This is a genomic window from Lentzea indica (assembly GCF_012184385.1).
In the GTDB taxonomy this organism is placed as follows: domain Bacteria; phylum Actinomycetota; class Actinomycetes; order Mycobacteriales; family Pseudonocardiaceae; genus Lentzea; species Lentzea indica.
In genome coordinates this window covers 1-109,344 of the sequence record NZ_VSRL01000002.1, presented here as the reverse complement: position 1 = coordinate 109,344, position 109,344 = coordinate 1, and the positions used below count along the sequence as shown (strand labels likewise).

The window sequence follows — 109,344 nt, the reverse complement described above, 5'->3', positions numbered from 1 at the left end:
CCGCTTCAACTGCGAGGCCATGACAACAGTCCTTGTCCGGCAGGGGAAAGAGCCTGCCGGACAACAGCATCCCAGTCAGAAGCACCACAGCTAAGCAGCAACACGCTACTAGTGGCGTGGCTCGAAACGTTGCCGAGCGAATTCGCGGTCAGACGGGCGCATCGTGGTGCCGCCCCCACGTCCTCATACCGGAGTCGTATGGGGGCGTGGGGGCGGTGCCGCGAGGCGTCCTGCTGAGCGTGAATTCACCGCCAACGTTTCGGGCCACGCCACTAACCCGCGAAGTAGCCGAGCTGTGCCGAGAGGTCGGCCGCCGCCGCCGACATCGTTGGCACGATCTGCTCGACCCGCTCACGGGACAACCGGTACGACGGCCCGGAAGCGCTCATCGCCGCCACCACCTCGCCGCGATGCCCGCGGACCGGGACGGCCACCGCGTGCAGCCCGAGCTCCAGCTCCTCGAAGCAGGCCGCGTACCCCTGCGACGCGACGGTCTCCAGTTCGGCCAAAAGGCGATCAGGATCGACAACGGTGTTCTCGGTGTACGAGTCCAGCGGTATCGAGACGAGCCGCTTGCGTTCCTCGACCGGCAGGTACGCCAGAAGGATTTTGCCGGAGGAGGTGGCGTGCAGGGGCGTGCGCTGGCCGATCCAGTTCACGGCCGAGACGGCCGCCGAGCCGCGGGCCTGGGTGATGTTGATGGCGACGCCGGCGTCATGCACGGCGATGTTGACGGTTTCGCCGAAGGAGTCGGCCAGCGTCTGGCACACGGGCTGGCCGAGCTTGGTCAGGTCCATGCGACCGGTGGCGGCGCCGGCGAGGCGAACCACGCCGAAGCCGATCGCGTACTTGCCTCTCTCACCCAGCTGCTCGACCAGGCCGCGGGACTCCAGGACGGACACGAGTCTGGACACCGTGGATTTGTGCACGCCCAGCTCACCTGCGATTTCGGTGATACCGGCCTCCCCTTGGGCCAGTAGTTCAAGCACGCTGATGGCTCTGTCGACGGACTGCACCTGAGCTGCCGAGTCGGAGTTGCTCATCGCGCAACAGTAACCGGCAGGCAAAACAACCCGCTCGAACTCTTGACGGCGCGTCTTCGGAGCCGCACATTGTGTTGCGTCATTCGGAACATGTGCCGCGTCACGCAACGGAGGCCGACGATGATCCGCGCCTGCGCTCTCATGGACCTGCCCCCGGGAGAGGCGGTGCGCATCGTCGGCCCTCATGCGCCGATCGCGGTGTTCAACGCCGACGGTGTCCTGTATGCCATCGACGACACCTGCACCCATCAGGACGCCTCTCTCAGCGAGGGATGGCTGGAAGGGTGCTTCGTCGAATGCCCGCTGCACGCCGCGAGCTTCGACCTTCGCACCGGCGAGCCGACTTGTCTGCCCGCCAAAAGACCGGTGAAGACCTACCCCGTCTTTGTGAAGGATGGAGAGGTCTATGTCGATGTCGAGGTGAACGAGGACGTGGCGTGAGGACGATCGCGATCATCGGTGCTTCACTCGCCGGTTTGAGGTCGGCGCAGGCACTGCGCCAGCAGGGGTTCGGCGGACGGCTCGTCGTGATCGGCGACGAGATCCATCTGCCCTACGACCGGCCTCCCCTCTCGAAGGACTTCCTCCTCGGCAAGGTCGAGGCGGTGCCGCTCGCGGACCAGGACGACCTCGACGCCCTCGAAGCGGAGTGGCGCCTCGGTATACAGGCGACAGGATTGCTTTCCACTCAGGAGATCGCGCTCAGCGACGGCTCGACGGTCGAGGCCGACGGCGTCGTCATCGCGACAGGCGGTATACCGCGAACAATTCCGAACACGCACGTCCTGCGCACCCTCGACGACGCGATCAAGCTCCGTGACGCGTTCGGCGGCGCGCAGCACATCGGCGTCATCGGCGCCGGATTCATCGGCGCCGAGATCGCCTCCAGTGCCCGCGCGCTCGGCAAGGACGTCACCGTCGTCGAGGCGCTCCCGGCACCGCTCACGCGCGTGCTGGGCGCGGAGATGGGTGCCGCATGTGGACAGCTGCACGGCGACCACGGATCAACGTTGATCACGGGCGTCAATGTTGATTCAGTCAACGTTGATGGCGGAATCAACCACGGTATCCATCTCGGGGACGGCCGTGTCGTCAACGCCGACGTCGTCGTCGCCGGCATCGGCACGCGCCCGGCGACGGACTGGCTCCGAGACGGACCGGTCCGTCTCGGCAACGGCGTCGTGTGCGACGCGGGCGGCGTGACGAACGTGAAGAACATCGTCGCCGTTGGCGACGTCGCGAACTGCGCGGGCCATCGCGCCGAGCACTGGACGAGCGCGACCGAACAGGCGCAAGTCGCCACCCGCAACCTGCTCGCGGGCGCGACGGTCGCGACGCACACCAACGGCGGCTACGTCTGGTCTGATCAGTACGGCGTGCGGATCCAGTTCATCGGACGGGCGACGAACGACGTTCGCGTCGAAGATGGATCCATCGAGGACAGGAAGTTCGTCGCGACCTATCGAGACGGTGACAACCCCGAAGACGTTGTCGGCATCGTGGCGATCAGCAACGCTCGGCTTTTCACCAGGCTCCGCAGGAGCTTGAAGTAGGAGACGGTCGTCACGGTTTACCGCCACCGGCGACCGGCTACACCCGAATGTCCTACGTGGACATACGAACAGGGAGGCGCGTCGCCGGTGCGGCAGATCATCAACCCCTTCGACCAGAGTGTTGTCACCGAGGTCGAGGACCAAACCCGCGAACAAGCGATCCAGGCGATCGCCAAGGCCAGAAACGCCTTCGACCACGGCGACTGGCAGCACGCGAGCCCCGAGCACCGTGCCGCCGTGCTGAACCGCGTCGCGGACCTGCTCGAACGCGACAAGGAGGACATCGCCCGCACCGAGACGCTCGACACCGGCAAGACACTGGTGGAGAGCCGCATCGACGTGGACGACGTCGTCGCCGTGTTCCGCTACTACGGCGGCCTCGCCGGCCTGCTGCACCCGAAGATCGTGCAGGGCGCCCCTGCGGACGTCATCAGCCGCATCGACTACGAACCCGTCGGTGTCTGCGGCCTGATCGCGCCCTGGAACTACCCGCTGCTGCAGATCTCCTGGAAGATCGCCCCGGCCCTGCTCGCCGGCAACACGCTCGTCGCGAAGCCCAGCGAGGTCACGCCGCTCACCACCATCAAGCTCTTCGAGCTTCTCCAGGAAGCCGGGCTGCCCGACGGCGTCGCGAACCTCGTCCTCGGGACCGGTCCCGAGGTCGGCGCACCGCTCAGCGAGCACCCTGACGTCGACCTGATCTCGTTCACCGGCAGCTTCGCGACCGGCCAGCGGATCATGGCGTCGGCCGCGAAGACCGTGAAGAAGGTCGCGCTCGAACTCGGCGGCAAGAACCCGAACATCGTCTTCGCGGACGCCGACATCGACATCGCCGTCGACTACGCGCTCACGGCGGCGTTCTTCCACGCCGGTCAGGTCTGCTCGTCCGGCACCAGGCTCATCGTGCACACCAGCGTCTACGACGACTTCGTCGACGAGGTCGCGCGCAGGGCCGATCTCATCAAGCTGGGCAACGGTTTCGACGAGGACACCGAGTCCGGTCCCCTCGTCTCAGCCGAGCACCGCGCCAAGGTCGAGAGCTACGTCGAGCTCGCCAAGCAGGAGGGCGCCACCCTCAACGCCGGCGGCAGGCGCCCGGAGGAAGCCGAGCTGCAGAACGGTTTCTTCTTCCGCCCCACGGTCTACGCGGACTGCCACAAGGACATGAGGCTGGTCCAGGACGAGACGTTCGGCCCGATCATCACCGCCGAGCGCTTCGAGACCGAGGACGAGGCCATCGCGCTCGGCAACAACACCGACTACGGCCTCGCGGGCGGCGTCTGGAGCCAGGACGTCGACAAGGCCCAGCGCGTGGCCAAGAAGCTCCGCCACGGCACGGTGTGGATCAACGAGTTCGGCCCCTACCTGCCTCAGGCCGAGTGGGGCGGCTTCAAGCGTTCTGGTGTCGGACGTGAGCTCGGCACCGCCGGCCTGCACGAGTACACGGAGCCCAAGCACGTCTACCAGAACCTCAAGCCCGCAGCCCAGAACTGGTTCGCTCGAAAGGACGCCAAGTGACCGCATATGACTACGTGATCGTCGGCGGCGGAACGGCGGGCTGCGTGCTCGCCGCGAGACTCACCGAAGACCCCTCGATCACGGTCGCGGTCATCGAAGGCGGTCCTTCCGACGTCGGCGACGAGAAGATCCTCAACCTGCGCAACTGGATCAACCTGCTCGAGACGGAGTACGACTACGACTACCCCACGGTCGAGCAGCCCCGCGGCAACTCGCACATCCGGCACAGCCGCGCGAAGGTCCTCGGCGGATGTTCCAGCCACAACACGCTGATCTGCTTCAACCCGCTGCCGCAGGACTTCGACGAGTGGGGCCACGGCTGGACCTGGGACGCGCTAGGCCCGTACTACGACAAGGTTCAGCTCAACATCATCCCGGTCGAGGAGAAGGACAGGAACCCGATCGCCAAGGACTTCGTCTCGGCCGCGCAGAAGGCCGTGGACGTCCCGGAGATCGACAACTTCAACGCCGGGCCGTTCGAGGACGGCGTCGGCTTCTTCTCCATCGCCTACCACCCGGAGAAGAACAACCAGCGGTCGTCGGCGTCCACCGCGTACCTGCACCCGATCCTGGACAGCCGCAAGAACCTGACCCTGCTGCTCAACACCTGGGCCGGCAAGATCGAGTTCGACGGCGACCGAGCGATCGGCGTGCACACCGACAAGGGCTACGTCGAGGCGAACAAGGAAGTCCTGCTGTGCGCGGGCGCCATCGACACCCCGCGGCTGATGATGCTCTCCGGTATCGGCGACGCCGAGCATCTCAGCGGCATCGGCATCGAGCCGCGGCACGACCTGCCCGGCGTCGGCGAGAACCTGCTCGACCACCCCGAGTCGGTCATCGTCTGGGAGACCACGAAACCGCTGCCGGAGAACTCGGTGATGGACTCCGACGCGGGCCTGTTCATCCGGCGCGACGAGTCCGACCCGCGCCCGGACCTGATGTTCCACTTCTACCAAATCCCGTTCACCACCAACACGGAACGCCTCGGCTACCCGAAGGTGGAGCACGGGGTGTGCATGACGCCGAACATCCCGAGGCCGCACAGCAAGGGCCGTCTGTGGCTGAAGTCCAGCGACCCCACCGAGAAGCCCGCGCTGGACTTCGGCTACTTCACGAACCCCGACGGCTACGACGAGCAGACGCTGATCGACGGTTTCAAGATCGCACGGAAGATCGCGGAGCAGGAACCGCTGAAGTCGTGGCTCAAGCGGGAGATCGCGCCCGGTCCGGACGTCACCAGCGACGAAGCCCTTTCGGAGTACGGAAGAAGAGCGGCCCACACCGTCTACCACCCGGCGGGCACGTGCGCGATCGGGTCCGTTGTGGACGGTGATCTGAAGGTCATCGGGCTGGAAGGCCTTCGCGTGGTCGACGCGTCCGTGTTCCCCACCATGCCCACCGTGAACCCGATGGTCACGGTGCTCATGATTGGAGAACGCGCCGCCGACCTGATCAAGGGGACGTAGTGGTGACGGCATCAACGGCAGAAGATCGGCTCAAGGACCTCGGCTACACGTCGGAGTTCAAGCGGGACATGAGCCCCTGGGCGAACTTCTCGCTCGGCTTCACGTACCTCTCCCCCGTGGTCAGCACGTACACGTTGTTCGGCACCGCCCTCGCCCTGGGTGGTCCGCCGATGATCTGGAGCTTCGTCGTCGCGGGCGTCGGCCAGTTCCTGGTCGCGCTCGTGTTCGGCGAGCTCGTCGCGCAGTACCCGGTCGCGGGCGGCGTGTACCCCTGGGCACGCCGCCTGTGGGGCAAGCGCTGGGCGTGGATGACCGGCTGGGTGTACATGATCGCCCTGCTGGTCACCATCGCGTCGGTGAGCTACGGCGCGGGCCCTTATCTGGCAACACTTCTCGGCTACACCGCCACCGTCGGCAACACGGTGCTGTGCGCGATCGCGATCATCGTGGTCTCCACGCTGATCAACTACGCCGGCACGAAGGTGCTGTCCTGGGCCGCCATCTTCGGGTTCGCCGCGGAGATCGTCGGCGCGCTCGTGGTCGGCATCTGGCTGCTCGTCGACAACCGGATCCACGGCCTGGGCGTGCTCTTCGACAGCTTCGGCGCGGGAGGGTCCGGCAGCTACCTGCCGGCGTTCTTCGCGGCGGGCATCATCGGCCTCTACCAGTACTACGGCTTCGAGGCCTGCGGTGACACCGCGGAGGAGGTCAAGGACCCCGGCCGGGTCATCCCGAAGGCCATGCGCCGCACCATCTACATCGGCGGCGCAGCTGCCACGTTCGCGTGCCTGTCACTGCTGCTCGCGGTGCCGGACTTCGGCAAGGTCATCAGCGGCGAGGACACCGACCCGGTCACGAACATCCTGACCGGCGCGTTCGGCGCGGTCGGCTACAAGATCGTGATCGCGGTCGTGCTGATCTCGTTCCTGTCCTGCACGATGTCCCTGCAGGCAGCCGCGTCCCGGCTGACCTACTCCTACGCCCGCGACAAGATGATCTTCGGGCACAAGGCGCTCGCCAAGTTCAACCACAAGCGCCACATCCCGCCGTACTCGCTGGCGCTCGCGGGCATCATCCCGATGATCATCGTGTTCGCGTCCATGCTCTCCACGGACGCACTGGGCAAGATCGTGTCGTTCGCGACGCTCGGCATCTACCTGGGCTTCCAGATGGTCGTGTTCGCGGCGCTGCGGGCGAGGCTCAAGGGATGGGTGCCGTCCGGCGAGTTCACGCTCGGCCGGTGGGGCATGATCGTCAACGTACTGGCGCTCGCGTACGGCGTCGCGGCGATGGTCAACATGATCTGGCCGCGCACCCCCGGCGCGCCCTGGTACGACAACTACGTCGTGATCCTGAGCGGTGTGCTCGTGGTCGGCATCGGCCTGGTCTACATGGTGATCGCGAAGCCGTTCGGCAACTCCGACGCGCCAGCAGGGGATGCCGTGCCGGAGGAAGTGCTAGCCCTGCAACCGAAGTAGCCGCAGAGCGAGCTGCACCTCCAGCACGCGGTCCGGCGACTGCCAGTCGCCGAGCAACGACGAGACCCGGTCGAGTCGTTGCGTGACCGTGTTGACGTGGAGGTGCAGCTCTGCTTTGGCACGACTCAGGTTCGCGCCACAGCGGAAGTAGACCTCCAGCGTGTGCACCAGCTCCGTGCCTCGCTCCGAGTCGTAGTCGAGCACCGGCCCCAGCACCGATCGCACGTACCCGGAAACGTCGGCGCGATCACCCAGCAGCACGCCGACGAACCCCAGATCGTCCATCGTCGCGGCGTCCTTCTCCCGCCCGAGCTGCCGCAACGCCTTCAGGCACCGCCGCGCTTCCTCGTAGGCGGCCGCGATCGCCACCGGCCCCGTGACCGGACCGCACGCACCGACCGTGGCGTCCAGCGCTTTGGCCACCTCGCGCGCGACGTCCGTGGACGACGACGGCAACGCCAGCACGACATCACGGCCACGCGACCCGGCCAGTCCTCTGTGGACCGACGCGTAATGCGTTGCCCCTGGCAGGTTCCCGTCCGCCACGAGCACCACGTGCGGATCGGTCAGCTCGACACCGACCCGCCGGGCCCGCGCGAGCAGTCCTGAGGCGTCCCGCCCGTCCAGGACGTCGGTGATCAGCTCGCCGCGGACCTTGTTCTCCGCCTCGGCGACGGTTCTTCGCAGCAGCAACAACAACGCCGTCACCACCGCCGACCGCTCGAACAGGCGCCGGTCCACGTCCGACAGGTCCGGACGCTCGGTCAACGCGATTCCGCCCAGCAGCTCGGAACCCGCCAGCACCGCGCACACCCACACGCCGTCGAGCAGCACTGCACGCCCGTTGGCCCGCACGGCCAGGGTGGGCACCGTCTCCAGCACCTCGACCGGCCCGCCGAGCAGCTCACCCACTGCGGCGGCCACCTCGGCCGAGGATCCGCCGCGCAGCACCAGGTCCGTGAGCCGGTCGTGCGCCTCCTCAGCCCGTTTCATGGCCGCGTTGTGCGACTGGATCGTCGCGAACAACGACGCCGTGTCGATCGCGATGGCCGCGTGGTCGGCCAGCGACGACAGCAGGGCGACCTCCTCCGGCGGAAACTCCCGCGAGGTCCGGTCGGCCGCGTACAGGACGCCGATGACCTTCGAGTCGAGCGTCAGCGGCACGCCCAGGATCGCCACCAGGCCCTCGTCCCGCACCGCGGAGTCGATCGGCCTGGTGTGGTTGAACCGGGCGTCGGCGAAGTAGTCGGACGTCGCGTACGGCCGCGCGGTCTGCGCGACCAGCCCGCCGAGGCCCTCGCCGAGCCCGAGCCGCACCTTCTGGAACAGAGGCGAGACCGACCCGTCCGTCACCCGCATGTAGGTGCCGGCCGGGTCGTTCATCGACAGGTACGACACGTCGGTGCCGAGCAGCTTGCGCGCCCTGCGCACGATCGAGCGGAGGACCGCGTCCGGGTCGCGCATGCCCGCGAGCTCGGACGCGGTCTCGAACAACGCCGCCAGTTCGGCCTCACGCCGTCGTGTCACACCCCAACCCTGTCACGATCCTCCAGATCCGCACCACGGGTCTCACGCGCCAGCAGGACAGCGACCACGGTGATCACGCACGTGATTATCACGTACACGGAGATCGCGAACGACGACCCGTACGCCTTCAGCAACGCCGTCGCGATCAACGGGGCCAGCGCGCCCGCCGCGATCGACGCCAGCTGGTAACCGATCGACGCGCCGGAGTACCGCACCCGCGTCCCGAACAGCTCCGAGAAGAACGCCGCCTGCGGCCCGTACATCGCGCCGTGCAGCACCAGACCGACCGTCGTGGCCACCGTGATCAGCACCGGGTCCTTGGTGTCCAGCAGCGCGAAGAACGCGAAGATCCACAGTCCCATGCCGACCGCGCCGACCAGGTAGATCGACCGCCGCCCAAACCGGTCCGACAGGTGGCCCCACACGGGGATCGCCACCAGGTGCACGGCCGAGGCGATCAGCACCGCGTTGAGCCCCACCGACTTCGACAGCCCGAGCCCGGTGACCACGTAGACCAGGATGAACGCTGTGATCACATAGTACGACACGTTCTCGGCGAACCGGGCGCCCATCGCGATCAGCACCTCGCGCCAGTTGTGCCGCAACAGCTCGAAGATCGGCGCCTTCTCCTGCACAGCAGCCTTCTCCAGCAGGGCGGCCTTGTCGCGCTTCTCCTGCGCCGCCAGGAAGATCGGCGACTCGGACACCGACAGCCGGATCCACAGCCCGATCACCACGAGCACACCGGAGAGCAGGAACGGGATCCGCCAGCCCCACGCCAGGAAGTCCGCGTCGGACTGCACCGCGGCCAGCACCGCGAGAACGCCCGTCGCGAGCAGGTTTCCGCACGGCACACCGGCCTGCGGCCACGAAGCCCAGAACCCGCGCCGCGCCGCGTCACCGTGCTCCGACACGATCAGCACGGCCCCGCCCCACTCACCACCGAGCGCGAAGCCCTGCACCAGCCGCAGGAACGTCAGCAGCAACGGCGCCAGGACACCCACCGACGCATAGGTCGGCAGCACACCCATCAGCATCGTCGCGCCACCCATCAGCAGCAACGACAGCACCAGCAACTTCTTGCGCCCCAACCGGTCGCCGAAGTGGCCGAAGACCAGGCCGCCCAACGGGCGCGCGAGGAACCCGATCGCGTACGTGGTGAACGCGAGCAACGTGCCGTTCAACGGATCCGCGGTCGGGAAGAACAACTTGTTGAACACCAGCGCGGCTGCCGAACCGTAGAGGAAGAAGTCGTACCACTCGACAGTTGTTCCGATGAGCGAAGCGCCCACTACCTTTTTGATCATCGACAACTCCTCATTGAGCTGACCAGCCGCCATCGACGGCCAACGACGTACCGGTGACAAAACTGTTGTCGCACAACCAGAGCACTGCGGACGCAACCTCGGAAGGCTCCATCAGCCGTTTGACTGCGCTGCGTTGGAGGAAGATTTTCCCGGGAACGTCCGACTCGGGAATCCCGTGCAACTTCGCCTGGTCCGCGATCTGCTTCTCCACCAACGGAGTCCGCACGTATCCGGGAGCCACGCAGTTGGACGTGACTCCGTGCGGCGCGCCTTCGAGAGCGGCGACCTTGGAGAACCCCTCCAGGCCGTGCTTCGCGGCGGTGTAAGCCGATTTGAACGCGGACGCGCGCACCCCGTGCACGCTGGTGATGTGGACCAACCGGCCCCAGCCGCGCGCGTACATGTGCGGCAGCACGTGCTTGGTGAGCCGGAACGCCGCCCCCAGCATCAGCTCGACCATCGCCGAGAAGCGCTCGGCGGGGAACTCGTGGATGGGCGCGACGTGCTGCACGCCGGCGTTGTTGACCAGGATGTCGATCTCGGCGGGCAGCGAGTCGACCGGGCCGGTCAGGTCGAGCACGTGCCCGGTCCCGCCGAGCTCCTCTGCGAACGAGAGGACCTGGGGATCGAGGTCGACCAGATGGACCTTGGCGCCTTCCGCGGCCAGCGCGCGGGCGCAGGCCAGGCCTATGCCGCTCGCGGCTCCGGTGACCAGCGCGGTGTGACCCGTGACACTCGACATGCCTCAAAACGGTAGGCGTCACGCGGCGTGATCAACATGTGGCTGTCCCACATAACGCCTGGTCACAAGGTGGCTTTAGCCAACATTTAGCGTCGTGATGGCATAAGGCGCAAGAACAACGGGTACAGAGGCGTAAGCTCCCGTCACCTGAACGGGGGAAGATCCGCAAGAGGGGGCAACACCATGTCAACGACGCCGATTTACGACGACCTCCTGCGCGAGCTCGAAGAGATCGCACAGGAGGCCGGTTTGACCAGCTCGGAGCCCACGTCCGAGCCCGCCAAGTAGTTACTTCGGAGGGGCGATCAGCTCGGCGGGCACCGGCTCGTCCTTGCTGATCAGGTCGAAGAGCTGCGAGGCCTTCTCCTTGTTCCACTGCACGACCGAGCCCGCACCGGGCACCGTCGGCGTGGATCCGACCGGCACCGTGCCGCTCGTCGCGTCGCTCATGTTGAGCGCGACGCTTGCCAGGTGCCAGACGTGGTCGTTCTCGTTGACCGACACCGAGCCGGACGCCGCGTTCATCAGCGGGATGACGCGGAACGGGTTGGCGAGCGTGGCCGGGCTCTTGACCTTCTCGAACAACGCCGACAGGAACTTCCGCTGGTTCTGCACGCGCTGCAGGTCGGCGGTCGCGAACGCGCGGGTCCGCACGAACCCGAGCGCCTGCGGCCCGTCGAGCTCCTGACAGCCGGCGGGCAGGTCGATGCCGGCCAGCGGGTCCTTGATCGGCTGGTCGAGGCAGATGTCGACGCCGCCGACCGCGTCGACCATGTCGGAGAACCCGCCGAAGCCGATCTCCATGTAGTGGTCGATCCGCACGCCGGTCGCACCCTCGACGGTCCGCGCGAGCAGCTGCGGCCCGCCGAACGCGTACGACGCGTTGACCTTGTTGCGGCCGTTGTCCGGGATCGCGACGTACGAGTCACGCGGAATCGACAGCAGCACCGGCTTGGCGGCGCTGTTGTCCGGCAGGTGCAGCATCATGATGGTGTCGGTGCGCCTGCCGGCCGCGTCACCGGTGGCGAGCGCGTCCTTCTGCTCCTGCGTCAAGCCTTCTCTCGCGTCGGAACCGACGAGCAGCCACGTGGTGCCCGGCGTCTCGGCGGGACGACCCTCGTAGTCAGGCAGCGCGTCGATCCGCTTCAACGTCGAGTCGACGTAGAAACCGAACCCGACTGCGGCCAGCAGCAGGACCAGCAGCAGCACCAGAATGACGCGCCCAGGACGCCTCTTCTTCTTCATCGGCCGCTGCGGCGGCATGGGACGCCGCGGCTGCTGGTAGCCGTGGTGATACCCAGCGCTCATGTGTCGCCAACCCCGATCGCTTTAGTTTCGCTTTGCACCTAGGGACGCAGCGCGTCCCTTCAGGTTGCGAGGAAACCTACCTGGGCGGCAGCACAAGTGCTTCGAAAAGCCGGTTGACCTCGGCCGACGGGTCTTCTGTGAATCCTGTGTGCGCAGGTGAGGTCTGCACGATCGTGCTGCGCGGCGCCGTGAGCCAGCGGAAGCGTTGCCCAACCGTTGTCTTGCTGACCGGACCGGCGTCGGGCGTGCCGTCGCACGAGTTCGTGAGGTGCTTCAGGCTGGTTTCCAGCATCTCGACGTCGAGCTGGGGATCCAGCGCGCGCAGCCGTTCACTGTCCACATAGGTCTTCGCGCACAGGAAGTCCAGTGCGGCGCAGTAGACGATGACGCCGACGTTCATGAACTCTCCACGCTCCTGCCGCGGCACCGCCCGCAGCAGCGCGTACTCAAACACGTGCGGCACGCGCGGCCTCCAGCGAGTCGACCCAGCCGCGGTGGGCGAGGCGGTAGGTGAAGAAGTCCTTGTAGCGCTGCCGCAGTTCGGCCGGGTCACCCTCCAGCCACCCGTCGGGAACGAGCGCGAGCACCTCGTCGAGCAGGTCCGGCGTGATCTTCGCGGCCAGCTCGGCGTCCACTTCGGACATGGAGCCCGCGTTCGGCAGCATTGCATGGTCGGAAGGGTCGAACCGGAAGTCTCCCAAATGATTCTTTGGGGTAGCAGGCTTCTCCGGACTCCACGAGTAGTGGAAGTACAGCGCGGCGCCGTGGTCGATCAGCCACACGTCGCGGTGCCACAGCAGCATGTTGGGGTTGCGCCAGCTGCGGTCCACGTTGAGCGTCAACGCGTCCAGCCACAGCAGCTTCGTCGCGAGCTCGGCGCCGGGATCACGCACGACCGGGTTGAAGTCGAACGAGCCTGGCAGGTAGTCCAGGCCGAGGTTGAGGCCGCCGCTGGCCCGCAGCAGCTCCTGCACCTCCTGGTCGGGTTCCGCGCGCGCCAGTTCCGGGTCGAGGTGCACGAGCACGACCTCCGGTATCCGGAAGCCCAGCCGCCGCGCCAGCTCACCGACGATGATCTCGGCGACGAGCACCTTCACGCCCTGTCCGGCGCCGCGGAACTTCACCACGTACATGCCCAGGTCGTCGGCCTCGACCAGGCCCGGCATGGAGCCGCCCTCGCGGAACGGCGTCACGTACCGGGTGGCCGTGACCTCCCTCAACGAATTCACGCCCGCATGATCACACGAAGGCTTGCTGGAAGCCGAGCAGGATTCCGCCCCAGCCGCCCTCACCGCTGACGCCCTCGCGGACCCGTTCCGGCTTCGTGAAGTGCCGCTCGAACGCGCGATGCACCAGCTCGACGCGGGTTCCACCGCCCTCGGGCGTGAAGGTGATCTCCACTTCCGACGCCCGCGCCGGGTCCGAGTCGTAGTCCCAGTCACCGTTGAGGTGCCAGGCCAGCAGCAACCGCGATGGCGGCTCCCAGGCCTTCACGGCACCCCACTCGCACTCGGCGCCGTCGGTGCCGATCTCGTACCAGCGGCCGCCTTCCCTCGGCTCGACGACGACGTCCTTCAGGTCCGCCTCGCCGATGTGGTGCGCCGCCGGCCACCACGTCACGAACTTCTCGGTGAACACCTTGAACGCATGGTCCGCACCTGCGTTCACCAGCACCGATCGGCGCACTTCCTTTTGGGGTACCTCTGTCATTGTTCCTCCACCACCGCAGCGAAGTTCGCGAGCGCCTGACCCCAGACGTCGTCGAGGTAGTCGCGCATCGCGGCCACCCCTGTGTGATCGACGGAGTACCGCCGCCGGGTGCCTTCCGCTTCGACGCGGACCAGCCGTGCCTCCTTGAGCACCTTGAGGTGCTGGGACACGGCCGGCCGCGACACGGGCAGCTCGGCGGCGATCTCCCCCACCGCGCGCGGCCCGGCCGCGAGCAGCGTGAAGATCTCGCGGCGAGTCGGGTCGCCGAGCGCCGCGAACGCCACTTGGTAAGTCTCCACGAACAGTAAGTCTGAACTTACCAACGGCCGGAAGTCAACGCCTGGAAGTACGCGGCCTGGCCGGCCTTGTTCGGGTGGTAGGAGTCGTCGGTCGGACTGACCAGCGCGTTGATCCACGGCTCTCCAGAGCACACGCCGTGTTCCGCAAACGCTTCCCTCACGTCGACGTACCGCGCACCGGCCCGTTCAGCCGCCGCCGCGATCACCCCGGACAGCTCGTCCGCGGCGTCGTTGAGCGCCTGCCGCTTCCGCTTGGACAGGGTGCGGCACCCGTCGTCCGGGGTGAACAACCGCGGATAGCCGAGGACGACCAGCTGTGCGCCGGGCGCGGCGGCCTTGATCGTGGCGTAGGTGGCGTCGAGCCGGGCGGGCAGCTGGTCGCGGGCGAAGTCCCTGGCCTTGCCGACCCGTTTCTCACAGGCCCTGTCGCCGTTCAGCGTGCACGTCGTCATCACGTCGACGAAACCGAGGTCGTTGCCGCCAACGGTGATGGTGACCAGCGTCGTGGCCGGGCTGAGCGCCCTGAACTGCGACCTGAGCGACTTCGTGGTCGCACCGCTGCACGCCACGAACTTGAACGACGGAAAATCCTTGCCCTGCAACGCCGTATAGGCGTTCGAGCTGCGACGGCACGAGCCGCCCAGATAGGAACCGGCGCCCGCCCCGGACGCGTAGGAGTCGCCGAGTGCGACGTACTCCGGCGCGATCGGAACGGGCGCCAGCAAAGCGACTGCCAGTACTCCAGCCATAAGACCCATAGGGCCGGAGTACCACTGTGGACGGTCGACCAGAAGGGCGTTAACCCAGTCGTGTGGGCAGCACGCAGACCGGGATCTCGGTCTTCAGCGGCGTCCCGGACGGCGTGAGCCTGCCGGTCGCGCGATCCACCGCGAACGACGTCACCAGGTTCGAGTTCTGGTTGGCCGCGAAGAGGAACTGCCCGGACGGGTCGAGGATGATGTGCCGCGGGTACTTGCCGCCGACCGGTGTGTGGCCGACCAGCGCCAGCTCCGAGCCGTTGACCGCGAAGTGCGCGACGCTGTCGTGCCCGCGGTTCGACAGGTAGACGTACTTGCCGTCGCCGGAGGCGAGCACCTCGGCCGGGTAGTTGCGCACGGTCGCGGGCGGCGCGGTCTTCAGCACCTGACCCGGCGTCAGCTTCCCGTCCTCATAAGCACAGGACACGATCGTCGAGTCCAGCTCGTTCGCGACGTACGCCGTCTTGCCGTTCGGGTGGAACGCGATGTGACGTGGTCCCGCGCCAGGCTTGAGCTTCGCCGTCGAGACGAGCTTGAGCTGGCCCGCGGTGAACGAGTACACGAACACCGAGTCCGCGCCCAGGTCGACCGCCAGCGCGTACTTGCCGGCCGGGTCGAACACGATATGGTGCGCGTGCGGACCCTTCTGTCGCTCCGGGTCGGGCCCAGAACCCTTGTGCTGCACCTTCTGCGTGCGCGCGCCGAGCCCGCCGTCCGCCTTGACCGGGAACACGCTCAACGAGCCGGACGAGTAGTCCGCGGTGATCAGGTGCTTCCCGGACGGGTCGAGCGTCAGGTGGCACGGGTCCGCGCCGCCCGTCGCGACCTTGTTGATCACCTTGAGCGAGCCCGCGTTGATCGCGGTGACCTCGCCCTTGGTGTTCTCGTTGACCGCGTACAGGAACCGGCCGTCGCGCGACTCGATCACGAAGGACGGATTGACCACGCCCGTGATCACGCCTGTCGTCTTCAGCTGGCCGTTCGCCGTGTCGTAGGTGCCGATGCCGATGCCTTTGGCGCCACCGCTCCACGTCGTGTAGGCACCGAAGAAGACTCTCCTGGTCACAGGTATCGCTTCCGCGGTTCCTCCGGTCATCAGCAGCCCTGCTCCCACACCCATGGCTCCGAGAAAACGTCGCCGGTCCACACCCACGTCCACACCTCCGGGATACTCAACGGCGGCGCAGCCCACAGTGGCCTAGATCTTCGCGACTAGGCAATAGGTGCAATGAAGATTGCGTCTAGCGCAACGGGTCGTTGTTGATCAACCGGGCCTTCTCGGCCTCGATGTCGTAGGCGGGCGGCGGGAACTTCGGGTCCATCTCGCGCATGGTCTCGAGCAGCAGCCGGCTCACCGCCCAGTTGCGATACCACTTGCGGTCGGAGGGAACCGCGTACCAGGGCGTGTCAGAGCAGTTCTTCAACGCCTGCGTGTAGGCGTCCTGGTACCTGGACCACTTCGACCGCACGTCGATGTCGGCCGGGTTGTACTTCCAGTGCTTCTTCGGATCGTCCAGACGGGCAAGCAGCCGTTCCTTCTGCACCTCGGGCGAGATGTGCAGGAAGCACTTGATCACCGTGATGCCGCCGTCCGCGAGCGCCTTCTCGAACGCGTTGATCTCCTTGTAACGTCCCCGAATCTCCGCGGCCGTGAACAGGCGCTCCACTTTGGGCACGAGCACGTCCTCGTAGTGGGAGCGGTCGAACGCCCCGATGCGCCCCTTCTCGGGGAGGACCTTCTTGATGCGCCACAGGAAGTGCTGGCGCCGTTCGGCGGGAGTCGGCTTCTTGAACGACGCGATGCGCACACCCTGCGGGTTCACCAGGCCGACGACGTGCCTGACCACACCGCCCTTGCCCGAGGTGTCCATGCCTTGCAGCACGAGCAGCACCGCGCGAGAGTTCTCCGCGTACAGCGCCTCCTGCAGGTCGTCCAGCTCGGCCCCGGTGGCCGCGAGGTCGCCTGCCGCCTCCTTCTTGTTCCTGGGGCCGATCGGACGGCCGGCCGGGTCGAGGGTGGAGAGATCCACCTCATCGAGTCGCAGGGCTTCACGAACCGACTTAGTCGCCATCATCGGAGCGTAGCGATGAACCGTTGTTCCCGCCGCTTGCGCAAAGATCAGCCACTGTTCAGTGAATCTACGCAACGTTTGACTATCGTTCGCAACGCTTCGCGGCTGAAATCGCTTGTTCGCACCCTTAGCCTTGGAGGATGACCGCCATCGCTGACCACCGGACCGCTGGGACGACCAATTTGGCTAGCGCTGACTACGTCGCCCTCGACGAGGAGTGGAGCACCCACAACTACCACCCACTGCCGGTGGTCATCTCGCACGGCGAGGGGGCGTGGGTCACCGACGTCGAAGGCCGCCGCTACCTGGACTTCCTGTCCGGCTACTCGTCGCTGAACTTCGGCCACCGCCACCCCGCCCTGGTGGCCGCCGCCGTCGAGCAGCTCGGCCGCGTCACGCTGACCAGCCGCGCGTTCCACCACGACCAGTTCGGCCTGTTCTGCCGCGAGCTCGCCACCCTGACCGGCACCGAGATGGTGCTCGCGATGAACTCCGGCGCCGAGGCCGTGGAGTCGGCGATCAAGGTCGCCCGCAAGTGGGCCTACCAGGTCAAGGGCGTTCCGGAGGGCACAGCCGAGATCATCGTGGCCGGGTCCAACTTCCACGGCCGCACCACGACCATCGTGTCGTTCTCCACCGACGAGGCCGCGCGCACCGACTTCGGTCCGTTCACGCCGGGGTTCAAGGTCGTCAAGTACGGCAACCTCGACGAGATCGAGTCCGCGATCACGCCGCGCACGGCGGCGATCTTGATCGAGCCGATCCAGGGCGAGGCCGGCGTCGTCGTGCCGCCCGCCGGGTACCTGCCGGGGATCCGCCGGCTCTGCGACGAGCACAACGTGCTGATGATCGACGACGAGATCCAGGCAGGGCTCGGCCGCACGGGCGCGCTGTTCGCCCTCGACCAGGAGGGCGTGCGCGCCGACCTCTACACGCTGGGCAAAGCGCTGGGCGGCGGCATCCTGCCTGTGTCCGCCGTGGTCGGTTCCCGCGCGGTGCTGGGCGTGCTGAAGCCCGGCGAGCACGGGTCGACGTTCGGCGGCAACCCGCTCGCGTGCGCCGTGGGCCGTGCGGTCGTGCGGCTGCTGGAGACCGGCGAGTTCCAGGAGCGCTCCCGCGAGCTGGGCGCGTACCTGCACACCGAGTTGGGCAAGCTGGTCGGTCACGGGCTGGCCGAGGTGCGCGGGCGCGGGCTGTGGGCCGGTGTCGAGATCGCGCCGGGCGGCCCGGTCGGTCGAGTGGCCTCCGAGGCACTGGCCGCACGTGGGGTGCTGTGCAAGGAGACGCAGGCGACCACGCTGCGCGTCGCTCCCCCGCTGGTGATCACGCGTGACGAGATCGACATGGGTGTGCAGGCGATCGCGGAGGTCGTTCGTCCCGATTTGGGGTGATTTCCCGCCTGGCCAGGTCACAAATGCGGCGGACGGGCCTCCTGGCTCGTCCGCCGCGGGCATGATGACTCGTATGGGTGAACGGGTTCGGACTGAAGCCGCCGCTGCGCTGGGCCGCTGGATTGAGCCGGACGAGGTCTACGCGCGGGGTCGAGCGCTGCGGTCCTCAGTGGACTTCAAGGCGCACAGGGCCGCTTCGCTCGCCTCCTCGCGGCCGTCCGTGCTGGAGTTCATGAACGCCAGCAACGACGGGCGGCTGGAGCACCTGATCCCGTTGCGGGTCGGGCGGATGCTCGCCAACCCGTTCGCGTTCTTCCGCGGTGCCGCCGGTCTCCAGGCGGGCGATCTCGCCTCCGGATGCGCGACCGGCCTTCACGCTCAGTTGTGCGGTGATGCACACGCAGCGAACTTCGGCCTCTACGGCACGCCCGAGGGCCAGATCGTCATGGACATCAACGACTTCGACGAGACCCTGCCCGGGCCGTGGGAGTGGGACCTCAAGCGGCTCGTCGCGTCGCTCGTGCTCGCGGGCCGGGTCGGCGGCGTGTCGGACAAGGGCTGCCGCGACGCCGCCGAGGACGCCGTGAGCGCCTACCGGGCCGTGATCAAGCACCTCGCCGAGATCCCGTTCATGGACTCGTGGACCGCACTGGGCGACGAGTCCACGCTGTCGCAGGTCAAGGCCGACGACCTGGTCAACGACTTCTCCAAGGCCGCGGAGAAGTCGCGCAAGAACACCAGCGCCCGGTTCGCCGCGAAGTGGACCGCGCACGACGGTGAGAAGTGGCGGTTCATCACGAACCCGCCGACGTTCACGGACGTTTCTCCTGCGACGGAAGAAGCCGTGATCGCCGCGCTTCCGTCCTACGTGGACACTCTGCGCGAGTCGCGGACGAACCTGATCATGCGCTACGGCGTGTCGGACGTGGCGTTCCGCGTCGTCGGCACCGGCAGTGTCGGGCTGCGCAACTACCTTGTTTTGTTGCACGGCAACGGTTCCGAGGCTCTCGTCCTGCAAGCCAAGGAGGCACGTCCTTCGGCGCTGCAGCCGTTCCTGGACGTCGAACCCGCCAAGCACGAGGGCAAGCGCATCGTGCACGGCGCGCGGCTCGTGCAGGCGGAGTCGGACATCCTGCTGGGCTGGACGACCATCGAGGGCCGGCCGTTCATCGTGCGGCAGTTCCGCAACCGCAAGGGCGAGATCGACGCGACCACGCTGAAGCGCGACGACCTCGACGACTACGGCCGGTTCGCCGGCGCTTTGCTGGCCCGCGCGCACACGCGTTCACTCGACCCGCGGCTGCTCGCCGGGTACTTCCAGAACGGCGGCGGCGAGGACCTCGACGAGGCGTTCGCGAAGTACGCGTTCGACTACGCCGACCAGACCGAGGCCGATCACGCCACGCTGGCAGGCCTCGTCAAGAACGGGAAGCTGCCCGCGCTCGTCGAATGATCGCTTCCGACACGAGCCACAGCGTGACGGCGTTGAGGATGTGCCACAGGAAGTGCGTGCCGATCGTGATTTGGCCGCACAGCGGGTCGTCGAGCGTGCGGAGCGTCAGTGAGATCGCGAACACACCTGCCGCTCCGGCGAACCACTTCCAGTCTTCGCCCGCGAGCGGGGCGAGGATCAGCAGGGCGATCAGCGCCGGCAGGTAGATGCCCGGTCCGACGCGGACGAGCAGACCAACGGCGATGGCGAACGCGATGAAGACCGGTGCGGCGATCCAGGCCAGCGACCAGCGGATCTGCCGGTAGTGGTGCGCGAACACGACCACGTAGTAGAGGACGAAGACCGCGATGAACGCGCTGTCCAGGGCACCGGTCAGCGGCGTGGCGAGCGTGTGGAAGCTCAGGCTGGCAAGGCCGACCAGCGCGAGCAGGATCGGCAGTGCTTTCAGGCTCGGCGGAGCCTGTTTGCGCAACAGGAGCAGAGCGCCGATCAGGAACGCGAGGTTCGTGATCGCGTTGAGCGGCTCGGCCCAGATACCGGGTCCAAGACGTTCGCAGTAGGCGTCAACCGACACGCCAGCGGTTGTACCGCACGGAGATGAACAGAAAAATTGCTTAGCCTGGCGGTATGAAGATCCGCCGCGCCGCCTCCCCCGACGACGTGTTCGCCGCCGGGCACCTGTTCGACGCGCCTCCTGTACCTGAGGCGACCGCGCGGTTCCTCGCCCAGGACCACAGCCATCTGCTGATCGCCTACGTCGGCGACCAGCCGGCCGGGTTCGTGTCCGGAGTGGAGACAACACACCCGGACAAAGGCACCGAGATGTTCCTCTACGAGCTGGGTGTGGACGACGCGTTCCTGCGGCGCGGCATCGGCACTGCGCTGGTGGAGGCGCTGAAAGCCCTTGCGGCGGAACGGGGTTGCTACGCGATGTGGACCGGTACCGCCGCGGGCGACGCGGCGGCGCAGGCCACCTACAAGAAGGCGGGCGGGTCGATCGACGACGGCGCCTTCGTCAGCTGGGAGCTTTGATCTGGCCGACCAACGCGTGCCAGGCATCGGCGGAGAACGCGAGAACCGCGCCACCCGCATTCTTGGAGTCACGCACCAGAGCGTCCTGGGCGAGCGAGACTTCGACGCAGTCACTGTCGCCGCTGCCACCGCTGTACGTGCTCTTACGCCAGGTCCGGTCCTGAGCCATGAGGATCCTTTCGCAGTCCGCTGACGTACTCCGCCAGCTTCCTCCGAGATTGTTCCTCATCCAAGGCGATGTCATCCAACCGTGCGAAGAGCTTCTCCGCCTTCTTGACGGCGGCGCCGTCCTGGGCGAAGACCTTGGCCAGGTCGGTCTCCGCGTAGGCCACCGGTGGCGCCTTCTTGAACTCGAACAGGGTGGTCTTCGACCGGAGAGCAACGGGCATGAACTTCGCGGGCACGATGCGCAGAAAGTGCGTCTTGAAGAGCATGCGCATGTACTGCTCCTCCATGACCTGGTCATCACCAAGTCGTATCTGGAGGGCCAGCTCATGTACGAAGAACGTGCACTTCGGAGGGTATGGCCGCCGCAGGATCGCCTGGCGTTCGGTGCGCAGGTCGACGAACTTCTCGACGTTCTCAGGTTCCTCGACCCCGGTCGCGATCAGCAGCTCGCGTGCATACCTCCTCGTCTGCAGAAGACCCGGTGCCGTCAGAGCGTCATAGGTGACGATCTTCGAGGCCATCGACTCGATCATGGCGAGGGTGCGGAGGTTCTCCGGCACCTGCGCCAAGTACAGGTCGAAGGCGTGCCGGTAACGGCGGCGGAAGTCCTCGAAGAAGTCGATGTCCTTGCCGCACACCGTCAGCAGCTGCACGAGGTCGATCTCGCTGGCGCGCGCCTTGCCGTGCTCGATGTTGGACACCTTGCTTGGATCCCATCCAAGCTGTACGGCGAGTGCACGGCCCGTCAGCCCCGTGCAGGTCTCGCGCAACCGGCGCAGCTCGTCGCCCAGGTCCCTGCTGTAGGCGGTGGAAATGGTCATGCCATCGAAGCTAGGGCTTGTTTTCAGTCCCAGAAGGGGCTCATTCGGGTGAAAACTACGTCCAGACCGGTTCGTCCACTTCGGACACTTTACCGTCCGCCCGGAAGTGCAGGAACCGGTCGAACGACTTGGCGAACCATCGGTCGTGCGTGACCGCCACGACCGTGCCCTCGAAGTCGTTCAACGCGTTCTGCAGCGCCTCCGCCGACGCGAGGTCGAGATTGTCCGTCGGCTCGTCGAGCAGCAGCAACGTCGACCCGGACAGCTCCAGCAGGAGGATCTGGAACCGCGCCTGCTGCCCGCCTGACAGGTTCTCGAACCGCTGGTCTCCCGCCTTGTCGAGGCCGTAGCGCTTCAGCACGGACATCGCGGCGCCCCGGTCCTTGCCGGAGCGTTGGTCATCGCCGTGCCAGAGGATGTCCACGAGCGTGCGGCCGATCCACTCCGGGTGCTCGTGAGTCTGCGCGAACAGGCCCGGCACGACGCGGGCGCCGAGCCTCCACGCGCCGGTCGTGTTCACCTGATCGCCGCCGAGCAGCCGCAGGAAGTGGCTCTTGCCGGAGCCGTTCGAGCCCAGCACCGCGACCCGGTCGCCGAAGAAGATCTCCTGAGAGAACGGCTTCATCAGCCCGGTGAGCTCCAGGTCCTCGCACGTGATCGCGCGAACGCCGGTGCGGCCGCCCTTCAAACGAGGGGTGACCTTCTCGTCGGCCGGGATCTCCGGTGGCGGACCGGCGGCCTCGAACCGTTCCAGCCGCCCGCACATGACCCGGTACTTCGGCGCCATCGACTCGTAGTACTTCGCCTGCTGCTGGAGCGTCCTGACGAGCTCCTTGAGGCGCTCGTGCTCCTCGTTCCAGCGGCGATGATCTTCCAGGAGCTTCTCGATGCGTTTCGCGCGGGCGGCGTGCCACGTCGCGAACGAGCCGGGGTGCGTCCACGCGGAGTGCGCCTCGACCGTGATGACGTGCGTCGCGGCGTTGGACAGCAGCTCGCGGTCGTGGCTGACGACCAGCACGGCCTTGTCGGTGGCTTTCAGCCGTTCTTCCAGCCAGCGCTTGCCGGGGACGTCGAGGTAGCTTCCAGCCGGTCGAGCTCGTGTCGGAGCTCCTCGAGCTCCGCGCCACCGGCCATGTGCAGGGTCAGCGCGTCGAGCGTGAGGTCGCGCCGGGCAGCGTTGAGCTCCACTTGGCCCTGCCGCAGCACGACGAAGTGGTCGCCGACCATGAAGGCGTGGTGCGGGTTGTGCGTGATGAGGATGACGCCGAGCCCGGCGTCACGGGCGGCGGCGACGTACTTCAGCACCACGCCCGCCTGCTTGACGCCGAGCGCTGCAGTGGGTTCGTCGAGAATCAGCACGCGCGCGCCGAAGTGGATGGCGCGGGCGATCGCGACGCACTGGCGCTGGCCACCGGAGAGCGTGCCGATCGGCTGGTCGATGTCGGGCAGGTCGATGCCCATCTTCCGCAGTTCGGCGTCGGCGGTCTCGCGCATGGCCGTGACGTCCAGCCTGCGCCACGGCCCGGTGCCCTTCGTGACCTCCGAGCCGAGGAAGAAGTTGCGCCACACCGACATCAGCGGCACGACCGCGAGATCCTGGTACACGGTGGCGATCCCGCGGTTCAGCGCGTCCCTCGGCGAGGTGAACCGCACCTGCTCGCCGTCGACGAGGTAACGGCCCTCGTCGTAGGAGTGCAGACCGGAGATCACCTTGATGAGCGTGGACTTCCCGGCGCCGTTGTCACCGAGGATGCACGTCACCTCCGATGCCTCGACCGCGAGGCTGACGCCGCTCAGTGCGCAGATGTTCCCGTAGTTCTTGCCGACGCCGTCCAGCTCGACAACCGCGACGCCATCAGTGTTGCTGGTCATGTCGTCACCTCCTGGCGGCGCGGGTTCGGACCCACATGTTGAGCAGGGTCGCGGCGAGCAAAGTGGCGCCGATGAAGAACTTCAGCCAGTCCGGGTCCCAGTTGGCGTAGACGATGCCCTGGGTGGTCATGCCGAAGATGAAGGCACCGATGGCCCCGCCGATCGCGGAGCCGTACCCGCCGGTGAGCAGGCAGCCGCCGACGACGGCCGCCGCGATGTAGATCAACTCGTTGGTCGCACCCTGTCCGGATTGGACGGTGTTGAACGCGAACAGGGTGTGCATGCCGGTGAACCACGCCAGGAAGCCGACCGTCATGAACAGGCCGATCTTCGTGCGGTTCACCGGAACGCCGACCGCCCTCGCGCTGTCGGACTGCCCACCGACGGCGAAGATCCAGTTGCCGATCCTGGTCCGCAGCAGGACCCACGTCGCGATCGCGACGAACAGCAGCCACCAGAACACGGTGATCTTCACCGAGATCCCGCCGATGGTGACCGCCGAGGCGAAGATCGCCTGGGCCTGGCCGAACCCGTCCATGTCGGAGATCGAGTCCGACGCCACGCCGCCGGTGATCAGCTTGGTGATCGCGATGTTGAGGCCCTGCAACATCAGGAACGTCGCGAGCGTGACGAGAAAGCTCGGCAACCCGGTACGCACCAGCACGTACCCGTTGACGAAGCCGACGGCCAGCGAGACGACCAGCGCGACCAGCACGCCGACCCACACGTTGGTGCTGAACTGGAAGCTGAACATGCCCGCGGCCAACGCGGACGTGGTCACGCCGACGCCGGCGGAGAGGTCGAACTCCCCGCCGATCATCAGCAGCGCCACGCCGACCGTCATGATCCCGATCGTGGAGCTCGCGTAGAGCACCGTCGACAACGACGCGGCGGCCCGGAACGGTTCGGCTACGGCGAAGAACATCACGAACACGGCGATCGCGCCGACCAGGGAGCCGACTTCCGGGCGGGTCAGGAACCTCCGGCCCGCCGACCGGCGCGTGAGCTGTGCGTGCCGGTCGGTGCCCTGGGCCGCGGGTGCGTCGAGTGCCTGTGTCACTGGGCTCACCGCGTGCCCTTGGCCGCGAACTGGGCGACCGCGTCGACGTTGTCCTTGGTGATGAACGCGGGGCCGGTCAGCACCGGTTGTTCACCACCGCCGGGGAAGTTGCCGTTGGTCTTGCGCAGCCACAGCGTGTCGACCGCGAGGTAGCCCTGCAGGTACGGCTGCTGGTCGACGGCGAACTGGATGGAGCCGTCCTTGATCGCCTGCACCAGTTCCTTGTTGGTGTCGAAGGTCGCGACCTTCGCGGAGCTGCTCGCGTCGGCCACGGACTTGACCGCGGCGAGCGCGATCGGCGCGCCCAGCGTCGCCACGTAGTCGACGCTGGTGTCCTGGCGCAGCTTCGCCTGGATCGTCGACTGCACCGACGGCATGTCCTGACCGTTGACGTACAGCACTTCGCTGGTGCCCTTGAACGTCTGCTTCACACCGGCGCAGCGGGCCTCCAGCTGGACCTGGCCCTGCTCCTGGATCACGCAGAGCGCCTTCTTGGCACCCGCCTCGTTGAGTCGGTTGCCGAACGCCTGGCCGGCGATGCTCTCGTCCTGCCCGAAGAAGGACAGCAGGCCCATGCTCTTCCAGCGGTCCACGCCGGCGTTGAAGCCGACCAGTGGGATTCCGGCGTCCTTGGCCTTCTTGACGACAGCGGCCATCGCGTCGGGCGCGGCGAGCGTCACCGCGATCCCGTCGACCTTCTGGTCGATCGCGTTCTGCACCAGGTTGGCCTGCTCGGGGGCCTGGATACTGCCGGCGTAGACCAGTTCGACGTTGTCCTTGGCTGCGGCGGCCTCCGCACCCTTGCGGATGATGTCCCAGAACGTGTCTCCCGGCGGCGCGTGGTGGATCACCATGATCTTCATCCGGGGCGTGTTCGCCTGTCCGGCACCGTTGGAGCCGCCCTGTTCCTGGGTTTGTTTGCCGCCGCTGCTGCTGCATCCCGAGATGGTCAGCAGAGCAGCGGCCGCAACGGCGAGAGCGGTCAGTGCGCGGTTCTTCTTCATGGTGCGTGCACCTCTTCGTGCATCAGGCGGTAATGGCGAAGGGTCGGCGCTACGAAGTCATCGCGAGTTCGTGCGGTCAGATGCCGATCGGCCAGCCGATCGACCAGTGGGGAGCTGGTCCTCACTCGTGCTACTAGCACGATCTAGTGGGGTCACTATGGCTCCCGTCACAGGGGTTGTCAAGCCTTGCGCTGAGCTGCGTCCGGCCGCATAGTACGGCGGGTAGATCGTGCTAGTTGCACGTGACAGTCCGAGCCACGAGGAGGTGTGCGCGTGACTGGGATGCGCTCCGCTCGCGCAGTGTTCGACCTGCTCACGATGGGCAGGGCCGGGGTGGACGTCTATCCGCTGGAGGTCGGTGTCGGCCTGGAGGACGTGACGGCGTTCGGGAAGTACCTCGGCGGCAGTTCGGCCAACGTCGCGGTCGCGGCCGCCCGGTACGGCCTGAGCTCGGCCCTGGTGACCAAGACCGGCGCCGATCCCTTCGGCCGCTTCGTCCGCACCGCGCTGGCGGGGTTCGGCGTGCACACGGGCCACGTCGGAACGTCACCGGGCCTGCCGACGCCGGTGACGTTCTGCGAGATCTTCCCGCCGGACGACTTCCCGCTGTACTTCTACCGCTTCCCCAAGGCTCCCGACCTCGACATCAGGGCCGACGAACTGGATCTCGACGCGATCAGGTCGGCGCGGATCCTCTGGGTCACGGTGACCGGCTTGTGTCAGGAGCCGAGCCGCTCGGCGACACTGGCCGCGCTGCGAGCGCGGGACCGGGCCGGGATCACGGTGCTCGACCTGGACTACCGCCCGATGTTCTGGTCCTCGCGGGAGCAGGCGCGGTCGTACGTCGGCGAGGCGCTGGACCACGTGACCGTCGCGGTCGGCAACCTCGACGAGTGCGACAACGCGGTCGGTGTGCGCGACCCTCGGGAAGCCGCGAAAGCCTTGCGCGCCAAGGGAATCAGCCTTGCCGTCGTGAAACAGGGGCCGGCGGGCGTACTCGCGCTCGACGACTCCGGCGAGGTCGAGGTACCGCCGCTGCCGGTCGACGTCGTGAACGGGCTCGGCGCGGGCGACGCGTTCGGTGGCGCGCTGTGCCTCGGGTTGCTCTCCGGCTGGGACACCGAGCGGATCATCAGGTTCGCCAATGCGGCAGGCGCGATCGTGGCGGGCCAGCTGGCGTGCTCCGACGCGATGCCCACTCGCGCACAGGTGGAGGAGAAGCTCCGTGAGAACGGCTGAGCTGGTGCGCCGGATCGTGACCACGAGGGTGACCGATCCCGGGGCGATCACCGAAGCGGCGGCTCGCCGCAGGCGTCCGGCGTCTCCGCTCGGCGACCACGGGCGAATGATGATCATCGCGGCGGACCACCCCGCGCGCGGCGCCAACGGCGTGGGGGATGACCCGCTGGCGATGGCCGACCGCGGCAGGCTGCTGGAACGGCTGTGCCTGGCGCTGGAGCGTCCTGGTGTCACCGGGGTGCTTGCGACCGCGGACGTGCTCGAGGACCTGCTGCTGCTCGGAGCGCTCGAGGGCAAGACCGTGTTCGGTTCGATGAACCGCACGGGCCTCGCCGGGTCGGTGTTCGAGATCGACGACCGGTTCGCCTGCTACGACGCCGAGCAGATCGAGCGGATGGGCTTCGACGGCGGCAAGATGCTCACCCGTATCGCACTCGAGGACTCGGCCACCCCGGCGATGCTGGAGAACACCGCCCGAGCGGTCGACGACCTGGCCGGGCGCGGGCTCGTGGCGATGGTGGAGCCGTTCCTGTCCCGCTGGGCAGACGGGCGGCTGCGCAACGACCTCAGCCCGGACGCGGTGATCAGGTCGATCACGATCGCGTCCGGACTGGGCCGCACCTCCGCCCACACCTGGTTGAAGCTTCCGGTCGTCGACGACATGGAGCGAGTGCTGGCCGCCGCCACGCTGCCCGCGTTGCTGCTCGGCGGCGACGTGACGGACCCCGATGCCGCGTTCGCCGCGTGGCGCAAGGCGTTGGCGCTGCCCACCGTGCAGGGGCTCGTGGTCGGACGGTCGCTGCTGTACCCGCACGACGGGGACGTGTCGAAGGCCGTGGACACCGCGGTGGGACTGCTATGACCATGCGACACGCGCGGCTGCGGGTCCTGGAACTGGACGGCGCCGAGACGATCACCACCGGGGACACCGAGATGCTCGTGCTGCCCCTGTCCGGTGCCTGCGTGGTCACCGTGGACGGTGAGCGGTTCGAGCTGACCGGTCGTGGTGACGTGTTCGACGGGGTCACCGATTTCGCTTACCTGCCAAGGGATGCCAAGGCGACGGTGACCGGCCGTGGCCGGATCGCGCTGCCCTCGGCCACAGCCGGGCGGAGGCTGCCTGCCAGGTACGGGCCGGCGGAGGCGGTTCCGGTCGAGTTGCGCGGAGCCGGGACCTGCTCCCGTCAGGTGCACAACTACTGCATGCCGGGAACGTTCGAGGCGGACAAGCTCATGGTCTGCGAGGTGCTGACCCCCGGCGGCAACTGGTCGTCGTACCCGCCGCACCGGCACGACGGCATCGAGGAGATCTACTACTTCGAGGTCGTCCGCGGCGGAATGGCCTACCAGCGGGTGTACGGCTCCACCGACGTGCTCGCGGAGGTGCGGACCGGCGATGTCGTGCTGATCCCGCACGGCTGGCACGGGCCGTCGATGGCCGCGCCCGGCTACGACCTCTACTACCTGAACGTCATGGCTGGTCCCGGCCCCAGGGCCTGGGAGATCTGTGACGACCCGGCGCACGCGTGGGTGCGCGACACCTGGAAGTCGCAGCCGGTCGACCCGCGGCTGCCGTTCGGAGGGACGCGATGAGACTCACCGTGGCGCAGGCGCTGGTGCGGTTCCTGGCCAACCAGTACTCCGAACGCGACGGCGTCGAGCAGCGGCTGATCCCCGGCGTGTGGGGCATCTTCGGGCACGGCAACGTCGCTGGGCTCGGGCAGGCGCTGCTCCAGCAGAGTGACGAGCTGCCGTACTACCTGGCGCGCAACGAGCAGGGCATGGTGCACGCAGCCGTCGCGTTCGCCAAGATGCGCGACCGGTTGCAGACCTTCGCCTGCACCGCGTCGACGGGGCCGGGATCGACCAACATGATCACCGGCGCGGCACTCGCGACCACCAACCGGATTCCGGTTCTGTTGCTGCCCAGCGACATGTTCGCGAGCCGTGGTCCCGATCCGGTGCTCCAACAGCTGGAGGACACGCGAACCGGCGACGTGACCGTGAACGACGCCTTCCGGCCGGTGTCGAAGTACTTCGACCGGATCACCCGCCCCGAGCAGCTGATCCCGGCCGCGCTGGCCGCGATGCGGGTGCTGACCGACCCGGTCGAGACGGGCGCGGTCACGCTGGCGTTGCCGCAGGACGTGCAGGCGGAGGCGCACGACTGGCCCGTCGACTTCTTCCGGCGCCGGGTCTGGCGAGTGGGCCGCCCGGTGCCGGAGACCTCGGCGGTGCGGCGGGCCGCGGCGTTGCTGAGTTCGGCCAAGGCACCGCTGATCATCGCGGGCGGGGGAGTGGTCTACTCAGGGGCCGCCGAACAGCTCCGGACGTTCGCCGAGGCCACCGGAATCCCGGTCGCCGACACGCATGCCGGCAAAGGTGCCGTCCCGTGGGACCACCCGTGCGCCGTGGGCGGCATAGGCTCGACCGGCACCGCGGCCGCCAATGCCCTGGCCGAGGACACAGACGTGGTGCTCGGCATCGGTACCCGGTACAGCGACTTCACCACCGCCAGCCACACGGTGTTCGGCAACCCGGACGTCACGTTCGTCAACCTCAACGTCGCCCGGCTGGACGCGGCCAAGCACTCGGCCGAGATGCTGCTCGCCGACGCCCGCCTGGGCATCGAAGCGCTCACCGAGGCCCTGCAGGGCTGGCAGGTCGACGACGCCTACCGCGAGCGCACGCGGACGCTCGCCCAGCAGTGGCAGGACACGACCCGGCAGTGCTTCACACTCGGCCACCGGCCGTTGCCCGCGCAGACGGAGATCCTGGGCGCGCTCAACGACTTCCTCGACGACCGCGACGTGGTGATCAACGCCGCCGGCTCGATGCCGGGCGACCTGCAGATGTTGTGGCGTGCCAGGGATCCCAAGGCCTACCACGTCGAGTACGCCTACTCCTGCATGGGCTACGAGGTCGCCGCGGGTGTCGGCGCGAAGATGGCCGACCCGTCCCGGGAAGTCGTGGTCCTGGTCGGTGACGGCTCCTACCTGATGATGTCCTCCGAGATCGTCACGATGGTCTCCGAAGGACTCAAGGTCGTCATCGTCCTGGTGCAGAACCACGGCTTCGCCTCGATCGGCGCCCTCTCGGAATCACTCGGCTCCCAGCGGTTCGGGACGCAGTACCGCTTCCGCGACCAGAATTCCGGCCTCCTCGACGGCGCGGTCCTGCCCGTGGATCTGGCCGCCAATGCCGAAAGCCTCGGCGCCGCGGTGTTGCGCGCGTCCACTCTGGACGAGTTCACTGCCGCGCTCGCCAAGGCCAGGGCGAATGACCGCACCACCGTCATCCACGTCGAGACCGATCTGCTCGCACCCAACCCGCCGGGCTCGGCGTGGTGGGACGTGCCGGTGAGCGAGGTGTCGGAGCTCGACTCCACCCGCACCGCCTACGAGACCTACGCCGCCCGCAAACGGGCCCAGCGCCACTACCTGTGAGGGAAACCCATGACGACCATCAAGCACTGGATCAACGGGGTCCCGACGATGGCGGCCTCGACTCGTACCTCACCCGTGTTCGACCCGGCCACCGGACGGCAGCAGGCGTCGGTGCTGCTCGCCGAATCCTCCGATGTGGACCAAGCGGTGGCCGCGGCGTCGGGCGCGTTCGAGTCGTGGCGCAACTCCTCGCTCTCGCAACGGATGCGGGTGATGTTCAAGCTCCGCGAGCTGCTCGTCGAGCACGAGGAGACTTTGGCTCGGCTCATCTCGTCCGAACACGGCAAGGTGATCGACGACGCACGCGGCGAGATCGTGCGCGGCCGCGAGGTCGTCGAGTACGCCTGCGGCATCGCCGACGCACTGCGGGGCGGCTTCTCGGACCAGGTCTCCCGCGACGTGGACGTCCACAACTTCCGGCAGCCCCTGGGGGTTGTCGCGGGCATCACGCCGTTCAACTTCCCGATCATGGTGCCGCTCTGGATGCACCCGATCGCCATCGCGACCGGCAACACGTTCGTTCTCAAGCCCAGCGAACGCGACCCGTCAGCGTCCAACTTCGTTGCCGAGCTGTACACGGAGGCTGGTCTGCCTCCGGGCGTGTTCAACGTGGTGCACGGCGACAAGGTCGCGGTGGACGCGATCCTCGACCACCCGGACATCTCCGCGGTCTCGTTCGTCGGCTCCACGCCGATCGCGAGGTACGTGCATGAGCGCGGCACTGCGTCCGGCAAGCGGGTACAGGCGTTGGGCGGCGCGAAGAACCACGCGGTGGTGCTGCCCGACGCGGACCTGGAGTTCGCGGCCAACCACCTCACCGCCGCGGCGTTCGGCTCGGCGGGCCAGCGGTGCATGGCGATCTCGGTGGCGGTCGCCGTCGGTGACGCCGCCGACGCGCTGGTCGACGTTCTCAAACAAAAGGCGGGCCAGATCAGGGTGGGGCCCGGTCACCGGCCGGACAGCGAGATGGGGCCGCTGGTCACCAGGGCAGCCCAGGAGCGGGTGGAAGGAGCGATCGCCACGGCCGCCGACCAGGGCGCTGTTGTCGTCGTCGACGGGCGTGGCCTGAAGGTCGACGGCCACGAGCAGGGCTTCTTCGTCGGACCGTCCATTCTGGATCGGGTCGGCCCGGACATGGACGCCTACCAGCAGGAGATCTTCGGGCCTGTGCTGGTGATCGTGCGCGCCGCCGATCTCGACGAGGCCATCGCTCTCGTCAACGCCAACCCGTACGGCAATGGCACGGCGATCTTCACGGGTGACGGTGGCGCGGCGAGGCGGTTCCAGCGCGACGTCACCGTCGGCATGATCGGCGTCAACGTCCCCATCCCGGTGCCGATGTCCTACTACTCGTTCGGCGGATGGAAGGACTCGCTCATCGGCGACAGCGCGATCCACGGCGCCGAAGGGGTTCGGTTCTACACGCGGCCCAAGGTCGTCACCAGCCGCTGGCCGCACGTCGAACGGTCCGTCGAGGCGGCGTTCCACTTCCCCACGAGCACGTGAGAGGGCTCATCATGAAGATCGCGCTCGATCCGTACATGCTGCGCAAGCTGCCGATGGCCGAGATGCTGCGCACCGTCGCCGACATCGGTTATGAGTACGTCGAACTGTCGCCTCGCGACGAGTTCATGCCGTTCTTCCTGCACCCGCGCGCCGACGACGAGAAGGTGGCGGAACTGAAGCGGGCGCTCGCCGAGACCGGCGTGCGGCTGTCGAGCATCCTGCCGCTCTACAAGTGGTCCAGCCCCGACGAGGACGAACGACAGGCCGCGGTGCGCTACTGGCGGCGGATGATCGAGGTCGCCGTCGAGCTGGACGTGCGGCTGATGAACTCCGAGTTCAACGGCAGGCCCGAACGTGCCGCCGAGAGCGAGGCCGCGTTCTGGCGCTCGATGGACGAACTGCTCCCTGTCTTCGAACGCGAGGGCATCGCGCTGAACCTCGAGGCGCACCCGGACGACTTCTGCGAGCTCAACAACCCTGCTGTGGACCTGGTGCGCGCCATCAACAAGCCGTGGGTGAACTACCTGTACTGCGCGCCGCACACGTTCCACCTGTCTGACGGCGCTGCGAACATCGCCGAGATGATGCGGTACGCGGGCAGCAAACTCCAGCACCTGCACATCGCGGATTCCTTCAACCACAAGGGCTCCTCGGGCCTGCGCTACATCCTCAACCCGCCCGGCACGCCCGCGCGCATCCACCAGCACCTGGACATCGGCCAGGGCGAGGTCGACTGGGACGAGTTCTTCGGCACGCTGCGCGACCTGAAGTTCGACGGCGTCGCCACCGTGTGCGTGTTCGCGTGGGAGGAGCGCGCGATCGAGTCCAGCAAGTTCATGTTCGAACGCGTCACCAAGGAACTGGCCGCCTGAAAGGACTGTGCAAGATGGTGAAACTGGGTGTCTACACGGCGGTCCTGCACGACCGGCCACTGCGCGAGGCGCTGGAGGTGATCAAGTCACTCGGCCTGGCTGGCGCCGAGATCAACTCCGGCGGGTTCATCCCCACGCCGCACCTGCCGGTGGACGGACTGCTCAGCGGCGAGGTCGACAAGGACGAGTACCTGAGCGTGTTCGCCGAGACCGGCGTGGAGCTGACGGGGTTGAACTGCAACGGCAATCCGCTGCACCCCGATCCCGAGGTCGGTCTGGCCGACGCCGACGACCTGCGCCGCTCGATCAAGGTCGCCGGACTGCTCGGCGTGACCCGGATCGTGTGCATGTCGGGCCTGCCCGCCGCGCACGCCGGTGGCACCGTGCCCGCGTGGAACGTCATCCCATGGGACAGCGCCTACCTCGACTCCCTGGAGTACCAGTGGAACGAGGTCGCCATCCCCTTCTGGCGCGACATGGACGCACTGGCAAGCGAGCACGGCGTGAGGCTGTGCATTGAGATGCACCCGCACAACCTGGTGTTCAACCCGGCCACGTTGCAGCGCCTGGTAGAACGGACGGCCGCGACCAACATCGGCGCTGAGATGGACCCCAGCCACCTGTTCTGGCAGGGCATCGACCCGATCGCAGCGATCGAGCATCTCGGCGACCTGGTGTTCCACGCGGCCGCGAAGGACACCCGGATCAACGACGCCGCCAAGGTGAACGGAGTCCTGGACGACCGGCACACCCGCATCCCCGCCGAGGAGAACCCGATCGGCCTGGGTGGGCGCTACACGCTCAACCGCTGGCCGGCGGACTCCACCTGGGACTTCGTCGCCGTCGGTCGTGGCCACGACCAGGAGTACTGGGCCAGGTTCCTGAGCGCCCTGGCGAAGGTCGACCCCGACATGGCGGTCAACATCGAGCACGAGGACGCCGAACTCGGCCAACTGGAAGGCCTCGAGGTCGCTGCCACCACCCTCAAGGCGGCCGCCGGGTAGAACGCCGGGCCTGGTGTGGACGACGTGAGTCCACACCAGGCGCTGCTACTCGGGAAGGGGACGGTCGTTGACGACGTGCTTCATGACCAATGTGGACGTCAGCCGCTGGACGCCTGGCAGCGTCGCCAGCCGCTGGTCGTAGAGCTGCTGGTACGAGTTCAGGTCGGTCGTGACGACGCGCAGGAGGTAGTCGGGCTCGCCGAAGAGGCGTTGAGCCTGGGTCACCTGGGGGATTGCGGCCACCGCCTCTTCGAAGTCCGTGATGGTGTCGCGGTCCTCCCAGCGCAGTGTGACGAACACCAGCGCCTCGAAGTTCAGCCCGACGACGGCCGGGTCGACGACCGCGCGGTAGCCGCGGATCGCGCCGGACTTCTCCAGGTCGCGGAGGCGCCGATGGCATGGGGAGACGCTCAGCCTCACCCGCGCGGCCAGATCGGTCACGGTCAACCGCCCGTCCTGCTGAAGCTCGGTAAGAATCTTCCGGTCAAGGGCGTCCATGAAGAAGATATTGCCCCGAAAGCAGCGCCTCTGGGTAGAAGTTGGAAACATCTTCGGGTGAAACGAACATAGTCTTCCCGCGGAAGCGCAACCCGCGAGAGAGAAGACCACGTGATCACCACCGTCCAGCGAAACCGGCCGCGTCTTCATCGCGCCTGGCTGGTGGCTGCCGTGACCCTGCTGGCGCTGGTCGCGGCGGCGGCCTTCCGCTCCACGACCGGCGCTCTGTTCGAGCCCATCGAGACGGAGTTCGGGTGGAGCCGCGCCCAGCTGTCCGGAGCGGTGACGCTCAACCTCGTCGTCTACGGCCTGGTGGCCCCGTTCGCCGCGGTGTTGCTCGAGCGGTTGCGGCCGCGCGTGGTGATCGCTCTTGCGCTGGCCTTCGTGGCCGCCGGAAGCGGACTGACCGCGGTGATGACCGAGGTCTGGCAGTTGTGGGTGCTGTGGGGAGGTTTCGTCGGGGCGGGCACCGGTGTGATGGCCCTGGTCTTCGGTGCGTCGGTGGCCAACCGCTGGTTCGCCCGTCACCGCGGGCTGGTCATGGGGATCTTCTCCGCCGCCAACGCCTGTGGCCAGCTGGCCTTCCTGCCCGCCATCGTCCACCTGACCGAGCACCACGGCTGGCGCGCCGCGTCGCTGCTGGTGGCGGTCTTCGCCGTGGCAATCATCCCCCTGCTGTTCTGGCCGTTCGCCAACAGCCCCACCGAGGTCGGGCTCGCACCCTACGGCGCCGACGCTGCGGTGCCCGCGGTCGAACCGCCTCCGGTGACGCGCAACGCAGTGGCGGAGACCTTGGACGTGCTGCGTGAGGCGATGCGGTCCCGTGCGTTCTGGATTCTGGCGCTCACCTTCGCCGTGTGCGGCTGGTCCACCAACGGCCTGATCCAGACCCATTTCCTGCCCGCCGCGCACGACCACGGCATGCCCGCCGGCACCGCCGCCGAACTGCTGGCGCTGATCGGCATCTTCGACGTGATCGGCACCGTCGCCTCCGGATGGCTGACCGACCGCGTGCGCCCGTGGATCCTGTTGGTCGCGTACTACGGGTTTCGCGGAGTGTCGCTGCTGACCGTGCACAGCCTGCTCGGCCCCTCGGTGCAGCCGTCCCTGTGGATCTTCATCGTGTTCTACGGCCTGGACTGGGTGGCCACCGTTCCACCCACCGTCGCGCTCTGCCGGCAGTACTTCGGCCCGCAGCGTGCCACCACCGTCTTCGGCTGGGTGTTCGCCGCCCACATGATCGGCGCCGGGGCGGGAGCGATGGCAGCCGGTCTGGCCAGGGAAAGCTCAGGCAGCTACCTGGCCGCCTGGATCACCGCCGCCACACTGTGCTTCGTGGCCGCAGCCAGCCTGTTCCTCCTCCCCGCCGCACGACCGGAAACCGCTGATCCGCGTGAACGAAAGGTCTGAACAGTGAGGATTTCGCGCCGTGCGCAGGCGGTCGCCCCGTTCTACGCGATGGAGTTCGGCAAGCGGGCCGCGACACTGGAGTCCCAGGGGCACCACGTCGTCAAACTCAGCATCGGCGAACCGGACTTCGGAGCGCCCCCTGCCGTGCTGAACGCGATGGGCGGGCTCATGGACGGAACGCCCATGCCGTACACGGCGGCGCTCGGGCTGCCCGCGTTGAGGCAGGCGATCGCCGGGTTCTACCGAGAGGTGCATGGGGTCGAGGTCGACCCGGCCAGGGTTGTCGTGACCGCAGGCGCCTCGGCCGCCTTGGTGCTGGCCGCGGCGGCCCTCGTCGACGAGGGCGACGAGGTGGTCATCGGGGATCCGTCGTACCCGTGCAACCGCCAGATCGTCGAGAGTTTCGGTGCACGCGTCACGCTCGTGCCCACCACAGCCGACACCCGGTTCCAGTTGGACTCGGCATCGGTGCGGTCGCATTGGACGGACCGGACCCGCGGCGTCATGATCGCCACCCCGTCGAACCCGACGGGCACCTCCGTGCTGGCGGCCGAGCTCGCGGCGATCTGCGCGTTCGCCCGAGACCGTGGCGCGTGGCGCATTGTCGACGAGATCTACCTCGATCTGAGCGATCACCAGGGCGGGCCACCGCGCAGCGTGCTGTCGACCGATCCGGACGCCTTCGTGGTCAACAGCTTCTCGAAGTACTTCGGCATGACCGGCTGGAGACTCGGATGGTGCGTCGTCCCGGAGGAACTGGTGCCTGTGCTGGAACGCTTGGCGCAGAACTACTTCCTCTGCCCATCCACACCCGCTCAGCACGCCGCGCTCGCGTGTTTCACACCCGAGTCGCTGGCAGTCTGCGAACAGCGCAGGGTCGAGTTCGCCGAGCGGCGCGCCCTCGTCCTGGACGGTCTGGCGCGGATCGGACTACCGGTCCCGGTCCCGCCCGATGGCGCGTTCTACGTCTACTTCGACGTCAGCCACACCGGACTCAGCTCGTGGCAGTTCTGCGAGAGGGCGCTGGCCGAGGCGCACGTCGCCCTCACCCCGGGCAGGGATTTCGGCCGGCACACCGCCGAAACCCATGTACGACTGTCCTATGCGGCGTCACCGGGCGTTCTCGAGGAGGGAATCGCGCGGCTGGGGAAGTTCATGGCCACCCTGCACTGATCCCGTTCGAGATGGAGGGACTCCGATGAGCTGGACGATCGAGCGGCGCGGGCGCGTCGCTGTGGTGACGATGACGACCAACCCGGTCAACGCTCAGAACCGCGCGTTCTTCGCCGACCTGCACGACGCGTTCGACCGGCTCGAACGCGACCACGCAGAGTCCCCGGTAGTGCTGACCGGCACCGGCGCCAGGTTCTCCGCCGGACTCGACCTGGGCGAGCACTTCCCGCTCTTCGCCGGGGACCGCGCGGCCGTCGCGTCCTGGTTCCGCGAGTATCGGGCCACGAACATGCGCCTGTTCACCTATCCGCGTCCGACGGTGGCCGCGGTGAACGGGCACGCGTTCGCCGGCGGCCTGATCACCGCCGCCGTGTGCGACCACCGAGTGGCCGTCGCCGACCATGCGCGGTTCGGGCTCAACGAAGTGCCGATCGGGATCCCGATGCCCGCGGTGTACGTCCGGATGCTCGCCTACGCCTGGGGCGAACCGATCGCGGCCCGCACCTGTCTGCTCGGCGAGACCTTCTCCCCGGCACAGGCGCACGCGTTGGGCATGGTGCACGACCTGGCACCGGCCGACGAGTTGCTGGACCGGGCGGTTGCGATCGCGGAGCTGACCCCCGAGGACTGCCTCGGTCAGTACGCGTTCACCAAACGGGCGTGCCAGGCCGCCGCCCTGCGCGACATCGCCGAACTCGCCGACCCGCTCGACGACGAGCTGCCCGACGGCATGACCAGCGACCAGGCCCGGCACGCGCACCGCCGCTACTGGCAGCAGCTGAAAGGCTCGCCGGCATCGTGGTAGCGCTACCCGCTTGGGCGACGTGGTGGCGCAGACCGTTTCCCGACGCCAACCTGCTGTTGCTGCACGGCCGACAACCGGCCCTTGTGGACAGTGGCTTCGTGGGCCACGCCGAGGAGACCTTCGAGTGGGTTCGCGCACACACCGCGCGCCTCAGTTTGGTCGTGAACACCCACTGGCACTCCGACCACGTCGGCGGAAACGCGCGCCTGCAGTCGACGGGCGCCGCGATCGCCGCCGCTACTCCGGACGCACAGGCACTCGCCCGGCGCGACCCCGGCTGCTGCGCGGCGGAGTATCTCGACCAGCCGGTCGCCCCGTACACCGTCGACACACCACTGCACGACGGGCAGATTCTCCGGCTCGGTGACGCCGACTGGGAGGTTGTCGCCACGCCGGGGCACACGCCCGGCCACCTGTCGCTGTGGCAACCGGAGGAGCGCCTGCTCGTGGTCGGAGACGCACTGTCGGACTACGACGTAGGCTGGGTGAACCTCGCGCTCGACGGGCCTGACGCGGCCACCACCGCACTCGCGTCCCTGCATCGGCTGGCCGACCTCGCCCCGCGCGTGCTGCTGCCTTCGCACGGGCCGATCCCCGCCGACCCCGGCGCGGCGTTCGTCACCGCGCTGCGTCGAGCCGAGCGTCTCGTAGCTGACCCGGCCGGCGCGGTCTGGTACGGCGCACGCCGCATTTTCGCGTTCGCACTGATGATCCGCGACGGCATTCCCGCCGACGAGGTCGAGAGCTATCTGCACGCCCGAGCGTGGCTGACCGACGCGGCACGGTTGCTGGGCAGGACGTCCGAGGCCCTCGCCGTCGAACTGGTCGACACGATGCTCCGCAGCGGCGCAATCGTCCTGCGTGACAACCGCTTGCACGCTGCCGCCGAACACGCGCCGATTGCACCACAAACGCTGCAGATGCCGTTCCCTCGAAGATGGCAGGCGGCGGCCGCCTCCGACCGTCCATAACGGATGATGGCCACCCGCACCCGCCCGGCCCGGTGCGGCCGCGGAGGTGGCGCGCGCCGTGTCGGTGCTACCGGAAGCGGAGTTCGTCGCGATCACCTCCGGCCAGGCCGACGTGTACGGCGTCTTGCAACCAGCCGCACGTGACCAGACCGCGGAGCTGATCACCGAACGCGTGGGAGGTATTCCCGGGATCGTGTCCACTCGTGCCGACATCGCGCTGCGCTCCTATGCCTCTGCGGCCACCTGGCGGCTCGGCCGGCTCACTCCTGAGCAGGAAGCCCGGTTGCGTGCGGAGAGCCCGGCCGTCCAGGGCGTCGCAGGGGTGCGGCTCGGCGACGATGAACTGCGGGTGGCGCGCATGATGCAGCAGGACGGGCGCGCCAGCGCCGCCGACATCGCCCGGCGCCTGGAGTTGAGCCAGTCCACCGCCTACCGGATCACCCAGTACCTGCTGGAGCACGGCATCGTGACACCACGCGTGGAGATCGAACCGGCGGTGCTCGGGTTTCCGCTGGAGGCGGTGATCTCGCTGACGACCGAGCTGCGCTCGATCACCGGCATCGCCACCGAACTCGGCCGTCATCCCACCGCGCGCTTCGTGTCCACAGTGGCCGGTACGCCTTCGGCGATCTACTACGGGGCGTTCCGCGACGAGGAGCACTTGGCGAACCTGCTCACCGGCGACCTGGCCTCGTTCGACGGCATCAAGGCCGTCCACATCTCGGCCGTCCTCCGCGTACTGACCCGCTCCTGGCTGCCCCGCGACGGTGTCCGGCTCGCGTAGTGCGGCTGTTCGGGCCGCGTGACAGCAAGAGCCGACTCCTGCCGGGCCGCGCCACCGGCTCTCACCGCGCCCGGCACGCTCGTGTCGTGGCCGCGTTCAGCAGGGTCCGTGCGCGACCTCGACCGCTTGTTCACCTGAAGAGGGGCCGGAGAATGAGTGCGGAAAAGCAAAGAAGCAGGTCGAGACGAATCTCGACCTGCTTCTTCGGAGTGCACCGCCAGGGACTTGAACCCCGGACCCGCTGATTAAGAGTCCTCGGGTCGACCCTGGTGGAGGTCTCGGGTAATGCCAGCGAGTGCCGTTACCGCACGTCACATGCAGGATCCGGAAGCATCGCCTGCCGCCCGGTGTCAGTCGGTGTCGTCGCAGGTCAGGGTTCTTGGGCCCTTTTCGGGCTCGCAGGCAGGGGATTTCGAAGGACGTGTCGGCAACGTTCTGAGTCTCGTGCTGCGCTTGGGAGTGCCGCGTACTTAGTCGGGCTGACGAGCGGTGCCGGGCCGATCGGCTGGTTCGCGCCCGCGAGCGCATGGCCCAGTCACTGGGCATGGGACACCTCAAGATGGCCGGAGTCATGCCCTGCGGCCACAACGGAAAGCTCATGCCCGAGCGGATGTACTACGTCGACGACTCGCACGCGACCTTCGAGGGAGCCGACCTCGGAACCGCGGTCCGCTTGAAGGACAACCCGATGATCGGCGGCGTCGCCCTGCCTTCCCGCGGCGTCCTCGCCATGGGCCAGGCAACATGGGAGATCCTCGATCGTGAGGAGCACGAGCGCACCCTGCGGGAAGTCAGCGGTCCCACGTCACCGGAAGTGCGGTAAGCCCACCGGTCAGCACGTCTTTCCGGACCGTCAGGCCCTCCGCGGGAACGGCCAGGCGCATGGTGGGGAAGCATGAGATCAGTTGGGAGAACACGGCTTGCAGTTCCATGCGGGCCAGTGGGGCGCCGATGCAGTAGCGCAGGCCGTGCCCGAAGGTGAGGTGGGCGGCCTGGCGGGTGATGTCGACGCGGTCCGGCTCGGCGAAGACGGCCGGGTCGTGGTTGGCGGCGCCGTTGTCGAGCAGGACGAGGTCGCCGACGCTGATGCCGACGCCGTCGATCTCCATGTCGGTGCGGGCGTAGCGGGGGATCCCGCCGCCGCCCTTGCCGGGCGCGCGAAGGATCTCCTCGACGGCGTTCGGGGTGAGGCCGGGGTCGTCGTGCAGGGCGTTCCATTGATCGGGGTTGGCCAACAGGAGCAGCGTGCCCATGCCGATCTGGACCACGGTCGTCTCGTGGCCGGCGAACAGCAGTGCCATGGAAAGCATGGCGGCTTCCTCGGTGGAGACGCCGTCGGTCGCGCACAGGCGTGAGATCACGTCGTCGCCCGGCTCTTGCCGCTTGGCCTCAACGAGGCGCATGCCGTAGCCGAACAGGTTGCCGAGACCTTGTTCGGAGATGCTGCGGTCGTTGATGTTCGCAGCGGCCTCGGTCCAGGCGCGGAACTGGTCGCGGTCGTCGTAGGGCACGCCGAGCAGCTCGCAGATCACGAGGATCGGCAGCGGGACCGCGACCGCGGCGTGCAGGTCGGCTGGAGTCTCTGAGGTGGCCAGTTGATCGAGCAGTTGTGCGGTCAGTGCGTCGATGCGGGGACGCAGTGCGCGCATGTGTTTGGGGGAGAAGTGTGGTTGCAGCAGTGCGCGCATGCGGGCGTGGTCGGCGTGCTCGGTGACGAAGTCTCCCAGCGGGCCGCCGAACAGGGCGGATTCGCCGGTGCGTGCCGCGTTCTGCGGGTCAGGGTGCGATCTGCCGAGCCGGTCGTCGCCGAGTAGCTCGCGCACGTGGGCGTAGTCGGTGACCAGCCACGCGTCGTGGCCCACCGCGGTGCGGACCCGGTGGACCGCGCCCTGGGACTGAAGTACGCGCAGTCGCGGAGGAACCTGCAGCGGCTGGGGCTGCTCGAACGGCAGTTGAGCAGGAGAAACCATGACGTGTGCCCCCTTGTTCAAGTCATCTTGTATAAGTTGACTTAAACAAAGCTACTTGTTTAGTCTGATCTAAACAAGTGGAGGTAACAGTGGCGGCGGGCCCTCAGAACGTGCGGCGCATGCCGCGTGCTCAACGACGAGAGCAGATCTTGGACGCCGCGACCCGCGCGTTCGCCCGTACCGGATACGTGGCGACCGGACTTGACGGAGTGACAGCCGAAGCCGGGGTCACCTCTGTGTTGTTGTACCGGCACTTCGACTCGAAGGCCGACCTGTACAGAGCTGTGCTCGACAGGGCGTGTGCCCGGCTTGAGGCAACGGTCGGCTCCAGTGACTTCGACGAGGGCAGCATCTCTGCGCTGCTGCGCGCTGCCGCCGAAGATCCGGACGGGTTCCGGTTGCTGTTCAGGCATGCCGCGCGAGAGCCGGACTTCCGCGACGTGGTCGACGGAATCCGTGCGATGTCGGCGGAGGTCACCCGGCGCGAGCTGGCCGCGGTGATTCCGGAAGGTCCATGGCTGGACTGGGCGGTGCAGTACGTGCCGACAGTCACCCTCGAGGCTGTGATCGCCTGGCTCGACGCCGGTCAGCCCGATCCGGATCAGGCCGCTGATCGCATCGCCTTGGTGGTGCACAGTGCCATCCGGGCGGCAAACAGTGTTGACTGACCCGGTCGGTCATTTATGCTGGGCGGGTGCCACGCACTCGTTCAGCGGACATGTTTCCGAAGCTCGTCTCAGCTGCGGCCGAGACGTTCATCGCGCAGGGCTTTCAACGGACCCAGATGCAGGACGTCGCCGACGCGCTGGGGGTGGCGAAGGGCACCGTCTACGGCTACGTCGAGAACAAGGACGCGCTGCTCGGGGCCGCGCTGCGGTTTGCCGACGGTGTGGAGCCGCTGCCCGAGGTGACCGACCTGCCGGTCCGTGCGCCCGCGGATGGCGAGCTGGCCGCGATGGTGGCCGAGCGGCTGCGGGGCGAGGTCGAGCAGTTGCGGCTGGTCGAGGCGTTGTCGAAACGACGGCGTGGCCCGCTCGCTGTGGAGCTGAGCGAGATCATCACGAACCTGTACGAGATGCTGTCCCGGCATCGGGTCAGCATCAAGCTGGTCGACCGCTGCGCCCCCGAGTTGCCGGAGCTGGCCGACGTCTGGTTCGGCCAGGGCCGCTCGGGTCTCGTTGTGGTGCTGACCGAGTATCTCCAGCGGCGCAAGGCGTTGCGGCTGCCCGGACCAGCGCCGCTGGTCGCTCGCACGATCTTGGAGACCTGCGTGTTGTGGGCGGTGCACCTGCACTGGGATCCCGCCCGGCAAGAGCCTCAGGACACCGCTGCCGTTCCATCCACGCTGGCAGGCCTGCTCACGCGTGGACTGCTGCCGGAAGGGTCATCGACATGAGCAAGAAGCTCAGCAACGAAGGTCTCCGTGAGGTGTGGGATCGTTACGCGCCGCGCTACGACCGCGACATCGGGTTCTTCGAACGCATCCAGTTCAGCGGCGGCCGCGAATGGGTGTGCCCGCAGGCGACCGGTGACGTGCTGGAGGTGGCGATCGGTACCGGCCTCAACCTCCCGCATTACCCGGCGGACGTCAGGCTGACCGGTCTGGACCTCAGTCCGGCCATGCTGGGCATCGCCCGCACTCGCGCGGCCGAGCTCGGGCGTGAAGTCGAGTTGTGCGAGGGAGACGCGCAGGCGTTGCCGTTCCCGGACGAGTCGTTCGACACCGTGGTCTGCACGCTCGGCCTGTGCGGTGTTCCGGACGAGCGCGCGGCGATCGCGGAGATGCACCGCGTGCTGCGGCCTGGTGGGAAGCTGCTGTTGCTCGACCACGTGGGCAGCCAGCACCGTGTCGTCCACTTCGTACAGTCGCTGCTGGAGAAGCTGAGCGTGCGGATGTGCGGCGACTACCAGACCCGGCGGCCGTTGCCGTTGGTGGAGCAGGCCGGTTTCGTGGTGCAGCGGCAGGAACGGCTCAAGCTCGGCATGGTCGAGCGGGTGGCGGCGGTCAAGGCCTGAGCCGCTGTTCCAGCAGTGCCTGCTCGGCGGGGTTGACGGTCAGCTCCAACGCGCGCTGATCTGCCTCGCGTGCCTCGTCGTCGCGGCCGAGGTCGCGGAGTAGTTCAGCGCGCGTGGCATGGTAGAGGTGGTAGCGGTCCAGGCCGAGGGAATCCAGCTCGGCCAACGCTTTCTCCGCGCTGGCGGCGTACCGGAGCGCGATCGCGCGGTGCAGCCGGGTCACCGGGGACGGCGAGAGGCACAGCAGCATGTCGTAGAGGATCACGATCTGCGGCCAGTCGGTGTCCTCCCAGGACTTTGCCTCCGCGTGGCACGCGACGATCGCCGCCTGGAGTTGATACGGGCCTGGTCGGCGATGGCGGGCAGCGCGGGTCAACAACTCCACGGCCTCGCCGATCATCTGGTGGTCCCACCGTGACCGGTCCTGATCCTGCAGCTGCACGAGGTTGCCATCGGGGGAGAAGCGGGCGTGCGCGCGGGCGCGGTGCAGTCGGATCAGGGCGAGCAGTCCGGCGATCTCGGGCTCGCGCGGCATCAGCGCATGCAACAACAAGGCGAGCCAGTCAGCGTCGGCCACGAGGTCGTGTGACTGCACGCGGTCCGCGCTGCTGGACAGGTAGCCCTCGTTGAACATCAGGTAGACCACGTGCAGCACCTGAGCGAGCCGCTCGCCGAGTTCCTCGGGTGCGGGAATCCGGTAGGGGATGCCCGCGTCGGTGATCTTGCGTTTGGCGCGGGTCAACCGTTGCGCCACCGTGGTTTCCGGCACGAGGAACGCGCGGGCGATCTGCGCGGTGGTCAGCCCGCACACCACCCGCAACGTCAGCGCGATCTGCGCCTCGCGGGACAACGCGGGGTGGCAGCAGGTGAAGATCAGCCGCAGCCGGTCGTCCGGCTCGGGCTGCACGGGCCACTGCAGCTGGGCGAGCTTCTCCCGGTAACGGGCCTGGCGGCGCAGCACGTCCAGCCCGCGGTTCTTGGCGACGGTGAACAGCCACGCGTCCGGACGGTCGGGCACGCCTTCGACCGGCCAGCGGCGCAGCGCCGTCTCCACCGCGTCGGCGACGAGGTCCTCGGCGGCGGAGAAGTCGCCCAGCAGCGACACCAGCGACGCGGCCAGCCGGCCCGCGTGCTCACGTACCACGCGGGCCAGTACCGCGTCCGGTGAGGTCACATCAAGACCGGTCGGATTTCCACCAGCGGGCAGGCGGGCCAGGTCCTGGCCATGCGCAGCGCCTCGTCGAGGTCGGCGACCTCGACCTCGACGTAGCCGCTGACCACTTCCTTGCCCTCGATGAACGGGCCGTCGGTGACGATCGGCTCGCCGTTCTCCAGCCGCACGGTGGTCGCGGTCTCCGGGCCGGCGAGCTTGCGGTTGTGCGTGATCTTGTCCGCGTGCTCGGCCATCCACTGCTGGACCTTGGCGAAGCCCGCGTCACGCTCGGCCTGGTCCATCGCCTCCCAGTCCTTCTCCCACTGCTCGGTCTCGCAGAACATCAGCACGTACTTCATGCTCGACACCTCCTGACCAGAAGACGATCGGCGCCGAGCCTGCCACGACATCGGCCGCGAGGAATTTCCATCAGCGTTGCGGGACGGCGCGACGTCCGCGTCGAGCTGCGCAGCGCGGCGCCGACGGCCGCGGCGGCGGTGATCTCGAAGATCTCGTCCTCGCTGAGCCCGGAGGCTTTCAGATCGGCGATGTCGGTGTCGGCTACCCGGTACGACGAGTCGCGGACCTTCGCGGCGTAGGCCGCCCACGGCGCGTCGGCAGGATCACCGCCGGCGGCGGCGCGGCGTGCCGCGGGGTCGGTCTTGCCGGGTGAGTCGAACACCGCCGTGCGCAGGTTGGTGACCAGCCGTTCGTGACGATCACCGGTTGCGGCGCCACTGGTGCCGCCGGTGAGGAAGCCGGGAAAGCGGTAGCCGAAGCGGTGCAGCGACTGGGTTCCCTTGGCGAGTTGCTCCTCGGAGTGCAGCTGGAAGCCAAACGCGTTGGCCAGGCGGTTGACGATGTTCCAGACGAGGTTGACGTGCAGCGCGTCCAGCACCGCCTCGCGCCCAACACCCTGCGGGACGTCGGCCGCGCTCACATCGTCCGGCGCGGTGGTGACCGTCTCCAGCAGGGCCAGGACCGCGGTGAGCTCGGGACGCGCCGAGCCGGGATCGGCCGCGTCGATCTCACCGTCCGAGGCGATCCTGGTCATCTCGGTGTGGCTCTCGATGCAGAACGGGCACCGCAGCAGCTGGGCGGTGAACATCGCCATGTACTCGCGCTCACCGGCGGTCCAGAACGACGGGCCGCGCATCATCTCGGCGGACAGGTCGAGCAGCGGCGCGCCGAGGAACTCCGGCCGGTACAGCAACGTCTTCGGCACGTCGGACATCGGCACCCGCGAGGTCAGCTCCGCGAAGGAGAAGAACAGCCGGACGCGCAGCCGGTGCCCATGGTCCAGCACGTCGAGTCGCATCACACACCTCCGCCAGATCGCTCATCCCATCCAGTAGAAGACGATCGAACCCCACCAGAACTCGACACGCCCGGTCAGAAAGTCAGACCTTGAGCCGGGGACGGACGACGACCAGCGGCACGAGAGCGAGCGCGATGATGCCGCCCGCGAACGACAAGGCGGGGTAGCTGCTGCTCGCGACGACGAAACCGGAGGCCATGCCACCGGTCGCACCGGCTACGGCGATGGCCATGTCGATGCGGCCCTGCACGGTGGCGCGGGTTTCGAGCGGCACGGCGTCGGTGATGAGCGCGGTCCCGCTGACCAGCCCGAGGTTCCAGCCCAGCCCGAGCAGCCCGAGCGCGAGGGTCAGCAACGGAGTGGACTCGGCCGGTGCGAGCCCTGCCACCAGCCCGGCCGCGAGCAGGGTGATTCCGGAGGCGGCGACGACGGGCAACCTGCCGATCCTGTCCACGAGCCAGCCGCTGAGCGGTGAGGGCAGGTACATGCCGGCCACGTGCACGGCGATGACGAACCCGGTGGCCGCGAGGCCGTGACCGTGCAGGCGCATGTGCACCGGGGTCATGGTCATGATCGCGATCATCACCAGCTGGATGACCACCATGGTGGTCGTGCCGATCAGCAGCAGCCGCGCGTCGCCGCGGGAGTCGCGGCTGGCCACGGGGATCGCGGGCAGGGACCTGGCGGTGAGAAGTGGATCGGGTCGCAGCAGTACCCACAGCACGATGGCGGCCGCGGTGTAGGCGAAGACCGCGAGGATGAACGGTCCAGCGAGCGCCGGGACGTGCCAGCTCGTGGCCAGTTCGCCGGTCGCCGTGACGAGGTTGGGTCCGAGCACCGCGCCGAGCGTGGTGGCGACGAGCACCGTGCTCACCGCGCGTCCTCGGCGTTGCGGGGCGGCGAGGTCGGCGCCGGCGTAGCGGGCTTGGAGGTTGGTCGCGCTGCCCGCGCCGTAGACGAACAACGCGACGAACAGCAGAACGGCGTTATCGGTGGCGGCAGCGATGACGACGCCGAGCGCACCCACGGCGCCGGTGAGGTAGCCGCCGGCGAGACCGGCGCGTCTGCCGCGCAGGCTGGAGACGCGGGCGATCAGCAGAGCCGCGAGGGCGGAGCCGATGGTGAACAGTGCCGCGGGTAAACCTGCCGCGCTGGTGGCGCCGAGCATGTCCTGGGCGAGCAGCGCGCCGACGGTGATGCCCGCGGCCAGGCCGGCGCCGCTGAGGATCTGGGCTGCGACGAGCACTGTCAGGATGCGTCTTTGGGCAGAGTGACGAGTGATCAGGGTGTCCATTTTTCGGGGCGTCAGACCGCGACGGGGAGTTCGGCGAGGCGCCACTCGAGCATGCCGTCGGCAAGGCGCCGGGCAGTTCGTCCCAGCGCGGTGAGCAGGCGGACGGCGTCGTGGGAGAGCACGCAGTAGGCGCCGCGGCAGTACGCCACGACTTCCTGGTCGGCCGGAAGCTCGGCCAGCCGGTCCGCCAGTTCGTCCAGCGGAACGGACACCGCGCCGGGGATGTGCCCGGCGGCGTACTCCTCCGCGGGCCGCACGTCGATCACCGTCGCGCGTCCCGACCGGACGCGTTCGAGGAGCTCCTCGCGGCTGACCGCTTCCGTGTCGTCGCCGAGGTAGGCCTCACGCGCGGTGCGGACGTCCGGCAGCCGGTCGTCTGCGACGGTGCGCAGCAGCGCGAACAGCGCGGCGACGTCGTCTCCTGCCAGCCGGTAGAAGATCTTCGTGCCTTCGCGCCGAGTCACCACGAGGTTGGCCTGCTTGAGAGTCTGCAGATGCGCCGACGCGGTCGTCAGCCCCAGCTCCGCCGACTTCGCGAGCGCGTCGACCGTGCGCTCGCCCTGAGCGATCAGGTCGAGCAGTTCCAGTCGCTTGCCGCTCGCGAGGGCCTTGCCGACCCGAGCGAACTGGTCGAACAACGCGTTCTTGGCATCCCGGTCACCCATGGTTCTCCAATCATCATTGGAATAGTGTAGAACACTGGATGTGGGAAGGAGACGATGGCCATGCCTGAGGTAGTTCCGCTTGTCGACGAGGGGCTGGGGAACTCCGCGTATCTGGTCGATCTGGGCGACGGCCGGGCGCTGGTGGTCGACGTGAGCCTCGATCTGAGGGAGGTTGGCCGCGCGGTGCAGCGACGTGGGCTGAGCGTGGCGTTCGCCGCTGACACACACCTGCACGCCGACTTCCTGTCCGGCGCCCGTCAGCTGTCCGCGACCGAGGACACCCGCGTGCTCGCCTCCGCGGCCGGACACCGCGAGTTCACACACAGCGGGCTGCGCGACGGCGACGAAGTCGACCTCGGCGGCTTAGGCCTGCGGGCGCTAGGGACCCCCGGCCACACCGACGAGCACCTGTCGTTCCTGCTGCTCGACGGCGACCGTCCACTCGGGGTGTTCACCGGCGGCTCGCTGATCGTGGGCGCCGCCGCCCGCACCGACCTCGTCGCGCCCGACCGAACCGAGGAGCTCGCCCGCGCTCAGTACACGTCGCTGCGCAGGCTCGCCGAACTGCCCGACGACGTGGCCGTCTGGCCCACACACGGCGCCGGATCCTTCTGCTCCGCCCCGCCTGGCGCGGACCGCACCAGCACGATCGGCAGGGAGAAGGCGACGAACCCGTTGCTGCGTGCGGCTGACGAGGACGCCTTCGTGAAGGAGCTGCTCGGCTCGCTGGGCAGCTATCCGCCGTACTTCCGCCGGCTCGGCGAGATCAACCGCCAGGGCGTTGTGGTGGGGACGCCTGAGCTGCCGCCGCTGGAGGTTGGTGCGGTGCGGCGGCTTCTGGCCGACGGCGCGCGATTGATCGACGTCCGGCCGGTCGACGAGTTCGCCGCCGCGCACGTGCCTGGCGCGCTGTCGATTCCGCTGAGGCCGGTGTTCGCATCGTGGCTCGGCTGGCTGGCGCCGCACGACCGGCCGCTGGTCGTGGTGCGCGGCGCCGACCAGGACCCGGCGGAGATCGCCTGGCAGGCGGCCAAGATCGGCTACGTCGATCTCGCGGGCGAGCTCGACGGCGGGATGGATGCGTGGACTGCCGCGGAACTTCCCACGGCCACAACCAGGTTGGTGGGCCCGGATCAGGTGAGCGGGTCGGTGCTGGACATCCGGCAAGAGCCCGAGTTCGTCTCCGGGCACCTGCCGGGCGCGCAGCACGTCGAACTCGGCGACCTGGCCGGCCGCGTTGACGAGGTGCCTCAGGAACCGCTGATCGTGATGTGCGGACACGGCGAACGAGCCATGGGCGCCGCCAGCCTCCTCGAACAGGCGGGACACCGCGGCGTCGCCGTACTCACCGGCGGACCTCAGGACTGGGCCGACGCGACCGGCGGACGCCTGGAGAGCGGCCGGTGAGCCTCCAACTCGGCCTGCGCGCCAACCTCGCCCAGTTCAGCCTGCTCGTCGCGGTCAACGCGCTGGTCGGCGGTGTGCTCGGGCAGGAACGTGCGGTGCTGCCGCTGCTGGCCAAGGACGAGTTCGGCCTGACCGGCTACACCTTTGTACTCACCTACGTGGTCGCGTTCGGCCTGACCAAGGCCGCCACCAACTACTTCGCGGGCACCTGGTCCGACCGCTTCGGCCGACGCCCGGTGCTGCTGGCCGGCTGGCTGGCCGCGATCCCCGTGCCACTGATGCTGATCTGGGCTCCGTCGTGGGGCTGGGTGGTCGCGGCGAACGTGCTGCTCGGCGTCAACCAGGGCCTGACCTGGTCCACCACCGTCATCATGAAGATCGACCTGGCCGGGCCGTCCCGCCGCGGCCTCGCGATGGGCCTCAACGAAGCCGCCGGCTACATCGCCGTCGCGATCACCGCGCTCGCCACCGGATACCTCGCCGCCCGCTACGGATTACGGCCGGCACCGTTCCTGCTCGGACTGTCCTATGTGGTCCTCGGGATCGGACTGACCGTCTTCGCCGTACGGGAGACCCGAGAACACGCACGGCTTGAAGCGACACAGCACCCCGCTGCCGCTGAGGAGATACCGAGCGATCGGGAGATCTTCACCCGCACGAGCCTGCGGGAACCCGCGCTGTCCGCGGCGAGCCAGGCAGGGATGGTGAACAACCTCAACGACGGTCTGGCCTGGGGCCTGTTCCCGATCCTGTTCGCCACCGCCGGCCTCTCGGTCGCCAAGATCGGTGTCCTGGCCGCCGTCTACCCGGCCGTGTGGGGCCTCGGACAGCTCGTCACCGGCCCGCTCTCGGACCGCTGGGGCCGCAAACACCTCATCACCGGCGGCATGCTCCTCCAAGCCGCCGCCCTCGCACTCGTCGCACTCGCGGACACGTTCACCGTGTGGCTGGTGGCGGCAGTGTTGCTAGGCGCGGGCACCGCCATGGTCTACCCGACCTTGCTGGCGACGATCGGCGACGTCGCGCACCCTGCGTGGCGCGCGCGAGCCGTCGGCGTCTACCGGCTCTGGCGCGACGGCGGCTTCGCCGTGGGCGCCCTGCTCGGCGGCATCGTCGCCGACCTCTGGGGCCTGCGCGCCGCGGTGTGGGTGGTCGCCGCACTCACCGCGCTGTCCGGAATCGTGGTCGCCGTGCGCATGTACGAAACCCACTCCAACAGGAAGGTCAGCGCGTGACCGTCCCACGTGGACTTCTCGACGGACCGATCTACCTCGACTACAACGCCACCACACCGATCGACCCCGCGGTGACCGAGTCGATGCTGCCGTACCTGACCGCGGAGTTCGGCAACCCCTCCAGCACCCACCACTACGGCCGAGAGTCCCGCACCGCACTGGACCACGCCCGCGATCAGGTCGCTGCGCTACTCGGCACGTCAGCGGAGCGGATCGTGTTCACCGGGTCCGGCTCCGAGGCCGACAACCTCGCCATCCGCGGCACCGTGCTCGCCTCCGGCGTGGACCGGCCGCACGTGATCACCCAACCCACCGAGCATCCCGCCGTGCTCCAGGCCTGCGAGGCGCTGCGCCGCTGGCACAACGCCGAGGTGACGCTCCTGCCCGTCGACAGCGACGGCCTGGTCGACCCGACCGATCTCACCGCGGCGATCAGCCCACGCACCGTCCTCGTATCCGTCATGGCGGCGAACAACGAAACCGGTGCACTGCAACCGGTCGACGAACTGGCCCGCGTCTCCCGCGAGTACGGCGTGGTGTTTCACACCGACGCCGCCCAGGCGATCGGCAAGATCCCGTTCGACACGACCGAGCTCGATCTCGTGACGGTGGTGGGGCACAAGATGTACGCCCCAAAGGGAATCGGCGCCCTGTGCATCTGGCCCGGTGTACCGCTGGAACCGCTGGTGTACGGCGGCGGCCAGGAACACGGCCTGCGCGCGGGCACCGAGAACGTCGCCCTCGCCGTCGCACTCGGCACCGCCGCCGAACTCGCCGCGAAAGACCTCGCCTCAGGCGGCCACGACCGCATCCGTGCGCTGCGCGACCGCCTGCACCACCAGCTCACCACCGCACTGCCCGGCCGAGTCCACCTCAACGGCCCCGGCACGGCCCGGCTGCCCAACACCCTCAACATCAGCATCGACGGCATCGCCGGACACGAACTGCTCGACGCCACAACGGCAATCGCCGCCTCCACCGGCTCGGCCTGCCACAGCGGCAACCACCAGCCCTCACCCGTGCTCACCGCCATGGGCATGCCCGGCGACCGCGGCCTGGGCGCGCTGCGGTTGTCGCTGGGCCGCTGGAGCACCGCCGAGCAGATCGACCGCGCCGCACACCACATCGTCGCCGCAGCCAACTGACACCACAGAGAGCAGGAGCCCATGACTGAGGCGAACCCCACGCCCGAGCGTCGCGCCGGCCTGTCCACGAGGTGCGTCCACGCGGGTGACGTCCGTGATCCCCAAGGCGCCATCCACACCCCGCTCTACGGGCACTCCACGTTCGCCTTCGACTCCACAGCAGACCTCCTTGACGTCGTCGAGGGCCGCTCGGAGGGCAACCTCTACACCCGCTATGGCCTCAACCCGACGATCCGCTCCGTCGAACACAAACTTGCCGACCTCGAAGACGCCGAGGCCGCGCTGGCGTTCGGCTCCGGCATGGCCGCGGAAGCCGCGACGTTCCTGTCCCACATCAAGACCGGCGAGCACATCGTGTGCCTCGGCGACGTGTACGGCGGCACGTTCGAACTCCTCGGCGAGAACCTGCCCCAGCTCGGCATCGACACCACGTTCCTCACCGCCAGCGAAGTCGACCAGATCCCCTCCGTGCTGACCGACCGCACGCGGATCGTGTTCTTCGAAACCCCGACCAACCCCACCCTCGACGTCTTCGACATCGCCGCGATGTCCCAGCAGGCGCACGCCGTGGGCGCGTTGGTCGTCGTTGACAACACCTTCGCCACTCCGGTCAACCAGAACCCGCTGCACCACGGCGCCGACCTCGTGATCCACTCCGCCACCAAGTACCTCGGCGGCCACAGCGACCTCACCGCCGGCGCGTGCGGCCGATGACAAATGTTCGGCCAGGTCCTTGACCGGAGAACAACGCAGGATGCCATTGGCCAAGCTTCCTGTATGCGGGAGAGCTTCCACGGTGACTTGGCCAAGCTGGGCGAGCAGTTGGCTCACATGTGCGTGCTGGCGGCGGAGTCGATGCGCCGGGCCAACAGAGCGCTGCTGACGGCAGATCTGGAGCTGGCCGAACAGGTGCTCAGTGTGGACGCCGAGCTCGACAAGGCTCGTGAGGAGTGCGAGACGCGTGCCCAGTCGCTGTTGGCGTTGCAGGCACCGGTGGCCCGTGACCTGCGGACCATCCTGGCCGCGGTCTACTGCGCGGAGAAGATCGAGCGCATGGGTGACCTGGCTGCACACGTCGCCGACACGGCTCGCTTCACTCACCCCGACCGCGCCGTGCCGGTCGAGCTGGAGTCCGCGTTCACCGAGATGGGCGCGGTAGCCGCAGGCATGGCAGATCGGCTCGCCGAGCAGATCACCAGCGATGCGGTCGATGCTTTCGCTGAGCTTGATGATCGGGATCAGGCCATCGACGCGCTGCACGCCGAAGTCCTCGGGCTGATCACCGAAGCGGCGTGCAGATCGGGTTCGCCACACTGGTCGCCGCGATCTACGCCGTGGCGGGTCTCGATCCGCTGACCGACCTCACCGCCAGCATGACCGGCATAGGCACGCTGGGCGTGATCACCCTGCAGGCCATGGCAGGCATCGCCGTGGTCGCGTATTTCCGGCGCCGCCGCGACCCGCGCATCTGGCGCACCGCCGTCGCACCGGGCGTCGGCGGACTGGGTCTGATCTCCGTCACGGTGCTGGCGGTGGCGAACTTCCCGACGCTCGCCGGCTCCGAGGCTCCGGCGGTCACACTGCTGCCGTGGCTGCTGGCGGTCGCCGTGGCCGTTGGACTCGGCATTTCCCTCGTGCTGAAGATCAGACGCCCCGAGGTCTATGCGGCGCTCGACAGGTTCGGCGTGGGAGAGTCGATCGACGCGAGATGAGACCCCTTGACCTGTGCTGGCCAAGGGGTCTCCGGACCGCTGTCGGGCGTCAGTGGCCGACGTGGAACGTGGCGTCGGCACGGCCGGTGGCGGTGGTGATCTCGTCGATGCGCAGCACGAAGTTCGAGTGCCGCAGGTAGCGGGTCGGGTGGTTGACCGAGCGGAACGACGACCAGGCGGAGTCCGCGAGACCCGCGACCTTGGTGAACGTGGCGTCGCGGGCGAAGCCGGACGTCCCGTCGTCGCGCATGAGCTTCACCTCGAAGCCCTGGTGCCGCAGGTAGTGGCCGGGCTGGTTGACCGACTCGAACGACACGGCGCCCGGATCGGAGAGACCTGCCCTCAGCCGCCACTGGGAGTCCTGGTACGGCTCGAACGGTTGCTCGTCGATGCGGCCGGCGAAGCTCGCGTGCCGGACGTAGTGGCCGGGGAAGTTGAGCGACTTGACGCGGTTCCAGCTGGTGCCGCCGTATCGCTGGAGCAAGCGGTCGCGGTCGGCCGCGGTGATCGGGTGGACGGTGTTGTGCTTGCCGTTCAACGGCGCCGTGTAGGACTGGCGGTCGACCTTGGTCCACGTCGCGGCGGCGAGGTCGCCCTCCCACAGGTCGAACTTGGCGTTCGGGCAGTAGGTGTCGCCCCACAGCCACCACTTGTTCGCGGTCAGCGACTTCACCAACGTCGGTGCCTCGGTGCACCGGTTGTCGCCGACGGCGGGGCCGTAGCGGGTGAAGCTGCCCGGGGCCAGCGACGTCGACCGGGCTCCGGCGAGCGAGGTCGTCGCGTTGTTCCGGTAGTACAGGTAGTTCATCCCGTTTACGCCGGTGATCACGTGCGAGTCGATGACGCCCGCCGATCCGCCGTCGAAGAACACGACCGGCGCGGTCGTGGTGACGAAGTCGGTGGTGTAGACGACGGCGATCACCGCATGGGAGAAGCCCTGCGGAACGGTCGAGAACGTGATGCCGTAGGCGTTGCGCGACGGGTCCCAGTGGACCGCGGGCGCCCAGCTGAAGGAGTTCGGGTTGGCACCGTTGACGTTCAGCAGCCGGTCGGCCGACCAGGTCACCAGGTCGGGCGAGGTCCAGACGTGGATGTTCGGGTTCGCCTTGCCGAAGTCGCCGCCGACGGGGATGTCGGTCGCCAGCACGACCCAGGTGCCGTCGTTGAGCCGGTGCACGAACGGGTCGCGGATGCCCTTGGTGCCCGCGGTGGGCGTGAGGATCGCGTTGTTGTCGTTGAGCGGTGTCCACTCCAGACCGTCGTCGCTGACGGCCAGGTGGACGGCGTTGACGTTGCCCGAGCCGTTCAGCGACTCCTTGAAGTACCCCATCACGTAGGCGGAATCGGTCGCTGCCTGTGCGGGCGTGGGAACGGCGGCGCTGCCCACGACGAGTGCCGCCAGCGTGAGCAGCCTGATGAGTCGTTTCATCGTCGGTTCCTCTCGCGCGGTCAGCTCGTCACGCCGAACGTGGCGTCGCCTCGGCCGGTCGCGTCGGTGATCGGGTCGAGGCGCAGTTGGTACGCGTAGTGCCGGATGTAGCGGTCGGGGAAGTTGTAGGACTGGAAGGAGCTCCACGACGACGACGCCAGTCCTGCGACTCGGCGGAACGTCGCGTCGGCCTGGAACGTCGCGCTGCCGTCGTACGGAGCGAGCACGAAGTCGAAGTTCTGGTGTCGCAGGTAGTAGCCGGGGAAGTTCACCGACTGGAACGACACGGCCCCGGAGTCGGCGAGACCGGGCATGATCCGGAACTGGGCGTCCTGGGCGGGACTCACGTTGGCGTCGATGCGCACGTCGAGGTTGGCGTGACGTACGTAGCGGTCCTGGACGTTGAAGGACTGGACGCGGTTGATCGGCCTGTTGACACCCCACTTCGCCAGAACGCGGTTCTCCTCGGCCGAGGTCAGGCTCATGATCCCGCCATGGCGCTTGCGGGTGCCGCCGAGCGAGTAGTCCGACACCGTGCGGAAGTTGCTGGTGCTGCCCAGATTGGTCGACGTGATCGGCATGTACCCGCGGCCGGTGGCGAACTGGTCCAGCCACAGCGTCCACTCGGTCCTGCCGTTGACCGGCATCCACATCGGACCTTCGACGACGTTGCCGCCGGTCGCGCCGTTGGAGATGCCCATGTGGGACAGGTCGCCGATCCTGGTCCACGTGCCGAGGATCGTGTTGCTGCCCTCGACGGTGATCTGCCCGTCCGCGGAGGCGCGGTAGTAGCGGAAGCCGCCGACGCTGGTGGGTGACTCCACGATCTGGGTGTCGATGATGCCCTGGGTGCCCGGCCGGTCGATGTAGACGGCAGGCGCGCTGATCGTGCGGAAGTCGCGGGTCCGCGTGGAGTAGATGCGGTGCTTCTTGACGCCGTTGAGGGTCGCGTTCGTCGCCCAGTAGATGACGTAGTCACCGGAGGCCGGGTCGTAGATGGCCTCCGGCGCCCAGGCGTCGCCGGCGCCGGAGACGGCGCCGGCCACGTTCAGCAGCCGCGGCGCCGACCAGTTCACGAGGTCGGTCGACTCCCAGACGACGAGCGAGGTGCTGCCGCGGTTGGCCGCGTCGCTCCACGACGTGCCGCTCGCGATGCGCAGGTCGGTCGCGATGATCCAGTACCGGTCGCCGGCGGGGGAGCGGACGATCGCGGGGTCGCGCACACCGCGAGTGCCCACAGTGGACAGCAGGACCGGAGCGCCGTTGTTGAGGTCGTTCCAGTGCAGACCGTCTTTGCTGTGGGCGAGGTAGATCTGCTCACCGATCGCGCTCTCCCCGGTGAAGTGCGCCATCAGGTAGCCGGTGAACGGGTCCGCGGCCGACGCGCGGTCGACAGCGGTGAGGAACTGGGCGATCAGCAGGAGGAGCGTCGCGCCCAGCATCGCCAGTGTTCGTCGCACGGTTTCTTCTCCTCGGGTCAGAGGGTGGGCAGGATCGGGGCGATGGTGCCGTCGGCGTTGAACGTCATGCGGTCGACGGTGACCTCGCGGTTGGTGCCGCTGCCGGTGGGTACGGCGAACCGGTGGTAGGCGACGTGCCAGGTGTCGGTTCCCGGAACTTGGACAACCGAGTGGTGGCCGGTGCCCTTGATGCCGAGCTCGAGGCGCTTCTGGAGCACGACCCCGCGTTTGGTCCACGGTCCGAGTGGGGAAGGGCCGGTCGCGTAGGCGACCTGGTAGTTCTCGTCGCGGGTGTCGTTCTCGGACCACATGAAGTAGTAGGTGCTGTTGCGCTTGAGCACGAACGACGCCTCGCGGAACCCCGGCGTGGTGATCGTGCGCACCGCGGCGGGGTCGAACGAGACCATGTCGGCGTTCAGCGGGACGACGTGCGCCGCACCGTTCCCCCAGTACAAATAGGACTGTCCATTGTCGTCGGTGAACACCATGGGATCGATGGCCTGCCCGGCGTACGCGCCCGCCAGGATCAGCGGCTTGCCCAGCGCGTCCCGGAACGGCCCGGTGGGGGAGTCGGACACGGCGACACCGAGGTGCTTGCCCGTGTTGCCGGATGCCGCACCGCCACTGAAATACAGGTAATAGCGGCCGTTCTTGGCGACCACCGCCGGGGCCCACGCCGAGTTGTCCGCCCACGACACGTCCCGTCCGTGGTCGAGGATCACGCCGTGGTCGGTCCAGTTGACCAGATCGGCTGACGAGAACGCCTTGTAGTAGGGCGCGGACCAGCTCGCATAGCCGTCCGTCGTGGGGTACAGGTAGTACCGGCCGTTGAAGAACGTGATGTGCGGATCGGCGTACAGACCGGGGATGACCGGCCCCTTGCTGGTCTTCGGTGTCCACGGAGCGGTCAGCCGGAACGAGCTGTCGGCGCGGAACTGCGCGGTGTCCTGGTATGCGTCCACCCACAGCTCGAAGTTCCGGTGCCGGAGCCTGCGGTCCGGGTGGTTGAACGACACGAGCGACACCGAGCCCGCCACCGAACCGTCGGTGGGACAGAACGTCGCGTCCGCCTGGAACGTCGGGGTGCCCGTGTTGGCTTCCAGGCGTAGCCGCCAGTCCCGATGGCGCAGGAACAGGCCGTTGGTCGCCTGGAACGAGTAGCACGACGGTGACGCCAGACCGGAGACGACGGTGAACGTGGCGTCCGACTTGGCCAATGCCGTGCTGCCGGAGGTCACCGGGTCGATGCGGCCGAGCAGGTCGGCGTGCCGGATGAACCGGCCGGGGTAGTTCACCGACTCCAGCGACCGCGCCCCGGTGGGCAACGTGGCCGCGGACGCCGGCGCCGAGGGCAGGGTGAGCGTCGAGGCGACGATGAGAGATGACACCGCGAGCAGACGTGCTCGTCGGTCCATGGTGTGCTCCGATCTTCGTCGGTCGGGGCAGAAGGGGCGCCTGAAGTGAGCGCTAACAATCGCTATGCGAAGGAGGTGCCTGCGGCAATCGAGGAAGAGGTATGACGCCTTGAGATGGCTCTGCGCAGTACACAGACCTGGCTGTGGGGGCAGGGAAGCTCGATAGCGTTCATGCTCTGGACTCCTCGCGTCGTTGCAGGGCCGCAGGGAGTATGCGTGTTGTTCGCGTTAACATCAAGAGTCGACAAATGGAACCGGCACCGGCGGACGCCGGCGAAACACGGCTCGCGGAACGGCTCGCGGCGAGCGTCGCCGCGCACAGCGACGGCACCTGGCCACGACCGAAGCTGTTGGGCACATGCGTGTCGGAAACGGGCTTGCGTTGATCGAGGCGCAGGTCTACTGGTTCTTCCACAGCCCAGACTGTCGTTCTCTGTGGGCTTGAGTGCGACCTGCGGCGCGGCGTCGGCGGTGCGGCCGATGTCCACCACGGTTCGCACCCGCTCTCGGCCGCGATCAATGTTCCGGATGGCCGGACGGTGGCTCACACCGCTCGCCCAGAGGTTCGCGCAACTTCTTCCGCACCTGAGTGAATGTCCGCGATTCGCTGATCGTGATCACCAGAATCGGCCGCATGGGCACGACGAAGGACACCACGTGCGGCGGGTGAGCGTTCCCGGCTTCTGCGGGTCTGCGCGTCGTGACGTCGGACGTCCTGATCTCTGCGACTCGGGTGGTGACCGCCGCTTCGCCGGACGACCCGGCGTACGTCATCTACACGTCAGGCTCCAGTGGGCGACCCAAGGGTGTGGTGGTCCCGCACCGCAACGTGATCAGCCTGGTCGACGCCACCCGTGACGAGTACCGGTTCGGCGGCGACGACGTGTGGACGTTGTTCCACTCCAGCGCCTTCGACTTCTCGGTCTGGGAGATCTGGGGCTGCCTGCTCACCGGCGGCCGGCTGGTCGTGGTGCCGTACTTCGTCTCCCGTGAGCCGGAGGACTTCCGCGACCTGCTGGCCGCCGAGAAGGTCACCGTGCTCAGCCAGACCCCGTCGGCGTTCGCCCAGCTGCTGGCCGTGACCGGTGAGGAGGCCCGGTCGGTGCGCCTGGTGGTGTTCGGGGGTGAGCCGCTGGACACGCGGATGCTGCTGCCGTGGCTCGACCGCTACCAGGACTGCAGGCTGGTCAACATGTTCGGCATCACCGAGACCACCGTGCACGTCACTGCCCAGACCATCACCCGTGCCGACGCGCTGGCGGCATCCCGCTCGGTCGGCCCCGCGCTGCCCGGCTGGCACCTGTACGTCGTGGACGCGCACGGCCGCCTCGTGCCGCCGGGTGTCGCGGGGGAGATCGTCGTGGGCGGCGCCGGGGTCGCCTCGCACTATCTCGGCCGGGAGGACCTGACGGCCCAACGCTTCCGGCCCGATCCGTGTGGTGAGGGCATCGTGTACCACAGCGGCGACCTGGGCCGGCTGCGCCCGGACGGCGCGCTCGAGCACCTGGGCCGCATCGACAGCCAGGTCAAGATCCGCGGCTTCCGCATCGAGCTGGACGAGATCCGCGCCGTGCTGCTGGAGGACCCGAACGTGCGCGCGGCCGCCGTCGTGGTGCGACGCGACGACCCGGCGAACCCGCGTCTGGACGCGTACGTCGTGCTGGCGTCCGGTGACTCCGGTGGGGTCCGCAGGCGCGCGGCGAACGTGCTGCCGGAGCACATGGTCCCGGCCACCGTGACGTCGCTGGACGTGCTTCCCTTGACGACCAACGGAAAGCTCGACGAGAAACGCCTTCCCCCGCCTGACGCCGGAGTGACCTCGGTTCCGGCAGGCGACGGCATCACCGGGCAGCTGGTCAGGATCTGGACCGATGTGCTGGGCGTGCCGGTCGGGTTGGACGACGACTTCTTCGACCTCGGAGGGAACTCACTCGCCGCCGTGCGGATCGGTGCCGCGATGCGGGCCGAGGGGCTGGCCTCGGTGCGGCTGCGGGAGCTGTACCGGCACCCGACGATCCGTGCCGTCGCCGCGCTGGCGGCGCATGGCGCGTGAACGTGCCGGTGCCGGGACGAGACGTCTCGTCTCGTCCCGGCAACCGGTTCGTGGCTGGAGCGCTCAGTCGCACCTGATGAGCTGGCGCAGTGTGATGCTGCCGTTCGAGTTCGTCTTGGCCGGGTTGGTGAGCTTGATCGTGTCGTTGTCGCCGCACAACACGCGCCGGGCGTTGGCCAGGCTGGTCACCGCCTGGCTGAAGGTCTTGCCGTCACCCTGCGCCCAGTCCTCCCAGCTGGGCTTGTGGCACGGGCCGCCACACCCGTCGGCGGAGGCGATCCCGCTCGCGCCGACCACCGTCGCCGCCGCGATCGCACTCGCGGCCAGCACCTTGGCGAGGGTGCGCCTGATCGATTCGCCAGAAACCATTTCTACTCCTTTGGAGGATATCCCGGAACGGAATAGTGTGGTTTACCAATCTGGCTGCTCATCCCCCGCAATTTTGCGCCACTTTGCGAGAATCTTCCCCAAAGGCCGCAACAAGCATCGATCCGGCGCCCGCTGGGTGGTGGCGTCAGTGACGTCGATCCTCGAGAACCCGCGCGACACAGGTCGACAGGTGTGAAACCGCCGGCCATGGTGCCGGCGGGAGAACCGGTGGGCGGAGTTCTGGCCGGTCGCACAACAACCCCGCTATGGGGGAAATCTCCGAGCACCTCGCGCACGCTCCGCTGGTCAACGACGCGGACTTCATCGCCGTCGCGCTGATGCTCCTGAACTTCGTGACGTGGCCTGTTGTCACAACTTCGGGTGGCTGCCTTGTCCTAGCTGGTGAACGAATCCGATTCGGCGCCGCGGTGAGGAAGGCGGGACGTCATGAGGGGCACTTGTCGCCGCAGAGCAGGTCTGGCTTCAGCGGGTACGGCCCAGGGCGCGAGAGGCGTCGAGCTGTGATGGGCGAGGCGCGCCCGTCGTCGGCGGGTTTGCGCGCCCTTCCTCGTCCTGTGGCGGTGGCCGTGGGCGGCGGTGGGGTGCTGGGAGCCGCTCATGTCGGCGTTGGGCACGCGCTGGAGCAGCGTGGATTCGTCCCGGACCTGGTCGTCGGCACCTCGGTGGGTGCCCTCAACGGGGCGATCGCGGCCGGGCACCCAGGAGAGGCCGCCCAGTGGTTGGACAACGTGTGGGCCCGGTTGCGTCGCCGGGAGGTATTTCCGCTCGGCTATCTGTCCTCCAGGGCCAGCATCTTCACCGATCGCGGCCTGCGCCGGTTGATCGCCCGTGCGGGGTTGCCGGCGCGGATCGAACAGCTGGAGATCCCGTTCACCGCTGTGGCCATGGATTTGGGCACTGGTGCCGAGGTGCTGCTCGACCACGGAGACCTCGAGTCCGCGTTGCTCGCCAGTGCGGCCATTCCCGGCGTCCTGCCCCCGGTGGATCGCGACGGCCGCACGCTCGTCGACGGGGGAGTCGTCGCTTATGTCCCTGTGAGAGCGGCCCGGAAAGCCGGGGCGGCCAGCGTGGTGGTGCTCGCGGTCGGGCCGGAGAGTTCGCCCTTGTTCCCGGCTCTGCAGCGCCGACGCGCCGGCGCGATCGCTGCTCGCGCTGGGCTGCTCGCACTGCGTCATCAGATCGAACGTGACTTGCGCGAGGTGTCCGAGCAGATCCCTGTCGTCGTGCTGCCGACCGGCGTCGAGGACTGGCCGGCGCCGTGGGACTTCCGCCATTCCGGGCGACTGATCAGCACCGCGTCTCGCACGTCGGCGCGCTTTCTCGACGGGCTGCGGATCAGCGGGCCTGGCCTGTACCGGGACGATGCTTCTCCCGCGACGGCGGCCGCGTTCGTGTCGGGGGTCGGCCGATGAGCACCATCGCGTTCCTCAACATCGCCATGCACGGTCGCGTCAACCCGACGCTGCCGGTCGTGGCCGAGCTCGTTCGGCGCGGCCACACCGTCACGTATCACACGTCGCCCGCGTTCCGTGACGAGATCGAGGAGACCGGCGCGGCGGTGCACCTCTATCCAGGAGGCGACCAACCCCTGCCGGATCCGCCGATGCCGATCACGCTGGTGGACGGGCTCGTGCGCACCGCGATTCGGTTGGTGCCGGCTGTGCTCACCGACTTGCGCCGCGCCCGGCCGGATCTGATCGTCCACGACAACGCCTGCGTGTGGGGTGCGGTCGCCGCACGCGAACTCGGCGTGCCGGCGGCGTCGTCGTACACCACGTTCGCCTTCAACCGCCAGGTACCCAGCCCCACCCGTGCGTCGCTGGACCTGTTGCGTGGGGCAAGGCCTGGATACTTCGGGAGTTTCCTGCGGTCGCGCTGGCAGCTCGGCCGCCGTTTCGACACGCACGAGCTGCCCGTGTTCGACCTGGGCAACATCCGTCAGCCGCTCAACCTGGTGTTCACGTCACGCGCGTTCCAGTCCGGCGCCGAGGACTTCGACCAGTCCTACCGGTTCGTCGGCCCGAGCATCGGCGCTCGTCCGGCCGACCCGTCGTTCCCGGTCGATGAGCTGCGGGGACCGGTGCTGTACGCGTCGCTGGGCACGGTGTTCAACGCAGACCCGGGGCTGCTGCGCACCTTCGCCACCGCGCTCGCTCCGCTGGGCGGCACTGTGATCGTCTCCACTGGACAGACCGACCCCGCGGCACTGGGTCCGTTGTCTGCCAACGTGATCGCCCGCCGCTTCGTGCCGCAACCGGACGTGCTGGCCCGCGCCGCGCTGTTCGTCACCCATGGCGGGATGAACAGCGCCAACGAGGCCCTGTACGCCGGTGTCCCGTTGCTCGTGGTTCCACAGGGCGCTGACCAGCCGCTGGTGGCCCGGCGTGTCGTCGAACTGGGTGCCGGTCTGTCGATCCGGACCCAGGACGTCGCGGAGGACTCTGTGCGTGCCCTCGCACGGCGGCTGCTCGAAGACCCGCGGTTCCGCGCGGCTGCGAGCACCCTGCAGGCCGCCCAGCACGAGGCGGGCGGCTATCGGCGCGCAGCCGACGAACTCGAGCGATACCTGCGCGAGGCCCGTCCGGTCACGCAACACAGCGGGGCCGAGTGATGTCGCCCGTCGTCGTGGTCCTGCTGCTGTTCGCCGGGCTGTCGGAGGCCGCCGGCCGCATCCTGCCCTTCCTGGTGCGCAGACCCGGCACGTCATGGCAGGCCGTGGTCGGCCTGTTGATGACCGGTGGCCTCATCGAAGCTGCTGTGTTCGCGCTGTGGCCGTTGACCGCGTGGACCTTGGCCGATGTGGTGCTGTCCACGCCATCACCGGGCGACGTGCTGGTGTGGACGCCGGGCTTGGTCGCCCCGCTGGTGCTGTCGGCAGTTCTCGCGTTCCCGCTGCTCGGGCCCCTGCTTCACCTGCTGCTGGTGGTGGGAGTGGGAGCAGGCCTGGTCAGCCCGCTGGCCACGGCGACCGGACTGGGCTGGTGGGGCGCCGCTGGATGCGTGGCCGTCGCCGGAGCCGGGCTCGGTGTCGCGGTGGCGGCCGTTCGACGACTGGTCGGGCAGTTGACCGCGGTCGAGGTGCGGGAGGTGGTCGCGTGAACGGCTTCCTGCTCTGGGCCGTCGCGGTCGGGCCGATTCTGCTGGCGGAAGGCCTGCTGGCCCGCTACGAGCTGTTGATCTACGGCGCCGGTTGGCGGGCTCCTGCCAGCGAGCTCCCGGCGGGCGTGCCCCATGCCCGCGGTGCGGCCCCTGAGCGTCCCCCGGATGCCTACCTGGTCTACCTGGACGGCATCGGCAAACGCCGGGTCCGCGACAGCCGGGACGGCGGCCAGCTGGTCAAGGCGCTCCTGGCCGGCGCACCAGAACTGCGGGTGTTGGGTCAGGTGCAGCCCTACTCGCCGCTGGCGACCCGCTCGCCGATCGGCCGGTGTGGGCGTGGCTGCGCCGCCGTGCCGGGCTGCTGTTGTTCCTGCACAACGTCATGCAGATCTTCGTCGCCGCCGACCACCGGTACCGCCCCCTGTACAACCGGGCCGTCGGCACCCAGATCGCCACCCAGCTCCAGCTCGCCGGCTACCAGGTCGGCAGCGCGATCCCCGTGGTCCTGCTCAGCTACAGCGGTGGCGCCCAGGTCGCCACCGGCGCGGTCGACGTTCTGCACACGCGGTTGCGCTGTCCGCTGTTGCTGATCACGCTCGGCGGGTTTCACAACGGTGCGAACGACATCACCCACGCGGAGCACCTGTACCAGCTCACGAGTGCCGGCGACCGGATCGAGCGCGTCGGCAGGTGGCTGTTCCCCCAACGCTGGCGGCTGGTGCGCCGCAGCGGGTGGAACCAGGCGCGCCGCGCCGGGAAGGTGACCACCCAGCGGCTCGATCCGGCCACGCACGTCGGGCCGCACAGCTACATCAGCCCGACTGCCGAACTGCCCGACGGTCGCTCTCACCTCGACCGCACCGCTGACACCGTGATCGCGTTGATCCGCACCCGCCGCGGCGTGATCACGGCGACCGACGACACACTGCAGTAGAACTTTCGTACCGGGAAATTCCAGTCCAGGATGACTCCGGTGGCGGTTCGGAAGCATGCGGCGCTGATCGGACGGGGATCGGAGTGTGCCGCCCTCGATCAGATGATCAGGGCTGTCCGCGCGGGGGAGAGCCGCGTGCTCCTGCTCCACGGCGAGCCAGGAGTGGGGAAGTCGGCACTGCTCGAACACCTGGAGAGCTCGGCGACGGGCATGCGGGTGCTGCGCGCGGCCGGTGTCGAGTCGGAGATGGAGCTGGCGTTCGCCACGCTGCACCAGTTCTGCGTGCCGCTGCTGGGTCGGATGAAGGACCTTCCCGAGCCGCAGCGCGACGCCCTCGAGACGGTGTTCGGGATGCGGGCGGGCAGCCCGCCCGAACGCTTCCTCGTCGGACTGGCGGTGCTGAGTCTGCTGTCGGACGTCTCCGAGGGCGGCCCGGTGCTGTGTCTGTTGGACGACGCGCAGTGGACGGACCAGGCCTCGGCTCAGGTCCTTGGTTTCGTGGCCCGCCGCCTGCTGGCCGAGTCGATCGCCTTCGTCTTCGCCGCCCGCCACCGGGCGCAGGACCTGTTCGGCCTGCCGGAGCTCGAGGTCACCGGGTTGAGCAAGGCCGACGCCCTGGCCCTGCTCAACTCCGCGACTCGCGCCCGGCTCGACCACGGGATCCGTGACCGGGTACTCGCTGAGGCCAGGGGCAACCCGCTCGCCCTGCTGGAGCTTCCTCGCGAGTTGACCGTGACCCAGGTGGCGGGTGGGTTCGGACTGCTGCACACCGATGCGTTGCCCAACCGGATCGAAGAGAGCTTCCTGACGCGGATCGAGGAGTTGTCTGAACACAGCCGGCTGCTTCTACTGGTGGCGGCCGCCGAGCCGGTCGGCGATCCCACCGTGGTGTGGCGTGCGGCCGAACATCTCGGCGTCACACCGGCGACGGCACTCGGCGACGAGATGGACGAGCTGCTGTCGTTCGACGTGCGGGTGATCTTCCGTCATCCGCTCGTGCGCTCGGCCGTGTACCGGGCCGCCAGGGAGGAGGACCGGCGAGCCGCTCACCTGGCGTTGGCGGAGGCCACCGACCCGCAGACAGACCCGGACCGCCGTGCTTGGCATCTGGCGTCCGCCGCCGCCGAACCGGACGAGGCCGTCGCCGCGGAACTCGAGCGGTCCGCCGACCGTGTGCAGGCGCGCGGTGGGCTGGCCGCGCTGCCGCCTTCCTGCAGCGGTCGGTGGCACTGACGATCGACACCTCGCGACGCGCCGAGCGTGCCGTCGCGGCCGCCGACGCCAGCCTGCGGGCCGGAGATCTCGCTGCCGCACGAAGACTCGTCGACATCGCGGAACGCGATGCGCAAGACGAGTTCCTCCGCGTGCGAGCCCACCTGGTACGGAGCCACATCACGTTCGCGGCCGGCCTGAACGACGAGGCGCCGTCCATGCTGCTGGCGGCCGCACAGCGGCTCGAACCCTTCGACATGGATCTCGCGCGGGAGACCTACCTTCTCGCCTGGGGCGCCGCGGCACTGGTCGCCGCAGAGGGCAAGATCACCGTGGTGATCTCCCGGGCGATAAGAGCCCTCCCGCCGCCGGACGGTACTCCGCGCCCCATCGACCTGGTGCTCGACGGCTACGCGCTGCTCGTCACCGACGGCCGGGCCGCCGCTGTCCCCGTACTGCGGCGGGCAGCGACCGCGCTCGCGGAGCTTCCCGCGCAGGACCTGCTGCGGTGGGGATGGGTGGCCAACGGCGTCAGCCCTGCCGTCTGGGATGACCAGGCCATGCGCGAGACGTTCGCCAGGGCGGCCGAGGTGGCGCGTAGTGCCGGTGCTCTGACCGTGCTTCCCATCCACCTCGCCTCGTTGGGGATCGCGACAACGTGGACCGGGGACTTCGGCGCCGCGGCCGCGCTCGTCGCCGAAGCCGAAGCCATCGCCACCGTGACCGGCGTCCGCCTCGCGCCGCACACCCAGCTCATTCTGACGGTGATGCAGGGCAAGGAGGCAGAGGCCTCGGCGCTGATCGCCACCACCATCGAATGGGCCGGCGAGGACGGCCAGTTGATGGGCGTCACGTCCGCGAACTGGGCAGCCGCGGTCCTGTACAACGGCCTCGCCCGTTACGAGCAGGCGCTGGCGGCGGCTCAGGCCAGCACCCGGATCGCCGAGCTGTGGATCTCGGTATGGGTGCTGCCCGAGCTCATCGAGGCCGCGGCGCGCGTCGGAGACGACCAGATCGCCCTCAGCGCACTCGAACCTCTGGCGGACGCGACGGAGCCGTGCGACACGGACTGGGCGCAGGGAGTCCTGGCTCGCTGCCGGGCGCTGCTGAGCGATGGGGCTGCCGCGGACGAGCTGTACCGCGATGCGATCGAGCGGTTGGGACGGACGAAGTTGCGCACCGAGCTGGCACGTGCCCATCTGCTGTACGGCGAGTGGTTGCGCTCGCAGTCGCGGCGGGCCGACGCACGACTCCAGCTGCGCACGGCCTACGAGATGTTCGTCTCGATCGGCATGGCGGCGTTCGCCGAACGTGCCCGCCGCGAGTTGCTCGCCAACGGGGACAAAGTCCGCGAGCGCTCTGTCGAGGCGTCGTCGAGCGGGAAGCTGACGCCGCAAGAGAGACAAATCGCGTTGCTCGTCCGGGAAGGCCTGTCCAACCCGGAGGTCGGTGCCCGGCTCTTCCTCAGCACGCGGACGGTCGAGTGGCACCTGCGCAAGGTCTTCACCAAGCTGTCGATCACTTCCCGGCGACAGCTGCGGGATGCATTGCCGCACGGCGACTGAGGCCACTCACGCCTGGCGCAGCACCGCCTCGATGTCGAGGCTGATCTGCACCTTGTCGCCGACCACGACGCCACCGCCGTCGAGCGGCAACTTGATGTCGACGCCGAAGTCGTTGCGGTCGATGGTCGTCGTGGCCGACACACCGAGGCGCGTGCCGCCACCGTCGTCCGGCCCGATGCCGTTCACCTCCAACGCCAGCGGCACGGAACGCGTGACACCCTTGATCGTCAACTCCCCGTCGACGACGAGGCCGTGGCCGTCGATCCGGACGCCGGTGGAACTGAAGGTCCAACGCGGGTGGTTCTCGACGTCGAAGAAGTCGGCCGAGCGGACGTGTGCGTCGCGCTGTGCGTTGCCCGTGTCGATGGACGCCGGCTGGATCGACGCGGTGACGACCGAGTCGGTCACGTTGTCGCCCGTGACGATCTGCCCGGAGAAGGCCGCGAACCGGCCGCGAACTTTGCCCACCATCATGTGCCGGACGCTGAAGGAGACATCGGAGTGGGCCGTGTCGATGTCCCAGGTACCCGCGAGGTAACCGGGGATCTTGGTCGTGGCTGCGGTGGTCATTGGATCTCCTGACGAGTAGGTGGAACTGGCAGGTCAGTGCATTGCCTGAAACGTCCATTTGAGACCGAGCGCCAGCACGAGGAGAAGGCCTGCCAGAAGGAGCACCGAGGAGCCCGTGTTGGCGCCGATCAACAGCAGAACCACCGCGAGCGCCCCGGCGTACCACTTCCTTCGCGCGCTTCCGCCACCTCCGAACGAGCGGAGCTGTTCGGCCAGCTCCGGATCGTCGATCTTGATGTTCTTCTCGATGGCGCGCAGTGCGCGTTGCTCCCGGCGGTTCATGGCACAGGGCTCATTGCGACGTCGACGTGTCAGTGCTCGGATCTGGCCTCACGACCGCGACCGGGCAGGGGGAGTGGTGCAGCAGCGCGTGGCTGACGGAGCCGAGCACGAGGCCGGCCGCGCTGCCCCGGCCGTGCGACCCGACGACCATCAGCTGCGCCAAGCTGGCGGTCGCCTGCTCGATCAGGGCGTGAGCGGGGCTGTCGCTCACGACCACGCGCCGCACCTCGACATCGGGATACTTCTCGCTCCACCCCGCCAGCCGCTCGGCGAGCAGCCGATGCTCTTCGGCTTCGACGGCGTCCCACTCCACCGGCTCCGTCACGGCAAAGGCGACCGCGTAGTCGTTCCACACGTGCACCGCGATCAAGGGCACTCCGCGCGCGTCCGCCGCGTCGAATGCGAACTCCAGCGCCGCCTCGCTGATCGGTGAGCCGTCGATGCCGACGACGACCGGCCCGGTGTCGGAGGAGTCTTCGCCGCGCACGACGACGACCGGGCACTCCGCCTGGGCGGCCAGCCTGATCGCGACCGAACCGACCAGCAGCGAGGTGAATCCGCCGAGGCCGCGGTCACCGATGACGAGGAGCCCGGCGGTGCGCGACTCGGTGACCAGCAGCGGCACCGGGAAACCGTCGACGGTCAGCTCGGAGATCTCGACACCCTCGGCGACGTGCCGGGCGGCCTCGGCAGCCGCGGCGACCGTGTTCCAGGTGTCCTGCACCATCGACTCCCGGTAGTGGCCGAGGCCGGGTCGCCGAGGTGTCTGTGCCCTGACCAGCTGAAGGCGCTGACCAGGTACATCGGCGCGCTGCGGCGTGCGGCCTCGCGTGCGGCCCATCGGGCGGCCTCGAGGGCCGAGGACGACCCGTCGATGCCGACTACGACCGGCAGGCTTCTGTCTCGCCACTGTCCCATCTCGTGCTCCTGTCCGAAGTGGCCGTGTGGCAACTAGGACAGGGCAGGCCGCTGCGCTGTGACAGGAGGCGACCGGCCAGTCAGGTCAGCGCCGCGCGGAGCTCTCTGCGCGAGGCGACGTCGAGCTTGGCGAACACCTTGCGCAGGTGCCACTCGACGGTGCGAGGGCTGAGGAACAGCTCGGCGCCGATCTCGGAGTTCGTCCTGCCGTCGCCGGCGAGCCGGGCGATCTGGGCTTCCTGCGCGGTGAGGGGTTCACGCGTCTCGGCCGCGCGTTGGTGTACCGCCACGCCGATGGCCAGCAGCTCGCGGCGGGCGCGCTCCGCGAAGGCGTTGGCGCCGAACCGGTCCAGCATCTCGTGTGCGGTCCGCAGCTGGTCGCGCGCTTCGTCGCGCCGGTTCTCGCGACGGAGCCACTCGCCGTACACCAGGTGGGCGCGTGCGAGGTAGACGCCGACGCGGGTGCGCCCGAGGTGTTCGATGGCCTTGCGGTACAACCGATCGGCGGCTGGGCCGTCGCTCAGCAACGCTGTCGACCATGCCAGCACACCGAGCGCCCACTCCGTGCCGCTGGCGGTGGAGCGATCCTCGATCAGTCTCAGGGCGCCGGCGGCCGCTCGGGAGCACCGGCCCCGACCCCGGCCTCGACCAGTTCTACCAGCGCGAGACCGAAAATCCCCAGATCGTCGTACTCGCACGCTCGTGCGGCGCTGGACAGAGCGTCCTGGTACTGGCCAAGGCCGTTGTACAGCACCGCGTTCAAGAAGTAGCGCCCACCGATGGCTCGTCCCTCACCCCAGGTGCTCGCCCACCGGGCACCGGCCTTGAGCGCCGAAGCAGCTTCGGGATCGCCACGCCAGGCGAGCAGCGCCAGCCGGGGGTAACCGAGGTGCGAGTTGCCGGTCACCTTCAAGATCGCGTCGGACTCCTCGATCAACGTCGAGGCGAGGTCGAACTCGCCGGCATGCATGTGCACGACAGCTCGATAGGACAGGGCCAGGGGAAGAAAGTTGAGCGCGCCGGTTTCGCGAGCGGTCCGGACCGCGTGCGTGACCAGTTCGTGCCATGTCTCGTCGTCCCACATGTCCGCCGCGGTCAGCCACGCCAGCCACAGCCAGCGCATGATGTCGTCCGCGTTGCGTGACGCTTCCTGCCGGAAAGCCCGCAGGGCGTGGTTCAACAGCGGCGCACCCTCGACGTAGCCGTCGGCGAATCGTGCGACCAGTCCGTCGAGAAGGACGTCGACCGGTCGTGGTGGCCGCGGACCCGGTGGTGTGGTGCGGGCAGCCTCGGCCACTTCCAGAAGCGCACCGCGCCCCTTCAGCCTGCCGGCGAACACCGCTGACCCGATTGCTTCGAGGTACACCTCACGGGCCTGGCCGCCGTCGAGCTGCTCCAGCCGGTTGGCCGCGTCGAACAGCAACGGCAGAGCATCACCGCCGCGCCTGCGCGCAAAGGCGATCTGCGCGCGCAGCCGGGTCAGCCGTCCGCGCTGGAGTTCGTCCAACGGGCCTCGGCCTGCGTGCCCTCCGCGAGGCGGATCTTGGCGCGGGTGTCCAGTTCGGCGGCCTGGTTGCGCGCCTCAGCGAGCACGACCTCCTCGCGGGCCTTGTGCTGCGCAGCCTGTTCCGCGGCTTCGGCGGCCTTGATGTCCTTGACCAGCGACTGCTGTGCCTCGGCCTCGGCCATGATCACGATCTGCTGCCGCTCACGTTCGGCCTCCTCGACCGCACGCAGGCGCTTGATGTTCTCCTCCTGCTCGGCCACGGTCTTCTCGACCGCGACCCGCTCGCGCACCAGGTCGGCGATCGCGCGGCGCTCGTGCTCGAGCTCCTTGTCCTTCTCGATCATGCGCAGCGACGTCTCGCGTTCGCGGGCGATGACCTCCAGCAGGCGGTCCTTCTCGATGCGCTCGGTCTCGACAGCGATCACGCGCTCGCGGTTCTTCTCGGCGACGGCGATCTCGCGGGCCTTGTTCTCCGTCTGGATGCCGAGCTGTTCCTCGGTGCGGATGAACGCGGTGTTGGCCTTGAGGCGTTCCTCCGCCTGGACCTTCTGGGTCTCCGCCTCCTGCTGCGCGCGGGCGGTCTCGATCTCGCGCTTCTGCCTGATCTCCGCGTCCGCCTGACGGCGTTCGAGCTCGAGGATCGCCTCACGCGCGCTGACGTTCTGGCGCGTGATCTCCTTCTCCTCGTTGCGGGTGAACTCGTTGGTCTTGACGTGCTCGATCGCGGTCAGCTCGGTGATCTTGCGGATGCCCTGCGCGTCCAGGATGTTCGCCGGGTCGAGCTGCTTGAGCGGCGTCTGCTCCAGGTAGTCGATGGCCGCGTCCTCGAGGCTGTAGCCGTTGAGGTCGGTGCCGATGACCTGGACGATCCGGTCCCGGAACTCGTCGCGGTGGGTGTAGAGGTCGACGAAGTCGAGCTGCTTGCCGACGGTCTTGAGCGCCTCGGAGAACTTGGCGTTGAACAGCTCTTGCAGCGTGGCCTCGTGGCTCGCCCGCTCGGTGCCGATCGCCTGCGCGACCTTGATGACGTCCTCGACGGTCTTGTTGACCCGCACGAAGAACGTGATGCGGATGTCCGCGCGGATGTTGTCGCGGCAGATCAGGCCCTCGTTGCCGGCCCTGCGGATCTCGATGGTCTTCACCGAGATGTCCATCGTCTCGCATCTGTGCAGCACCGGGAGGACCACTGTGCCGGTGAAGGTCACGTCGACCTTGCGCATCTTCGAGACGATCAGCGCCTTGCCCTGCTCGCACTTCTTGAACAACCTGCTCAACGTGATCATCGCCAGGATCAGCACGACGACGATCACCGCGATCAGCACGATCAAGCCCGTTGAGATCGCACCCATGTCAGCCCCCTGTGGTGATGATGTCCACGACCCAGAAGAACTCGCCTTCGGCGTCGTAGTCGAAGATCAGCGCGGTCTGTCCCGCTTTCAGTTCGGTGCTCTGTGCCGCTCGCACCTGCACGACCGCCGTGCCGCCGTCGTCGGCGGTGACCTCGGCCTGCCCGTAGTTCTCAGTGACCCGCGCTGTCTTCACGATCGCCGTGCGGCCCACGAAGTCGTTGCGGGACGCGGGTTTCTCCGGCTTGGTCCAGTTCCTCAGCGGGATGCTGAGGATCTTCGTGAGAAGTGCTCCCACCAGCAGTGCGCCGGCGAGGATGGCGTACCGGAGCGAGCCTTCCGGCGTCAGCACCGTGCCGACCAGCGCGGCGAACCACGTGATCACGACGAACATCGAGATGGAGATCGGCAGCACCGGGGCGTCGAAGTCCATGCCGACCAACGCGACCGTGAGCCAATACGCCAGCACCACGAGCACCAGGAAGCTGAACAGCACCGTCGGAAAAGCCAGCGCGGCAGCCACGAACTCGGTCATCATCGCCCCCCTTCTCGCAGTATGAATGTCTGGTGGGCGGAATATGTTGAGTTCGGTCGGAATGATCGACGTCACTCGATCGTTGTCCTGATCATGGACATGGGGGTTCAAGGACTGAACATGGGCGACACGGTCGCCCCTGCCGAGACTCTTCGACTGGCCGAACTGGTGGAACAGCTCGGCTACCGGTCGTGGTGGGCCGCCGAGCACGTCGTGCTGCCCAGCCCGCGCGTCGACCCGTCGCCGTCCGAGCCGGACACGAACCTGCTCGACCCGTTGATCAACCTGAGCTTCGTCGCCGCGGCCACGTCCCGGCTGGAGCTGGGCACCGGCATCGTGATCCTCCCGCAGCGCAACCCGGTGGTGCTCGCGAAGCAGGTGGCGTCCCTGGACGTGCTGAGCAGCGGCCGGTTCACGCTCGGCGTCGGAGCGGGCTATCTGACCCAGGAGATGACCGCGGTCGGCGTGCCGCTCGCGGACCGCGGCCGCCGAACGGACGAGTACATCGACGCGATGCGGGCGCTGTGGCACTCACCCGCGCCGGCCTACGACGGCAAGTACGTGTCGTTCAGCGGCGTCGATGCTCATCCACGACCTTCGAACGCCAGGATCGCCGTTGGCGGCGCGAGCGACGGGGCGTTGCGTCGTGCTTTGGTGCGCGGCAACGCGTGGATCGGCGTCGGCACGCCCGAGGAGACGGCGGCGAACCTGAAGCGGATCCGCAGGCTGTCCGCGATCACCGAGCGGCCGGAGTCGCTCGGCGCGCTGGAGATCAACGTCGTGGCCACGGCCGCGCTGGACGCCTCGGTGGTCCGGCAGTACGAGGACCTCGGCGTCGACCAGCTGATCGTGTTCCCCTCGTCGGTCGACATGCCCCTGGACGAGGCGCTGGCGAAGCTGATCACGTTGAGGTAGGTAGCCTGGCGGACCGTGATTCCCGTCGTCGTGCTCGCCGGCTTCCTCGGCTCCGGCAAGACCACCCTGCTCAACCACCTGCTGCGCACGTCCGGTGGCACGCGGATCGGCGTCGTCGTGAACGACTTCGGGCGGATCAACATCGACGCGTTCGCGGTGTCGGCCCAGGTCGACTCGATGGTGTCGCTGTCGAACGGCTGCCTGTGCTGCGCGGTCGACGGCACCGAGCTGGACGGGATGCTCACGAAGCTGGCCGCGGCCGACCTGGACGTCATCGTCATCGAGGCGTCCGGGCTCGCCGAGCCGTCGACGCTGATCCGGATGGTGCTGCAGGCGCCGGGCGTGGCTTATGGCGGCCTGATCTACGTCGTCGACGCCGTGGAGTTCGCCGCCGTGCCGGACCTTTCCCGGGACCTTGCGTTGGCAGACCTGGTGGTGCTGAACAAGGTCGACCGGGTTTCTTCACTGCCTTCGTTCGATTCACCGGTGCTGGTGCTTCCGGTGTCGTACGGGCGAATCGATCCGGCGTTGCTGTTCGAGGTGCGACCGCCGGACATGGGACCGCGCCAGCTTTCGTTCGACGATCTGGACGACCACTCGACGCACGCGCATGCCGTGTACGACAGCGTGACGTTCGAGTCTTCGGATCCGTTGCATCCCAAGCTGTTCATGGACTTTCTTCAGGCGCGACCTGAAGGGTTGTTCCGCGCCAAGGGTTTTGTGCGTTTCGAGGGTGGCACGTTCATGCTGCACACCGTTGGCGCCTACATCTCGTTCACGAGAGTCGACGACGCCCCGACGCAGCTGGTGCTGATCGGGGCGGGCATCGATCCTGATTCGCTGACGGACTGGCTGATGGCGTGCGTCGCGGACGGACCGGTCACCGAGCAGGACATGCTCTGGGTGCTCCGATACGCCCGCGACTGATCGTCACTTCTTGCAGAGCGCGGTGTCGATCACGTCGAACACCTGCTGGAACGTCCTGGCCGGATCGGTGCCGAACGCGCCGGGCAACGCGGTGAGCGTGATCGCCGCTGACTTACCGCTGTCGGTCGCCGCACCCAGCGAAGCCCAGCCGTGGATCGTGCCGCCGTGGCCCCAAGAGACTCCGCCGCAGCTCAGCTTGGTGCTCTCCAACCCGAGCCCGTAAGCGCTCTTCTCGTCGACGGGGACGGTCCTGCGCATGTCGTCGAGCTGCGGCTTCTGCAGAAGTCCGCCGTTGAGGAGTGTCTTGTAGAACTTCGCGACGTCGGCGGGCGTGGAGACCATCGCGCCGGCAGCCCAGGCGGCAGACGTGTCGAGTTCCGTCGCGTCGACTGTCGCCGACTTCGGATCGAGCAGATCGGTCTGCGCGTACGCACGGGCATGCCGGCCGCGGATGCGTTGCTCGCCCTGCTTCGGCCAGTACGTGTCTTTGAGATCGGCGCGGTCGATGACGCGTCGCTGCACCTCTTCCGCGACCGGGCGGCCGGTGACCTTCTGGATCATCAGGCCGGCGACGACGTAGTTCGTGTTGCTGTACTCGTACTTCTCGCCCGGCTGGAACCTCGGTGGTTGCTTCAGCCCGGCGTCCAGCAGCTCGTGCGGCTCGAAGTGCCTGTTCCGGATGTCGCCGATCTTGTTGACCCCGATCGCCAGCGCGTAGTCCGGCAAACCGCTGGTGTGCTGCAGGATCTGACGCACGGTGATGCGCTCGTCCTTGACGTACGGCACGTACTTGCTCGCCGGCCCGTCCAGCTCGATCTTGTTCTCGGCAACGAGCTGCAGCGTCGCGACCGCCACGAACGACTTGGTGATGCTGCCGACGCGCACCCGCCCGTTGACCGGCGCGTTGCCTTTCGCGTAGTCCCGCCCGTTCGCGTGGGCCTCCACGCCGGGCGTGCCCTCTTTGACGATCTGGTCCAGTTGGCCGGGTATCAGCAAGGAGATCGCGGCGAGTGCCGCCACGGCGATCACTTGGCACCACACAGAGCAGCGTCCACAGTGGCCAGAATCGCGTCGTGTGCCTTCCCGGCTTCCTCCGGCGTGTCCTGGAACGTGCCGGGCAATGCCGTGACAGCAACGGAGAACGCCCTGCCGTCCTTCGTGACGCCACCCCGCGTCTCATAGCCGGGGATGTCACCGCCGTGACCCCAGTACCGGCCACCGCACGTGAGCGGCGAGCTGGCGATGCCCAGCCCGTACTCGGCGCCCGGCCACATCTCGCCCGCGGTGTCGACGGTCTTCTGCATTTCCTTCAGCTGAGCGTCGGGCACCACGTCGCCCTTGAGAAGCGCGCGGTAGAAGGCGTTGAGGTCCTTGGTGGTGGAGATGATCTGACCGGCCGCCCAGCCCCACGAGGGGTCGAGCTCGGTGACGTCCTCGACACCGTTGCTGGTCCTGGCATACCCGTGCGGGTGCTTTCCCCGGATCGTCTGGTCACCCTGGTTCGGCCAGTAGGTGTCCCGCAGATTGAGCTTCCGGATGACCCGCTGGTCAACGTTCTCCGCGACCGGCCGCCGGTGGTCTTCTGGATCAGCAGGCCCAGCAGCACGTAGTTCGTGTTGCTGTACTTGAACTTCGCGCCCGGCTCGTTGGTCGGCGCCTGCGCGTTCGCGATGTCGAGCAGCTCGCGCGGCTCGTAGTAGCGGTGCCGCACCTCCTCGAACTTGTCGAGCCCCAGGTACTGCGTGTAGTTCGCGAGCCCGCTGGTGTGGTTGAGCAGCTGCCGGACGGTGACCCGATCGTCCTTGATCGCTCCCGGCAGGTAGTGCGTGATCGGCTTGTCGAGCTCGACTTTGCCTTCCGCGACGAGCTGCATGACCACCGCGGCGACGAACGCCTTGGTGTTGGAGCCCGCCCGAACCTGGCCGTTCTTCGGCACCGGAACGTGTTTGCCCAGTTCGGCCGTGCCCGCGGTCTGAGACGTTGTCTTGCCGTTGGCGTCGGTGACGGTCGCGAGCGCGGCCGGGAACTCGTACTGCGCCGTGAGCCCGTCGAGCTGCTTCTGGATGATGCCGGCCGGCGCGGCCACGGCCGTTCCGGTGCACAGCATGGCCGCTGCCAGCACTCCTACCAGCGTCTTCCTCATCGTTTGCCTCCCCTGTCGTGGATGAGGAAACGCTCTCAGTTGGCTTCTTCTGGCACAGTCACGCACGCTTCCGTTCTCGAGGTGGAGCAGGCTCTACCTCAGTACCGGACGCTGCTCTGCAGGAGCGGCGGGTAGATGTTGGACGGTTCGCCGTCGACCGTCGTGCCGGCGAACTGCAGCATCGCCCTGAGCGCACCGTGCAGCGGCGCGGGATAGTTCAGGTCAGGCTTCGAGACCTGGCTCAGTGCATTGATTTGATCTTCCGTGAGCACGACCTCGTCGAGGTTGCTCTCCAGATGCTCCAGCTTCCGCGCCCCGATGATCGGCACGACGGTGCCCGGCTGCGCCCTGAGCCAAGCCAGCGACACCGCCGCGGCGGTCGTGTTGCAGGCTTTGGCGATCTCGGTGACCACGTCGATGACGGCGAACTCGGCCTCGGTCGGGGCTGCGACGTACTTCGCCCGTTCCGAGTCGTTGACCTGCGCGTTCCTCCGGTACTTGCCTGACAGGAAGCCGTTCTTGAGCGGACTCCACGGCACCAGCGCCATGCCCATGTCCCTGGCCATCGGCGCGATCTCACCCTCGACCGTCCGCGCCAGCAGCGAGTACTCGACCTGCAGCGCGATCAGCGGCGTCCAGTTCTTGATCAGCGCCATCGTCTGCGCCTGAGCCGTCACCCAAGCAGGCACGTTGGAGAACCCGATGTATCCAACCTTGCCCGATCCCACCAGGTCGTCGAGCGTGCTGAGCGTCTCCTCGATCGGGGTGTTCCGATCCCAGTTGTGCATCCAGTAGAGGTCGAGGTAGTCCGTGTTCAGGCGCCTGAGAGTCTCATCCAGCTGGTGCCGTATCGCCTTCCTCCCTGCTCCGCCACCGTTCGGGTCGCCGGGGTGCATGTTGAAGAAGAACTTGGACGCGAGCACGACCCGGTCGCGGTTTCCGTGGCTCTTGAAGAAGTCGCCGAGGATCTTCTCCGAGTGCCCGTTGGTGTAGAAGTTGGCGGTGTCGATGAAGTTTCCGCCGCGGTCGAGGTAGGTCCTGAGGATCTTCTCGGACTCCTCGACGCTGCAGCCGGCAGATCCCGGGTCCTCGCCGAAGGTCATCGCGCCTAGGGCGAACGGGCTGACCTTCAGGCCTGACCGGCCTAGGGTGACGTAGTGGTCGAGCGGCATCTTCTTGGCTCCTTGTCGTCGTTTCTGACACCTCCAATGGAAGCTTTTTTGGGTGGGGTGGCGGTACGACGATCCCGCTTCCTTCTTGCCTGATCCTCTCTCTGCGTTGGATCTTGGTTGGGTTTGGCTGCGGTGGGGCTGCGTCCGGCGTGAGGTTGGCAACCCGGAGGACATGCTGTCGCCGAGATCGGTAGGCTGTCCCGGCGAGGGCTGCTAGCTCAATTGGCAGAGCAGGAGACTTTTAATCTTCGGGTTCAGGGTTCGAGTCCCTGGCGGCCCACCGGTTCGCTCTCTGCGCGAACCCTGGGGGCAGGTACGGGAAGACCGGTACCTGCCCCTTCAGGGTCTTCAGAGGGCTGAGGCACCCGGAAGACCGGGACCAAACGGTCCGGGCTCAGAACCTTGACCTCTACGACCAGGGCTTCCATCAGGGCCTTCCGCTGGTTGTTGTTCCCGGCGTCGAACACCTCGGCGATCTGCTCGGTGATCTCGTCGAGAACGGCACGGTCAGGCATGGCGGGCTCGGTGGTCAGCTCCAGGAGTAGTTCCTCGCGGCGTGCGCGGAGCCTCTTCTGGGCGGTGCTGTGCGCCTCCATCCGCTTCTTGAAGTTCTCGTCGTCGAGTTCGACCTTGCCGTCCTCGAACGCGTCGAGGTAGCGGTCGATCTTCTGGGTGACGTTGCTGAGGTCGGCTTCGAGGACCTTGAGCTCGGACTTGAGGGCGTCGTGGCTGGACTCGAACTGCTTGATCGCGAGTTCGACAGCGTCTCGGATGAGTTGGTGCTGGCTGCGGTAGAAGCTGGCGACCGCCTCGGCGAGGACCTCGTCGACGGCGTCGGCATTGAGCCTGTCCATGTCGCAGGCGTCCGTGCCGAACCGGTTACGGGTCCAGCAGGTGTAGTAGCGGTAGGTGTTGTTTCGACCGTTCGCGCGGGTGCCGATCATCGCCTTGTGGCATTTCGGGCACTTCATCCGGCCGGAGACGATGTAGTCCGAGTCGGTGGATGCGCGGGCCGAGGACTCGCCGCGCAGTTCGAGCAAACGCTGGGCTTCCTCGAATTGCTTGGGACCGACCAGCGGCTTGTGGGCGTGTTCCTTGATGACGTCTTGGAACTGGATCTCGCCGAGGTAGACGCGGTTCTGGAGGATCGCGAGGATCTGCTTGTAGTTCCAGGGCTGTCCGCTGCGGGTGCGGTAACCGCGGTCGTTGAGCACGGTGGCGATCGAGCGTGAGCCGATGAGGTCTCGGGTGTAGAGGTCGAAGATCAGCGAGATGACGCCGCACTCGGCGTCGTCGGACTGGAGGACGTGGGTCTTGGGGTCCTTGCCGTAGCCGTGCGGTGTCGGCCCCTTGCCCCACTGGCCTCGCTCGGCTTTGCGTTCCATCCCGGCTGTGACCCGGTCGATGATCACCTGGCGTTCGAACTCGGCGGACGTGGCGAGCATCTGGACGAGCATTCGACCCATCGGGTCGCTGGTGTCGAAAGCCTCCGTGGCGGAGCGGAAGGCAACGCCAACCTTGTCCAGCTCGTCGAGCAGCGTCACGACATCTTTCAGGCATCGGGAGAACCGGTCGACACGGTAGACGAGCAGGACGTCCAACCTTCCCGCTTTGGCCCACTTCATCGCTTCCTGGAGGCCTTTGCGGTTGGTGGTTGCACCGGATGCGTCATCCTCAAAGATCTTGACGATTCCCCATCCGGGCTGAGAACCGACGAAGAGCTTGAGACGCCCCTTCTGTGCCTCTTTGGTGAACGGCTGATGTTCGTCGTCGGTGCTGCGTCGCACGTAGATGCCCACGCGCACGGTGTTGAGGTCGCCGAGCGACGCCCGCTTCACCCTCTTGGTCGTTGCACGCCTAGACAAGAAGCTTCCCCCAAAAGCCTAAGGTATTTGCGTATTCCTGCGCCTTTTTCGGCATGGCTCGGCCACGGCCTGCAATGGGCTTATCCATGGCCGGAATGTAGCACTTTTTGCAGGTCAATTCTCTTTTTGGTCGGGCGCAGCATTCCGGAGGTTGTTCCACTCGACAATCAGTGTCGCGAGTGTTTGTGTTGCTCTTTCGCGCTGTTCGCCGTCCATTGACACGGTCTCGATGTGGTCGATGGTGATTCCGGCGGCAGAGCGGGGCTTGCGCGCACTCACGTGGGTCCTCGGTGGTGTGGGCGCGAGGAGGCCCCGCGCCTGCGCGAGGAGGACGCTCCTCGCGCAGGGCGGATGGGGATCAGTTGTGTGCGGTGTTGCGGGAGACGTCGCGTCCGCGGGTGCGCTTGGTGGTCTGCCACTCGCGGAAGGTTCGCGAGCCGATGGCCTTGCGCAGGTGCGGGATGTTGTTCTGGGTCATGCCGACCGGGCTGGGTCCGAGTACGGCGTCGAGGTCGGAGTTGGCGTTGGTGTGCCATCCGGCGGCGGTGATGGCGGCTTCGTCGGGGAAGACGTCAGCGACGCGGTCGGTTGCGGGGTCGAGCAGGTGGTCTTCCTTGCCGCCGTAGCTGTAGACCCAGGCGAAGTTGGCCGGCGGGTCCGGTTCCACCAGGCGCCGGAACCGGCTGACTTCCTTTGTGTAGCTGTAGAACAGCACGTCAGGAACGCCGCGGGCGACGCGGAGCCATGCGGCGAGGTAGTCGTCGCTGAAGTAGTCGCCGCTGTCGTGCACGCGCAGCTTTCCGCCCCGGTACTTGGGCGCGGCCAGCTCGGCGATGAGGTCGGTCTCCCACTGCTGTGGGTCATCGAGGAAGCGCGCAAGGTTGCGCTGGTGCTTGGCCTTGACGGCGGGGAACTGGTAGGTGCCGAAGCGGGCGTAGCAGACGTTCGCGCACACGCCCGCGCTCGGACAGGTCAGCACGTTGCGTCCGTCCGGGAGCTTGGTGGCCAGGGCGGGGATGCTGAAGTTGTGGATGCCATAGCGGCGCAGGCCCGAGTTCTGCGTGATCATGCGCTCGGGCCTGCGCCGGGGTGTTGTGGCCGTGACGGCCGCTCTCCTTCCGGTTAGAGGTCGTAGGGGCGCAGCGCCCGGCCGGCGTCGTCGCGCGGGTCGAACGTGGGGGTGACCTTGCGCTCGCCGACGAGCGCGACGCCGAACGCGCCGAGCAGCGCGAGGACCGCGGTGACGAGGCCGCTGATGGCGTCGCCCTGGCCGGTGGTGATCAGGCCGGAGCCGACGAGGCCGGAGACGAGCGCGGTGATCAGGCCGACCCACGAGGCGACGGTGCGCAGCGGGCGGGGACGGGGGTCGAGCAACGGGGTTTCCTCCTTAGGTTGGGTGTCGTCGTGGCTTTCGAGCCACAGCACGAAGGCGCGGCTGGCCTTGATGAGCAGCCAGACGACGAGGGCGATTGAGATGACCCAGTGCCCGCCGGAGCCGAGTCCGGCGGGCTGGGGGTCGGGGGTCATGGGCGGGTGAGCCAGTCGCCCGCGCGGATGAAGTTCGGGTCGGCGATGCCGTTGCGGGCGGCGATGGCGGCCACAGTGGTGCCCCAGCGGATGGCGAGCGCGGAGAGCGTGTCTCCGGGGCGGATCTGGTAGCGCTCACCGCTACCCCCGCCGCCTCCGGCTGCTGCGGGGACGCGGATGACCGCGCCTGCCTGGATGCGGTCGGGGTTGGGGATGCCGTTGACGCGGGCGAGTTCGCCCACGCTGGTGCCGGTGCGGGCGGCGATGCCGGACAGGGTGTCGCCCCAGCGGATCGTGTAGTCGATCCAGCCGGACGGGGCGGGCGGCGGGCTGGGCTGTGGTGCCGGGCCGGGGGCGGGTGCGCCGTCGAGGATCAGGGACCCGATGGACCAGCCCGCCATCGTGACGTTGCGGTCGACCTTGCCGGGAAAGCCGTGGACGTTGCCTTCCTGCGAATGCTGGTGCAGCGCGAGGCGGGGGTGGGCGAAGTCGACACGGCCGGGGTCGCCGTTGTACTGCGCGCACCACAGCGCCACGCGGTCGTCGGCCCACTCGTTCGGGCGCAGGCGGCGGGTGAACCAGTACTGGTTGGCGTAGACGGCGATCTCGCGGCGGCCGGTGCGCTCGCGGAACAGGCGGATGAACTCGGCGACGAACCCGTTGGGGTCGCCGAAGGTGTGGTGTTCCATGTCGAGCATCGGCCACAGCGAGCCGGAGCCGAGCAGGCCGCGGGCGTTGAGCTGGCCGATGAAGTGGTTGACCTGGCCGGAGACGTCGCCGGGGTGGGCGTAGTGGTAGCCGCCGGTCGCGATGCCGACGCCGCGGGCGCGTCGACCTGGGCGGTCGCGGCCGGGTTCACGTAGCCGGTCGCCTCGGTGACCTTCACCGAGCAGAAACTGATGTTGTGGCCGCGAACGGCGGGCCAGTCGATGTTGGTTCCCTGCCAGGAACTGATGTCGATTCCGTAGTCGGTCAAGAGTGCCTTTCCGTTGTGAGAAAACAGAAAGGCCGCCACCCGAGGGTGGCGGCCCTCGGGTGGCGTGAGTAGGAACGGGTCAGGTGTGGCGGCGCACGGCGGCGGCGATGTCCTCGGCTGCGCGGCGGCGATCGCGTTCGCGGTCGAGTTCTTCTTCGACTTCGCCGAGGCGGGTTTCGAGCACAACCATCCGGGCGCGCAGGCCCTTGATCTCTTCGGCGTGCGCGGCCTCGCGGGCGGCGAGCGCGGCCAGGTAGTCGGCGCGGTCAGTGCGGTTGGCGGTCATCAGCCGGTGGTTGGCGGTGAGCAGGTAGCCCACGACGATCACGAGCGCACCAGCGACACCGAACTGGAGAAGTAGGGAGGGGTCCACGTACCTCCCCTCATCGCGCTGTAGGGGCGAACGGATGCGGGACGCAACCGGGACTCGTCCTGTAACCTCAAGTCGCTGGCCCTGGAGGCCGAGCCCATACACAACTGACGCAGCCACTGAAGCCACGCAGCCACTGAAGCCACGCAGCCACTGAAGCCACGCAGCCACTGAAGCCACAGAGCCACTGAAGCCACAGAAAATGCTGACGAATCGCATTCAAGTCTTGTGCTGGGCTGCTTCAAACCTGAGCTGAAGTATGCGTGCCCGGCTTACTCCATCCACCATGGCCACCAGGTCGCCGCAGCTCAGGGCGGGCTTAGTAGTGCGTGGAGTTTCCGTGATCGAGTTTGTGCTGGTATTTGGCAGCATTGTTTTGGCAGGGTTCGGGGCTTGGGCGTGGAGCGCGTCCCGCCGCGACGGAAAAACCTCGTTGAGGGCTCGCTTCAGCGTGGGTCAGGCTTTTGGCTCGTTTGAACTGACCCGTGAGTCCGAAGCAGGCGCACCTACACACGAGGTCTCCGAGCAGGCGATCCAGCAGGCGCCCGTCAGCCAGAACAGCAGGGCTGCAACGAGGAAGACCCGCTAACTACGGGACCCGAACGCCTTCGCGCACGAGCTGCGCGCGGGCGTTCGGGTCTACCTGTGCGTCGGGTGTCAGTCCTGCGTCAACGGGTGGACCTGGGCTAGTTGTGGCGCGCAGGGTCAAGACCTGGCGGATGCGGCCGGTGCCATCGCCGCTCATCTTGTTGCCGACGATCCAAGCCGGGGTGGACAGCGCCGCGCCGACGTCGTCGACCACGCGCACGAGGTCGCCGAGCTGGAGCCGCGGGTCCGGCAGGATCTCGACGTCGCCGAGGATCGGCAGCGGCGAGGCGGCGACGGCCAGCAGGTAGTCCGCGACACGTCCGGCCGCACTGGACATCTGGAGCCACGGGGTGGAGGGGACGACGTAGACCTGCGAGCCGTAGCGGTCGCGGCTGTTCTGGTCGTAGCGGCGGATCGAGAACCGTTGCGGGCTACCGGATGCGAGCTTGATCGCGGCGATCGACACCGAGGGGGTGCCGGTGTTGGTGGTGAGGAAGAGGTCGTTTCCGGTGCGGTTGCGGAAGGTGATGATCAGCTGGTCGCCGTCGCGTTCAGTGGTCGACTCCACCGCCCCGTGCACACCGTTTGCGCCGTTGGACTGGAAGGAGAACCGGACGCGACTAGTGTTGGACGGCGGGTTGTTGACGTAGACGATCGGCGGCGGGCTGTCGTACTCGGAGCTGTCGTAGTCGTAGCGCAGTACGAGCGTGCCGAACGCGGGAATCCACTTCGGCTCGGTCTCGGTGAACCGCGTACTCGTCGCGCCTGCGGTGTAGACGGAGTACGGGACGTCGATGACGTTGCGGACGCTGTCGATCGCCTCGGAGACGCGCAGCGAGGCGATCTCACGCGCACTGGTCACGGTCGCCGCCGGCGTGCCCGGTGAGGTGAAGCGGCTGTTGTTGCGCCATCGGAAGATGCCCAGCTCGTCGAATTCGGCCGTGGCCTGTTCGGCCTTGGCGATGGCGGTGATCACCTCCCACGCGGAGCCTTGGGTGGGCGGGATGGCGTTGAGCTGGGAGCCGACGTGATCGAGCACCGCGCCGCGCTGCCACGGCGGTTCCCAGTCCTCTTTGGTGTTGATGAACGTGTTCATCGTGGACACCTGCACGGCCTCGACCGGCAGGCCCGCGACCAACTCGACGTAGTTGAGCTGGGTGGCTGGCATGGTCGGGAAGTTGCCCATGTCGAGCATGTAGAACGGGTCCGGTGCGTTGGGGCCGGACATGAAGAAGTAGCCGCGCGGGATGCCGAAGCTCTGGAAGACCCAGTAGACGCCGCAGTGCCAGCGCCCCTTGGTCTGCAACCGGCTTGTCGTGATGGAGGCGGAGGTGCCGTCCGTGCCGAGGGTGATGGTCCCGTTGATGAAGTCGACGCTGAAGCGCACGTTATTGGTCTGGGCGTCGGCCTGGAAGAACAGGTTCAGGCGCACGGTCGCGCCGACGCTGCCGAGGTTGGTGTTGTCCACCCAGAACTCCGATAGCAGCGACGAGCCAGGAACGGTGGTGCGGGTGCGCGGGTCCCACCGGGCGGAGTACTGGCCCCAGCCGGGGAACGGGGCGATCTCCCACGGGGCGAGGTCGCGCCGCCAGTCCAGCAGGTTGAGCACGTGGTCGCGGTAGAAGCCGATGTTGGGGGCCAGGCCACCGTGCATGGAGGCGTAGAGGATGCAGCCGGGGCGTGGTGGCGGGCTGGTGTGGATGCCCGCGTTGCGCAGCAGGTGATCGACCACCCACACCCCGGACGCGATGGGCGTGGTGTTCGCGGACACGGCCGCGGGCAGCCGTGCCGCGTCGCGGAGCCGTTCGGCGCCGTCGAGCGCGGACAGGTCCACCACCCCGGTTGCGCTGGAGGCGCTGCGGTCGCGGACCATGCCCCGGAAGCTGGGCAGGGCCTCGCCCGCGACGCCCCAGCCGTGGGTCACCGACTGGCGGGGCCGGGCGATGTCCGCGGTGGCGTGCGGGGCGTAAGGGCTCCAGAGCTGCGCGGCGGTCTTGTCGTCCGATCCGGACAGCGTCATGCGCAGCTCGGCCGATGCGCTGCCGTTGGCCGCGCGCATCTGCTCGGGCAGGTCCGAGTCGTAAGCGCGATCGAGCGTCCACGAGGTGACGTGGTCGGTGAGGTCGCGGCCGGCGAGCCGGGTCAGGCTGGTGTTGGTGCGCTCGGCGTCGGTCAGGGCGGCGGTGAGTTTCGGGCTAGCGGGGAGTACGGCGCACCTCCACCAGGGATAGCGTGATGTCGCGGTGCGGCGGACGGGCCTTGTCGGTGTAGCTGGTGACGGTCATGGCGGGGTAGCCGCTGCCGAGCGCACCCAGGTCGCCGGGTTCGATCGGATCGCCCATGCGCAGCACGGCCGGGCCGACCAGTTTCGTACCGGTCCACGCGCGCAGGATTACCCGGAAAACTGCGAACGCAGCTCCTGCTGGCGGCATGGCCGTGAGCGTCGGAGCGGGTCCGGCGTCGCCGAGGTACAGCTCGTCAGCCGCATAGAACACCAGCTGGCACTGGCCGTCAGGTATCGCCGTGGCGACGTGGACCGGAAGGCCCGGCGTGACGGGCCAGCCGAACCAGTGTGCGTGGTCGTAGCCCAACTGGTCCCCGTCGCGAGGGTCGGTGATGGTCATGACCCGGTCGGCTCGTTCGGTGAGCGTGCCCCACATGCCAGCGTGGTACGCCGAGCGGGGACCGTAGCCCTGTGACTGCCCGCCTTCCAGCAGGTTGCGTGACGCAGGGTCGATCACCGCGAGCGGACCGGGTCCGAACACGTTGCGCACCAACGCTTCTACCCACTGCGCCTCAGCCTGGGCCATCGCGGACCAGGACAGCGACAGTCGTCGGGGTGGCGTGGCCAGTCGGGTGGTGGTGATCCCGCCCGACAGCGCCGCGAACTCCTCGATGCCGAGGCTGATGGAGCGGTCGAACTCCGTTGCCGCGTCCCGGACTTCGCGCATGCGTCCGGGCGGGCCGATCCACAGCGATCCCAACGATCACCTCCTGGACAACGCGTGCTGGCCTTCGGCGGTCGCGCGGGCGATCTCGGTTGCGCCAACCTGCACCACGACCGGCCGGGCGGCCAGGCGCTCGATCGCGTCGACCAGCGCGGCGAGGTCCGTGCCCGATGTGTCCTCCCGGCCGGTCGTGGTAGCAACCTGGCTGGCGAGTCGTTGCGCGGCAACGGGATCGGTCTCGACGGCGAGCGTGGCGGCGGGGATGCGGTCGGTCAGGTTGGTGAGGTAGCGGCGCACGGCCGGTTCCTCGGCTTCGAAGCCGTCCACGAGGGAGCGCATGATGAGCACACCGTTGGCGCGCAACAGCTTCGCGTCTCGCTGGGGCGGTCCCTTCCACGAGGGCAACAGGTTCGTCAGCTCGGCCAGATTCGAGCGGACCGCGCTGATCATGGACTCGATCCCGCGCAGCAGACCGCGAATCAGGTTCTTGCCCGCCTCGAACAGCAGCGAGCCCAGGTTTCCGAAGGCGGCAAGGATCTGACCGGGGACGCCGCCCAGGAAGCCGATCAGCGAGCGGATGCCCAACTCGGCGCCGGAGACGAGGAGCCGCCACCCGGCGGACGCGATCTCTTGCAGCCCGCGGAACGCGCCCGTCCAGTCGCCGCGGACGACTGCGAGGGCGGTGTTGACCACGCCCTTGATCAGGGCGAGGGCGCTGGAGATGATCTCGACGGCGTTGCGGAAGGCTGGCGCGACGCCGTCGTTGATGAACAGCTTCAGCGCAGGGATGACGTAGTCGAGGAAGACGCCGGCGAACTTGAGCAGCCCGGCGTTCCACACGGTCATGATGGAGAGCGCCTGGGTGATCAGCGGCACCAGTTCGGCGAGCAGCGGAAGCAGCTCGGGCAGCAGCTCCGAGACGATCCGGAGCAAGATCGGCGTCATCGGGAGCAGGCCTTCGCTCCAGAACTGCACCCACGCCGCAGCCAGTGGCGGAATCAGCGGAACGAGGTTGCGCAGCGCGTCAGCAAGGATCTTGCCCAGCAGCGTGCCGGTCTCGATCAACGATGGCGTGGCGGCCGACAGGTCCAGAGCGGTGACGAGCTGCTTGATCGACTCGACCAAGACCGGAAGGACCGGCCGCGCCTGCTCCCAAGCGGCCAACAGGACGTCCGACCAGATCGCCGCGAGCATCGTGACCAACGGCAACGCCGCTTCGATGGCCTGGACGAGCGCGCCGCCCAGCTCGGTCGCGATCGGGGTCAGCGCCGCGAGGAGCGAGGACAGGGCGGGGACCGCTGTGCGCAGCGCCTGGACCAGCAGGCGGCCGATGGCGGCCACCAGCGGCTTGGCCGCACGAGCCAGTTCGAGCAGGTCAGGCGTGAGCTCGCGGATTCCGTCGGCCAGCGCGCCGCCGACGAGCTCCTGCACGACCTCGCCGACGACGGGCGCAAGCTCGGCCGCGATAGACGAGACCGCACTCAAGGCCGGAATCAAAACCGAGGCGAGGGCCTGCGCCGCGATCCCAGCAAGCGGTGCGAGAACGGCCAGGATCTCAGCGGCCGGTTTCGCCCCGGCCGCCAACATCGTGAAGGCCTGGCCCAGGGACACACCCAACTGACCGACCGCAGGGATGGTGTCGGAAGCGAACGCGCGACTTACGGCCTCTAGCAGGGTCAGCAGACCCGAGGCGGCGGCGTGGAGACCGCCGAAAAACTGTTGCAGGGCAACGGTTCCCTCCGCACTGCGGAGGAACGCGGGCATGGACCCGGTCAGCGCGGAGAGCGTGGCGAACAGGCTGACGCCGTGGGTGTTCGCGGCGGACAGGATCGTGAACACGATCCGGCCCAGGTTCGCGACGGTGGTCAGGAAGTCGCCGACCGCCGACAGTCCGGCGCTCATCCACTCGCGCAGCTGCCCGGTCTCGCGGGCATGGGAAACAAATTCGGCCAGAGACGTTGCGCCATCGGCGAATCCGGACGCGAAGCCGGGCAGGAACTCCGAGCCGACCGCCGCCAGGTCACGGATGATCTGGAGCAGCGGTGCGGCACCGCCGGACAGCGCGCGGACGGACTGGCTGGTCTGGTCGAGGATCAGCCGGACGTCGTCGATCGTGCGGCCGTCGCGGGTGAACGCGGCGGCGTTGCGGGCGGCGAGGTTGAAGCCTCCGGCGACGTCGGCCAGGCCGCCGCGCAGCACCGGCAGGTAGGTGCTGCCGAGCTGGTCGACCTCCTTACCGAGCCCGGCGAACAGCCTGGTTCGGATGTCGAGCTGGAGTCCGTCGAGTTGCGGCCGCAACGCGCGCACGGCGTCGGTGGTTTCCCGCATCGCGGGCGGGAAGTCCTTGACGGCCTTGGCGTAGTCCTCTGCGGACTCGGCGCTGAGCGCATCGGAGAGGCCTTCCACGCCGAGTTTGAGCGTGTTGACGGCGATGGCTGCGGCGATGCCTGCGGCTGGGAGGACCAGCAGCGAGCCCGACGCCGTGGCCGCAGCTGCACCGAGTCCGCCGGTCAGGCTGATGGCCTGCGCGAGGGTTGCGAGGAACGCGCCGTACTTCAGGGTGGCGGCGCCGACTGCGGCGGTGTGGCGCGTGATGCCGGCAGTGGTGCCGGTGACCGCGTTGTCCAGCTGCACGATCCCGTGCAGCGCGCTGGTGAACGACTTGTCCAGCACTGCCCGGAACCGCACGACGCGTCCGCTCATCCGCTGCTGTGCGGCGGCGACCTCGCGTTCGGCGGGCAGGGCGTCGAGCTTGGCCAGCAGCTGGATGGCGGTCTGGTCGCCCTCGGCGGCGAGCTGCCGCAGCTGCGAGCGGACCAGGGTCGTCTGGATCTGCGCGGCGAGGCTGATGTCCGGTGCGCCGCGTTCGGCGTCGCGGACGGCGCGCTGGACTTCTCGGCCGATGCCGACGACGGTCGGCATGAGTTTGAGGTAGCCGTGTCCGACTGTGGTCAGGGGCGATCACGCCCCTCGCATCCACAGCGCGATCTCGCGCAGGGACTTGGTTTCCGGTTCGGGCTCACCTCCTCCCGTGCTCGGAGAGGAGGACGCGGGCAGGGCGTCGAGTGGTCCGGCGAGGTCGGCGTCGGTGACCTTGTGCCCGAGCGCGGTGGCGACCGTGGCCCACAACAAGGTGGTGCGCCGTTCCAGCGCGACCAGCAACAGGTCGTGGCGTGGCCAGCCGGCGTTTTCCCCGAGGCTGCGCCACACGGCGGCGTCCTCGGGGAGGTTGGCGACGAGCGCGCACACGCGGCGGTAGGACAGGCGGCCCCGATACAGGTCGAGCAGGTCGACGCCGTACCGGAGCAGGTCGGTTTCGAGAGCGTCGGCGGTGGTGTCGTCCGCGAGCAGGCGGCCGACCGCTACCGGTTTCCCCGCTTCAACTCCCGCATGATGGCCTGCGAGAAGTTCTCGGCATCCCCGGTGGTCTTCGCGATCTCGCGGAAGGTGGCGTACTGCTCGGTGCCGAGGATCATGCGCAGTGCGGCCAGGGTGCGGCCGTCCTCCTCTGCCTCGATCGCGTCGAGTGGGTAGTTCTCCGGGGTGGGCAGCGTGAAGCGCTTGCCGCGCCACATCAACGCCGTGCCGGACGCTGCTGCAGGTGCTCCGGTGGCTTCCCGGCGCTGGCGGTTGCTCAAGCGGTCTTCTCCTTCGAGTCGGTGGCAGCGGTGAGCGAGGCACCGCTGGGGGCGGCGAGCAGGACGGCCGGGTCGTTGGTCAGCCACACGGCGAGCGTGGTGCCGGAGGCGGGCGAGAGCGCCGCGAACGTGAGGCCCCAGCGGGCTTCCTGAGTGCGGGTCCACTGCGACTCGGCTGTCTCGGAGACCTCGACGCGCGGGATGTAGAGGCGGTGGTTGAAGACCTGGGTCGCAGAGACCTGGTCGACCCAGTCCACGCACAGGGCGCGCTCGTCGCCCTTCGGCGCGGAGCTGATCTCCGCCCTGTACTTCTTGCTGCCCTGCGCGGTCTCGGTGAAGGTCATGCCGCCGAAGTAGGCGCCGAGCACGATGCCGCGCGTCTCCTGGAAGACACTGGCGACGGTGAGCTCCTGGGAGGTGTAGATGTAGCGGGCCGGGGTGATCTGCTGCCAGTGCGTGGTGCCCGACCGCTCGACCGCGCGGCGGATCGTGACGCCGTCCTCAGTGGACAGCCCGAGGCCGCTCCAGGGAGCGAGCAGCGGCGCGGCGGGGTCGGTCGGTTCGGGAGTGCCGGGTGGGGCGAGGGAGAGTTCCCCGGTGCCGGGGACGCGGACGAGTGTGGGGTTCAGGCTCAAGCTGGACGGCCTCCATGCGAGTCAGGGGCGGGTGGGGGTGCGGACGCGGACGGCGACCGTGGCGGTGGCCGATCGGCGTGAAGATCCTCGACGAGATCAACGTCATCGTGCCGCTGGTGATCTACACGGTCGCGCTGATGGTCCGCTCGGTCGCCGACGCGCTGGCCGCGGTGCCCGGCCACGTCGTCGCCGCGGCGAACGCGATGGGGTTCCGGCCGCTGCGCCGGTTCCTCACCGTCGACTTCCCGCTCGCGCTGCCGGTCACCATCGCGGGCCTGCGCGTCGCGACGGTGTCGAACATCAGCATGGTGAGCGTCGGCGCGCTCGTCGGCCTCGGCGGCTACGGCCAGCTCTTCACCGAGGGGTACCAGACCGACCACACCGAGAAGGTCATCGCGGGTCTCATCGGGACGGTCGTCCTGGCGGTGCTCGCGGACGGTCTGCTGTTGCTGCTCGGACGGGTGCTCACGCCGTGGGCACGGGCGGGGAGGTGAGCTGAATGGGCGACTGGCTCTTCGATCCCGCGCACTGGTCCGGCACGACCGGGATTCCGGTCCGGCTGCTGGAACATCTCGGCTACACGTTGCTGACACTGCTGATCGCCGCGGTGATCGCGATCCCGCTCGGCGCGTTCGTCGGCCACACCGGCAAGGGCGGGTTCATGGTCGTCGGGCTCTCGAACGCGTTGCGCGCCCTGCCGACCACGGCCGTGCTGATCCTCGTGGTGCTCTGGGCGGGTCTGGGTGACTTCCCGGTGTACGTCGCGCTGGTGCTGCTCGCGATCCCGCCGATCATGGCGGGCACCTACGCGGGAATCCGCGCGGTGGACCCGATGGCGGTCGACGCGGCACGAGGCGTCGGCATGCGCGAGTCGGGAGTGCTGCTCCAGGTGGAGATCCCGAACGCGCTTCCGTTGATCTACGGCGGTTTCCGCGGCGCCGCACTGCAGGTCGTCGCGACCGCCACCATCGCCGCCTACACCGGCGCCGGTGGTCTCGGCAGGCTCGTCTTCGACGGCCTCGCCCTGCAGGATTTCGGTCAGATGCTCGCCGGCGCGGTGCTCGTGGCACTGCTCGCCGTTCTCGTCGACCTGGGGTTCGCCGGCCTGCAACGGCTGACGGTCTCCCCAGGGCTGCGTCCAGTGGGAACCGGAGGAAAAAGATGAAGCGCATCGCCACGGCTGTCGCTGCCGTGATGCTTCTGTCGGCGTGCGGCGGTGACCCGCTGTCGGGTGGTGGCAACAACAACCCGGCCCCGACGGACACCATCGTCGTGGGCTCCGCGAACTTCCCGGAGTCGCGCCTGCTCGCCGAGATCTACGCAGAAGCCTTGGCCGCCAAGGGCATCAAGGTCTCGAAGAAGATGAACATCGGCAACCGCGAGCTGTACTTCAAGGGCGTTCAGGACGGCTCGATCGACCTGATCCCCGAGTACACGGGCGTGCTTCTCAAGCACATCAACAAGGAGGCGACCGAGGTCGGTTCCGAGGAGGTGTACGCGGCGCTGAAGAAGGCCATGCCGCAGGGCCTCATCGTGTTGGACAAGTCGACGGCAGAGGACAAGGACGCGGTCGTCGTCACCAAGCAGACCGCCGCCCAGTACAGCCTCAAGACCATCGACGACCTCGTGCCGTACTGCAAGGACATGGTCTTCGGTGGCCCGCCGGAGTTCCAGAACCGCCCGGACGGCCTGCTCGGCCTGAAGGCCAAGTACGCCTGCGAGTTCAAGGAGTTCAAGGCGCTCGACGTCGGCGGCCCGCTGACCGTCGCCGGCCTGAAGGACAACACGGTGCAGGCGGCCGACCTGTTCACGACGGACTCCGCCATCAAGGCCAACGAGTTCGTGGTGCTGGAAGACCCGAAGAACGTCTTCGCCGCGGAGAACGTGGTGCCGCTCATCAACGAGAAGAAGGCGTCGCAGCAGGTTCGCGACACCCTCAACGCCATCTCGAAGAAGCTCGACACGAAGATCTTGCTGGAGCTGAACCAGAAGCTCGCGGCGCCGGACAAGCCGGAGCCGGAGAAGGTCGCCAAGGAGTGGCTCGCCTCCGCGGGCATCTGATCGCTTGATCGCTGACCTGCGGTCGTGTTACGGCTGCAGGTCAGCGATTTTTGCTTGTACCGCCATGTATGTGTAGGTGTCCGTGTAGCCCAGCGAGTGGTTCACGCGGAGCATGTGTTCGTTCTGGCTGCTGGTGCGCGTGTAGATGGTCTCGACGCCGCTGAGGTTGTGCAGCATGCGCGCCTTGATCAGCCGGCCCAGTCCCTTGCCGCGATGCGCGGGCAGCACGACCGTGTGGAACTGCTCAGCCACGGTGGGGACCGTGGAGTCTCGCTCCACCACCGTTACTCCGGCGACGTCGCCCTTGTGCAGCAGGAGAACGACCCACCGATCCGCGTCGGCTTCCGCTTCTTCCCGCCGGATGCTTTCGACCGTGTTGTGCGCGTGGTCGAAGGTTGTCTCGCCGAACGGTGCGTCCGCGATCGCGTTGAGGCCTTCGACGTAGGCCTCGACGAACTCGTCCGGGGCCGCACCTTTCCACGTGACCAGTTCGTACCCCGGCGGCGGCTCACCGACCTCTGGTAGCTCGGTGAGCGCGAGCCGTTGCCTCGTCATGGAGGTGATGACCCGGAATCCTCGGGCGGCGGCGAACTGCTCGCCGGGGTTGCCCTTGATGACACTCCAGGACTCGATGACGGTCTGGCCGTTCATCAACGATGGCATGGCACGGAGCAATGCCGTTCCGATGCCACGGCGGCGGTGTTCCGGCAGCACCACGACGGTGGCAATGGTGAGGTGCGCGTTGGCCTCGGCCTCGGAGACCTGCACCTGGGCGTAGCCGACGATCTTCCCGTCTTCCCGCGCCACAACGAAGCGCGGCGGCTCGAAGCCGAGTTCGTCGCGGGTCTCCCAGCGCGCGACACAAGCAGCGTAGGGCGGCTTCTTCTTGCCGGGCGTGTCTTCAACCGCCCAGGCCGCCACCACCTCGTAGAGCCCGCGTCGGTCTTCGTCGGACGCCTGCGCGAAGTCCAGATGCTCGATCACGCCCGCACCTCCGCAGTCGCCGCGCTGACGGCGATCATGTCGCCGATCGTCACGTAGCCGATCGAGTGGTTGATCCGTGCCATGTGAGCGTTCGCCGCTGCGGTGCCGGTGGCGATCTCCGAGAGTTCGGGCTTCTCCGACCGCACCCAGCGGATCATGTGCGCCTTCATGCTGCGGCCGAGCCCGCGCCCGCGATGGGCCGGTACCACGGAGGTTTCCTGCTGGAACGCCCGGCGCGGACGTTCGCTGTGCAGTTCCAGTTCGGTCATGCCGGCCACGGCGCCGCTCGCCTCGTGCACCGCCACCACGACCCGCTGCTCGGCGCCGCGCTCCAGGTACTCGTCCTCCGCCTCTCGGGTTCGCTCGGGCGTCCACTGAGGTGACGGCACGGTCTGCTCGCCGGTGGGTGCGTCGTGGATCGCGTTGCGGGCGGCGGAATAGGCGGAAAGCAGGTCGTCAGGTGTACGGCTGGTCCACTGCACCAGCCGGTAGCCGGGCGGGGCCGGGACGTCCCAGAGCGTGCTGTCCACCTCGGCGAACGTCAGGTTCTGCAGGATGTTGGCGTTGATGGTCCGGAACCCGCGGTTCGCCGCCCACCGGGCGCCGGCGCTGCCCCTGGTGATCTGCCAGCCTTCGACCTGGGTGCGGCCGTGGGCCTCGATCTCGGGCAGCAGAGAGTGCAGGACCGCACTGCCAACGCCCCGGCACCGGGCCTGTGGGTGCACGATGATCTCCAGCAGAGCCACGTGTTCCCAGTTGTCCGGGACGAGCAGTTCGGCGAACCCGGCGATCTCGCCGTCGAGGCCGGCCGACCACCGGTGTGACGGCCCCAGCCCCTGAAACGGCGTCCTCAGCCGGAACAGGACTTCCTCGTATGTCGGTGCGGTCCACTTGGGCCGGTCGTCCGCGTACCTGGCGGACATCACCTCGTGGAAGGCGCGGAGCTCGGCCTCGGACGCGTGCGCTGGATCGAACTTTTTGACTGATACCCCCATGCACGCTATGCAATCAGTTCATGGCGCTCCGTCCAAGAGGCGATCGTCGCCGCGATCTCCTTCGGCCGGTCCTCCTGCACGTGATGCTGGGCCTCGCCAACGGTGACGACCTCCAGCGCGACGACGGTCCTCCTGACTCGGACAGCACGCTAAGGTGCGGCCGCGTGACCGCCGATCCGGGCGGTCAGCTCCTCGGCGGCCTTGCGGACCTCCTTGGCCAGCTCGGGCCAGGTCTGACCGCAAGGCGTGTCGCACACGTGCCGGAACGTGAGCGTGATGGCAGCGATCGGCCGCTCCCCGTGGTCGAACACCGGCGCCGCCACCGAGGCGAACCCCACGGTCACGAAGCCGTCCTCGACCGCCCAGCCCTGACGGCGTTCGATGGTCAGCAACCGGCGCAACGCCGGCAGGTTGTGCGGGCCACGGCCGGTCCTGTCGACGAACGACGCCACGGACGGAAACAACGCCCTGACCTGCGCCGGAGACACGTGCGCCAGCATCGCGCGGCCGGACGCGGTCAGATGTGCGGGCAGGCGGACGCCGACGTCGGACACGATCGTCTGCGGCTGCCGGGGCTGTTCGCGCACCAGGTACAGCGCCTCGGCGCCGTGAAGAACACCCAGATGTGCGACCTTCTCCATCCGGTCGGCGAGCTTCCGCAGGAGAGGACGGGCCAGTCGCTCCAGCGGGTCGTGACGCAGGTAAGCGGACCCGAGCTCGAACGACGCGACGCCCAGGCCGTAGCGCTTCTCCTCGGGGAAGTGGGTCGCGAAGCCGGCCTCAGTCAGCTCGGACAGCAGGTGGTAGGTCGTTGACCTGGGCAGATTCAGCTCGCGCGCCACCGACGCCGCGGAGACCGGCCCCGGTCTGCCTGCCAGCAGCCGGAGGACCGCTAGCCCTCGCCGCAGCGCGGGAACGTCACTGCTGCTGCCCACAACAGTGATTTTCCCACGTGATGCAGCCCACGCCGTTCCTCCATCAGGGCACACTCAACAGAACAGCCCTGAGGTGCGTTGGAATGGCGTGACGGTTTTGAAGGGGGTCGGGATTGACACCGAGTTTCGATGACTTCGTGGCAGAACAGGTGACCCCGTTGCTGCGCTATGCCACCGTGCTCACGTGCGACCCGCACCTGGCCCAGGACGTGGTCCAGGAAGTGCTGCTGCGTGCGCAGCAGAAGTGGGATCGCATCGGTTCAGTCGACCTCCCTCACGCCTACGTCAAGCGCATGGTGACCAACGAGTACCTCTCGTGGCGCCGACGCAGGGCCGCCAAGGACGTCGCCCTCTGCATGACGACGCTGGAGTCCGTCACACCGCCCGTCGGGGACACGACGCACCACTACGACGAGCGGGAAGCCATGTTGCAGCGGATCGCCAAGCTGCCCCGCAAACAGCGGGCCGCGGTCGTGCTCCGCTACTACGAGAACTACGAGGACTCGGAGATCGCACAGATGCTCGGTTGTGCCGAGGGAACCGTGCGCAGCCACATCTCGCGTGCGCTGGCCACACTCCGCCTGGACCACACGCCGGAGCCCGCTGGTGTCGGGTTGCGGCTCGGGGAGGGCCTGTCGTGAACGACACCGAACAGCTCGTCAAGGAGGCGCTCGGCAAACTCGCCGAACGGACTCCGCATCCGGGGCCGACGCTGAACGCCTTGCGGCGCAAGCGGAAAAGGCAACGGAACAACATCTTCCTGATCGCCACCGCCGGAATGGCCGCCGTCGCCGTCCTGATCTTCGCGGGCGCCATCGCCAGCGACAGGTACACGCCGCCGAGCCACAACGACGCGGCCGCCGCACTCATGCCGGGCAACGGCCAGAGCGTCGCGCTCAAGTACACGCCCCACTGGCTGCCGGACGGGTTCGTCGAGACCCTTCGCGCCGCGAACGAGGACGGCACCACCGCGCGCGTCTGGGTGCCGTCGGACGCTCCCGCGGACGCCCCGTCGGGTGACGGGCCGCAGGTCCAGCTCGGCGGTGGCATGAGCTACGCGGGCGGCCCTGACGGGTGGCAGGACACCACGGTCCGGGGCCTGAAGGCCCGCGTGCAGGAGTACGCCGGCAAGGCGGTCGTCGAGTGGAAGGCACAGGTCACGCTGGTCGTCCAGGTGAGCGGCATGGACAGGCTGAAGGAGACCGCTCTGCGCGTCGCGGACTCGGTGCGTGCGGACTCGGACGCGACCTTCCAGGCGCCCTTCAAGGTGAAGGGCAAGCCGGCCAACGAGTTCCGCGGCACCGGGCCCGGCGACTGGAGCGCGCGGCTTTCCCCTGCTCCCGTCGACGTGACGGTGTTCTCCGACGGGCCGGACCTCACCGGCAAGCAGACCGCGCCGGTGACCGTCCGTGGCAAGCAGGGCGTCCTCGTCGACGGCCGCGTGGTGGTGCAGGAGGGCAACCTCTGGATCAGTACGATCAGCACCGTGCCTGGCAAGTCGGTCGACGACCTGGTCGCCGCGGTCAACGACGTCGAGATCGCGTCGAACGTCGACACCGGCTGGATCCGCAAGAGGTAGCTCGTCTGGGATGCCTCGTCTGGGATGCCAGACGCCATCACGCGCTCCGGGGTCGCTGAGTCGGCTCCGGGGCGCTGTGATGTCTGCATGCGACAACCGGTGGAGCTGGGTCCGAAGCCACTGACCCTCGAGGACGTTCATGCCGTCGCCCGCGACGGCGCCCCGGTGGCGATCACCGAGGCGGCCCGTGAGGCGGTCACCACCGCCCGCGCCCACATCGAACAGCTCGCCACGGCCGAACGCCCCACCTACGGCGTCTCGACCGGGTTCGGCGCGCTCGCCGTCCGGCACATCCCGCCGGACCGCAGGGCCCAGCTGCAGCGGTCGCTGATCCGCTCTCACGCCGCCGGTTCCGGTCCTGAGGTCGAGCGCGAAGTCGTGCGGGCGCTGATGCTGCTGCGGCTGCGCACCCTCTCGACCGGCCACACCGGCGTCCGGTTGTCCACCGTGGACGCCATGGCCGGGATGCTGAACGCCGGCATCACCCCGGTGGTGCACGAGTTCGGCTCGCTGGGCTGCTCCGGCGACCTGGCGCCGCTGTCGGCGAGCGCGTTGGCGCTGATGGGCGAGGGCATGGTCCGCAACGCTCAGGGCGAGCTCGTGACGGCGGCGGAGGCGCTCGCCGAAGCGGGCATCGAACCGGTGCAGCTGGCCGAGAAGGAAGGCCTCGCGCTGATCAACGGCACCGACGGCATGCTCGGCATGCTGGCGCTGGCGATCGCCGACATGACCAGGCTGCTCGACATCGCCGACCTCACCGCCGCGATGAGCGTCGAGGCGCTGCTCGGCACCGACCGCGTCTTCTCCCCGGAGCTGCACGCGCTGCGCCCGCACCCCGGCCAGAACCTCAGTGCCGCGCGGATGCTCGCGTTCCTGCGCGACTCCGAGATCGTCGCCTCGCACCGCGGTCCCGACTGCACCCGCGTGCAGGACGCGTACTCGCTGCGCTGCTCCCCGCAGGTGCACGGCGCGGCGCGCGACACCGTGGCGTACGCGGCGACGGTGGCCGACCGCGAGCTCTCGTCGGTGATCGACAACCCGGTGGTGCTGGCGGACGGCAGGGTCGAGTCGAACGGCAACTTCCACGGCGCCCCCGTCGCCTACGCGCTGGACTTCCTCGCGATCCCGCTCGCGGACGTGGCGTCCATCGCCGAGCGCCGCACCGACCGCATGCTCGACGTCTCGCGCTCGCACGGCCTGCCGCCGTTCCTCGCGGACGACCCCGGTGTCGACTCCGGCCACATGATCGCCCAGTACACCCAGGCGGCGATCGTGTCCGAGCTCAAGCGACTGGCCGTGCCGGCGTCCGTCGACTCGATCCCGTCCTCCGCGATGCAGGAGGACCACGTGTCGATGGGCTGGTCCGCCGCTCGCAAGCTGCGCAAGGCGGTGGACGGCCTGACCACCGTGCTGGCCATCGAACTGCTCACCGCCGCGCGTGCGCTCGACCTGCGCGCGCCCCTCAAGCCCGTCCCCGCGACGGCCGCCGCCGTGGCGAAGTTGCGCGAGACGGTCCAGGGCCCCGGTCCCGACCGCCACCTCGCACCCGAGATCGCTGCCGCTGAGGCCCTGATTCGAAGTGGAGCTCTGTAATGGTCGTACGCGCTGACCGTGGAACCGAACTGACCGCGAAGCAGTGGTCGACAGAGGCCGCGCTGCGGATGTTCCACAACAACCTCGACCCGGACGTGGCCGAGCGCCCGGAGGACCTCGTCGTCTACGGCGGCACCGGCAAGGCCGCGCGCGACTGGCCGTCGTTCGACGCGATCTCCCGCGAGCTCGCGAACCTGGAGGCCGACGAGACGCTGCTGGTGCAGTCCGGCCGTCCGGTCGGCGTCATGCGCACGCACGAGTGGGCGCCGCGCGTCCTGATCGCCAACTCCAACCTGGTGCCGGACTGGGCGAACTGGCCGGAGTTCCGCCGCCTGGAGGCCGAGGGCCTCACCATGTACGGGCAGATGACCGCCGGTTCGTGGATCTACATCGGCACCCAGGGCATCCTGCAGGGCACCTTCGAGACGTTCGCCGCGGTCGCCACCAAGCGCTTCGGCGGCACGCTTCGCGGAACCCTGACCGTGACGGCCGGCCTCGGCGGCATGGGTGGCGCGCAGCCGCTGGCCGTGACGATGAACGAGGGCGTCGCGCTGTGCATCGAGGTCGACCCGCACCGCGCGCAGCGTCGCCTGGAGACCCGCTACCTGGACGAGCTCGCGGCGGACCTGGACTCGGCGATCGAGCGCGTGCTGGCCGCGAAGGCAGCCGGTGAGGCCGTTTCCGTCGGTGTCGTGGGCAACGCGGCCGAGATCCTGCCCGAGCTGCTGCGCCGCGAGGTCGAGGTCGACATCGTGACGGACCAGACGTCGGCGCACGACCCGTTGGCGTACCTGCCGATCGGTGTCTCGCTGGAGGACTGGCAGGACTACGCCGCCTCGAAGCCAGAGGAGTTCACCGACAGGGCCCGCAAGTCGATGGCCACGCACGTCGAGGCGATGGTCGGCTTCATGGACCGCGGTGCCGAGGTCTTCGACTACGGCAACTCGATCCGCGGTGAGGCGCAGCTCGGCGGCTACGACCGGGCGTTCGCCTTCCCCGGCTTCGTGCCCGCGTACATCCGGCCGCTGTTCTGCGAGGGCAAGGGCCCGTTCCGCTGGGCAGCGCTGTCCGGCGACCCGGCCGACATCGCCAAGACCGACGCCGCGATCCTGGAGCTGTTCCCGGACAACGAGCAGCTCGCCAGGTGGATCAAGATGGCGGGGGAGCGCGTCGAGTTCCAGGGCCTGCCAGCCAGGATCTGCTGGCTCGGCTATGGCGAGCGGCACCTGGCCGGCCTCAAGTTCAACGAGATGGTGGCGTCCGGCGAACTGTCCGCGCCGATCGTCATCGGCCGCGACCACCTCGACTGCGGCTCGGTGGCCTCGCCGTACCGCGAGACCGAGGCGATGGCGGACGGTTCCGACGCGATCGCGGACTGCCGTTGCTCAACGCCCTGGTCAACACGGCTTCCGGTGCCACGTGGGTGTCGATCCACCACGGTGGTGGCGTCGGCATCGGCCGCTCGATCCACGCAGGCCAGGTGACCGTCGCGGACGGCACCGAGCTGGCCGCGCAGAAGATCGAGCGCGTGCTGACCAACGACCCCGGCATGGGCGTCATCCGGCACGTCGACGCCGGGTACGACGAGGCCAAGACGGTGGCCGCCGACAAGGGTGTACGCATTCCGATGGAGGGCTGATGCTCGACCAGATCGCGGACGTCGGCAGGGACTCGAAACGCGGCGGCTACTCGCGTCACGGCTACGACAAGCCAGAGCTCGAGCTCCGGCACTGGTTCGTCGAGCAGGCGGTCAAGCGCGGCCTCAACGTCGAGACCGACCAGAACGGCAACCTCTGGGCCTGGTGGGGCGAGCGCGGCACCAACGCGCTCGTCACCGGCAGCCACCTGGACTCGGTTCCCGGCGGCGGCGCGTTCGACGGCCCGCTCGGCGTCACCAGCGCGTTGGAGGCCGTGGATCTCCTGCAGGCCAAGGGGTTCACGCCGCGCAGGCCGTTCGCCATCGCGGTCTTCGCGGAAGAGGAGGGTGGCCGGTTCGGCGTCGCGTGCCTGGGTTCACGCCTCCTGACCGGCGCCATCCCGGCGGAGAACGCGTTGCGGCTCAAGGATCCGGACGGCGTCACGCTGGCCGAGGCGATGAAGGCCGCCGGTTACAACCCGGACCTGGTCGGCAAGGACGACCGTGCTCTCCAGCGCATCGGCCAGTTCGTCGAGCTCCACGTCGAACAGGGCCGCGGCCTGACGGTCCCCGTCGGAGTGGCGTCCAGCATCCTGGCGCACGGCCGGTGGCGCTTCACGTTCAGCGGTGAGGGCAACCACGCCGGCGCCACCCTCATCGAGGACCGCAGGGATCCGATGCTCCCGGCGTCACAGCTCGTTCTGGCGGCGCGGAAAGCGGCCAGGGGCGGCGGGCGCGCCACAGTGGGAAGGCTCGTCCCCAACCCCGGCGGCACGAACGTCATCGCGTCCACTGTGGACGTGTGGCTGGACGCGCGGGACAGCGACGACGCGCGCACCCGTGCGATGGTCGCGGAGATCTCCGAGGCGGCCCACGAAGCTGCCGAGGAGGAGGGCTGCGAGCTGAAGATCACCGAGGAGTCGTACGGCGACACGGTGTACTTCGACCCGGCACTGCGCGACGACATCGCGGGCGCGCTCGGCGGCGTTCCGGCGTTGCCGACCGGCGCCGGCCACGACGCGGGCATACTCGCCGCGCACGTGCCGACCGCGATGTTGTTCGTGCGCAACCCCACCGGCGTGAGCCACGCGCCGGAGGAGTTCGCCGAGCAGTCCGATGTCGACGCGGGCGTGAAAGCGCTGGCCGCGACGATCGAACATCTCGGATCATGACCCGCGCGGCGGCGTTCCTCGCTACGGTCCGCCCATGCGCATTTGGGGGATCCTGCTGGTGCTGATGCTGACTGCGTGCACGGTGAAGGCGCCTCGTTACGAAGGTGCCGAACCGACGACCCCGGCTGTGGAGCCGCCCGCGCAGGGCGCGCTCTACGGTCGGGTAATGCACGCCTCTGGCACGGCCGCGCCACGAGCGACGGTCGGGCTGCGGCAGTGGCAGACCGCCGAGGTGTTGCTGCTGGTGATGTCCAGCGGCTTCTCGTGCGCGTTCGGTGCGTGCGCGGAACCCAGGTACGTCAAGCAGACCCCGGAAGGCACCTACAGCTTCCCCGCGGACTGGATCAAGGACGACGAACTCTCGGTCGTCGCCGACTGGGGTGACCGGGGAGTGTCGGCAGAGGTGTTCTTCAAGGACGGCGAGGATCCGCAACGCGTGCCGGACATCGTCCTGTGGGAGCCGGAACTGAAGCTTCGACTTGTCGGCGACGACGTGCTCGTCACGTGGCCGCGCTACAAGCCAGGTGCCGTATACACGGTCTACACGAAGCGAGACGGCCAGATCGCCGCACCGACGCTCGCCACCTCACGCCTGATCCCGGGCTGGCGCGTCATGGTGAGCTGTTCGTCGAGGTCCGCACGTCGGAGAAGAAGAACGTGAAGTTCGTGCACCGGACGGCGCGCTTCTCCGCACCGTCCGGGCGAGGTTACGTCACAGGGAAGGCATCGCTCGCTGGGCGTGAATGTGTTGTCACGCAAGGACGCAAGCGAGTGGTGCTCAGGTTCGGCGACAGCTTCGAGACGTCGGACGACGGCGTGAACTTTCAGAAGGTCACCGTGCCGGCGCCGAAGTGGGGCGTGCGGTCGACGACGGTGGACGCGAAGTACGTGTGCGGTCGAGAGGCGGACGTGTGGTGAACTTCTGGTGCGAGCGGGCGTGGTTGCCCGACGGGCTTGCCGAACGCGTGCTGATCAGGGTCGAGGCAGGCAAGATCACGAGTGTGTCCACTGTGGACACGATTCCGCTCGGCGTGCGGAGGCTGCACGGCATCGTCGTGCCGGGCTTCGCGAACGCGCACTCCCACGCGTTCCACCGGGCGTTGCGCGGCCGCACGCACGACGGCGGCGGCACGTTCTGGACGTGGCGGGAAGGCATGTACGCGCTCGCGTCGAAGCTGACCCCGCAGTCCTACTACCGCTTGGCCCGCGCGGTCTACGCGGAGATGGCGCTCGCCGGTGTGTCGGCTGTTGGTGAGTTCCACTACGTGCACGACAGGTCGAACGAGTTCGGGTACGCGCTGCGCGAGGCCGCCGCCGACGCGGGCATCCGGTTGACCCTGCTCGACACCTGTTACCTCGCCGGCGGAATCGACCAGCCGGTGAACGAGGTGCAGCAACGCTTCTCCGACGGCAGCGCCGAGGCGTGGGCGAACCGGGTCTCCGAACTCAAGTCCGACAACGTGATGCGTGTCGGTGCGGCGATCCACTCGGTCCGCGCGGTCCCGCGAGCCGAGCTTCCCGTGGTGGCGCAGGCGTTTCCGGATGCCCCGCTGCACGTTCACCTCTCCGAGCAGCCCGCGGAGAACGAGGCATGCCTCGCCTCATACGGCCTCACGCCGACCGGGTTGCTGAACGAAGCCGGCGCGTTGTCGCCGCGCACCACCGCCGTGCACGCCACCCACCTCACGCCCGAGGACATCGGAACCCTGGGCGGCACGGGCACGGGTGCGTGCTTCTGCCCGACGACCGAGGCCGATCTGGCCGACGGCATCGGGCCGGCCCGCGAACTGGCCGACGCGGGCAGCCCGCTGTCGCTGGGCAGCGACCAGCACGCGGTGATCGACCCGCTGCTGGAAACCCGCGCCCTGGAACACAACGAGCGCCTCCGCACCGGGCAACGCGGCCGCTTCTCGCCCGCAGAACTGCTTCAGGCCGCCACCCGGCATTCCGCGCTCGGTTGGCCGGATGCGGGGCGCATCGAGCCGGGTGCTCCCTGCGACCTAGTGGCGATCAGCTGCTCGACACCGCGCACCGCCGGTTCGTTGCCGCAGCAGGTGTTCCTGTCGGCCACGGCGTCCGATGTGGACATGGTGGTGGTCGGCGGCCGGGTGGTCGCCTCCGGTGGGGTGCACGAGACTTTGGGAGACGTCGGCAGGCTGCTGGCGGACGCGATCGAGGAGCTGTGGGCATGAGCGTGCTGATCACCGGTATCGGTGAGCTGACCACGAACAGCGAGTCCACCGGCGACGCGCTGGTCATCGACGGCGAGCAGGTCGCCTGGGTGGGGTCGTCGGGAAACGCCCCGGCCGCGGACGAGCGCGTCGACGTCGAGGGTCGCGCCGTGCTGCCCGGCTGGGTCGACAGCCACACCCACCTGGTCTTCGCGGGCGACCGCACCGCCGAGTTCGGCGCGCGCATGGCAGGCAAGCCCTACACCGCGGGTGGCATCGCCGTGACCGTCGCCGCCACGAGGAACGCCACCGACGCCGAACTGTCTGAGGTCGTGCGCCGGCACGTCGCCGAGGCGCTGAAGCAGGGCACGACCTTCGTGGAGACCAAGACCGGCTACGGCCTCACGGTCTCCGACGAGGTGCGCAGCGCCCGGATCGCCGCCGAGCACGCCGACGAGGTCACGTTCCTCGGTGCCCACCTCGTCCCGCCTGGCGAGGATGCCGACACCTACGTCGAGCTGGTCCGCGGCGAGATGCTCGACGCCGTCGCACCCTTCGTGCGCTGGGCGGACGTGTTCTGCGAGAAGGGTGCCTTCGACTACGACCAGTCGAAGGCCGTGCTCACCGCCGCCGCGGCAAAGGGTCTGGGCCTGCGCGTGCACGGCAACCAGCTCGGCGAGGGCCCCGGCGTGCGGCTGGCCGTCGAGCTCGATGCCGCCTCGGTCGACCACTGCACCTATCTGTCCACAAAGGATGTTGATGCGCTGTCGTCGTCCGAGACGGTCGCCACGTTGCTCCCGGCGTGCGACCTCTCGACCCGTCAGTCGTTGCCGCCGGCCCGCGCACTGCTGGACGCCGGTGCGACGGTCGCGCTGGCCAGCAACTGCAACCCCGGCTCGTCCTACACCTCGTCGATGGCGTTCTGCGTGACCACGGCGGTCCTGCAGATGCGGATGAGCGTCGAGGAAGCCGTGTGGGCGGCGACGGCAGGTGGCGCGCGGGCGTTGCGACGTGACGACGTCGGCGTCATCAGGCCTGGTGCGCGTGCCGACCTCCACGTGCTGGACGCGCCGTCGATCACGCACTTGGCATACCGCCCAGGCGTTCCGTTGACCCACTCGGTGTGGCGCCGGGGTGAACGAGCCATTTGAGGCTGACGCCTCATAACCCTCCGTGTGGGCCTACTGGCGGAGGGTGGCAGCGCCGTACGGTGCCTCCGTGGTGGACTTCGCGGAGGCACTGACGAAAGCCGTCGACAGCAGCGGACTCAGCCTCGAACGCATCCAGCACCACCTGGCCGCGCGCGGCATGCAGGTGAGCCTCTCGACGCTCAGCTACTGGCGCCGCGGCCGCAGCCGTCCGGAACGGCCAGAGTCGCTGAAGGTCGTGACCGCGCTGGAGGAGCTTCTCGACCTCGGCGAAGGGTTTCTCACCGATCGGCTCGGCGGCAAGAGACCACGTGGGCGGTGGGTCGGGCAGGCGATGTCGCTCGAGGACATGTGGGACTCGCGGGCCACCGACCTCGGTGAGGTCATGGCGCGGATCGACAGGCAGCAACCGACGGCGTCGACGTACCTGAGCGTGCGGGACCGGCAGGTGATCGGGCCGGACCGTCGTGAGGTCGAGATGCATTGCACCGGCGTCGTTCAGGCGCTGGAGGACGGTGTCGACAGGTTCCTGGCCATCCAGCTCGCCGATGCCACGGATCTCGGCGTGGCCACGATCGAGGCCGGGGCACCCTGCCGGCTCGGGCGCGTGCGCAGCGAGGACGCCACCGGGTTCCTCGTCGCGGAGATCCTGTTCGACCGGATGCTCCGAGCGGGAGAGACCGCGCTCGTCGACTACCGGGTCCGGATGAAACCCGGTGCGGACAGCGAGGTCTGCGACCGGCGGTTCCTGCGGCCGGTGGGCGACTACGTGCTGCAGATCGACTTCCACCCGGACGCCGTGCCCGCGCGGTGCTACGCGTTCAACCGGCCGTCGTTGCAGGAACCCGAAACCGCGCTCAACGACCTGTGGATCGGGACGACCGCGTCCACACACATCCACGTGCGGAACTCGAAGCCCGGCATCTACGGAGTGAGGTGGGAGTGGGAATAGGACCCACTCCCACCTCACGCGCCCCTTTCACGCTGATGCCTCGGCCGAGCCGCAATCGGCCTGAACATCAAGGGCGCCAGGATGGCCGTCGCCGGTGCAGGGAGGACGGCGACGGCAGGCTTCCTAGATCTTCAGCAGCAGGTTCGGTGAACCCGTCTTGATGTCGGTCAGCTTGTCCGGCGTGGCGGCGCCGATCAGGGCTTCGCGCACCTGGGCGGGCGTCGCGTCCGGGTTCGCGCTCAGGAAGAGCGCCGCCGCGCCCGCGACGTGCGGAGCCGCCATCGAGGTGCCGCCTGTCGAACGGGTGCCGGTGTCGCTGCGGTGCGAGGCCGAGACGATTTCGCTGCCCGGCGCCCAGATGTCCAGGCACTGGCCGAAGTTCGACGAACCGTTCGGCCAGATCGACAGCTTGTCGTTGCGGTCGGACGCGCCGACCGTGATCGCTTCGGGCGTGCGGGCCGGGGTGAAGTCGCACGCGTCCTGGCCGCTGTTGCCACCCGCCAGCACGTAGGTGAAGCCCGCGTCGATCGAACGCCTGATCGCGTTCTCCAGCGCGCTGTTCGTGCCGCTGCCGCCCAGGCTCATGTTGACCACGGCGGGCTTCTTGCCGTTCTGCGTCACCCAGTCGATGCCGCGGATGATGCCGTCCCACGCACCGCCGCCGTTGCAATCGAGCACACGGACGCCGACGACCTTCGCCTTCTTCGCGACGCCGTACGTCTTGCCCGCGACCGTGCCGGCGACGTGCGTGCCGTGACCCTCGCAGTCCTGCGCGACGGCGTCGTTGTCGATGAAGTCGTAACCGTCGGCGGCACGATTCTCGAATTCGGAATGCGTTTTCCGGATTCCGGTGTCGAGAACGTACGCTGTCACGTTCGACGCGGTGTTCGGGTAGGTGAACCTGTTGTCGAGCGGCAGGTTCGCCTGGTCGATCCGGTCGAGGCTCCAGGCCGGGTCGGACTGGGTCTCCTGGATCGTGGCGAAGGTGTTGCGCTCGACGAACTCGACGTCGGGATCGGCCGCGAGCCGCCGCGCCTGTCGTTCGGACATCCCGGTGACGGAGAACCCGTGCAGTGCGGTGCTGTAGGTGTGCTTGACGAAGCCCTGGTAGCGGGACGCCAACGCGCTGGCAGGGGTGCGCGCGCCGTCCTTGAGCACCACGATGTAACTGCCCTCGACCGCCTGTGCGCCCGCACCGGGTAGCACCGCCTCCTCGGCGATCGCGGTGGGCGTCCACATCGCCGTGGAAGCGATGCCGAATGCCGCCGCAATGGCGACATGACGCCGGAGTCGTGCCATGTGTTCCTCCTGGCAGGGAACGAACTGGGGAACACCAAGAAACTAACGCGAGCCGTGCGCTCGATAACAGGTTCGAAACTTCAGTTCTCAATACTGTCAAAACTGTGGCGCCGCAAGACATTGCAACACCTGGACTCGGCCGTACTGGATTTTCGCGTAGACGGACGCAGTGACGCGCCAGCTGCGGTGGACGCACAGTGCGCGCACCGCCCAGTAGCCGTACCACGGAATCTCGTCGTCGACCCATTCCTCCAGCTCGTCGCGGCTGGGCAGGTAGCTGCCGGCCGACGCCAATGCGAGCAGCCGGGCTTCGTCGACACCGGTGAAGCTCTCCGGCAGGTCGTCCGCCAGGTCCAGCAGCAGCCGGTCGCAGTCGTCGCCGATCCGCCGGACGTCCGGCAGGTGCGGAGTGAGGCCGTGGAAGTAGGCCGCCGTCAGCCTGCCGATGCCCCGGAACAGACCGAGATCGTCGTCCAGATCCACCAGTGACTCCACGATGCTCACCAGCCGTGCGTCGAGTTCGCCGAAGTCGTCGCGCCAACGTTCGAGCCGGGCGGTCTCCTCGTCGTCGGAGTACTGCGCCGGCTGCCTGGCCGGTGGAGTGCGCGGCTCGCGTGGTTGACGCGGTCGCCTGGTCTCATGGTGATGCATCGCGTAGATCGCCATAACAGCCACGATCGCGATCGCCGCCAGGCAGATCACCAGCACCACCAGCACGGTCGCGACAGCACTGACCGCCGCCACGACGAAGTTCTCGAACGGCTCGAACCGCACGAGCAGCCAGATGAACGCGGCGATCGAGCCGAGCGCAAGCGTGAGCCGGACGAGGCAGCCGCCGACCCGTGTCGCGAGAACGGCCAGCACGATGGCGAGCCCGACCCCGAAGAGCGGATCGCGCAACACCTTCAGCACGGTGTCCATGCCCGTGCCTCGTGCCGGGGCGGCGGCCTGTTAGCCGATGCGGCCGATGTTGAGCCCTTCGGCCGTGCTGGAGCAGCTCCACGTGGCACTACGCCGCCGCGCGAGGCAGGGTGGAGTCATGGAATACACCCACCTCGGCCGCAGCGGCCTGTCCGTCTCCCGGCTGTGCCTCGGCACGATGAACTTCGGTCCCGAGACGACCGAGGCCGACAGCCACGCGATCATGGACCGCGCGCACGAACACGGCCTGAACTTCTTCGACACGGCCAACGTCTACGGCTGGAAGCAGGGCGAGGGCGTCACCGAGCAGATCATCGGCCGGTGGTTCGCCCAGGGCGGCAACCGTCGCGAAAGGACGGTCGTCGCCACCAAGCTCTACGGCAGCATGGGTGACTGGCCCAACGACAACAAGCTGTCGGCGCTGAACATCCGCCGCGCCGCCGACGCCTCGTTGAAGCGCCTGCAGACCGACTACATCGACCTCTACCAGATGCACCACGTCGACCGCGAAACGCCGTGGGACGAGATCTGGGAAGCCTTCTCCGTGCTGCGCCAGCAGGGCAAGGTCATCTACTTCGGCTCGTCGAACTTCGCCGGCTGGCACATCGCCCAGGCCCAGGAAGCCGCTCGTACCCGCGGCTTCCTGGGCCTGGTCTCCGAGCAGTCCATCTACAACCTGATGACGCGCTGGGTGGAGCTGGAGGTGCTCCCCGCTGCCAAGCACTACGGCCTCGGCGTCATCCCGTGGTCACCGCTGCACGGCGGTCTGCTGGGCGGTGTGTTGCGGAAGCAGCGCGAGGGCACCGCGTCGCGTGGTGCGTCCGGCCGGTCCGCGGACGCGTTGGAGAAGTACCGCGACACGATCGACGCCTACGAGAAGCTGTGTGCGGAGCTGGGGGAGGACCCGGCCAACGTGGGTCTCGCGTGGCTGCTGCACCAGGACGGTGTCACGGCGCCGATCATCGGCCCGCGCACCGTTGAGCAGCTCGACAACTCGCTGCGGGCGGCGGAGCTGAAGCTGGACGCCGAGGTGCTGGGGAAGCTGGACGAGCTGTTCCCGGCGCCCGCGCCGAACGGGTCGAAGCCGGCCCCGGAGGCCTACGCCTGGTAGTGGTTTCCGGCGTCTGCAAGTACTACCAACTGCCAGTCGGTAGTACTTGCAGACGCCCTCAGGTCAGACCTTGATGCGCGTCCAGCTCTGCGGTCCGCCGCCCCAGCAGCGCCACTGCCAGATCTTTCCGCCGTTCCAGTTCTCGTTGGGGTTGGCGTCGAGGCACCTCAGGCTGTGCTCGTTCTGGAGCGTGTTGGCCAGTCCCGGCGCCTGCGCCCACTTCTGGAACGCGGTTCCGTTGCACTTCCAGACCCAGACCTTGCCGCCGTCCCAGTTCTCGTTCGGGTTGGCGTCGAGGCACATCGTGGTGTCCAACAGCGGCCTGATGGTGCGGTCGTCGAAGAACAGCCACTTCTGCTCGTCGGAGCCGTCGCGGTCGTACTGCCGGATCAGGCCGCCGTTCGTGCTGACCTGGCTGCGCAACACCTCCAGGACCCTGCCCGGCGGGGTTCCGACCTGCAGCACGTACGGGCCGGCCACAGCCCGTGCACCTACCGGTGCCGGCGCGGCGGACGCCACCGCCGGCAGCGCCACCATCGCGAGCGTCGCGGCGGCGATCATCATCTTCTTGAACAAGACTCCCCCTCAGGAGTTGCGGTGATCGAACAACGTGATCATCGCGGTGCCGTGAGGGGAGCGCCTGAGCATCGGGATGCTCAAAAACGTTGGCAAACAGCCAAAAGGTCCGAAAGGTGAGCCCTGCTCAGTCCTCGAAGTCGTCCTCGTCGTCGCGCGCCAGGTAGGTGGCGAAGCGCTCGATGGCCGTCTCGAAGTCAGGGTTGGCGTCGACGAACGCGCGGAGCTTGTCGGCGAGCCACGCGAGGGTGACCTCCTCGTCGCCGCGCCGCTTCTCGAGCTCCTCGATGCCGCGATCGGTGAAGTACATGGCAGAACTCCTGTGAGGCTGAAGAAAACGAGCCGCCGAGCCCACTGGGCCCGGCGGCTCGTTCGATCAAACGGTGGTGATCACTCGAACGCGCGGGTGATGATCTCGCGCTGCTCGACCTCGTGCACCTTGCTCGAACCGGCCGACGGGGCGGCCATCGGGCGGCGCGACACGCCGCCCTGCACGGGTACTTCACCGCTCGGAGTCTCACCGACGCCGTTGCACTGCCGCGGTGGATCGACGACGGCATCCGGGTCAACGGCAGCACCTGGCC

Annotated in this window: 110 protein-coding genes, 1 tRNA gene and 5 pseudogenes; 55 read left to right on the top strand and 61 right to left on the bottom strand. The window is 68.3% G+C overall.

Features of this window, described 5'->3' with window-relative positions; translation table 11 throughout:
* Positions 1–272: 272 nt before the first annotated feature.
* Positions 273–1,043, bottom strand: a complete 771-nt coding sequence (locus FXN61_RS01275) for an IclR family transcriptional regulator (RefSeq protein WP_167969407.1) — start codon at positions 1,041–1,043, stop codon at positions 273–275.
* Between the two features lie 120 nt (positions 1,044–1,163).
* Here FXN61_RS01275 and FXN61_RS01270 point away from each other — a divergent pair, with 120 nt between their 5' ends.
* The 5 genes from FXN61_RS01270 (at position 1,164) to FXN61_RS01250 (ending at position 7,061) form a co-directional block, all read left to right on the top strand.
* Positions 1,164–1,484, top strand: coding sequence for a bifunctional 3-phenylpropionate/cinnamic acid dioxygenase ferredoxin subunit (locus FXN61_RS01270; protein WP_167969406.1), 321 nt, complete (start codon positions 1,164–1,166; stop codon positions 1,482–1,484).
* Positions 1,481–2,596, top strand: coding sequence for an NAD(P)/FAD-dependent oxidoreductase (locus tag FXN61_RS01265; protein ID WP_167969405.1), 1,116 nt, complete (start codon positions 1,481–1,483; stop codon positions 2,594–2,596). The genes FXN61_RS01270 and FXN61_RS01265 overlap by 4 nt, the downstream gene beginning before the upstream one ends.
* An 87-nt stretch (positions 2,597–2,683) precedes the next feature.
* A complete protein-coding gene (locus FXN61_RS01260) occupies positions 2,684–4,114 on the top strand; it encodes an aldehyde dehydrogenase family protein (protein WP_167969404.1) in 1,431 nt (476 codons plus the stop codon).
* Positions 4,111–5,583, top strand: a complete 1,473-nt coding sequence (locus FXN61_RS01255; RefSeq protein WP_312877475.1) for a GMC family oxidoreductase — start codon at positions 4,111–4,113, stop codon at positions 5,581–5,583. Before FXN61_RS01260 ends, FXN61_RS01255 begins: the two co-directional genes overlap by 4 nt.
* A 2-nt stretch (positions 5,584–5,585) precedes the next feature.
* The gene (locus FXN61_RS01250) at positions 5,586–7,061 is read left to right on the top strand and encodes an APC family permease (protein WP_312877474.1); all 1,476 of its coding nucleotides are present in this window, start codon (positions 5,586–5,588) and stop codon (positions 7,059–7,061) included.
* Here FXN61_RS01250 and FXN61_RS01245 read toward each other — a convergent pair.
* The 11 genes from FXN61_RS01245 to FXN61_RS01195 form a co-directional block, all read right to left on the bottom strand.
* On the bottom strand, positions 7,041–8,588 hold the full coding sequence (locus FXN61_RS01245; protein WP_312877473.1) for a helix-turn-helix domain-containing protein: 1,548 nt from the start codon (positions 8,586–8,588) through the stop codon (positions 7,041–7,043). The two genes, FXN61_RS01250 and FXN61_RS01245, sit on opposite strands and share 21 nt — an antisense overlap.
* Entirely contained in the window at positions 8,585–9,895 is a 1,311-nt protein-coding gene (locus FXN61_RS01240; RefSeq protein WP_246290534.1) for an MFS transporter, read from the bottom strand. The genes FXN61_RS01245 and FXN61_RS01240 overlap by 4 nt, the downstream gene beginning before the upstream one ends.
* A gap of 10 nt (positions 9,896–9,905) precedes the next feature.
* The gene (locus FXN61_RS01235) at positions 9,906–10,637 is read right to left on the bottom strand and encodes an SDR family NAD(P)-dependent oxidoreductase (RefSeq protein ID WP_167969402.1); all 732 of its coding nucleotides are present in this window, start codon (positions 10,635–10,637) and stop codon (positions 9,906–9,908) included.
* Positions 10,638–10,925: 288 nt separating this feature from the next.
* A complete protein-coding gene (locus tag FXN61_RS01230) occupies positions 10,926–11,945 on the bottom strand; it encodes an LCP family protein (RefSeq protein WP_167969401.1) in 1,020 nt (339 codons plus the stop codon).
* 76 nt (positions 11,946–12,021) lie between these two features.
* On the bottom strand, positions 12,022–12,408 hold the full coding sequence (locus tag FXN61_RS51375) for a DUF3037 domain-containing protein (protein WP_167969399.1): 387 nt from the start codon (positions 12,406–12,408) through the stop codon (positions 12,022–12,024).
* Positions 12,392–13,174 carry a HipA family kinase gene (locus FXN61_RS51370; protein WP_167969398.1) on the bottom strand — a complete coding sequence of 261 codons (783 nt, stop codon included), beginning with the start codon at positions 13,172–13,174 and terminating at the stop codon, positions 12,392–12,394. Before FXN61_RS51370 ends, FXN61_RS51375 begins: the two co-directional genes overlap by 17 nt.
* A 10-nt stretch (positions 13,175–13,184) precedes the next feature.
* Positions 13,185–13,655 (bottom strand): SRPBCC family protein, encoded by a 471-nt coding sequence (locus FXN61_RS01215; protein ID WP_167969397.1) that lies wholly within the window; start codon positions 13,653–13,655, stop codon positions 13,185–13,187.
* Complete coding sequence (locus FXN61_RS01210) at positions 13,652–13,954, bottom strand: ArsR/SmtB family transcription factor (RefSeq protein ID WP_312877472.1); 303 nt, start codon at positions 13,952–13,954, stop codon at positions 13,652–13,654. Before FXN61_RS01210 ends, FXN61_RS01215 begins: the two co-directional genes overlap by 4 nt.
* Before the next feature lie 17 nt (positions 13,955–13,971).
* Positions 13,972–14,703: an SGNH/GDSL hydrolase family protein gene (locus FXN61_RS01205; RefSeq protein ID WP_167969395.1), complete on the bottom strand. Its 732-nt coding sequence runs from the start codon at positions 14,701–14,703 to the stop codon at positions 13,972–13,974.
* A 49-nt stretch (positions 14,704–14,752) separates the two neighbouring features.
* Positions 14,753–15,778 carry a lactonase family protein gene (locus tag FXN61_RS01200; RefSeq protein WP_312877471.1) on the bottom strand — a complete coding sequence of 342 codons (1,026 nt, stop codon included), beginning with the start codon at positions 15,776–15,778 and terminating at the stop codon, positions 14,753–14,755.
* A 175-nt stretch (positions 15,779–15,953) separates the two neighbouring features.
* A complete protein-coding gene (locus FXN61_RS01195; protein ID WP_376770560.1) occupies positions 15,954–16,787 on the bottom strand; it encodes a PPK2 family polyphosphate kinase in 834 nt (277 codons plus the stop codon).
* Between the two features lie 137 nt (positions 16,788–16,924).
* Between FXN61_RS01195 and rocD the strand changes: the two genes are divergently transcribed.
* Together rocD and FXN61_RS01185 are read left to right on the top strand one after the other, a co-directional pair.
* The gene (gene rocD / locus FXN61_RS01190) at positions 16,925–18,175 is read left to right on the top strand and encodes an ornithine--oxo-acid transaminase (RefSeq protein WP_167969392.1); all 1,251 of its coding nucleotides are present in this window, start codon (positions 16,925–16,927) and stop codon (positions 18,173–18,175) included.
* Positions 18,176–18,248: 73 nt separating this feature from the next.
* Positions 18,249–19,628, top strand: a complete 1,380-nt coding sequence (locus tag FXN61_RS01185; protein ID WP_167969391.1) for a DUF2252 domain-containing protein — start codon at positions 18,249–18,251, stop codon at positions 19,626–19,628.
* On the opposite strand, the gene FXN61_RS01180 is transcribed toward FXN61_RS01185, so the two are convergent.
* A complete protein-coding gene (locus FXN61_RS01180) occupies positions 19,594–20,202 on the bottom strand; it encodes a hypothetical protein (protein WP_167969389.1) in 609 nt (202 codons plus the stop codon). The genes FXN61_RS01185 and FXN61_RS01180 overlap by 35 nt on opposite strands.
* A 53-nt stretch (positions 20,203–20,255) precedes the next feature.
* Between FXN61_RS01180 and FXN61_RS01175 the strand changes: the two genes are divergently transcribed.
* Positions 20,256–20,660, top strand: coding sequence for a GNAT family N-acetyltransferase (locus FXN61_RS01175; protein ID WP_167969387.1), 405 nt, complete (start codon positions 20,256–20,258; stop codon positions 20,658–20,660).
* Here FXN61_RS01175 and FXN61_RS01170 read toward each other — a convergent pair.
* The 6 genes and pseudogenes from FXN61_RS01170 to FXN61_RS01145 form a co-directional block, all read right to left on the bottom strand.
* The gene (locus tag FXN61_RS01170) at positions 20,644–20,829 is read right to left on the bottom strand and encodes a DUF397 domain-containing protein (RefSeq protein WP_167969386.1); all 186 of its coding nucleotides are present in this window, start codon (positions 20,827–20,829) and stop codon (positions 20,644–20,646) included. The genes FXN61_RS01175 and FXN61_RS01170 overlap by 17 nt on opposite strands.
* The gene (locus FXN61_RS01165; protein WP_167969385.1) at positions 20,804–21,649 is read right to left on the bottom strand and encodes a helix-turn-helix domain-containing protein; all 846 of its coding nucleotides are present in this window, start codon (positions 21,647–21,649) and stop codon (positions 20,804–20,806) included. The genes FXN61_RS01170 and FXN61_RS01165 overlap by 26 nt, the downstream gene beginning before the upstream one ends.
* Positions 21,650–21,704: 55 nt before the next feature.
* Positions 21,705–22,730, bottom strand: a pseudogene (locus FXN61_RS01160) (ATP-binding cassette domain-containing protein); the annotation flags it as partial.
* Positions 22,685–23,521, bottom strand: coding sequence for an ATP-binding cassette domain-containing protein (locus tag FXN61_RS01155; RefSeq protein WP_167969384.1), 837 nt, complete (start codon positions 23,519–23,521; stop codon positions 22,685–22,687). The gene FXN61_RS01155 and the pseudogene FXN61_RS01160, both read right to left, overlap by 46 nt.
* A 4-nt stretch (positions 23,522–23,525) precedes the next feature.
* The gene (locus tag FXN61_RS01150) at positions 23,526–24,581 is read right to left on the bottom strand and encodes an ABC transporter permease (RefSeq protein ID WP_376770559.1); all 1,056 of its coding nucleotides are present in this window, start codon (positions 24,579–24,581) and stop codon (positions 23,526–23,528) included.
* A 5-nt stretch (positions 24,582–24,586) separates the two neighbouring features.
* Positions 24,587–25,585, bottom strand: coding sequence for a sugar ABC transporter substrate-binding protein (locus tag FXN61_RS01145; protein ID WP_167969383.1), 999 nt, complete (start codon positions 25,583–25,585; stop codon positions 24,587–24,589).
* A gap of 282 nt (positions 25,586–25,867) precedes the next feature.
* Here FXN61_RS01145 and iolC point away from each other — a divergent pair, with 282 nt between their 5' ends.
* The 7 genes from iolC to FXN61_RS01110 are packed head-to-tail and all read left to right on the top strand — an operon-like array spanning position 25,868 to position 33,652.
* A complete protein-coding gene (gene iolC / locus FXN61_RS01140) occupies positions 25,868–26,824 on the top strand; it encodes a 5-dehydro-2-deoxygluconokinase (RefSeq protein ID WP_167969419.1) in 957 nt (318 codons plus the stop codon).
* Positions 26,811–27,686 carry a Cgl0159 family (beta/alpha)8-fold protein gene (locus FXN61_RS01135; protein WP_167969381.1) on the top strand — a complete coding sequence of 292 codons (876 nt, stop codon included), beginning with the start codon at positions 26,811–26,813 and terminating at the stop codon, positions 27,684–27,686. Before iolC ends, FXN61_RS01135 begins: the two co-directional genes overlap by 14 nt.
* Positions 27,683–28,417 carry a 5-deoxy-glucuronate isomerase gene (gene iolB, locus FXN61_RS01130; RefSeq protein WP_167969379.1) on the top strand — a complete coding sequence of 245 codons (735 nt, stop codon included), beginning with the start codon at positions 27,683–27,685 and terminating at the stop codon, positions 28,415–28,417. The genes FXN61_RS01135 and iolB overlap by 4 nt, the downstream gene beginning before the upstream one ends.
* On the top strand, positions 28,414–30,270 hold the full coding sequence (iolD, locus tag FXN61_RS01125) for a 3D-(3,5/4)-trihydroxycyclohexane-1,2-dione acylhydrolase (decyclizing) (RefSeq protein WP_167969378.1): 1,857 nt from the start codon (positions 28,414–28,416) through the stop codon (positions 30,268–30,270). The genes iolB and iolD overlap by 4 nt, the downstream gene beginning before the upstream one ends.
* A gap of 9 nt (positions 30,271–30,279) precedes the next feature.
* Positions 30,280–31,776, top strand: a complete 1,497-nt coding sequence (locus tag FXN61_RS01120) for a CoA-acylating methylmalonate-semialdehyde dehydrogenase (RefSeq protein ID WP_167969377.1) — start codon at positions 30,280–30,282, stop codon at positions 31,774–31,776.
* 11 nt (positions 31,777–31,787) lie between these two features.
* Entirely contained in the window at positions 31,788–32,648 is an 861-nt protein-coding gene (locus tag FXN61_RS01115; protein ID WP_167969376.1) for a sugar phosphate isomerase/epimerase family protein, read from the top strand.
* A gap of 14 nt (positions 32,649–32,662) precedes the next feature.
* Positions 32,663–33,652 carry a sugar phosphate isomerase/epimerase family protein gene (locus FXN61_RS01110; protein WP_188134537.1) on the top strand — a complete coding sequence of 330 codons (990 nt, stop codon included), beginning with the start codon at positions 32,663–32,665 and terminating at the stop codon, positions 33,650–33,652.
* Positions 33,653–33,697: 45 nt separating this feature from the next.
* On the opposite strand, the gene FXN61_RS01105 is transcribed toward FXN61_RS01110, so the two are convergent.
* Positions 33,698–34,150, bottom strand: a complete 453-nt coding sequence (locus FXN61_RS01105; RefSeq protein ID WP_167969375.1) for an Lrp/AsnC family transcriptional regulator — start codon at positions 34,148–34,150, stop codon at positions 33,698–33,700.
* A 111-nt stretch (positions 34,151–34,261) separates the two neighbouring features.
* On the opposite strand from FXN61_RS01105, the gene FXN61_RS01100 reads away from it, so the two are divergent.
* From FXN61_RS01100 to FXN61_RS01075, 6 genes are all read left to right on the top strand, one after another.
* A complete protein-coding gene (locus tag FXN61_RS01100; protein ID WP_312877470.1) occupies positions 34,262–35,560 on the top strand; it encodes an MFS transporter in 1,299 nt (432 codons plus the stop codon).
* A gap of 3 nt (positions 35,561–35,563) precedes the next feature.
* On the top strand, positions 35,564–36,733 hold the full coding sequence (locus FXN61_RS01095; RefSeq protein ID WP_167969374.1) for a pyridoxal phosphate-dependent aminotransferase: 1,170 nt from the start codon (positions 35,564–35,566) through the stop codon (positions 36,731–36,733).
* A 25-nt stretch (positions 36,734–36,758) separates the two neighbouring features.
* Positions 36,759–37,538 (top strand): enoyl-CoA hydratase/isomerase family protein, encoded by a 780-nt coding sequence (locus FXN61_RS01090; protein ID WP_167969373.1) that lies wholly within the window; start codon positions 36,759–36,761, stop codon positions 37,536–37,538.
* Positions 37,532–38,509 (top strand): MBL fold metallo-hydrolase, encoded by a 978-nt coding sequence (locus FXN61_RS01085; protein ID WP_167969371.1) that lies wholly within the window; start codon positions 37,532–37,534, stop codon positions 38,507–38,509. The genes FXN61_RS01090 and FXN61_RS01085 overlap by 7 nt, the downstream gene beginning before the upstream one ends.
* A gap of 58 nt (positions 38,510–38,567) precedes the next feature.
* Positions 38,568–39,293 (top strand): Lrp/AsnC family transcriptional regulator, encoded by a 726-nt coding sequence (locus FXN61_RS55020; RefSeq protein WP_167969369.1) that lies wholly within the window; start codon positions 38,568–38,570, stop codon positions 39,291–39,293.
* Between the two features lie 526 nt (positions 39,294–39,819).
* On the top strand, positions 39,820–40,116 hold the full coding sequence (locus FXN61_RS01075) for a hypothetical protein (protein ID WP_167969367.1): 297 nt from the start codon (positions 39,820–39,822) through the stop codon (positions 40,114–40,116).
* On the opposite strand, the gene FXN61_RS01070 is transcribed toward FXN61_RS01075, so the two are convergent.
* A complete protein-coding gene (locus tag FXN61_RS01070) occupies positions 40,085–41,263 on the bottom strand; it encodes a cytochrome P450 (protein WP_167969365.1) in 1,179 nt (392 codons plus the stop codon). The genes FXN61_RS01075 and FXN61_RS01070 overlap by 32 nt on opposite strands.
* Positions 41,264–41,352: 89 nt before the next feature.
* Between FXN61_RS01070 and FXN61_RS01065 the strand changes: the two genes are divergently transcribed.
* From FXN61_RS01065 to FXN61_RS01055, 3 genes are read left to right on the top strand one after another with little or no spacing between them, the layout of a single operon-like run.
* Positions 41,353–41,931: a TetR/AcrR family transcriptional regulator gene (locus FXN61_RS01065; RefSeq protein WP_312877469.1), complete on the top strand. Its 579-nt coding sequence runs from the start codon at positions 41,353–41,355 to the stop codon at positions 41,929–41,931.
* Positions 41,932–41,981: 50 nt separating this feature from the next.
* Positions 41,982–42,659, top strand: coding sequence for a TetR/AcrR family transcriptional regulator (locus FXN61_RS01060; protein WP_167969363.1), 678 nt, complete (start codon positions 41,982–41,984; stop codon positions 42,657–42,659).
* Positions 42,656–43,279 (top strand): class I SAM-dependent methyltransferase, encoded by a 624-nt coding sequence (locus FXN61_RS01055; RefSeq protein ID WP_167969361.1) that lies wholly within the window; start codon positions 42,656–42,658, stop codon positions 43,277–43,279. Before FXN61_RS01060 ends, FXN61_RS01055 begins: the two co-directional genes overlap by 4 nt.
* Here the strand turns inward: FXN61_RS01055 and FXN61_RS01050 are convergent.
* From FXN61_RS01050 to FXN61_RS01030, 5 genes are all read right to left on the bottom strand, one after another.
* Complete coding sequence (locus FXN61_RS01050; RefSeq protein WP_167969359.1) at positions 43,269–44,453, bottom strand: RNA polymerase sigma factor; 1,185 nt, start codon at positions 44,451–44,453, stop codon at positions 43,269–43,271. The genes FXN61_RS01055 and FXN61_RS01050 overlap by 11 nt on opposite strands.
* Positions 44,450–44,791 carry a YciI family protein gene (locus FXN61_RS01045; protein ID WP_167969357.1) on the bottom strand — a complete coding sequence of 114 codons (342 nt, stop codon included), beginning with the start codon at positions 44,789–44,791 and terminating at the stop codon, positions 44,450–44,452. Before FXN61_RS01045 ends, FXN61_RS01050 begins: the two co-directional genes overlap by 4 nt.
* A complete protein-coding gene (locus tag FXN61_RS01040) occupies positions 44,788–45,750 on the bottom strand; it encodes a carboxymuconolactone decarboxylase family protein (protein ID WP_188134536.1) in 963 nt (320 codons plus the stop codon). The genes FXN61_RS01045 and FXN61_RS01040 overlap by 4 nt, the downstream gene beginning before the upstream one ends.
* Positions 45,751–45,832: 82 nt before the next feature.
* Complete coding sequence (locus FXN61_RS01035) at positions 45,833–46,996, bottom strand: MFS transporter (protein ID WP_167969356.1); 1,164 nt, start codon at positions 46,994–46,996, stop codon at positions 45,833–45,835.
* A 59-nt stretch (positions 46,997–47,055) separates the two neighbouring features.
* Positions 47,056–47,709: an ArsR/SmtB family transcription factor gene (locus tag FXN61_RS01030; protein WP_167969354.1), complete on the bottom strand. Its 654-nt coding sequence runs from the start codon at positions 47,707–47,709 to the stop codon at positions 47,056–47,058.
* Positions 47,710–47,769: 60 nt separating this feature from the next.
* Between FXN61_RS01030 and FXN61_RS01025 the strand changes: the two genes are divergently transcribed.
* The 6 genes from FXN61_RS01025 (at position 47,770) to FXN61_RS01000 (ending at position 53,208) form a co-directional block, all read left to right on the top strand.
* Complete coding sequence (locus FXN61_RS01025; RefSeq protein WP_246290532.1) at positions 47,770–49,116, top strand: rhodanese-like domain-containing protein; 1,347 nt, start codon at positions 47,770–47,772, stop codon at positions 49,114–49,116.
* Positions 49,113–50,351 carry an MFS transporter gene (locus tag FXN61_RS01020; RefSeq protein WP_312877468.1) on the top strand — a complete coding sequence of 413 codons (1,239 nt, stop codon included), beginning with the start codon at positions 49,113–49,115 and terminating at the stop codon, positions 50,349–50,351. Before FXN61_RS01025 ends, FXN61_RS01020 begins: the two co-directional genes overlap by 4 nt.
* Positions 50,348–51,496, top strand: a complete 1,149-nt coding sequence (locus FXN61_RS01015; protein WP_167969351.1) for a cysteine desulfurase family protein — start codon at positions 50,348–50,350, stop codon at positions 51,494–51,496. Before FXN61_RS01020 ends, FXN61_RS01015 begins: the two co-directional genes overlap by 4 nt.
* A gap of 21 nt (positions 51,497–51,517) precedes the next feature.
* Complete coding sequence (locus FXN61_RS01010) at positions 51,518–52,210, top strand: trans-sulfuration enzyme family protein (RefSeq protein WP_167969349.1); 693 nt, start codon at positions 51,518–51,520, stop codon at positions 52,208–52,210.
* 63 nt (positions 52,211–52,273) lie between these two features.
* Entirely contained in the window at positions 52,274–52,852 is a 579-nt protein-coding gene (locus tag FXN61_RS01005; RefSeq protein WP_167969347.1) for a phosphate signaling complex PhoU family protein, read from the top strand.
* Positions 52,789–53,208, top strand: coding sequence for a hypothetical protein (locus tag FXN61_RS01000; protein ID WP_167969345.1), 420 nt, complete (start codon positions 52,789–52,791; stop codon positions 53,206–53,208). The genes FXN61_RS01005 and FXN61_RS01000 overlap by 64 nt, the downstream gene beginning before the upstream one ends.
* A gap of 49 nt (positions 53,209–53,257) precedes the next feature.
* Here FXN61_RS01000 and FXN61_RS00995 read toward each other — a convergent pair whose 3' ends face one another.
* Genes FXN61_RS00995 through FXN61_RS00985 form a run of 3 tightly spaced genes read right to left on the bottom strand, consistent with a single transcriptional unit; the run spans position 53,258 to position 57,512 of the window.
* Positions 53,258–54,637 (bottom strand): glycoside hydrolase family 43 protein, encoded by a 1,380-nt coding sequence (locus FXN61_RS00995; protein ID WP_167969343.1) that lies wholly within the window; start codon positions 54,635–54,637, stop codon positions 53,258–53,260.
* Positions 54,638–54,657: 20 nt separating this feature from the next.
* Positions 54,658–56,097, bottom strand: a complete 1,440-nt coding sequence (locus tag FXN61_RS55015) for a glycoside hydrolase family 43 protein (protein WP_223165272.1) — start codon at positions 56,095–56,097, stop codon at positions 54,658–54,660.
* A gap of 17 nt (positions 56,098–56,114) precedes the next feature.
* Entirely contained in the window at positions 56,115–57,512 is a 1,398-nt protein-coding gene (locus FXN61_RS00985; protein WP_167969341.1) for a family 43 glycosylhydrolase, read from the bottom strand.
* Between the two features lie 700 nt (positions 57,513–58,212).
* Here FXN61_RS00985 and FXN61_RS00980 point away from each other — a divergent pair.
* The gene (locus FXN61_RS00980; protein ID WP_312877467.1) at positions 58,213–59,565 is read left to right on the top strand and encodes a non-ribosomal peptide synthetase; all 1,353 of its coding nucleotides are present in this window, start codon (positions 58,213–58,215) and stop codon (positions 59,563–59,565) included.
* Positions 59,566–59,628: 63 nt separating this feature from the next.
* Here FXN61_RS00980 and FXN61_RS00975 read toward each other — a convergent pair whose 3' ends face one another.
* Positions 59,629–59,934 (bottom strand): hypothetical protein, encoded by a 306-nt coding sequence (locus FXN61_RS00975; RefSeq protein WP_167969339.1) that lies wholly within the window; start codon positions 59,932–59,934, stop codon positions 59,629–59,631.
* A 524-nt stretch (positions 59,935–60,458) separates the two neighbouring features.
* Here FXN61_RS00975 and FXN61_RS00970 point away from each other — a divergent pair.
* The 6 genes from FXN61_RS00970 to FXN61_RS51350 all read left to right on the top strand — a co-directional run bounded on the left by FXN61_RS00970 (position 60,459) and on the right by FXN61_RS51350 (position 66,765).
* A complete protein-coding gene (locus FXN61_RS00970; protein ID WP_167969337.1) occupies positions 60,459–61,367 on the top strand; it encodes a patatin-like phospholipase family protein in 909 nt (302 codons plus the stop codon).
* Positions 61,364–62,566, top strand: coding sequence for a macrolide family glycosyltransferase (locus FXN61_RS00965; protein WP_167969335.1), 1,203 nt, complete (start codon positions 61,364–61,366; stop codon positions 62,564–62,566). Before FXN61_RS00970 ends, FXN61_RS00965 begins: the two co-directional genes overlap by 4 nt.
* Positions 62,566–63,054, top strand: coding sequence for a hypothetical protein (locus FXN61_RS00960; RefSeq protein ID WP_167969333.1), 489 nt, complete (start codon positions 62,566–62,568; stop codon positions 63,052–63,054). The genes FXN61_RS00965 and FXN61_RS00960 overlap by 1 nt, the downstream gene beginning before the upstream one ends.
* A 328-nt stretch (positions 63,055–63,382) precedes the next feature.
* Entirely contained in the window at positions 63,383–63,988 is a 606-nt protein-coding gene (locus FXN61_RS00955) for a hypothetical protein (protein WP_223165270.1), read from the top strand.
* Between the two features lie 102 nt (positions 63,989–64,090).
* Positions 64,091–65,221 (top strand): AAA family ATPase, encoded by a 1,131-nt coding sequence (locus FXN61_RS51355; protein ID WP_246290531.1) that lies wholly within the window; start codon positions 64,091–64,093, stop codon positions 65,219–65,221.
* Complete coding sequence (locus tag FXN61_RS51350) at positions 65,212–66,765, top strand: helix-turn-helix transcriptional regulator (protein ID WP_312877466.1); 1,554 nt, start codon at positions 65,212–65,214, stop codon at positions 66,763–66,765. The genes FXN61_RS51355 and FXN61_RS51350 overlap by 10 nt, the downstream gene beginning before the upstream one ends.
* A 6-nt stretch (positions 66,766–66,771) precedes the next feature.
* On the opposite strand, the gene FXN61_RS00945 is transcribed toward FXN61_RS51350, so the two are convergent.
* From FXN61_RS00945 to FXN61_RS00920, 8 genes and pseudogenes are all read right to left on the bottom strand, one after another.
* A complete protein-coding gene (locus tag FXN61_RS00945; protein WP_167969331.1) occupies positions 66,772–67,335 on the bottom strand; it encodes a YceI family protein in 564 nt (187 codons plus the stop codon).
* Between the two features lie 33 nt (positions 67,336–67,368).
* Positions 67,369–67,617 carry a DUF3040 domain-containing protein gene (locus tag FXN61_RS00940; protein ID WP_167969329.1) on the bottom strand — a complete coding sequence of 83 codons (249 nt, stop codon included), beginning with the start codon at positions 67,615–67,617 and terminating at the stop codon, positions 67,369–67,371.
* A gap of 10 nt (positions 67,618–67,627) precedes the next feature.
* Positions 67,628–68,458, bottom strand: coding sequence for a universal stress protein (locus tag FXN61_RS00935; protein ID WP_246290530.1), 831 nt, complete (start codon positions 68,456–68,458; stop codon positions 67,628–67,630).
* A gap of 8 nt (positions 68,459–68,466) precedes the next feature.
* Positions 68,467–68,535 (bottom strand): annotated as a pseudogene (locus tag FXN61_RS54080) (hypothetical protein); the annotation flags it as partial.
* 80 nt (positions 68,536–68,615) lie between these two features.
* Positions 68,616–69,083 (bottom strand): helix-turn-helix domain-containing protein, encoded by a 468-nt coding sequence (locus tag FXN61_RS50480; RefSeq protein WP_223165269.1) that lies wholly within the window; start codon positions 69,081–69,083, stop codon positions 68,616–68,618.
* 50 nt (positions 69,084–69,133) lie between these two features.
* On the bottom strand, positions 69,134–70,042 hold the full coding sequence (locus tag FXN61_RS50475) for a hypothetical protein (RefSeq protein ID WP_223165268.1): 909 nt from the start codon (positions 70,040–70,042) through the stop codon (positions 69,134–69,136).
* On the bottom strand, positions 70,015–71,391 hold the full coding sequence (locus FXN61_RS00925) for a flotillin family protein (RefSeq protein WP_246290529.1): 1,377 nt from the start codon (positions 71,389–71,391) through the stop codon (positions 70,015–70,017). The genes FXN61_RS50475 and FXN61_RS00925 overlap by 28 nt, the downstream gene beginning before the upstream one ends.
* A 1-nt stretch (position 71,392) precedes the next feature.
* Positions 71,393–71,926, bottom strand: coding sequence for a hypothetical protein (locus tag FXN61_RS00920; protein ID WP_246290528.1), 534 nt, complete (start codon positions 71,924–71,926; stop codon positions 71,393–71,395).
* Between the two features lie 18 nt (positions 71,927–71,944).
* Between FXN61_RS00920 and FXN61_RS00915 the strand changes: the two genes are divergently transcribed.
* Both FXN61_RS00915 and FXN61_RS00910 read left to right on the top strand, forming a co-directional pair.
* Entirely contained in the window at positions 71,945–72,838 is an 894-nt protein-coding gene (locus FXN61_RS00915) for a TIGR03619 family F420-dependent LLM class oxidoreductase (RefSeq protein ID WP_376770558.1), read from the top strand.
* Positions 72,839–72,853: 15 nt separating this feature from the next.
* Positions 72,854–73,765, top strand: coding sequence for a CobW family GTP-binding protein (locus FXN61_RS00910; RefSeq protein WP_167969325.1), 912 nt, complete (start codon positions 72,854–72,856; stop codon positions 73,763–73,765).
* A 3-nt stretch (positions 73,766–73,768) separates the two neighbouring features.
* On the opposite strand, the gene FXN61_RS00905 is transcribed toward FXN61_RS00910, so the two are convergent.
* The 3 genes and pseudogenes from FXN61_RS00905 to FXN61_RS00895 all read right to left on the bottom strand — a co-directional run bounded on the left by FXN61_RS00905 (position 73,769) and on the right by FXN61_RS00895 (position 77,080).
* Entirely contained in the window at positions 73,769–74,794 is a 1,026-nt protein-coding gene (locus FXN61_RS00905) for a serine hydrolase domain-containing protein (RefSeq protein WP_167969323.1), read from the bottom strand.
* Positions 74,791–75,872, bottom strand: a pseudogene (locus FXN61_RS00900) (serine hydrolase domain-containing protein). The gene FXN61_RS00905 and the pseudogene FXN61_RS00900 overlap by 4 nt, the downstream one beginning before the upstream one ends.
* Positions 75,873–76,006: 134 nt before the next feature.
* Positions 76,007–77,080 (bottom strand): aldo/keto reductase, encoded by a 1,074-nt coding sequence (locus tag FXN61_RS00895; RefSeq protein ID WP_167969322.1) that lies wholly within the window; start codon positions 77,078–77,080, stop codon positions 76,007–76,009.
* 207 nt (positions 77,081–77,287) lie between these two features.
* Between FXN61_RS00895 and FXN61_RS00890 the strand changes: the two genes are divergently transcribed.
* A tRNA-Lys gene (locus FXN61_RS00890) sits at positions 77,288–77,360 on the top strand.
* On the opposite strand, the gene FXN61_RS00885 is transcribed toward FXN61_RS00890, so the two are convergent.
* The 6 genes and pseudogenes from FXN61_RS00885 to FXN61_RS00855 form a co-directional block, all read right to left on the bottom strand.
* Positions 77,335–78,918, bottom strand: a complete 1,584-nt coding sequence (locus FXN61_RS00885) for a recombinase family protein (protein WP_312877465.1) — start codon at positions 78,916–78,918, stop codon at positions 77,335–77,337. The two genes, FXN61_RS00890 and FXN61_RS00885, sit on opposite strands and share 26 nt — an antisense overlap.
* Before the next feature lie 141 nt (positions 78,919–79,059).
* Entirely contained in the window at positions 79,060–79,224 is a 165-nt protein-coding gene (locus FXN61_RS00880) for a hypothetical protein (RefSeq protein ID WP_167969320.1), read from the bottom strand.
* 79 nt (positions 79,225–79,303) lie between these two features.
* Positions 79,304–80,014, bottom strand: a complete 711-nt coding sequence (locus FXN61_RS00875) for a GP88 family protein (protein WP_167969319.1) — start codon at positions 80,012–80,014, stop codon at positions 79,304–79,306.
* 53 nt (positions 80,015–80,067) lie between these two features.
* Positions 80,068–80,472, bottom strand: a complete 405-nt coding sequence (locus FXN61_RS51345; RefSeq protein WP_246290527.1) for a hypothetical protein — start codon at positions 80,470–80,472, stop codon at positions 80,068–80,070.
* A pseudogene (locus tag FXN61_RS56890) lies at positions 80,469–81,487 on the bottom strand (LysM peptidoglycan-binding domain-containing protein). Before FXN61_RS56890 ends, FXN61_RS51345 begins: the two are co-directional and overlap by 4 nt.
* 40 nt (positions 81,488–81,527) lie before the next feature.
* On the bottom strand, positions 81,528–81,776 hold the full coding sequence (locus tag FXN61_RS00855) for a hypothetical protein (RefSeq protein WP_167969316.1): 249 nt from the start codon (positions 81,774–81,776) through the stop codon (positions 81,528–81,530).
* 382 nt (positions 81,777–82,158) lie between these two features.
* Here FXN61_RS00855 and FXN61_RS00850 point away from each other — a divergent pair, with 382 nt between their 5' ends.
* Positions 82,159–82,407, top strand: coding sequence for a hypothetical protein (locus FXN61_RS00850; protein ID WP_167969315.1), 249 nt, complete (start codon positions 82,159–82,161; stop codon positions 82,405–82,407).
* Here FXN61_RS00850 and FXN61_RS00845 read toward each other — a convergent pair whose 3' ends face one another.
* The 6 genes from FXN61_RS00845 to FXN61_RS00820 all read right to left on the bottom strand — a co-directional run bounded on the left by FXN61_RS00845 (position 82,408) and on the right by FXN61_RS00820 (position 89,627).
* Positions 82,408–84,465: a hypothetical protein gene (locus tag FXN61_RS00845; protein WP_167969313.1), complete on the bottom strand. Its 2,058-nt coding sequence runs from the start codon at positions 84,463–84,465 to the stop codon at positions 82,408–82,410.
* Positions 84,466–84,601: 136 nt separating this feature from the next.
* Positions 84,602–85,390: a hypothetical protein gene (locus tag FXN61_RS00840; RefSeq protein WP_167969311.1), complete on the bottom strand. Its 789-nt coding sequence runs from the start codon at positions 85,388–85,390 to the stop codon at positions 84,602–84,604.
* A 3-nt stretch (positions 85,391–85,393) separates the two neighbouring features.
* Positions 85,394–88,276 carry a phage tail protein gene (locus tag FXN61_RS00835; RefSeq protein ID WP_167969309.1) on the bottom strand — a complete coding sequence of 961 codons (2,883 nt, stop codon included), beginning with the start codon at positions 88,274–88,276 and terminating at the stop codon, positions 85,394–85,396.
* A 39-nt stretch (positions 88,277–88,315) separates the two neighbouring features.
* Entirely contained in the window at positions 88,316–88,603 is a 288-nt protein-coding gene (locus FXN61_RS00830; RefSeq protein ID WP_188134534.1) for a hypothetical protein, read from the bottom strand.
* 113 nt (positions 88,604–88,716) lie between these two features.
* On the bottom strand, positions 88,717–88,992 hold the full coding sequence (locus tag FXN61_RS00825; protein WP_167969308.1) for a hypothetical protein: 276 nt from the start codon (positions 88,990–88,992) through the stop codon (positions 88,717–88,719).
* On the bottom strand, positions 88,989–89,627 hold the full coding sequence (locus FXN61_RS00820) for a phage tail tube protein (RefSeq protein WP_167969307.1): 639 nt from the start codon (positions 89,625–89,627) through the stop codon (positions 88,989–88,991). The genes FXN61_RS00825 and FXN61_RS00820 overlap by 4 nt, the downstream gene beginning before the upstream one ends.
* Positions 89,628–89,704: 77 nt before the next feature.
* Between FXN61_RS00820 and FXN61_RS00815 the strand changes: the two genes are divergently transcribed.
* From FXN61_RS00815 to FXN61_RS00805, 3 genes are read left to right on the top strand one after another with little or no spacing between them, the layout of a single operon-like run.
* A complete protein-coding gene (locus FXN61_RS00815; RefSeq protein WP_312877464.1) occupies positions 89,705–90,121 on the top strand; it encodes an ABC transporter permease in 417 nt (138 codons plus the stop codon).
* Between the two features lie 5 nt (positions 90,122–90,126).
* Entirely contained in the window at positions 90,127–90,792 is a 666-nt protein-coding gene (locus FXN61_RS00810; RefSeq protein WP_167969305.1) for an ABC transporter permease, read from the top strand.
* Complete coding sequence (locus FXN61_RS00805; protein ID WP_167969304.1) at positions 90,789–91,688, top strand: ABC transporter substrate-binding protein; 900 nt, start codon at positions 90,789–90,791, stop codon at positions 91,686–91,688. Before FXN61_RS00810 ends, FXN61_RS00805 begins: the two co-directional genes overlap by 4 nt.
* A 27-nt stretch (positions 91,689–91,715) precedes the next feature.
* On the opposite strand, the gene FXN61_RS00800 is transcribed toward FXN61_RS00805, so the two are convergent.
* From FXN61_RS00800 to FXN61_RS00785, 3 genes are all read right to left on the bottom strand, one after another.
* Positions 91,716–92,672: a GNAT family N-acetyltransferase gene (locus FXN61_RS00800; protein ID WP_167969303.1), complete on the bottom strand. Its 957-nt coding sequence runs from the start codon at positions 92,670–92,672 to the stop codon at positions 91,716–91,718.
* Entirely contained in the window at positions 92,669–93,667 is a 999-nt protein-coding gene (locus FXN61_RS00795) for a GNAT family N-acetyltransferase (protein WP_167969302.1), read from the bottom strand. The genes FXN61_RS00800 and FXN61_RS00795 overlap by 4 nt, the downstream gene beginning before the upstream one ends.
* 149 nt (positions 93,668–93,816) lie before the next feature.
* Positions 93,817–94,602, bottom strand: coding sequence for an IclR family transcriptional regulator (locus tag FXN61_RS00785; RefSeq protein ID WP_167969300.1), 786 nt, complete (start codon positions 94,600–94,602; stop codon positions 93,817–93,819).
* A gap of 113 nt (positions 94,603–94,715) precedes the next feature.
* Between FXN61_RS00785 and FXN61_RS00780 the strand changes: the two genes are divergently transcribed.
* From FXN61_RS00780 to FXN61_RS00735, 10 genes and pseudogenes are all read left to right on the top strand, one after another.
* Positions 94,716–95,243, top strand: a complete 528-nt coding sequence (locus FXN61_RS00780; protein WP_086668405.1) for a SigE family RNA polymerase sigma factor — start codon at positions 94,716–94,718, stop codon at positions 95,241–95,243.
* The gene (locus FXN61_RS00775) at positions 95,240–96,181 is read left to right on the top strand and encodes a hypothetical protein (RefSeq protein ID WP_167969299.1); all 942 of its coding nucleotides are present in this window, start codon (positions 95,240–95,242) and stop codon (positions 96,179–96,181) included. The genes FXN61_RS00780 and FXN61_RS00775 overlap by 4 nt, the downstream gene beginning before the upstream one ends.
* 87 nt (positions 96,182–96,268) lie before the next feature.
* A complete protein-coding gene (hutH, locus tag FXN61_RS00770; protein ID WP_167969298.1) occupies positions 96,269–97,774 on the top strand; it encodes a histidine ammonia-lyase in 1,506 nt (501 codons plus the stop codon).
* A pseudogene (gene hutU, locus FXN61_RS00765) lies at positions 97,774–99,413 on the top strand (urocanate hydratase). Before hutH ends, hutU begins: the two are co-directional and overlap by 1 nt.
* Entirely contained in the window at positions 99,413–100,582 is a 1,170-nt protein-coding gene (locus FXN61_RS00760) for an allantoate amidohydrolase (protein ID WP_167969297.1), read from the top strand. Before hutU ends, FXN61_RS00760 begins: the two are co-directional and overlap by 1 nt.
* Positions 100,583–100,616: 34 nt before the next feature.
* The gene (locus FXN61_RS00755; RefSeq protein WP_167969296.1) at positions 100,617–101,243 is read left to right on the top strand and encodes a hypothetical protein; all 627 of its coding nucleotides are present in this window, start codon (positions 100,617–100,619) and stop codon (positions 101,241–101,243) included.
* 113 nt (positions 101,244–101,356) lie between these two features.
* On the top strand, positions 101,357–101,500 hold the full coding sequence (locus tag FXN61_RS51340; protein WP_167969295.1) for a hypothetical protein: 144 nt from the start codon (positions 101,357–101,359) through the stop codon (positions 101,498–101,500).
* Positions 101,494–102,774 carry a formimidoylglutamate deiminase gene (locus FXN61_RS00745; RefSeq protein ID WP_167969294.1) on the top strand — a complete coding sequence of 427 codons (1,281 nt, stop codon included), beginning with the start codon at positions 101,494–101,496 and terminating at the stop codon, positions 102,772–102,774. The genes FXN61_RS51340 and FXN61_RS00745 overlap by 7 nt, the downstream gene beginning before the upstream one ends.
* The gene (gene hutI / locus FXN61_RS00740; RefSeq protein ID WP_167969293.1) at positions 102,771–103,904 is read left to right on the top strand and encodes an imidazolonepropionase; all 1,134 of its coding nucleotides are present in this window, start codon (positions 102,771–102,773) and stop codon (positions 103,902–103,904) included. The genes FXN61_RS00745 and hutI overlap by 4 nt, the downstream gene beginning before the upstream one ends.
* 67 nt (positions 103,905–103,971) lie before the next feature.
* Positions 103,972–104,853: a hypothetical protein gene (locus FXN61_RS00735; protein ID WP_167969292.1), complete on the top strand. Its 882-nt coding sequence runs from the start codon at positions 103,972–103,974 to the stop codon at positions 104,851–104,853.
* 123 nt (positions 104,854–104,976) lie between these two features.
* Here FXN61_RS00735 and FXN61_RS00730 read toward each other — a convergent pair whose 3' ends face one another.
* Together FXN61_RS00730 and FXN61_RS00725 are read right to left on the bottom strand one after the other, a co-directional pair.
* Positions 104,977–106,152 (bottom strand): S8 family peptidase, encoded by a 1,176-nt coding sequence (locus FXN61_RS00730; protein WP_167969290.1) that lies wholly within the window; start codon positions 106,150–106,152, stop codon positions 104,977–104,979.
* A 96-nt stretch (positions 106,153–106,248) separates the two neighbouring features.
* Complete coding sequence (locus FXN61_RS00725; protein ID WP_167969288.1) at positions 106,249–107,073, bottom strand: hypothetical protein; 825 nt, start codon at positions 107,071–107,073, stop codon at positions 106,249–106,251.
* 118 nt (positions 107,074–107,191) lie between these two features.
* Between FXN61_RS00725 and FXN61_RS00720 the strand changes: the two genes are divergently transcribed.
* On the top strand, positions 107,192–108,184 hold the full coding sequence (locus FXN61_RS00720; RefSeq protein WP_167969286.1) for an aldo/keto reductase: 993 nt from the start codon (positions 107,192–107,194) through the stop codon (positions 108,182–108,184).
* Between the two features lie 63 nt (positions 108,185–108,247).
* Here FXN61_RS00720 and FXN61_RS00715 read toward each other — a convergent pair whose 3' ends face one another.
* The 3 genes from FXN61_RS00715 to FXN61_RS00705 form a co-directional block, all read right to left on the bottom strand.
* Positions 108,248–108,760 carry an RICIN domain-containing protein gene (locus tag FXN61_RS00715; RefSeq protein WP_167969284.1) on the bottom strand — a complete coding sequence of 171 codons (513 nt, stop codon included), beginning with the start codon at positions 108,758–108,760 and terminating at the stop codon, positions 108,248–108,250.
* Between the two features lie 127 nt (positions 108,761–108,887).
* Positions 108,888–109,070 carry a DUF6104 family protein gene (locus tag FXN61_RS00710; protein WP_167969282.1) on the bottom strand — a complete coding sequence of 61 codons (183 nt, stop codon included), beginning with the start codon at positions 109,068–109,070 and terminating at the stop codon, positions 108,888–108,890.
* An 80-nt stretch (positions 109,071–109,150) separates the two neighbouring features.
* On the bottom strand, positions 109,151–109,344 hold a 194-nt coding region (locus FXN61_RS00705; protein ID WP_167969280.1), incomplete at its 5' end, for a hypothetical protein.

What these genes read in the sequence shown, in the direction of transcription:
- FXN61_RS01275 (WP_167969407.1), bottom strand. Translation starts at nt 1,043, where the DNA reads ATGAGCAACTCCGACTCGGCAGCTCAGGTGCAGTCCGTCGACAGAGCC.
- FXN61_RS01270 (WP_167969406.1), top strand. Translation starts at nt 1,164, where the DNA reads ATGATCCGCGCCTGCGCTCTCATGGACCTGCCCCCGGGAGAGGCGGTG.
- FXN61_RS01240 (WP_246290534.1), bottom strand. Translation starts at nt 9,895, where the DNA reads ATGATCAAAAAGGTAGTGGGCGCTTCGCTCATCGGAACAACTGTCGAG.
- FXN61_RS01235 (WP_167969402.1), bottom strand. Translation starts at nt 10,637, where the DNA reads ATGTCGAGTGTCACGGGTCACACCGCGCTGGTCACCGGAGCCGCGAGC.
- FXN61_RS01230 (WP_167969401.1), bottom strand. Translation starts at nt 11,945, where the DNA reads ATGAGCGCTGGGTATCACCACGGCTACCAGCAGCCGCGGCGTCCCATG.
- FXN61_RS01215 (WP_167969397.1), bottom strand. Translation starts at nt 13,655, where the DNA reads ATGACAGAGGTACCCCAAAAGGAAGTGCGCCGATCGGTGCTGGTGAAC.
- FXN61_RS01205 (WP_167969395.1), bottom strand. Translation starts at nt 14,703, where the DNA reads ATGGCTGGAGTACTGGCAGTCGCTTTGCTGGCGCCCGTTCCGATCGCG.
- FXN61_RS01195 (WP_376770560.1), bottom strand. Translation starts at nt 16,787, where the DNA reads ATGATGGCGACTAAGTCGGTTCGTGAAGCCCTGCGACTCGATGAGGTG.
- rocD (WP_167969392.1), top strand. Translation starts at nt 16,925, where the DNA reads ATGACCGCCATCGCTGACCACCGGACCGCTGGGACGACCAATTTGGCT.
- FXN61_RS01185 (WP_167969391.1), top strand. Translation starts at nt 18,249, where the DNA reads ATGGGTGAACGGGTTCGGACTGAAGCCGCCGCTGCGCTGGGCCGCTGG.
- FXN61_RS01175 (WP_167969387.1), top strand. Translation starts at nt 20,256, where the DNA reads ATGAAGATCCGCCGCGCCGCCTCCCCCGACGACGTGTTCGCCGCCGGG.
- FXN61_RS01170 (WP_167969386.1), bottom strand. Translation starts at nt 20,829, where the DNA reads ATGGCTCAGGACCGGACCTGGCGTAAGAGCACGTACAGCGGTGGCAGC.
- FXN61_RS01165 (WP_167969385.1), bottom strand. Translation starts at nt 21,649, where the DNA reads ATGACCATTTCCACCGCCTACAGCAGGGACCTGGGCGACGAGCTGCGC.
- FXN61_RS01155 (WP_167969384.1), bottom strand. Translation starts at nt 23,521, where the DNA reads ATGACCAGCAACACTGATGGCGTCGCGGTTGTCGAGCTGGACGGCGTC.
- FXN61_RS01145 (WP_167969383.1), bottom strand. Translation starts at nt 25,585, where the DNA reads ATGAAGAAGAACCGCGCACTGACCGCTCTCGCCGTTGCGGCCGCTGCT.
- iolC (WP_167969419.1), top strand. Translation starts at nt 25,868, where the DNA reads ATGCGCTCCGCTCGCGCAGTGTTCGACCTGCTCACGATGGGCAGGGCC.
- iolB (WP_167969379.1), top strand. Translation starts at nt 27,683, where the DNA reads ATGACCATGCGACACGCGCGGCTGCGGGTCCTGGAACTGGACGGCGCC.
- iolD (WP_167969378.1), top strand. Translation starts at nt 28,414, where the DNA reads ATGAGACTCACCGTGGCGCAGGCGCTGGTGCGGTTCCTGGCCAACCAG.
- FXN61_RS01120 (WP_167969377.1), top strand. Translation starts at nt 30,280, where the DNA reads ATGACGACCATCAAGCACTGGATCAACGGGGTCCCGACGATGGCGGCC.
- FXN61_RS01115 (WP_167969376.1), top strand. Translation starts at nt 31,788, where the DNA reads ATGAAGATCGCGCTCGATCCGTACATGCTGCGCAAGCTGCCGATGGCC.
- FXN61_RS01110 (WP_188134537.1), top strand. Translation starts at nt 32,663, where the DNA reads ATGGTGAAACTGGGTGTCTACACGGCGGTCCTGCACGACCGGCCACTG.
- FXN61_RS01105 (WP_167969375.1), bottom strand. Translation starts at nt 34,150, where the DNA reads ATGGACGCCCTTGACCGGAAGATTCTTACCGAGCTTCAGCAGGACGGG.
- FXN61_RS01090 (WP_167969373.1), top strand. Translation starts at nt 36,759, where the DNA reads ATGAGCTGGACGATCGAGCGGCGCGGGCGCGTCGCTGTGGTGACGATG.
- FXN61_RS01075 (WP_167969367.1), top strand. Translation starts at nt 39,820, where the DNA reads ATGGCCCAGTCACTGGGCATGGGACACCTCAAGATGGCCGGAGTCATG.
- FXN61_RS01070 (WP_167969365.1), bottom strand. Translation starts at nt 41,263, where the DNA reads ATGGTTTCTCCTGCTCAACTGCCGTTCGAGCAGCCCCAGCCGCTGCAG.
- FXN61_RS01060 (WP_167969363.1), top strand. Translation starts at nt 41,982, where the DNA reads ATGTTTCCGAAGCTCGTCTCAGCTGCGGCCGAGACGTTCATCGCGCAG.
- FXN61_RS01055 (WP_167969361.1), top strand. Translation starts at nt 42,656, where the DNA reads ATGAGCAAGAAGCTCAGCAACGAAGGTCTCCGTGAGGTGTGGGATCGT.
- FXN61_RS01045 (WP_167969357.1), bottom strand. Translation starts at nt 44,791, where the DNA reads ATGAAGTACGTGCTGATGTTCTGCGAGACCGAGCAGTGGGAGAAGGAC.
- FXN61_RS01040 (WP_188134536.1), bottom strand. Translation starts at nt 45,750, where the DNA reads ATGCGACTCGACGTGCTGGACCATGGGCACCGGCTGCGCGTCCGGCTG.
- FXN61_RS01030 (WP_167969354.1), bottom strand. Translation starts at nt 47,709, where the DNA reads ATGGGTGACCGGGATGCCAAGAACGCGTTGTTCGACCAGTTCGCTCGG.
- FXN61_RS01025 (WP_246290532.1), top strand. Translation starts at nt 47,770, where the DNA reads ATGCCTGAGGTAGTTCCGCTTGTCGACGAGGGGCTGGGGAACTCCGCG.
- FXN61_RS01010 (WP_167969349.1), top strand. Translation starts at nt 51,518, where the DNA reads ATGACTGAGGCGAACCCCACGCCCGAGCGTCGCGCCGGCCTGTCCACG.
- FXN61_RS01005 (WP_167969347.1), top strand. Translation starts at nt 52,274, where the DNA reads ATGCGGGAGAGCTTCCACGGTGACTTGGCCAAGCTGGGCGAGCAGTTG.
- FXN61_RS00995 (WP_167969343.1), bottom strand. Translation starts at nt 54,637, where the DNA reads ATGAAACGACTCATCAGGCTGCTCACGCTGGCGGCACTCGTCGTGGGC.
- FXN61_RS00985 (WP_167969341.1), bottom strand. Translation starts at nt 57,512, where the DNA reads ATGGACCGACGAGCACGTCTGCTCGCGGTGTCATCTCTCATCGTCGCC.
- FXN61_RS00975 (WP_167969339.1), bottom strand. Translation starts at nt 59,934, where the DNA reads ATGGTTTCTGGCGAATCGATCAGGCGCACCCTCGCCAAGGTGCTGGCC.
- FXN61_RS00970 (WP_167969337.1), top strand. Translation starts at nt 60,459, where the DNA reads ATGGGCGAGGCGCGCCCGTCGTCGGCGGGTTTGCGCGCCCTTCCTCGT.
- FXN61_RS00965 (WP_167969335.1), top strand. Translation starts at nt 61,364, where the DNA reads ATGAGCACCATCGCGTTCCTCAACATCGCCATGCACGGTCGCGTCAAC.
- FXN61_RS00960 (WP_167969333.1), top strand. Translation starts at nt 62,566, where the DNA reads ATGTCGCCCGTCGTCGTGGTCCTGCTGCTGTTCGCCGGGCTGTCGGAG.
- FXN61_RS51355 (WP_246290531.1), top strand. Translation starts at nt 64,091, where the DNA reads ATGATCAGGGCTGTCCGCGCGGGGGAGAGCCGCGTGCTCCTGCTCCAC.
- FXN61_RS00945 (WP_167969331.1), bottom strand. Translation starts at nt 67,335, where the DNA reads ATGACCACCGCAGCCACGACCAAGATCCCCGGTTACCTCGCGGGTACC.
- FXN61_RS00940 (WP_167969329.1), bottom strand. Translation starts at nt 67,617, where the DNA reads ATGAACCGCCGGGAGCAACGCGCACTGCGCGCCATCGAGAAGAACATC.
- FXN61_RS00935 (WP_246290530.1), bottom strand. Translation starts at nt 68,458, where the DNA reads ATGGGCCGCACGCGAGGCCGCACGCCGCAGCGCGCCGATGTACCTGGT.
- FXN61_RS00925 (WP_246290529.1), bottom strand. Translation starts at nt 71,391, where the DNA reads ATGGGTGCGATCTCAACGGGCTTGATCGTGCTGATCGCGGTGATCGTC.
- FXN61_RS00920 (WP_246290528.1), bottom strand. Translation starts at nt 71,926, where the DNA reads ATGATGACCGAGTTCGTGGCTGCCGCGCTGGCTTTTCCGACGGTGCTG.
- FXN61_RS00915 (WP_376770558.1), top strand. Translation starts at nt 71,945, where the DNA reads ATGAATGTCTGGTGGGCGGAATATGTTGAGTTCGGTCGGAATGATCGA.
- FXN61_RS00895 (WP_167969322.1), bottom strand. Translation starts at nt 77,080, where the DNA reads ATGCCGCTCGACCACTACGTCACCCTAGGCCGGTCAGGCCTGAAGGTC.
- FXN61_RS00875 (WP_167969319.1), bottom strand. Translation starts at nt 80,014, where the DNA reads ATGATCACGCAGAACTCGGGCCTGCGCCGCTATGGCATCCACAACTTC.
- FXN61_RS51345 (WP_246290527.1), bottom strand. Translation starts at nt 80,472, where the DNA reads ATGACCCCCGACCCCCAGCCCGCCGGACTCGGCTCCGGCGGGCACTGG.
- FXN61_RS00845 (WP_167969313.1), bottom strand. Translation starts at nt 84,465, where the DNA reads ATGCGCGCGGCCAACGGCAGCGCATCGGCCGAGCTGCGCATGACGCTG.
- FXN61_RS00835 (WP_167969309.1), bottom strand. Translation starts at nt 88,276, where the DNA reads ATGCCGACCGTCGTCGGCATCGGCCGAGAAGTCCAGCGCGCCGTCCGC.
- FXN61_RS00810 (WP_167969305.1), top strand. Translation starts at nt 90,127, where the DNA reads ATGGGCGACTGGCTCTTCGATCCCGCGCACTGGTCCGGCACGACCGGG.
- FXN61_RS00805 (WP_167969304.1), top strand. Translation starts at nt 90,789, where the DNA reads ATGAAGCGCATCGCCACGGCTGTCGCTGCCGTGATGCTTCTGTCGGCG.
- FXN61_RS00795 (WP_167969302.1), bottom strand. Translation starts at nt 93,667, where the DNA reads ATGGGGGTATCAGTCAAAAAGTTCGATCCAGCGCACGCGTCCGAGGCC.
- hutH (WP_167969298.1), top strand. Translation starts at nt 96,269, where the DNA reads ATGCGACAACCGGTGGAGCTGGGTCCGAAGCCACTGACCCTCGAGGAC.
- FXN61_RS00760 (WP_167969297.1), top strand. Translation starts at nt 99,413, where the DNA reads ATGCTCGACCAGATCGCGGACGTCGGCAGGGACTCGAAACGCGGCGGC.
- FXN61_RS00755 (WP_167969296.1), top strand. Translation starts at nt 100,617, where the DNA reads ATGCGCATTTGGGGGATCCTGCTGGTGCTGATGCTGACTGCGTGCACG.
- hutI (WP_167969293.1), top strand. Translation starts at nt 102,771, where the DNA reads ATGAGCGTGCTGATCACCGGTATCGGTGAGCTGACCACGAACAGCGAG.
- FXN61_RS00730 (WP_167969290.1), bottom strand. Translation starts at nt 106,152, where the DNA reads ATGGCACGACTCCGGCGTCATGTCGCCATTGCGGCGGCATTCGGCATC.
- FXN61_RS00725 (WP_167969288.1), bottom strand. Translation starts at nt 107,073, where the DNA reads ATGGACACCGTGCTGAAGGTGTTGCGCGATCCGCTCTTCGGGGTCGGG.
- FXN61_RS00720 (WP_167969286.1), top strand. Translation starts at nt 107,192, where the DNA reads ATGGAATACACCCACCTCGGCCGCAGCGGCCTGTCCGTCTCCCGGCTG.
- FXN61_RS00710 (WP_167969282.1), bottom strand. Translation starts at nt 109,070, where the DNA reads ATGTACTTCACCGATCGCGGCATCGAGGAGCTCGAGAAGCGGCGCGGC.